This window comes from Blastopirellula marina (genome assembly GCF_002967765.1).
Lineage (GTDB): Bacteria > Planctomycetota > Planctomycetia > Pirellulales > Pirellulaceae > Bremerella > Bremerella marina_A.
In genome coordinates this window covers 57,672-173,014 of the sequence record NZ_PUHY01000016.1, presented here as the reverse complement: position 1 = coordinate 173,014, position 115,343 = coordinate 57,672, and the positions used below count along the sequence as shown (strand labels likewise).

Below are 115,343 nucleotides of genomic sequence, written 5' to 3'. Positions count from 1 at the left end.
CCCTTATCTGCGTTCATGGTGTTGGCGGGCATGCGGTTCATGGAGATTCCCATGCACCAGATGTCGATCACCGGGTTGATTATTGCCCTGGGATTGTTGATCGATAACGCGATCGTAATGGTCGACGAGGTTAAAACTCGCATGGAAGAAGGAGACGGCGCCGCTCACGCCGTGGCGGCAGCAACGAGGCACCTCGCGATTCCTCTGTTTGGCAGCACGTTGACGACTGGATTGGCATTCGCTCCGATTGCGCTCATGCCAGGCCCAGCTGGGGAGTTCGTTGGTACCATTGCCATTAGCGTGATGCTCGCGATCAGCAGTTCCTTTATCTTGGCCATGACAGTCACACCTGCCCTGGCCGCGATCTTCGAGAACACCGCGGATGCCGAAGGCAAACACTGGTGGATCAATGGACTGCATAGCCCCAAGATGACGCTCGCATGGCAGAATACGGTCGACTTTCTGTTGAGCCGCCCCCTGCTCAGCATCGGTCTTTCGATTGCGCTGCCGGTGATGGGGTTCGTTCAGGCTCGTCTCTTGCAGGAACAGTTTTTCCCGGCGGCAGATCGCAATCAATTTCAAATCGAATTAGAGCTTCCACCTCAGGCGTCGATTTACCATACCGAGGCCACGGCGAAACGGCTGAGTGAAATTGCGTTGGCACATCCAGAGGTAACGGGTATCGATTGGGTGTTAGGGCAAAGCGCACCTTCGTTTTACTACAACATTGTCAAACGTCGTGAGAATAACGCTCCGTACGGCCAGGCGATCGTTCATCTAAAGTCAGCCGAAGGGGCTGAGCATGTGATCAATCAGCTTCAAAAGGAGTTCGATCGCAACGTGCCCGAGGCCAGAGCGATCGCACGTCAGCTGGAACAAGGGCCACCGTTTGACGCTCCCGTTGAGCTACAAATCTTCGGGCCTGACTTACATGTACTACGTGATTTGGGCGAAGAAATTCGCGCCCAACTGGCCCTGATCCCGGAAGTAACGCACACACGAAGCGACTTGGGAGACGATTTGCCCAAGTTCGCCCTGGTCTTGGACGAAGAAAAGGCCCGGCTGGCTGGACTCGACCACGCGCAAGTCGCACGGCAATTGGCAGCCGCCACCGAAGGTGCGCTGGGCGGAACAGTTTTGGAAGAAACGGAGGAGTTGCCGGTCCGTGTTCGTTTGCCTGAATCGGAACGGGCGAAGCTGGCGGATATTTCATCGCTTGATTTGATATCGCCCGCGGTCGGTGATGATAGTCCGCTAAAGACTATCCCGTTCTCGGCAATCGGTTCATTGGAGCTGAAGCCTGAGATTTCGGCGGTGACGCGCTTGGATAAGCAGCGAATGAACGAAGTGAAAGCCTACCTTCAAGCAGGCGTGCTACCATCGGTCGTGCTCAACAAGTTGCAAGACCGAATGAAAGCCGCTGGCATCGAACTCCCCACGGGCTATCACTTGTCGCTTGGTGGAGAGGCGAAGGGACGCGATCAGGCAATTGGCAATTTGATGTCGAGCGTCGGCGTGCTGATGGTATTGATGGTCGCTACTTTGGTTCTGTCGTTCAGCTCGTTTCGGGCAGCCACCTTGATCGGCTGTGTCGGTTTCCTTTCGGTTGGTTTGGGTCTGGCATCGTTATGGCTGTTCGGTTTCCCGTTCGGCTTTATGGCTATTGTCGGAACGATGGGGCTGATCGGCGTTGCAATCAACGACTCGATCGTTGTCTTGGCAGCTTTACGTGAAGATGATAAAGCTCGTGAAGGGGACCCACTTGCTGTACGAGAAGTCGTAATGAAGGGGACGCGGCATGTCGTTGCTACGACTGCGACGACGGTGGTTGGCTTTTTGCCGCTAGTCTTGGCGGGTGGAGGGTTCTGGCCCCCGCTTGCGATTTCGATTGCTGGGGGTGTGGTTGGTGCGACGATGTTGGCACTTACCTTTGTGCCTACGGTTCACATGGTATTTGCGAATCCAGCCGTGCTGAACTTACCTTGTCGCAAGAAGCGTTCGCCCGCCAGATCGGCCGCTCCATCGCAGGCCGATCCGGTTGCCGAGGAAGGGGTTCCCCTCTATTCCTAGTCGTCGGCCGGCTTCTTCGAGATCACCATCTCATCGAATAAACGATTCTCGATATCGTAAGCCTGGAATTCCAGCCTCGTTCCGTTAATGCGAACCATCACATAGTGGTGGCCGCGTCGAACGGTGTTCATGAAGAAGGGACGAACGGGGCCCGGCGTTTCTAAATTGCCACCACCGCCGCCGGTGATCATGTAAACCGGCGCACCGTCGACAACCGCTTTGTTGTCTCGGATCGGCCAGGTGCGTTCGTAGGAATGGATATGGCCGTTCCAGACGATATCGACGTCGTACTTCTCGTAAAGAGGAACTAGCTGTCGGGCGTCCAAGTCGCCACGCGTCGACTTATTCGTCTTCCAGAGATTGCCGTAATCGTTCTCGTCGGAGGAGTAGGGAGGATGATGATGACAGACAAACTTCCAGGTCGCATCCGATTCGGATAACGCCTTCTCGAGCCATTTATACTGTTCCGATTCTGGATCGACGTTGCGATTGGTGTCGATCATGAAGAAGTCAGAGTTGCCAAAACGAAACTGGTAGTAGTATTCTGGCTCTGGCAGTGAGAAGTAGTCGTAATAGAATTTGGCGTCTTGTTCGTGATTGCCCAGCACTGGGAAGGTGGGCACATGACGCATTAACGGGTTCATACTGGGAAAGAAATGCTCGGTCCAGTGCGACTCGTTTTTGCCAGTGCTGACTAGGTCGCCGGCGTGCAGCAAAAAGCTGGGACGTTGAGCCCAGGCGAAATCGCCGACAGTCCCGCTCACCTTCGGATTACCTTGCGTATCGCTGATTACGGCGAACGCAAAGGGAGTGTCACGTTTTACCGCGGTTTGGAATGTAGCAACTTCGCTGGAGAGTGGCTCATCGCCAGGTTTCAGTTTCGTTTCGGTACGATAAAAGTACTGAGTTTCAGGTTCGAGACCTTCGATCTTGATTTCATGGATCTCTTTCGCATCGACGAGTTTGATCTTATGAGGGCACTCGTCTGTCTCGCCATAAAACAAGGTGCCCGCACCTGGCCGATTCGTTCGCCACATGACGGTCATCGTCGTCTGCGTACCGAACTGCAGATATGGCTTCATCACGAAACTGAGCGGCTCTTGAACCTCTTCTGCAGGCAGCGAGGTGAGGTTTGCATTGTGTTCAAAATCGTGCGCTACCCAATTTGGCTTGGCTGCGAGATCATAGAGGACGATTTCACGCATTCGCCCCTTGTGCCCGTTGAATTCGTTCGAGTCGACGTAACCGCCTAGAACAAACGGCGACTTGGTCGGGTAGAAGATCGGGCCGGCTTGCTCTTTGCTCTCGGCGTCAAGTTTGCCGTTGACGAAAAGCTGCATCAACTTTCCATCGTAGGTGGCAACCACGTGATAAAGCTTCCCCTGCTCGTACTTAGTTTTGCCAGCCAGGTAGGTCAAGCGGCCCGTTCCTTCGGTGCCTCGCAGAGCGAACGTGAACACTTCGTCGTTGTAGCCAACGATCCAGCCCGACTCATCCTCGCCGTCGTCTTGAACGACACCGACCAGTCCACCCCATTGCTGAGGTTGATCGATCGAGACAACCATGGATACCGTCATGTGCTCGGTCGGAAGATACTTCTTCAACTCGTTGTGATTCTTGGCCAAGACGACGGCATTTTGACCGCCTGGCAGGTAGAGGGTTTCGTCGTACTTTTTACCGCGGATTTGATGCTTGCCGATGACGGCTCCATCGGGGCCGCGACGTGCTCTTAAGCTGACGGACTCGTCGGAGTTAGCTACGAGTGATTCAGAATCAAATCGCCAGCGAGCAAGCGGGTCGGGGCCGTCGTGAGCCAGCGCCAATTTGGCGACGGTAAGCAACGCAAGTGAACAGACAACTAGCCTGATGAAAGGCATGAAACATCTCCAAGGGAGTGAATGTGGTTGATGGAGAGAGGATTACGAACGATCTTGAATCGGAGATCCGTTCAAGGCATCGAGATGGGCGGAATCTTTCCAGCGGTGAATGATCGATTCCGAGAATGCTAAGGCCAATGTCATACCGTTGCCGCCGAATCCATTGACGACGAGAACGTCAGGACAGACTTCGCGAACGAAGCACATTTGACTGGGGTGCTTAGCGTATAGCCCGCTCCAGCGACGAGCGATGTTCCAGTTGGGGACATCAAGGATCTTGCGCAGCTCTTGTAGCATCAACGTGTCGATCTCGGCCTTATCGGTTGGTTCGATGTCGTCGTTATATTCGTGCGAATCTCCCAGGATCAATCCGCCGCCGTCCGCTTGCGATGCCATGACGTGAATGCCGTACCGATCGAGTTCAGGGCAGGTCTGAGCGAAACGGTCCTTCACTATGGCCAACGTCGGGCAACTGCCAAACGAAGGATAGTGACGCAGTGTCAACCCACTCGCGATATGCGGCCCGAGTTGCCAGTTTGCAGGCTGCGCCTCGGTAAGCATCATCTGTAATTTGCAAAGCAATAGACGCTCGCTCTTATGGATTTCGGGAAAGAGATACTGAAAGTATGCTCCCGTCGCGATCACAATGCGTTTAGCTGTGAACGACTTGCCTTCTGCCGTGAATGCGACGCCTGATTCGACTTTCGTGATCGGGGTATCGAAATGAAATTGCACACCGAGCGAGGTTGCCAAGTAGGAGGTCGCGGAACTAATCGCGATGGGTGGCGTAACGCGAAGTTCGCTATGACTGTACATGCCTCCCTGGAGATTATTCTGGTTGGCTGCTGACGTCAGATTGCCAATCTGTTTGGGATCGACAAGTTCGATATCGAGCCCATCGGCCGCAGACGAAGCGGAGAATTCCTGGAGAACCTGCATCTCGTCTTCAAAATGGGCCAGATGCAGCGAACCGCAAGTTCGGACGGGAAAACCAGCCGCGGCACCAAGTTCTCGCCACAATGTACGGCTGCGGAGGGCAAGTGCCCGTTGCGGCCCAGCTGGCTGGCCGACCGGCCACACCATGCCAAAGTTTCGTATGCTGGCCCCTTCGGCTCGGGAATTATTGTCGAAGACGGCGACAGTTTGCCCTTGTTTGGCTGCTGCCCAGGCATGACCAAGACCAACAATACCGCCACCGATAACAATGAGATCAAAATCCATAAATGAGTGAGTCCTGCTGCTGAGGTCGTGCCCTGCATTGCTTAATCATTCCGCCGTGAGGCAATCGACCGAGTGCGCTGATGATAGAAGATTATGGCAGGCCCACGCGAACGCAACGATGACATTTTGCGTCGATTTGATTGACGATTTGCCCCATCGTCTTAACTGCATCTTGACGGAAAGGGCCGTGTCGATGGGACAGCGCATCGTGATCGTTAGATAGAATCACGTGGTTAGCTGTTCGCGATGTTATCGCCAGTTAATGATCCAGTCGAACGGATGACAAAGAATGGAAATGACTAGCTTGACTAGGCCAACGCCGCTTCGATTTGCTCGCAAATTTGTTCGACGTTCAGCCCGTCGCAAGAGATAGTGATATCAGCGTATTCGGTGTAAAGACGATTCCGCTCGTGGAACAAATCTTCTAACGTTTGTCCCGGTCTTAGTGCGATGCCACGCGTCGCCATGTTGGAAAGACGCTCTTCTAGCGTCTTCAGACCCGTCTTTAGGAAAACGACTTTACCAAGTTGTTTAAGGTGCTCCATTCCTTCCGGACCGTAGACCACACTGCCGCCAGTGGCGACCACATGATGCGCGACATCGACACTGAGTACGGCCTCTTCTTCAAGCTTACAGAATTCAGCAAACCCTTCCGCGTCCATGATCTCTTGCAATGTTCGCTGATGCGTCGTTTGGATAACGAGATCGGTATCTATGAACTGGCGATTGATGCGCTTGGCGAGGACCACCCCAATGGTGCTCTTGCCCGATCCTGGCATGCCGATCAAGGTGACGTTACTGGAAGCTTCGGCGGACATGGAGGTTTCCGAGATGGTATATTCTGCGTGAAATCGTATTTTTCTATCTCACGCGAAACGTGGCATTTTGCCAAGACCGAATCGGCCCGATTATTCCTTGAAAGAGGAACAAATTGCGGACTTCCTAAAATTGGCGACTGACAGGCAATTCGGGATAGAAGCGAAGGCCAGGGGAAGGTTAGAATTACGCGGTTCGGATTCGCGTGAATCCATTAAGTATGTCCCTGAGGCATCGTTCTATATGACCAAGAAGTCCGAGATCGAAAACAAGGTTGCAGTGAAGATGGCCCTGGCCGACAAATACCGTCGCATGGCCGTCCGAACCCACAGTGTTCCGGCTAAGGCCAAGTTCCTTCGCCGCAGCGAATGTTTCCAGCGTCAAGCTGGCGTGATCGGCAAAGCCCTCGCTGTCTAACTGACGGCGGGGCAAACCCCATCGGCCAACAAAACCGTTGGCCACCTACCGAACGCAAAACGCTCGGCACGTTTCTGGAACGTCCCGAGCGTTTCTATTCTTCTTAGACGAACTCTCCCGCACAAAGACTAAATTCCAGCGGGAATTAAGCTTTGCCTTACGACGCGGCAACTGTTTTGCTACCAGTTGGTTGCTTCAGCGTGAACTCTGGCAATTTGACGAGCTCGCCACCTTTCATCGTCGATTCGTGAGCGCAGATACCAACGCAGGTCCAGTTGGCGGATGTGACTGCGTTCGGACGTGGGTCGCGATCCTCTAGCAGCGAGTTGATCATCTCGTTAACCAGGTGAGGGTGTGATCCGCCGTGGCCACCACCTTGAATGAACGACAGGTGAGCGGCGTCTTCAATGGACTGGGTGAATTTCTGGATCGGTTCTGGCAACAGGTGAGCGAAGTCTGGAATTTCAACGTGCGAAGCGATTTCCGGCTCAGGCTTCTTGGCGGTATGCAGAACGTGTGGTTCTCCTTCGACCAGCGACCACTCGAAGCTTTGCTTGGTGCCGTAAACATCGAAGCTTTCACGATACTGGCGGGCCGTATCGAATAGGAATCGCCAGATGTGGGCGGCGACGTCGCTGTCCTTAATCTTGATATGGCACGATTCGACTGCGTACGGATTGCCTGACTTCTTAGCCAGTTCGTTGTTAATGCTGCCGGAGCCGAAGCAACTAACGTATTCCGCCAGACCGTCGACCAACCCTAGCACAGGGCTAACAACGTGCGTGGCGTAGTGCATTGGGATCATGCGTTCCCAGTACTCTGGCCAGCCTTCCATGTCTTGTGGATGGGAAGCTTGCATGTACTGGATCTTGCCCAGTTCGCCCGATTCGTAAAGCTGCTTGATGAACAGATACTCGCGGCTGTAGACGACCGTCTCGGCCATCATGTACTTCAGCCCAGTTTCGGCGACTTTCTCGACGATTTGACGGCATTCGTCAATCGTCGTGGCCATGGGCACGGTGCACATGACGTGCTTACCGGCGTCGAGCGCCTTAAGCGACATCCAAGCGTGATCGGGAATAGGCGAGTTGATGTGGACAAAGTCGACGTTCGGGTCGGCCAACACTTCGTCGTAGGAAGTGTATCGCTTTTCGATGCCGAACATGTCGCCAGCTTTTTGCAACGAGGCCTCGTCACGTCGGCAAATTGCGTAAACGTTGGCGTTGGGGTGCGCCTGGTAAATCGGAATAAACTCGGCTCCAAATCCGAGACCGATCATTGCCACGTTAAAAGTCTTGTCACTCATGTTCTGTACCTGGTGGGGTAAAAGACGAGGTGTAGGGCAGAGGGTTTACCCTTTTTAACCTACAAAATAAGCTGATAATAGCCATGAGAAAACCCGCAACTTATTGGAGGTATTTCACAGCGGAGGGAGATTCCCCGCCATAAATAGGCTATCATGCGATTCTCGTGAAACATACTCGTCAATTATTTCCATCCGCTTCCTGCGCCACGAGGACGACTTTATGATCCAGCCTCGCAAAGAGGTTGCCCTGCTCATCGAAACTTCCAATGAATATGCGCGCGGTCTACTCGACGGAGTGGTGCGCTACATGGAGGAATTTCAGCGCTGGTCAATCTTCCTGCCCGAACAAGGCCGTGGGGCGAAGCCCCCGAAGTGGCTTAAGCAGTGGAAAGGAGATGGCATCATAGCCCGGGTTGAAACACCAGAGATCGCCGCCGCGCTTAAGTCAATGGAGATGCCAATCGTTGATGTCAGCGCGGCACGTTTGCTTCCGGAATTGCCCTGGGTTGAAACTGACGATCGTGCAATATGTCAATTGGCGGTCGAGCACTTGCTTCAACGTGGCTTCGCAAATTTCGCGTTCTGCGGCGATTCGTCTTTTGCCTGGAGCAAATGGCGCGAGAAGTACTTCGTCGAAGCGCTCGCCGAACAAGGATACGGCTGCCATGTTCTTGATTTGCCAACCAGCGAAGATGGGAAGGAATCGAATCCTCGGAATTTACAGAAACTAGACCGATGGATCGAACGATTGCCGCAGCCGATAGGGATCATGGCCTGTTACGACATCCGCGGTCAGTTGCTGCTCGAAGCGTGTCGTGAATTAGAAATCGATGTTCCTCGTCAAGTTGCGGTCATTGGTGTCGATAACGATCGACTGTTGTGCGATCTATGTTCGCCGCCTCTTTCTAGTGTGATTCCCGATAGCCGTCGAACCGGTTTCGAGGCGGCGCGATTGCTGGATCACATGATGAAGGGAGAACCGGTTAATCATACGCCACAGCTGATTCCACCGTTGGGCGTGGCGACACGACGTTCGACCGATGTGCTGGCCACCGACGATCCCCTGGTTGGTATGGCGATGCAGTTCATCCGCGAACATGCGTGCGATGGCATCAATGTCGGTGATGTCTTAAAAGCGGTCGACAGCACTCGGCGTGTGCTTGAATACCGCTTCAAACAAATCACCGGTCAGACACCGCACGAAGCCATCGTTCATCAGCGAATCGACAAAGTGCGTCAATTACTGCACGATACCGATCTTAGTATTGGTGATATCGCCGATCGCGCGGGTTTCGAGCATGTCGAGTACATGAGCGCGACGTTCCGCAAAAAGACAGGCCTTTCTCCCACGGCCTATCGACGTAAGGTTCAGCCAAACTAGGTTTGCCGAGCTCACTGCATTGCTTTAAGGCGTGTTAATTCGGCACGTGCGAAATCGACTTCGAACGACGATATATCTCCGTTCTCCATCACCCAGAGAAAGTCCTTTCGTGCTTCTTCAGGTTTGTTGTCCATGAGGGCAAACAGCCCGCGAAAGCAGCGCGGGGCCAGGTACTCGTCATCGTCGTAAACTGGAGTTTGCGCCAGTTCCTCGCGCGAGATCTTTCCCTGCAAGTAATCAACATAAGGTAAAAGGAATTTGTCATCCGAGATCTTGCTGCGTACCGCCTCCAATAACTGAGTTGTTTCGGCTGGCTTTTTGAGAAGTTGAGCGTATAAGCCAACGAAGACAACCATCGTTGTCGTGCTACCTTCGCTGGTTTCTAGCACAGAGAGAAATGTTTGGCATGGCTCGACCGCACTTAGGTCACGCTCCAGCAAACGTACCTCCGCAAGTGTAAACAGAACTTCAAGATCTTGAGGAGCTATTTCCAAGCATGCCGCCAGGTCTTTTTTCGCGGCCGAATACTGTTCCAGGGAGGTGTACGTTTGCGCTCGGATAAGTAGCGTCGTCGCGTCAAACGGCGCCATTTCAACGGAGCGAGTTAAGTCGATAATGGAACCTTCGAGATCACTCAAAAAGAACTTCGCGAGACCACGTCCTTGGTATGCCAACGGGTTGGGTGGTCCGAGTTCGATTGCTTTATCGAAATCGGATATCGCGTCTTCATGGAATTCCCATTGATTCAGCACATTCCCCCGATTGATATAGGCCACCGAAAGTTCAGGGTTGAGAGCGATGGCCTTTTCCAAGTCATCGTACGCTTTTTCTAACTCACCCATTTGCATATAGGTTAGGCCGCGCAGATTGTGTCCAAATGGCGTGTCGGGTGCGAGATGAATGGCTTGGTCTAGGCAGACAATCGCTTTCGCGAATTCCCCCAACTCAAGATGGGCCCGGCCTAAAACAACGAGATTCGCCGAAAAATCGGCCTTGATTTGCTGTGAACGCAAGGCGTCGTGTTTTGCCTCCGCATAACGGCCAAGCTCAATATTGAGCGCGGCACGGCAAGTCCAGGGCTCGAAATAGTCAGGATCAATTCGAATCGCTTCATCAAGATCTCGCTGCGCTTTGTCAAAGTCCCCGAGCTCTCTCCAGGCACTACCTCGGTTACATAGTGCTCGAACTTGCTGCGGATCAGCTGCGAGAACCACATTCAGATCATCAATTGCCTTTTGAAACTGGCGCAAATGCACATATTCGTTTGCCCGGTTGTCGAGAATGACTGGCGAATTGGGTTGTAAGCGTAGTGCTTCATTGAAGCGGGATAACGCTTCCTCGTGTCGATCGAGTTCACTAAGTATCAGACCCAGCTTGTTCTGATAAACAGCATTGTTGGGCTCAAGCTTATCTGCACGTTGGATGTCCGCTAACGCTTTATCGAAGGTTTTCGTCTTGAAGTAAACATCACATCGCAGACGGAACTCTGAGGCACGATCGGGAGGTAACGCAATGGCGCGGTTGATATCACGCAGTGCTTCCGCGAATTTCTCTTGTTTCATTCGGGCGATAGCTCGCAATCGATAGCCGGTATCGTTCTTTGGAGCCAAGTAAGTCAACGTCGATCCGCAGGAAAACGCGGTGTCGTAGTCACCTTCATCGAGCGCTAGTTCACCCAATTCCCGATGTGCTGATGGATTGAGGGGCGAGAGTCGCAGTGTTGTGTTCAGGTCCTGCTTAGCCTCTGGGTACTTTTCCAGTTGACGCCACGAAAGGGCTCGATCAAGGGACGCCATAGCGATGAGCTCTTTATTGGCTGAGGGCGATTTGGTCACGATCTCCAGAAAGCGAGAAAAGTCATCCACCGCCCTTTGATGGTTACCCATGAACTGAGCGGCTGTGGCACGCCCGTATAACGGACCGATTTGATCAGGTTCCGCGGCCAAGACAAAATCGTAGTCATCAATCGCGAGTTGCCAATTCTCCAGATCCTTATAGAGCGAAGCTCTTAGGAATCGGGCTTCCAAGTCGTCGGGAGCTAGGCGAATGGCATGTCCCAGGTCTGCGACCGCGGCCGTGAGTTGCTCGGTAGGGACTTGTTCATTCGGGAATTGGCTGAGATCCACTGGTTGGCTCAATAGCGTCGCTCGCAAGAGATAAGACCTCGCGTTGTCGGGATGTTCCGCGATCTTGCTTGTTAAGAGGTCAATTCCTGGTTTGCCGGCGGGCAATACTTTCGAGCTCTGAACAAAGCCATCCTGATTCGAGCTAATGAAGAGAGTCTTTTCTTTGACAGATTCAACAACATAGCGATCGGCAATGAAAAGCTTTTCAAGCTCATTTCCATCGGCATCAAGCAATGATGTATCTTCGGCAATGATCACCCATTGTCCGGCCTCATATTCTGGCTCGGCGGCCAGCGTCGGAGCACAAAAGAGAAATACGAGTCCAACAATCTGCCGAATGTCGAAACGACACATCACGATGCCTTACTCTGCGGAGAACGAAACGACCGAAGCATGAAGCGACTCCATTCTAAGCGGTTGCCGCTTTGACTGCACATCTTTACACTGAAAAGCCACCGAAACCGCTCCAATATTTGGAAGCGAGTTGCCGATTCTGAGGCTTACGGAACATTCATCTAGGCGAGGCAATGGAATCTTCCTCTACCGTTACATCTGACCAATTGCTGGCGACCATGCATAAGTATTGGGGTTATGAAGGATTTCGCCCCTTACAGCAGGAAGCAATGCAATCGGTACTTAACGATCGGGATTCGGTTGTAGTGATGCCAACGGGTGGCGGTAAGTCGCTCTGTTATCAGGTACCTGCTCTCTGCAAGCCTGGCTTGGCAGTAGTCGCTTCGCCGCTGATCTCGCTGATGAAAGACCAGGTCGATGCTTTGGCAGCGTGTGGTATCCACGCGGCCTGTATCAACAGCACGATCAGCGTAGCGGAACGTCGCGAAATTGCGACCGATATCCGCAGTGGCGATACGAAGATTCTTTACCTAGCGCCAGAGCGGCTTTTGACCGATCGCACGCTAGACTTCCTGGCCGATGCCAACGTCTCTTTCTTTGCCATCGACGAGTCACATTGTATCAGCGAATGGGGACACGACTTTCGTCCTGAGTACCGCATGATGCGGATGTTGAAGGACAGATTCCCTGGCGTTGGCGTGCATGCTTATACTGCTACGGCAACGGAACGTGTGCGGCAAGACATCGCCCAGCAACTGGGGCTAGTGAATCCAGAACTGCTAGTCGGATCGTTCGATCGGCCGAACCTCATGTACCGCGTTGTTCGGCGGAAGGATCGTTTTGCCCAGATTCAGAAAGTGATCGCTCGGCACCCCAACGAATCGGGCATCGTTTACTGTATTCGCCGTGCGGACGTCGAATCGATCGCCGAACAGCTAAACAGTATCGGTGTCAAAGCGTTGCCGTATCACGCCGGTCTCAGCGATGAACAGCGACAAGATCACCAAGATGCGTTCATCAAAGAACGCGTGGACGTGGTGGTGGCCACGGTGGCGTTCGGCATGGGAATCGATAAGTCAAACGTTCGCTATGTGGTGCACGCTGGGATGCCCAAGTCGCTGGAAAGTTACCAGCAGGAAAGTGGCCGAGCCGGGCGTGATAGTTTGGAGGCGGAATGTGTGCTGCTCTATTCCAGCGGCGACATGGTAACCTGGAAGAAGATGCTGGGGGACCTACCCGATTCAGCTCAGAAATCGGCTTTCCACTCGTTAGAGGCGCTCGATCATTTCTGTATTGGAACGGAATGTCGCCACCGAATGCTCGTTAGCTACTTTGGCCAGGAGCTCGAGGACGAAGAGTGTGAGGCCTGCGATGTGTGTCTCGGGACGGTCGACCTGGTGGAGGACGCGATGGTCTTAGGACAGAAGATCTTATCGTGCGTGATCCGAACCGGCGAGCGTTTTGGCGCCGATCACAACGCAAAGGTTTTGTGTGGCTCACGTGATAAGCGGGTGCTGGAATTCGGGCACGACGAACTCAGTACGTACGGATTACTGCAAGATCAAAGCATTCGTGCGGTTCGTACTTGGATCGAGCAGTTGGTTGGACAGCGATTTCTCGCGAAGACCGGCGAGTATAATATCCTCAAGCTAACCGAGAGTGGACGAGAACTGCTGCGAGGGGAAGTAATTCCCAAGCTTACCAAAGCCGAGGCGGACAAATCAGACAGTCCGAAACGAAAAGGGAAAGCCGATGATTGGGAAGGTGTCGATCGCGGCTTGTTCGAGTCGTTGCGAACACTACGACGAGACAAAGCAGCCGAGGCTGGTATCCCAGCGTACATTGTCTTCGGCGATAGCTCGCTAAGGGAGATGGCACGTCATCGACCATCAACGCTCGACAGCTTTCGCCTTATGAAGGGGGTCGGCGACAAAAAATGCCAGGATTACGGTGAGACGTTTACCCAGCACATCGTGGCGTACTGCCGGCAGGAAGGTCTCGAAGTGGATGCGATGGAGACGGAAGTAGTCGCGACTCCCCGTCGAGAGCCTCCAAAGAATCAATCACCTGCTCTGAAAGACGCATTCTCCTTGTTTGCCAAAGGGAAAACCGTAGACGAAGTCGCAGCGATTATCGGCCGCGCGAATACGACCGTTCAGGGCTACCTCGAGCAATTCATCCGAGAACAAAAGTTAGAAGATCCGACGGCCTGGGTCACTGGTGAAACGGCCCGTCGGGTAGAATCAGCCTTGGAAGAGTGTGGGCAACGAGCGCTGAAGCCAATCTTTGAACACCTCGGTGAAGAGGTGAGTTACGAAGAAATCCGTATCGTCGTCGCTTGCCTGCAAAACCGAGAATCGGCTTAAGTAGTTAGTGAACGGTCCCTTGCCCGAAGAACAACCATCCCGACATCCGACGGACGATCGTTCACAAACCGAGCCGTGGTGGTGGGATGGATGCGCCCCGCAAACGTTGGAAGGATGCGGCGTGGGATGTTTGTTGATTCTTTTTTGCTATCCGTTTCTGAAACTGGTGACTTCGGATGAAGATGGTGAGTTTCGCATCCAATGGGCAGACGGGATCGGTTTGATCGTTCTAATTTGCGTGATGCTCGCGTACGAAATCCAGTGGGCCGGGCAACTGAATTTTGTTCAGCAGATTTGGATTTCGCCGCTCATTGGACTAACGTGCGGTGGCTTACTGGCAATCGTTCGTCAAAAGCCAGTCTGGTTTCTCGTGGGACTCAATTTTGTGCCCATCTGGTGGCTTGTCGCCGCGGTGGTGCGATTCTATACAGGACTATGAACTCGGTCAGTAATAGTATTTATTGGCCTGCGCAAGTACAAAGCGAAAACGTTTGATCCGAAAGCAATGCTTCCGAACAAAATATCGCAAGGCCAATCACCTTCTGGTCCGTGCGGCGCGCGGCAGACCTTGCCGTTCTAAAACTTTTCTCTCGAGGTGCCGGTCGAAAGAAAACCGTTCTCGTAAAACTTAAGTGCGAGGTCCACCCCGTTGGGCAGGCATTTTGGCACGCCGGCTTAACCACGCCGGAGGTGAATTGACCGGATTGAATCGTTGACCTCGTAAGTTCGAGACAGGCACAGTGACATGCATACGCTGTCCAGACCATGCCTCACGCATCGGCTGAGTGACTTGATTGAGAAGTTCACAGACACGATTCTTCCAGTCACACGGCATCGGAGACCTCCTGAGGTGATGAGCGTGAGAAACCTGGCCCGCGTGACGCGAGCGGTAAGAACGGAATGAATACATCAATTGCGCGCTGACAGGCACGCGCAGTCCATTTCCCGAAGTAGACCCCAAACCACCAAGATAGGTTCTCCCGCTTTCGACAAATTCATCCCATCTACCTATGCAAGGAGACTGAAGAGATTCGAAACAAGCGATCGAAAGCGGCAAGCTACGGGGCCTCGCTGATTGAAAGTGGAATATTAATCAAGGGAAACAGATCACGGGGAAAGATCGAAGGATGTTGCGATTGGCCAGCGGCCGCGGCATCTTGGGGCACGGTCGCTTCTACATACTGCGCGGCTTCGTTCAAAGTGATTTGGCCATCGCCGTTACCACCATATTCAATCAGATCGGCCTGGCCGGATAGTCCTTCAACTAATCGCGCGGTAAAACGACCAAGTTTGCGATCGCGTGACTCGAACGCTTCTTCATCTCCTTCCGAGGCGGTAATCGTAAGGATGACATCTTCTTCCATTGCCCGCAGCATGACTTTTAAATCATCCTGACGTAATGGCTGTATGGCACCACTGTGGCAGGTGTCGAGGATCGCAACCTTCCGGCAGGGGAGCCCAGCGAAATATTGTTGAAACGCGTCGGATGAAATGCAACGCTCGTACCTCCGACCAGCGACATCGGCGAAACGGCTATCGCTCGTCAGGAAGAAGTACCGCTTGGTTTCGACATCTCGAACACCGTGTCCTGAGAGGAAGAATAACACGACATCCTGCGGACGAGCCGTGTCACGCAGACGTTGCCACATACTATCGGCTGCCACATTCCAAAGAGGCTGCGTAACGCTGGAATCGGTTAGAACTATTGTTTCAACCTTCGCTTGTTTCGCGTACTTCTCCATGGTATCGACGAATGCCCGCGCATTTGCCGCTGCAAAATCCAGCTGGGGGATCTGCTGGTCGTCGTAATGGCTGATACCGGCGGCGATCACGAAGATGCGGGGCGGTGAAACTGGTTCTGGAACGCTCCGCGACGTCGTGAGCGACTGCGAAGCCAAGATCCCGTCGGTAGTCCCGGCGACCACGTCAAAGCGAATTCGTTCGTCAGGGGGTAGGGGCATTCGCCAACGAAACTTATGCTCGTCATTCGTGAGATAATCCGAGGGAGACGCTTCCAGGGAAATGAGCTCTAAAGCGGGAACCCCGTTGGCAAATGCCTTAGGGGGAACTAACTCTGCACCTGGCGGCACCGTAATGGTTGCTTCCAAAAAGGTCGCCGCATCGGTGAGTCGTTGGTCTGTGGTCGGCGTCTCAATGGTGACCTGGGGGCGTAGTGAGGCCAACGCTTCCAAGCGATGATGAAGATCGAACGGGACCGTCGCTTTGGCAACCTTCATCGCTTCCGACAAACTACCTGCCGGTAATAGGCGTTCCATGACGCGCGGTTTTTCAAGTTTCTGACGGAGTTCGGCAGCCAGGAAGAACTCGGGTACCTGGTCAATTCCCTTGTTGATCTGCCAACCGAAGATGCGATGCCCGTTAAACGAAGCATCGTAATAGCCATATGGCGTCCAAAAGGCCCATTCACGTTGTGCGGTCATTGCCAAAGAGGCCAACGGTTGCCACGCCGGGTGAAGGAAGAACGGTTTCTGGGCGGTACCATTGCGCGTAATTTGAAAGCGGAACATCGTCTCACCGGTTGCTTCCTGTAAGACGTTGACGATTTCATCTGCCTTTTCGATGGTTTTCTCACCGCTGGCTGCTTGGTCATCACTTGAGTCATTACGAACTCCGACCGAATGAATCACGTCTCCTTCACGTACGCCTCGGTAAAAAAGCGGTCCGTCGGCAATGATATTTCGAACGACTAATTGGTTCTCGACGATCTCAAACTCCGCTCCCCAGAGGTTCTGGATTTCGGAAGCTGCGTCTTTCTCGGTAAGTTTCCAGAGATTTACCAGCCCATCATCACTGGCCGTCGCTAAGTAACGTTGGTCGACCGAAACCCCCACACTTCGCACCGCCGAAGAGTGGCCGCGGAATTCACGGACGACGGTTACGTTCTTCGGATCCGAGATATCGAGGAGATACGCGTGATTTCGACCCACGGTTCCCACAACAATCCACGAAGGGACTTCTCGTCGCTCTCCGCGAGCTAACCAGCATGCCGACGTAATTCTTGATGTTCCGAGAATCGATTCGGGGATCTCACAGTAGACCTGATTGTTCTGCATGATCTGATAGACATACTTTGTCCCTCGGTCGACGGCTTGCTGTCGCAGTGACCATGTGCCTGACCATGGATTCGCAGGAACCACGGGAGGTGTCGGTTGGGGAACGGAATACTGCCGCTTCATGGTATCGAAACCGACCGTTTCACCGTTGTCGGATTGCGGTTGAATTACTAGGCGGTAATCGACATCAAGTGTGAACGCGACCTTGCCCGGGGTGATCAGAGACGTGGTCAGGCGAACGGCTTTGTCAAGCTGTGCAATTTCGTAGACATCGACAGCTTGTTCTTGGGTAACGGCGAGGTACTTTCCATCTGGGCGGAAAGCGCAGGAAGTCGCGACAGAATCGAGCGAAATCGTCGAAAGTAAAGAGGGTTGGGCATTGTTCGCCCAATTCCAAACTTTCAATTCAAATGGTCCTTGAGGCGATTTCGCTAGAATTGCAGCCACCTTCATACCATCCGCGGAAATCGAAACGTCGCGGACATTGGCATTCGTCACGGTTGACGAAGAGTACGCTCCGTTTTTCGTATCGGCTAACGCAAGCCGACTAGCGTCGCTGATGTCCGCGGCAACGATTCGTTGGCCCGACGCATCGCATGCCATCGCTCCGATGCCCCCAGGGAATTCTTGTACGATGGCTGTTACGAGCGTTGCCGTGCCCTTTTCCTTCCAGCGACCGATTCTCCAGTAGGGAATACCTTGATCAGTGCGAACGGCGACAGGGAAGTAGAGGATGCCATTATCACTTGAAGCAAGCTGGCTTCCTCGCAATCGCCAAGGCCGCAGCGATCCGTTGGGATCCTTTAGTGCGTCCTTCGGCTCTGGAACCAGTGAGAATTCCCACTTGCCGGTCTGCGGATTGGCGGTCCAGGCTTGTATGTTTCCCTCGGAATCCAAACTGAACAGATGCGATCGGGACGCGGTCAGGTCGAGAATCTGGGAACGGGCCCCTTTGTCGACGTCGAACAATGTTCGCTCGTAAGCCATGCGTCCTTCATCCGCCAAGACAATTTCGCCCGTCAAGGCTGAGGCTCCGATTCCAGCGAAGGCGAATTTGCCATGTAGCGGTGCAATCGTGTGGATGTCACCCCGTGTTGCTCGCTGTACTTGCCATCGAACGGGCGTTTCGTATATCCAACGTTGCGGTTGACCAGCTTGGCGAGGAGCAGCAATCCAGCTATGCACCATCTTGTCGTTTCCACCTGCCAAGAGATGCTTTCCGTCGCGTGTAAAGCACACGGTTTGGAGAGGGGCGGTGGGGCCGCTTAGGCTTAACCGTAGCCAAGGAGGATCTTCTGGTACGGCTACTTGTTGTACGACTTCAAACTGGGGAAGTTGTTCCTCGCCAGGTAGTTGAGCTGCATCGCTCGGAGATTCTGCAAGGTGGTCTTGATCGTTTTTCGCAGGCGTTGTGACCGGCAAGCCCGGCACTTCCGCTTCCAAGGGGAGGGAATCGTGCGAGAAAGTTGGCAACGATGCCTGTCCCGGCAGGATACTCTCAGAAGGCAAGTCGACTTGCGCGCAGAGTTGCGCTGGGACACTCAGAAGGAATAAGAAGATGAATTTGCGAACCAAATCGGGCATCACGCTCTTTCGGAATAGACGTTCCCCAGTCGCTGGGATGAAGTTTACAATGACCAACGAATTTTTGGCCAGTGAATTTTTGACTCTTTTCTGGCGGCGATTGAGCAAGGTGTTTGTCATGGCTTGGTTTCGATGCGTTCGTTTTTCCGCTGGTAAATTGGCTCTATTGGCCATTATCGGGGTTTTGTGCGGCGCGTCCCAAATTTTTGCCCAAACTGGAGCCGCGGCGGCGCTCGACTCGATATTCAATGTGCGAACCGCGCCTGATGCCAAGAGTATGGGGATTTTTCAAGGAAGCTTCTTAGACGCCATCCGACCAGAAAGCCCCGGAATGCAAATCGCATTCGTGGTCGATACCACGGAGAGCATGACCGGACAATTAGCTGGGATTAAAGAAAAGATCCCCCAAGTGGTTGCCGACTTGAAACGCGCAACCAACGGTAAGGTGGAAGTTGCCGTGATTGCCTATGCCGACAGCGGGCAAGGTCAAAAGCCATTGGTTGGGGTGAAGGATGGCTTTGTATCGGATGACGCGAAATTCAAAACACTAGTCGAGAATCTTCAGCCACAATCGGGTCGACCCTATTTCCCGGAAGCAGTCGACTTGGCGGTCTTTAAGACCATTCAAGAACTCCCTTGGTCGAAAGACGAGAAAATGACCCGTTGGCTGATGCTAATCACCGACGCCCCACCTTACGATTCTTCGTTTAACGAACCGACGACACAATCGAAGCGTTGGTACGAAACCGACGCGTTGGTCAATCTAGCGAATCAGCGAGGTATCTCAATTCACGGACTACTTTGTGAAAGCCGCGCTGACGAGAAGGAAGCGTTTGAAGCGTCCGTAGATAAACTACGTGACTTCATGGGGCAACTGACGTCTCGGACCGGCGGACTGATGCTCGATTTGTCGTTCTCCCAGATCAAGGAAAAAGTGGCCAGTGCGGCGAAACGCCCTCGAGCAGATTTCGCGTTTGTGGGGGAAATCACGGAGAAAGATATCGAGAATGTCCGAAAAAGTGCCCAAGATAAATTTGGCGATATGAAGTCGCTTCGAGTTGCCGTGATGCCCCATGTGCCATGGGATGCGATGACCTTCTATCATGAAGAGCCAGGCGTCCAGTTCGCGACACAGTTGCGATATTCACTCGGGCGTTTGCCGGGGATCAAAACAGTCTCAAGTCGGGATATCGAGTCCGAGTTTCTGCGTCTGAAATCGGGGCCGGTCGATCAATCGCAGTGGCCACAAGCACTGTGTCTACGGCTGCGGGCCGATGTGCTGATCATCGGCGATTTGCGCGTGATTCGCGATTCGTTCGACGTGCAGTCGAAGCTATATACTCCGAAGTCGGACACGCCCGTCGCTGCGGTCGCTGCGAGTGGAACCCAAGACGTGCTGATGGCTTCTTACATGAAAGCGATCAGCGAAACACGAGCGGCGGCTGGCCCGATGGGCTTGCTGGTTAAGGCGGTCAACAGCGAACAAGCAAGCGATCTTCGTCAGTTTTGGCCAGGTGCTTTAGGAAAGCTCGATGCTCAACAAAAGGCGAGTCTGATTTCTGCAATGGATATGATCGAAAAGTCGCTCGATATTTCAGTAGAACCATCGATTCGGGTAGACGATCTGCAGACCGCTTTTCAGCTGCTCAATCCTTTGGCGAAAGATCCCGAGGCAACGTCCTTTACGTATACATTGCTGGCCAGTGCCCATTACAACATGGCGAAGACGCAGGAAGAGATCGGTGAAACGAATTCCGCGAAGGAAAATATGCAGTATGCGATTGGCTATCTGACAAAAGCGTTTGATGGCCGTCGCGAGCTGAACGATCGATTGCTTCAGGCCGAGATCGAAGCGGATTACTCGTTACTGGTTCGTAAAGACTACGCCGCCGCGGTCCGTCGGTATCAATCGATCACTGAGTTCAGTGAAGCTTCGCTGCTAAAAATGGCGCTTCGGGCGCATTGGATGCTGGCAGGTATCGAGTGTGGTGATTGGGGCGCGGCGTCAAGCAAAGATTTCAAGCCGAGCCCTGCGGCAGCTCGAAAACAACTGATCGACATCCTAGCGTTTTGGCCCGAGTCAGAAGAGGCTCGAGTGATTCATAAATACATGCGTTGGAACGACGATAACGGCCAAACGGGGACGCCTTATTTCCCGAAAGAAGGCGAGCTACTGCTGACTGCCAACTAGTCGATCACCAGTGCGACAGTAATCTGCGCTATTGCCCAGCGGCTAGCACCAACTGGACGAAGTTCCACCAAGTAGTCGTTCCATCTTCCGATAAGGTCACAACATCGGCGTCGTTGATTGAGAGCCGCACAAATTTGATTCGCTCCCCTTGGGAAGGCAAGATCCCCTGGGGAACGAACGGCTGTTTCGTCAGGTCGATGACAAAGAGACCGCCATCCTCGTTGACATAAACTAGCCAACGGCTATCGGACGAGATATCAAAGTCTTCGACAACGCCCGTGATATCGGGCGGTTGAAGTGAAGAAAGCGTTCCTGTTTTGGGTTCAATGATCGAAAGTGGTCGGGCGGGATTTTCCGTCGTGTAAGCGAGAAACTTTCCATCATCCGATAAACGAGCGGTCAACAGAGGCGAGCTAAGTGACTCGACCTTGCTCGACTTGGCGATACCACCATCGGTTGGAATCTGCAGACGTATTACCTGGCTGTCGGTAAACACATACAAGACGCTTTCTGAGAGGGGAAGGATCGAAATGATCTCTTCGTCGAAATCCGCGATCTTAAAATCGGTTGCCGACGCCTCACTCACATCATTGGCTGGCCATCGTCCGCCGTCCCCTGATTGCCCCATTGCAAAGCAGTATTTGCTGCTCGGGTCAAAGGCCACGGCATCGACTCGCGTCGCGAAGGAAGACATCGACAACTTCGTCACCGGCTTGTCGCCTGTCGTAATCGTGAGCAGCGTAACCGATTGGTGGTCCTGACCAACCAAAATCGATTTACCGTCAGGTGAAAGAGTGGAGCAGGTAATCTGGCGATACGCGACGACTTTTGGCAGACCAAGATCGATCTCGTATGGCTTGCCCGATTTGTCCAGCGAAATCACCTCCGCTACGCTGTCTTGCATTAAAACGGCCCACGGAATCTGATCCGGAAGGTGGATCTGATTTGGTAACGTGGAAATGGTGACGTGCGTCGCCTCCGATTTGGGTTCGGCTAGTTCCAGTAGTCCAAGGACGCTCGTTGCATCGCCACTGAGGGCTGTGGCAATACGATTATCTCGTGGTGAGTGCGTGATGGCATCAGGATCACCCTGCAGTTCGATAGTCTCGGGAGTTGGCTTATCCTTCAGTTCAGGATAAATCGATGCTGCCGTGGAAAACAGCTTCTGGGCTTCTTCCCAATTCCCTCCGGTCGCCAGTTCGGTCACTTTCTCCAACATGGCTGCCGCATCGATCGGTTTCAACGCGACTTTCCAGTCATCTCTCACGAGTTGATCGTAGGTGAACTCTTGATCGAGCGGCTGATATAAGACATTGGTGGAAGTTGCTTTGATACGTACTTTGTCAGTCGGCAAGAGATTGATATCGGCAACCGATTGACCATCGGAGTCGAGATCATCTCGTGGTGATGTAGGGACGATCGAAAGGGTGTAGTTAGTCTGTTCTGGCTCAAAGACAATCGCGTGAGGCTGCGGTTGAGGATCGTTGTTCCCTGGCTCGCTGCCATTATTGCTGAAGATTCCCCACACGATTGCAGCGACCAGCAAGAGAACGACGACACTGCCACCCAACAGAGCAGGCCAGGGAAGGGGTCTACTTTTCGGCTGGACGGGCTCAGACGGAGCGGCGATTGCTTTGGCGAACTCGACGCAGGTCGCATAACGTTGTTTAGGATCGGTCGAAGTTGCTCGCGCGAGTACTTCTCTTTCGTGATCGGTGACGAGTGGGAAACGGAGTTTGCCGCGAACGTGGATATCGACTAACTCGGCGAATGATACGGTCGGCTCGAAGGGAAGCGTACCAGTTCTCAGTTGGTAATAGGTAATTGCCAGGGCATATTGATCGGAGCTATGCGATGGCATCCGTTTGATCGATTCCGGCGACATGTAACACAAGCTGCCCACGACACTGGTCGCTTCGGTATCGTATTCTCCGAAAGCGGCCGCGACGCCGAAGTCGCCGACCAGCACAGAATCGCCGGCGAACAGCAGATTAGCAGGCTTGATGTCGCGGTGCTGGATGCCGACCATTTCGCCACCGACATTGTGCACAGGCGAATTTAGATAGTCGATGCCCCGAGCAGCTTGCAACATGTAATCGATCAATTGCTCGCGCGGGATGCCACCTTCCCCTTGGCTTTTAAGCCGCTCTTCAAGGCTCCCTTCGGCGAGAGACATGCTGACCACAAGGTATTGTGGGTTCTGCATGACTTGCGTAGCCTCGATGGCGAGCGTCTGGGAGGGGGCTTCGCGAGATTGATTGCGAATCAAGAGGTCGATTTCGTGATCGTCGAGAACCCCTCCGTCTTGCCCCAGCAACCACATCGCGTTCACTGAGCACAAGTTTGCGTGTTTGATCCGTTTTACCGCTTGTATCGATTTTAGCTCGCGGATGCCGGTCTTCTGCTGCAGGGCGATGAATTTCAAAGCGACGAGAGTTCCGCCAGGTCCGTCGGCTGCCCAAACTTCACCGAATTGGCCGCGACCTAGGAATCTTTCCAGCCGATAACCGGGGATCGGTCGTTCTCCCTGACTAAACATTCCCAGCTTCCTGGATGGGGGTACATGAGTGGAACCACGTATCTTCTAGCATACGTTGAAGTTTCGACCCAATCCTTACTAGGAAGCAAGCGGAATTAAAGAGAAATTTGGAACCAAGTCCATCGCAGCGGGCAGAGATGCCCAAGAATGACAAAAGCACGTCGACGTCGCGCTAGGGAGAAAACGCAACGTCGACGTGCTCGGAGGCAGACCAGCTGATGCTTACAATTCCTGAGCTTGAATCATCCAGAGGTGCTTTTCTAGGGCGCTAGAAATGGCAATCAGCATGTCCTGACTCACGAGATCTAGGTCGTCCAGTTTCTCGATACCTCCACGAAGCTCGCCGATCGTCGTTTGCAGGGCGTCGGCAACCGCTTGAATGGTGCCGTCGACGCCGACGAAACCGGTGTCGTACGACTTAAGCGGTGTTTCCTTTGCGACCGTTGCTGAACGGCCATCCGGTGAAAATCCGATCATCACGATTCGTTCCGCGACTTCATCGGATGCATCGCGGGTAGTCAAGATAATCTCGTCGAGCTGTAAGTGGATCGAGCGAAAGTTCTTTCCAACGACGTTCCAGTGAGCTTGTTTGAGGGTTAGCGAAAGGTCGATTAAAGCGATCAGATTCTTCTGAAGTTCGTCGGAAGTTGGCTTCGCTTTATCTTCGGGCAAGACGTGTCGCTTAAATTTCATAGTCACGATAAATCTCCTGGTTGTTGACACGGGAACGGTGAGTCCATCGACGATGTTGGTATCGAAAGACATCGCCCAATAGTGAAAATCGTGTGCCAGGAAGACGCAAAACTGCGGCCGATACCGCGATATCTACGGCAGCCCGCGGCAATTCCCGAGAGAGTCGCTTCTGTATTTGTTCGGAGGCAGAGGCCAGGACGACAGTCGGCTGGTTTCGGTTCAACCAGCTTGGCGTTAACGAGGACGGTTAGGGGAAAACCACACCTTTAATAACACCGTAGTATGAGGTGAAGAAAACCAGTTTAGGAGTTTTACAGTGCGAGGGACGAATCGGCCATTTCCGATTCTCGCGAGATCATTTACAATTTAGCAAATCCCTGGCCAGGAGGCGTTTATGCCAAAATTGTTAGTCATCGATGACGATCGAACCGTTCACCGTTTGGTGGAAAAGACCTTCGAAGAGACTGGTGTCACAACCATATGTTGCGGCGTCGCAGAAGACGGTTTGAATCTCATCCGCACCGAATCTCCCGATGCCCTACTTCTGGACATTATGCTTCGCGAAGCGAACGGTCTGGAATTGGCCACTCAGATTCGCCATTTAGATCCAAAGTTGCCCATTATCTTCATCACCGCGATGAATGACAGTGATACGGCAATTCAGGCGATGTCGCGCGGTGCCTATGACTATTTGCTGAAACCCCTCAATAAGCAAGAAGTCCAAGACCTAGTTGAGCGAGCGTTTGACACGCGTCGCTTGATGCAGTCGCCCGTTCATATGCAGGAAGCCACTTCCTCGAACGAACAAGGCGATTTGCTGGTTGGCCGCAGCCAGGGGATGCTGGACGTCTACAAAAAGATTGGGCGGGTGGCTCCCCAGGACGTCGCCGTCCTGATCCTCGGAGAAAGTGGTACGGGTAAAGAGCTTATTGCTCGCGCAATCTACCACCACAGCAGTCGCCGCAATGAGTGCTTTATGGCGATTAACTGCGCTGCCTTATCCGACACCTTGCTCGAAAGCGAGCTGTTTGGACATGAAAAAGGGGCGTTCACCGGGGCCGATCGACGACACATCGGTAAATTCGAACAGTGCAATGGCGGCACAATCTTCCTCGATGAAATCGGGGATATGTCACCTTCGACTCAGAGTAAGGTTCTACGGCTTTTGCAGGAGCAAAAGTTTGAGCGGGTTGGCGGTACTGAAACCATCGAGACCGATGTCCGGATCATCTCGGCTACCAATCGCGACTTAGAGCAAATGATCGAGGATGGTGAATTCCGCTTAGACCTTTACCATCGATTGAATACGTTCCAAATTAACCTTCCGCCTCTGCGAGAACGTGGTGCGGATGTCCAATTGCTGCTAGAGCATTTCCTGGCGCGTTTCAATAAATCGTTGAAAAAGCATATCTCGGGCATCTCGGACGAAGCGGTACAGATGCTGTTGTCCTACCCTTGGCCAGGAAATATTCGCGAACTGCAGGCTATCCTCCGTAAAGCGATGCTGATGGCAGTTGGCCCTGTGCTTGTTCCAGAGTTCTTTCCCACAGAATTGCATGGCAACGGAGAAGCATCACCGATTCCGGTCGATAATCGGCCAGTTGGAACGCCAGGTGAAGACTTCCAGCAGTTTTTAGGTGAATTAGAAGCTGCCAGCTCGACCGAGATGTACGCAGAGGCATTGGAGTGGATGGAGCGGCAACTTATCACACGCGTGCTGACGGCCACTGAAGGCAATCAATCGAAAGCGGCCGAAAAGCTGGGGATCACGCGAGGAAGTTTGCGTAACAAGATTCGCTCGCTAAACATCTCAATTGATCATGTGATTAGTTCCGACGAATAGCATCGCCAGTTCTTGAAGTGCCGAACGTTTGAACTCGTCCTAACTTGAACGATTGAGTTTGGCGATTTCGAAGGCGGCCCATGCTTTCACGCACTTCTAACATGCGAAATAGGTACGTGGTAAGGCGTCGCCGCCAAGCAACATCTTCAACCTGATCGATCAATGCCCGAAAACGACGAATCATTCGTTCTTCTGTTTGAATGATTTCGCACATCACGTATCGGGAGTGAGCTGGATCGCCGAACTTTCGGAGCCGTTGTCCAAGGGCACGAATCTGATTGAGAAACGGTGTGGCCAGAGGAGTTTGTTCGCTAATATCTGATTTCGCGAGTTTGCGTAATTGAACTTCGAGTTCAGCGTGCTGATTGGCGACTTCATACAAGTTCATGGCAGTATCGCCGTCTGCTATTTTCCCGGCTGAATCGACCAAGATCTGTTGGTATTCGCGGAGCCCCTCAATGATCTCCGCCAAGATCATTTGGTGATTAGACCCAGGCGTTTGACATGCATCCATCTCAAAACCTTCGCCTTGCTATCGTTGGGGTAAAAGTAATAGATCAAATTCCGTGATTTGGTTGATCGGGTAATCGATCAAATCTCAATCCAAAAAAGAAGGAGGGCCTTAAATCAGCCCTCCTTACTTTATTGGTTCAAGCTTCATCCATTAAGCAACTTGCCATCATGTTGGCATAATCCTTAATGGCCAGAGGCTAGGCCGCTGGTCGGCGAATACCACCTGCGATCAGGCCGATCACAAATAGAACGATGAAGACGAAGAACAAGATCTTTGCAATACCCGTTGCCGCACCGGCGAGTCCACCAAAACCAAGAGCAGCAGCGATTAGTGCGATAACCAGAAATGTCAGTGCCCAGCTCAACATGATAAAGTTCCTTTATGGAAAGTCATTGAAAATGGTCGATTGTTCATTCTTTGACAGAGCTGTTCGTCGTCTCCGTCGTTCGACTGAATGAATAGAAAGCAGACGGCGTGCCAAAAGAGAATAGATTCTTGAAACGTTGGGCTTCACCGTGGAAAACGCCTAGTTTTAAGGGGTTCCGGAAGTTTCGATCGATGGAATGTGGTCAGACGTAGACCAAGATGGTTGGCAGCAAGCTAGAACTGGTCAAAAAGCACTGGGAACCGCGGTAGGGCGTGAAAGAGACGCAATGTGCGTATCGTTTTCCGTTGATGTAACCGAAAACATATCGCCTGATGAATGCGATTTGGCCTTTGCCTAGAGAAAGAGGTGAGAGATCAAACACATGAACCTCTACCAAGAGCGATTAAGCGCGGTAGTTACTGAGAGCCGTGTTCAGTTCCTGCATTTCGCGTCGAAGCTTCTCAAGTTCTTTGGCAGCATCACCGAGGCTGCCGTTCTTACCCAACAGTTCAAGATTGTACGACGTATTCACCACACGCTGTGCACCAAGATTCGCCGCAAGACCTTTTAAGCTATGAGCGGCGCGATGCAGGTCACCCGTACGACTGTTGGTAATAGCGTCTTCGATTTCTGCGAGTAGGACTTTCGAGTCTTCGTCGTAGTAGCTAATGAAATCACAGAAAAGTTCCGCATCGTTACCCAAACGCTGCATCGCCCCGGCGTAATCGATGATCGGTGTCGATTCTGGCCGGAAAAGTTGATCGTCGGCAGATGCTTCCGAACCGTTCGTGGTCGGAGCATGGTCTTCGGCAACGCTTTCTAACAAGCCAAGTAGCTGCTTCACGTCGAGCGGCTTCGCAACGTAAGCGTCCATCCCTGCTTCCAGGCATTTCTCACGATCACCTCGCATCGCGTGAGCGGTCATGGCAATAATGGGTGTCGTGTATTCCGAGTTTCGCTCCAAGGCCCGTATTACGGAAGTAGCTTGAAAGCCGTCGAGTATCGGCATTTGAACGTCCATTAGGACAACATCAAACTTCTGCTTCTTGAACAGCTCGACTGCTTCACGACCATTCTGAGCGACGGTAACCGAATGCCCGCGTTTCTTGAGCATCGTGGTGACCACTTTTTGATTGGCGGGCGTATCTTCCGCCACCAAAACCGAAAGCGATGCTAACGGCTGGTTGTTCGTAATGCTATCGACCGGGGCAGAGGCAGGTCCAGTGCTCAAACGCATCGCTCGCAGGATCGCACGGATCAATTCGGTTTGCGTGACAGGCTTCTGAATGTAAGCCGAGATTGGACTGGTTTCTTCGTTCTCTTGAAATTCTCTCCGATCTGCTGATGAAACCATCAATAGAACTGGCGATTCATTTTCTGGACTAAGTGAACGCACTTGGCGTGATAGCTCATACCCGTCCATACCTGGCATCAAGGCGTCAACGATCACCAAGGGGAACTTCATGCCCAGTTCCATATTCTGGCGTAAGATCCCAAGTGCCTGTTCCGCGTCGTTGGCGGTGATTGGCTTCATTCCCCAAGTGGTCAACGTTTCCGCGATGATCTTGCGATTGGTCGCGTTGTCGTCAACGATCAACACCGGTAGATCACGCAGTTTATCGAATGGGAGGGAGTCGAGCGTGTCCAGATTCTGCCGCGACGGCAAATCGAACGACAGACGAAAGGAAAACAGGCTGCCTTTGCCCACTGTGCTCTGCAGCGTCAGTCGACCACCCATAATTCGCAAGAGCTCCGAACTGATCGCCAGTCCTAGCCCAGTACCACCATGGATACGCGTAGACGAAGAATCGACCTGCGTGAATGGTTCTAGAATCCGTTGCTGCTCTTCGACAGGAATCCCGATCCCGGTATCTTTCACCGAAAAGCGAAAGCGAGCTTCATTCGGCCAGATACGAACCACCTCAACAGCAACCACAACTTCGCCTGTGTCGGTAAACTTAATGGCATTACCAACCAGGTTCGTGAGAATTTGACGGAGGCGGATGCCGTCACCAATCACTTCGCGTGGGAGGTCACGCGGGACTTTACAAACTAGTTCCAGGCCTTTGGCAAATGCCTGATTAGAAAGAGCCTTAATCGAATCCTCGACAACATCCGCCAAGTTGAAGGGCTCTTTGACGATCGAAAACTTACCAGATTCTAGCTTGGAGAAGTCGAGGATGTCGTTGAGCAAGGTGAGCAACGACAGTGCCGAATCTTTGGCGGTGGTCAAGTAATCTCGCAGTGTTGGCGAGATCTCTTCGTCCAATGCCATCGAGGTCATACCAATGATGGCATTCATAGGCGTTCGTAATTCGTGGCTGACGTTGGCCAAGAACTCGGCACGTGCGCGGCTGGCTCGAATCGCGGAGTCACGAGCTCTCTGCAATTCCTCGTCCGCCCGACGACGTTCCGTAATATCGCGTTCGATGCTGGACGATCCAACCAATTGACCGGATGAATCGATTACGGGGGAGAGGGTCACACTGACGTGAATTTGCTTGCCATCCTTTCGAGAGCGAACAGTCTCAAAAGAATCGACGCGGCGTCCCATAACGCGAGCCGTTTGAAGCTCGTCTTCTTCAACTTTCTGTTGTTCGGGCAAAATGAAGTTAATCGTTTCGCCGACAGCCTCTTCGGCGGAAAACCCGTAGACTAATTCCGCTCCGTAATTCCAGCTAGTGATCCGTCCGTCGAGAGACATACCGATGATGGCGTCGTACGACGAATCGACGATCGCTGCGAGTCGGGCTCGTTGTTGCTCAAATCGTCGCGACTGAGCGACTTTACCAATCTGCTCGCCGACGCGGCGCACGATATCAAGTAGTGCTTGGTCTTCCTGGACTTTTTCCGTGTGAAAGAACTCCAAAATCGTCACGACGTCGCCGTCTGCAATAACTGGAAATCCAAATGCAGATCGAATGGGTGAGCCGCTATACGACCGCATCCGGATCATCTGGTTGACTTCCGCTTCGCCAAACCAGACTGGCTCGCGCCGTTTCCAAATTGCACCTGGCATCCCTTCGCCAAATCGGAAATGCGTAAGCTGTGTCTTTTCGATAAAGTCGGTGACGTCGAGCCCCTCGTCCTGATGCCAAATGTGCGACGACGCGAGCATCAGACCGCTATCATACGGCATCCAAACGTGGCCAATCGGCCAATCAATTTGCGTGCAGATGATGTCGAGCAGTCGTTGAAGCGACTCGGCAAACGATCCTGCCGTGGCCGCCTGCGATGTTGCCTGGCTAAGAAGCTCAGCTTCAAGAAGCTTCTTGCTATGAATCTCCTCTTCCTGACGCCACTCGGTGATATCACGGACAAAGGCTGTAAAGTAGGTCTCGTCGGCAATGACGACCCGGCCGAATGACAACTCAACCGGAATCAAATTCCCGTCAGCGCGACGAGCGAGTAGTTCAATTCGCTCGTCGCTGGCGTCTTTATCGGTAAGACTCCGGATGCTGGCGACGATTTCCTGCAAGTCTTCCGTTTTGAAAAGGTCTGATAAGCGTAATCGGGTAACTTGCGTTGGCCAGAGAAAGGTGACGTTAGCCTTCTCATTCCAATCCACAATCTCACCATAATCGTTGATGGCGATAATCGCGTCCGGAGAGGCGTTCAGAATGACACGTAGACGGTCATCCCAAAGTTTTCCAGAGGAAGGCTTTGACGACATTAAGCTGCCTGTATTAATCGATTAAGTCGGGACGAATCCGGTCCGGACTGGCTAGTACATGCGAACGGTGGAATTGCTTTGTACTGTTACAATTTGAGATACGAACTTACCATCTTCGATAAATTTGGAAACCACGACAGCGGGACATCCTTAGTTCGATCGAAATCCTTCACTCGTGCTGATCAGGACAAACCTAAATTGTCGTCAGCATGGCTTGCACCACCTCGATATCAATGATGTCAACTTGGTGTAACTCAATGCACCTAAGGCATGCGGAAGTCGCAATCACATTTCCTGCGTTCGCTTTGTCGCGGATGAACGTTGGAAGTCCTTAAACCTTTGTTTTGCAATCTTGCGTCCGCCCCGCAGTTTTGTCGTTATTTCGTGGCAAATAACAGTTTGCTACTGGATTCTTCCTATTACAGCAACTTTTATGCCGGTGCCCTCAAATCCTCGCTCTGACTGCAAGATACCAGCATACGTGGTCGTCTCGTGATCAATCCACGGAAATGACCTCCAAATGCTGATCGATTTTCGGCCAAACTGATCTCCGATCGTGTCATCATCGCCGATTGATAGGCGTTAAGTCTATTGGGGAAAAGCTTTTCGCGTTTTCCCGCAAAGTTGGCACGCGACCTGCTTCCAAGGTGCAACGACCCAGTCAATGCAACTGACATCAATCGACTGGGACCTTCGCAGCAACACACTGATTGGGAGAAAACCAATGAAGACTACACGTACTGGTGGAACTTTAGCTGGACTGGTCGCGACCGTGGCACTTTTGTTCGTTGTCATGATCGGCGTCGGTTTTGGTATGGGGTGGGTGAGTGTTAGCGATAACCCGGACAAGAGCACAATCGAAATCGACAAGGTGCAGGTGAAGGAAGATACCGACAAGGCCGCCGATGCCACCAAAGAATTCATCAATAAGTCAGCGGAATCGCTAGAGCGAGCTACGGACGATTTGGAACAATCGGCCGACGAATTGGAACAATCCACTGACGATCAAACTTCGCCAGAGGTTGATCCAGACGCCAAATAACTAGGGAGGTTCGCTACGAGCAAATCAGAACCGATCTCCAGCGACGAATAACCCCCGTGCCACTATGCGGGGGTTGTTCATTTTCTTGCCATTTATGCACGACTAACAAACGTCCGAGATGATCGTTATGAGGCCAATTCTTTCGTGAATCAATGGTCTGATCGTGGATTTTCCCCAACTGGCATGCCGCTTGCAACTCTTTTAAGTCGACTCGGGTTTGAACTCGAGGCGCTTCGCACGATCGCGAAAGAACGTCGTCAACCTGGGAGGAGGAAAAGGTCATGTCTCTCGAAACAAAAATGAAGCTCTCGCCGGAGACTATCTCGAGTGTCCAAGAGCTAATCCATATCAACGTCGATAGTCGGAACACATTTCAAGAACTAGCGGATGGTACGGCCAATGCTTCGGTCGCGATTATGTTCCGTGAGCTTGCTTCTGAACGCAATCGGAACGTCGCCGAGTTGGAATCGTTGTTGAACTTCAACGAGACCAAAGCGGAAGAGACCGGTAGTTTTGCTGGTGCGGCACACCGCATCCTTATCAGTCTTCGCTCTACGCTCGGGGCGGGTACAACGACGATGCTGAACGAAGCAGAAGCGGCTGAAGAGAGCATTCAAAAGAAATATGAGGAAATACTGACGCGCGAGCCAGGCTCCGCTGTCAGCGATATTCTTCATCGCCAGTTTGGCGGTATACGTGCGGCTCATCAACGTGTTCGTGCGATTAGAGACGCCCATCGTCGGGCAAGCTAAGAACGCACCGTTCTAGCGAATAGGATTTTTGGACGATCAACTTAATGACTTCTTCCACGTAAGGATTTAATGCAATGACCACGGTTACGAAAAACGAAGGCACCGCTGATGTTATCCGTATCCTCCTGGCAATCATCTTGCCGCCAGTCGGAGTATTTTTTGAAGTAGGTTTGGGCCTCCATTTCTGGCTCAATATCCTGCTGACGCTATTTGGATACATCCCCGGTATTATCCATGCTGTCTGGGTGATCTTGCGTAAGTAAGATTGAGTACCAAGCTGCCCGATACGCTCACATCTGCGGATGATCCAACCTTCGCGATGTGGGCGTATTTTTTGCGCCCTCACTCATTTGAGGGCAATTCAGGCGTTACGGACTTACGAAATTGTGCTTGCTGTAAATCGGTAGATGCCGGTAATAAACTTCCAGCATGTAAGTGCATAAGCAGGTCATGAAAAGTCGGCCGGCCTTCACGCCATATTCATCGTACGCCGGATCCCAGCTTCCCTTCTCGCGACCAGATTGAACTTGATTCTCCGGAACGATCTGACGCAAATTCTTATTCCAGTTGCGCCAAGTATCGCCTTCCACATGGTGAGCGGCCTGTGTGGCGTAGTACCAGTAATAGACGTTCGGTTCCTTCCATTGGATCGGGTTTTTGAGCAAGTATTCCATTCCGTCGGTCAAACGCGGATCGTCCTGCTGCCAGCCGAGGTACTGACGACACAATAGAGCTTCAGCAGTCATCGTGGGCGTCGGACGCTCAGCCCGTTGATCACGGTATTGATAGCGGCTGCCTAACAGGAAAGTCGCCCCATCTTCCGGTGACGAGGAAACGGTTTCGAGAAACTTCTCCACGTTTTGAAGCGTTTGCGGCGGCACCTCCAAGTTCGCCATCCGGGCACTTTGCAGTGCCATTAAGAACCAACCCGTTACCGAGAGATCCGATTCAACGCCCGGAGTGTATCGCCACCCCCCCTCCGGTGCTTGCCAGGTAACAGCATAATCGATAGCCGCTTGCGCCTGATCTTTCAGTTCTGGATCGCCCGTCATTGCGTAGAGTTCGCATAGCGCGATCGTTGCTTGCGCTTGGGTGTAAGGACGATGTTGATTGGGCATGTCATCCCGTTCCAGGAAGCTGCCATCAGAACTTAGTCTCGCTAATAAGAATCGCCAGCCGCGTGCGACGACCTGGGCATGATCGCCAGATCGATCGGTGTGCCCAGCACCTTGAAATGCGAGCAACGCCATGGCGGTCGCGGAAACCTTATTCTCGATGCTGGAACCATCTGGGTATGGACCAATCAAGCTCCATGATCCATCGCGTGACTGATTCCGTTTCAGCCAAGCGAGCGCCTCGGCAACTGATTGTTCCGTGGTCGCGCTACCCCCATATGCCTTTAGTAAAGCGCGTTTGGTTGCACCCTCGCCGCGAGCTGCGAGCTCTGTGCCCCGGATCTCTTTCTCTTCCAGTCGAGCGGCCTCTGTGCCCATCAGGTCGATTTCGGTCAAAGCTTTCGGTAAGGGAACCTCCGCAGTTTCGGTCAAGGTTTCCAGCGAGCCAGAGTTTGCTTCGATCTCGAACTCTGCCGCATCGAGCACAAGCATGTTGTATTCAAGCTGCTCGCCCAAGTCCTCAGCATAGGTTGCTTCAATGACTTGTCGTTCTGGCTGGTAGGCAACCACGGTCAGCAAAAGGAACAAAATCAAAACGGCAAAGTGCACGATCAAGCTTACAAGCCAGGCCGGCATATCGTGGAGCGCGGCTAAGCGAAGTTTCTGATGCCACGGCACATCAATTTGATCCACTTCGACCATAGGCCCGGCGGCGTCGCTAGCTGTCGCAGGAGACTCTTCCCGTTTCGGTGCGTAATCGGGAAGCTTGCTTTTCTTAGCGGGAATTGGCAATCCATTTTTGGATTTCTGAGGCGATTGTGACTTGTCGCTGATCGACTCCGGTTTCGGTTTGGTATCGGCTTTCGGCTTCTGGTTTTTGGACGCCGTCGAAAGTGCGGAAGCCTTATCGTTCGAAGCAGGCGGAGTTGTCGTCGGGGGAGTTGGGCTTGCTTCCGGCTGTGTCGCTTCGAGTTTCTTCCGCACTTCTTTCTTAGGATTTGACGATGCTCTGGACGCCGGCCGTCGCGGTTTGGCTGTTTGTTTCGCCTTAGATTTCTCGACAGCTCTTGATGAATCCGTTTGAGACGTCTTCTCGCTTTCAGCCGAGGACTTGGTTGGCTGATGCGTTGCTGGTTGTTGGCTTGGTGGGGCAGGGGGTGTTGTGGCGGATAGGGGGGCCTTGCCTGCCTGGCTGGTGAGCGGAGCCTTAGAGTGCGGCGGTGGCGTAACGTCGGACGCGGCTGGTGTGGAAGAAACCACATTCCAGGCGTCTTGCGACGTGGATGTCCCGCCAAAAGAAATAGGAGCTTTCTTTTTCGAGTCCTCTTTCTGCTTGTCGCCTCCACCTCGTTTCGCATCGTCTTGCGAATCTTTCGGCGAAAGTTGATCGTCGTCTGCCACGAACTCGTGAGCTCCCTTAAAAAGTCGCAATCCCTTGCATTATTAGCGCTTAGGAGAATCTACGTGCCGAATACCCAATCGCCAACGAAATGATATCCCTTTCGCCAGCAGATGACACATCAATCGCGTCAGGTTCTAACGATTGTGCCGGAAATCACTGAGTGAAAGCGTGTGATAGCAAATTACTTACGCTGAGACGAAAAAAAATCGCTCGGGGCCCCCTTGGACAATGAATGCCCATTACCTACAATTCACCATCTCAGCAAACGAGTCGCAAACTTGTTTGTACTCATTGACGCGGGGTGGAGCAGCTAGGTAGCTCGCGAGGCTCATAACCTCGAGGTCGTCGGTTCAAATCCGGCCCCCGCCACTTAAACCCTGGTTTAGCAAATAACGCTCAACCAGGGTTTTTTCGTGGCCGTATCTCACGGGGAATAGAAGTGCTTCGTTTTATCCCATGAACACGCAACGAGTTGCGATGACGCGTTTTCTCTACTCGCTTCTCTCAATCTAAGAGAGACATAACCCGGCCAACAACAAAGCGAGACGTCGACGGCCCTTTTTGGCCTTTGTCTCACCGATTTAGCAGAGACACTAGCGCCGGGTTAATAGGCCGTTGGGTTCGGTAGAGCGGGGCAGACGCGAAGCTGGGCGCGACCTTTCACTCAAGCCATTTGATTCTATGGAACGAACGGCGAGGAGCTGTATTAACGACCTCAATTCTGGAGCTCAAATTAAGGCATTTGACTGTTGCGAGTTGATCGATCGGCATCTATCAACAAGTGACCCGCAGATCGACGGCCAAGCGAGCCACGTTAAAGCTTTGTCGATTGGTAGCTTTCGAGTTGCTACCTGAGGTCCACAGAGAATGAGGGGTTGCTGGCGACTGGTAAGAGTGCGGTTGACTGGCGGCGTTGCCACTTGAACGCGCCGCCGCCAGGGTAGAACGCAATGCCGAGATAGGCGTCAACGGTGCCGGTATCTGCAGGCGTAATGAAGTTGGCTTCGCCGTATAGGGCGAGGTAGTTGTTCAAAGGGGCCTGGAAGTCTGCACCGTAGGCGAAGACGGTACCAGTCTTTGGGCTATTGCCGAGGGCCGCGTTGTTTTGATGGTGTGATTCCGAAGCTCCCAGCCAGAATGTGGTTTGAACACCGGACTCCCACCAGTGTCGCCAGTAAAGACGACCTTGGCCTAGCGGACGCAAGTTGACCGACGTCATTCCCCAAGACGCATCAGAGCCCATGACAGGCAGCATTCCGATCACGCCCAGTTCGTCACTTGTGCCTAGTTCGTAACTGACAGCACTTCGGATCTGACCGAGCGTTACCATGTCGTAGTGATCTTGGTAGAGGTGATCGTAGACCACTCCCAAGTTCCAGCCAGACGGGCTTCGTTGATAAATCCCCGCCGTAATAAAGCTTTGTGTCCGACTAGAGGAACCTTCCAACGCTTCGGTAACGGACACTGCATAATCCGTCTGCGATACCGCAGTACCAATTTGGAATCCAATCCCGGAGTCTTCCCACAAAGGGATTCCCCAGTTGGCATGCAGACGCCCACCGAATTGTGCATTCACTCCAAAATCTTGCGGCTGCTTGGATCCGTCTAGCCCAGCAAAGAGTTCCAAGCCGTCATACCACGAACAACGATTCGTCGATTGGAAAGCGCCACAGCTTTCCGAGATGGGCGGATAGTCGCCAGGCCATCCTTCAGTGCATTCCTGCCCTGAACCAATCCGTGGAGCCAGAATAGCGAGCAAAGTAGCAGCAAACAGCGTTGTCAGAATGGATGGTTTCATTTGCAGCTGCTTCGATCGCTGATTCGATAGTTAAGTATGTTTTGCGCAAGCTGAGGTGAGCTCTACGTTACTTACCTCGCCTTCGGACGGACTTGCGAACACGTCCAGAAAAGCCATCGGATGTTCGAGCGATCAACTCTGAGAACCGTCCGATTTTCCGCTACAGAGTGTGTAAGTGCTTCAACTGATACGATCGATTCGATCTGGCCCCACTAACGACAGGGAGAGAGGGCCGATCCAGAGAAGCCTTTCCCCTTGGGTGGGGGGTTAGAAGTGGAAAATGCTGGTCAATTTATTATCGAACTGCGGCAAGATTTGCTTGCTAGCTAGGCCTGTGCGGGATGTGTTCGGGAACGAGGAGCGAATTGTGACAGGTGACCTATAGTTCATGCGACTAAGTACACCCTGAAACGTCTCTGTTCTTCGTATAAAACGGCCAATCTTAATTATGGCAGCCGATCCACTCGACAAAACGGGAGTCATCCCAGACAACGCAATCGTCCCCGATCCGTCCTGGTCGACTGGGCTGGAAAGACTTTGCGCCAGCCCAACGTCTGGTGTCGCTTCCCTCGATGAGTCACCTGAGGAATTGCTGCCTGACCTTGGGCCTCGCTATCGACTGATACGAAAACTGGGTCAGGGAGGGATGGGATCAGTTTATCTCGGGCTGAACGCAGATTCGAACGAACAGTTCGCGATCAAGACGCTGCCTGTCGATACAATCACAGACGAAGAGACGCTTCGGCGATTTCAAAAAGAGATTCGACTCCTTTCGGAAGTCCGTCATCCCAACATCGCTAATCTGGTCGACGTGGGCCAGCAAGGGCGAACCAGTTTTCTGGTGATGGAACTTGTCGAAGGTGCGGATTTAAAATTCGTTCTTGAGAAGAATGGTTGTTTGCCGGAAAGGCTTGCGCTACAAATTATTCGTGAAGTCTGCCTTGGTGTGGAAGCGGCGCATCAGAATGGAATTGTTCATCGCGATTTGAAGCCGGCTAACATTCTTCTCTCGGCTTTGAAGATGGGTGATGAGTCTTCTGCCCAAGCCGTCTTGTCTGCGATAAACGATGGGAACTTGCCATCGATCAAGGTAACTGATTTTGGGCTCGCTCGGCACATAGATCAGGGAGCCTCCCTTCAGTTAACGCAGACGGCGGCTATACTCGGTACGCCTTACTACATGGCACCGGAACAATGTACGGAGCAGGGGAGATTATCACCCAGTGCCGACGTCTATTCAATTGGGATCACCCTGTTCGAGTTACTGACGGGAAAACCACCGTTCATTGCCGACGATCAGATCAAGCTGATCTCGATGCATTGCTTTGACGAAGCACCGGAATTGTCCAAGATCAATCCTGAGATTAGTGATCGAACAAGTCAGATTGTTCTCAAGACGCTCCAGAAGACACCTGATCTCCGCTATGTCGACGCGACGCATCTCCGTGAAGAGATCGATCAAATTCTCAATGGAGGCGTGAGTCCGAACGCGATTCACCCAATTCTACCGCCAACCAAGGGATCGCTATTTGAAGCAAAATGGGACTGGGACCTCGACGGAAGTTCGGATGATTTATGGCCGTTGGTTTCCAATACCGAGCGCGTGAATGCGTCGGTCGGACTACCTCCTGTTGAATACGAGACACGTCGCGACGAGCAAGGTCAAAAGCATCGCTTCGGCTCGTTCAAACTTGGCTTTACCACGCTGACGTGGAAAGAACACCCATTTGAATGGGTCGAAGGCCGACGCCTCAACGTTCTCAGGGAATTCGAGAATGGTCCATTCCGCTGGTTCATTAGCCATGTCGAATTGAAAGCGAACCCGCAGGGCGGCAGTCGACTAACGCACCATGTTAAGATCGCGCCTCGCGGATGGCTGGGATGGCTATTGGCTTACGTCGAAGTCAATTTCAAAGGTCGAAAGCCACTCGACAAAGTTTATCGACGAATCAACGAAATGGTGATGGGGCGGTTGCAGGGCGGAAAAGCCAAGGACGCATACTTGCCACCGCATAGTATTTCGACGAACTCCCGCAAACGTCTCGATGCGGTGCGAACCAAGCTCATCGCCGAACAAGTGGATATAAACTGCCTGGAGACGCTTCTCGAATACATCATCGAGGCACCAGCACAGGAGTTAGCGAGAATTCGCCCGAGACGACTCGCTGAGCAGCTCGATATGGAAGTCAATGCCTTTGCCGCGACGTGCCTGGCTGCTTGCAGCGCCGGCTTGCTCGAATTGCATTGGGATATTCTGTGCCCGACCTGCCGAGTCGCCTCGGTCATAAAGGACACAATCAAGGAGATGGAACGCCACGCTCATTGCGATTCGTGCGAACACGATTTTGACGTCGATCTGGGCAAGACAGTCGAATTGGTGTTTAGCGTCCACCCGGAGATACGCGAAGCCGACCTCAAGACCTATTGCATTGGTGGCCCGGAACACGCTCCGCATGTGGTTGCCCAGGTTCGGATGGAAGCCGGAGAAACCTTGGAAGTTGACTGCCATCTGTCCCCGGGCTCGTACATCATTCGCAGTTCGCAGCTGCCGTACACGATCAACATTGTGGCAGACCCCTCAGCGGGTTCCAATCGAACGCTGGTCGACTTAGACCACGCTGATCGGCTTCGTCGCCCGATTCGAGTGTTCGCGGGCCGCCAGGTCTTTCAGTTGACCAATCATCACGCCGAGAGTCTCATTATTCGATTAGAGCGTTCCGCTTCACGCCGCGACGCCATTACCGCGGCGGAGGCACAGAAATTACCGCGATTCCGCGAGCTGTTCCCAGGCGAAAGCATCAGCCGTGATCGACTGTCGAACGTTTCCAACTGTGCCTTAATGGCCGTTCTGGTAACGAACATCGTCGACATGTTTGAAACACTGGGCGACTTGGTGACGTGCGAGCGAATCGAGCATGTGTTCGATGCGATTCGGTCGACCCTTTCAAGCTATGACGGGGAAGTGATTAAGGAAGCGGATGATCGAATCGTCGCACGTTTCAATACCGTGTCGGGCGCGATGCATGCAGCAAACGACCTTAATCGTGAATTCGGCGTAAATGCCTCCGATCAATACGCCAAGATTCAAATCGCGGTACACCGAGGCGTGGCCATGTCGACCAGCTTTAATGGTCGCGTGAGCTATGTCGGCAAATCGATTTCCTACTTAGGCCGCTTGTTGGATTCCGCCACCGGATCCGCATGGGTCGTCTCTGAAGATATTGCCCAGGACGAAAATTGCATGGAAACACTTGCAGAATCGCAGCTTCAATTGCGGAAGATACGCGGCGGCCAGGGCGAAGCCGTGTATGAAGTGTCAACCAAACAGAACATTGATTCAGCGACTTCCAACTGAGAAATCAAAAATGCATTCGCCTTCGGTCGATCACAATTTCGTCAATCGAGACCCAAGTTTCGACACGCAGCAGCTTGTTGTCAAAGGTGCTTTGGGCAACGTGGAAACGAACCATTCGCTGCAAGGATGGGCGTTAGAGGGATGTCTCCCTGGGCATAGCACGATCGCGAAGACGCCTCTTCGGAGCGGACTGGTCTCCATAGGCCGCGATCCACAAACGGATTTTCCTGTAGGCTCACCGAATGTCTCGAAACGTCATGCACAAATCGAACTTGTGAATGATCAGCTTCGGCTCACGGATCTCGGTAGTACCAACGGGACCTTCGTGAATGGTCATCGGATTCAGGACACCGTTGCGCTCAATGAACTAGATCTCGTCCAGGTTGCAGATGTTGAACTGCGACTGGTGAAGACGAGAACTGCTGTCGTTGACCGAACGGCCGTGGAGACCCGTCCTGAGCATCGGTGGGCACTGTCGAGCATGCATAAAGTCATCGCCGGCAACTGTATGGCCACCTGTTTTCAACCGATCGTGGATGCTGGTTCGCAGCATTCGATCGGTTTCGAAGCACTCGTGCGTGCCACAGTTGATGGTCTCGAATCGCCCATGGTGTTGTTCGATCAGGCCGAGAAGCTGGGTGTGGAGAAGAGGTTAAGTGAAGTGTGTCGTTTGAGGGCGTTGGAAACGATCGACAAAGCGAACGCCGATGGGATCCTGTTCTTGAACACACATCCCAACGAAACGCTGGATGCAGACCTGCTCAAGTCAATTCAAAGGCTGCGCGAAAATTCTCCCGATCGCCAAATCGTCATCGAGATCCACGAAAAGGCGATCACACATTTGAACTTGCTACGCGAATTTTCAGCGGCACTCCGCGATTTGGGGATTCAACTCGCGTTCGACGACTTTGGGGCAGGGCAGTCCCGGTTGGTGGAACTATGCCAGGTCTCGCCTGACGTTCTGAAATTCGACCGCTCCCTGATTCAGGGACTGGCGCAAGATGATCGCAATTTCAAATTGGTGGCAACGTTGCACGAGTCGGCAAAGCAGTTGAATATCCGCACGCTTGCCGAAGGAGTCGAAATGCCCGAGGAAGTTGCGGGCTGCATGGAAATTGGATTCGACCTGTTCCAGGGCTATGCGTTTGGAAAGCCGAAGCCGATCTCGGAGGTTGTGAATCAGGATGTTTGAGGAGTGAATCTCGGCTTCTGAATGAAATGTGAATGCCAAGCGAAACAATGTCATGACTGAATCAATGAACATCTTACTCCAGGTTATGGCACCTAGGTAGCAGAGCTAGGGCTCTTCAGAAGTACGCAATCCGTGACTCTTCTGCCATAATTCAAACTGCTTCCGAAAACAAACCTCAGCCGCAATCGGCCGAAGCAGCTTCTCATGAATCGGGTCCTTACCCTCTACCACCTTTGGCAATTGCAGAATCTCTTCCTGAATCTCCGGGGACAACATCAGTAGATTCATGATCTGCGTGATCCGCGGCTGCGTTACTTGCGACAGCCAGGCCAGGTCCGACTGATCCGCCACGACACGATCATCCAATAGCTGCTGGAAGTGAATCGCCAGCGCCAAAAGCTTGGAGACACGTGGAACACGACCTTGGGGAACGACTGGTTTCGGTTTGGGTTCCCGGTCGATTCGCTTTCGCCCGCGGCTATCGGTGTTAAAGTGGAGCTTTCGCTTGGCGGTCAGCATGTTGCAAGTTCCTTGCTTGTCGCTAGATCGTGGAAGTCGATCGAGATTGAATTGTCGGAGGCATCGAATTCAATCCGGCTGACGAGGAGGGCGAGGACGCGTTGTTGTTCGCGAGGTCGAAGCGTATCCCAAAGTTGGTCGAAGTCATTAAATGCCGCGATGACCTCGTTCATTTCAATTGACCGTTCCATTTGCTCTGATACTTTGCGTTTGAGCCGACTCAACTCCGTCTCGTTCTGTTGAATCCGCTCGTGCAATCCCGCGATGCACGTTGCTATCGAATTCGAAGGGTCTGGCGCTTCGGATAGTCGCTGCAATTCATTCTGGTCTTTGCTCAGCTGACGCGAGAGATTTGCAATTGACCGCGTGATGCCTTCTCGGTCTTCTTCCAGGAGCGACTTGGCTTGGTTGAACACTTCCTTCTGCAGATCCTGGTCCTGAGCAATTAATCGAATCTCATCGATGACGGCCCGTTCGATCTCGGTGGCGGGCAAAGACGGGGTAGGGCAAGAGGTTCGCCCCTGTTTGATCAGTTGGGCACAGCGATAGTACCGGTAGCGCCGATTCCGTTTGTTGGTGAACGTGTGGACCATTGCGCTGTTGCAGTGTTTGCAGAACAGAAGGCCTCGTATTAACGCATTGTGCTTGTTGCGGACCTGCCCCGTAGGTGTTCGTCCATTCGCTTTCAATTGGGTCTGCACATCGTCGAAAATATCCGCGTCAACGATCGGTTCATGCTCACCTTCGAACACGTCGTTCTTATGCTTTACTTTGCCAACGTAGATCGGGTTGGTCAGCAGGGCGTGAAGACTGCATTTGTCGAATGGCTTTCCACCCTTGGGCTTGCCGCGTCTCGTGTGCCAGGTCTTGTTGGGTAGGCCGAGAGCTTTCAATTCGTCGACGACCGGAAGCAGGGAGCCAAGTTCGAGATAGAGTTCGTAGATCTTTCTGACTTGGATGGCTTCCGATTGATTGACAATAAGTTTGGGACTACTGCCGGAACGGTCGACGTCGTATCCGAGTACCGGCGTGCCTCCAGCCCATTTCCCCTTACGGCGCTGTGCGGCGATCTTATCCCGAATGCGCTCGCCAATGATTTCTCGCTCGAACTGGGCGAAGCTGAGAAGTATGTTGAGCGTGAGTCGGCCCATTGAGTGCGTGGTATTGAACTGCTGTGTGACGGAAACAAAAGAGATGTCGTGTTGTTCAAACGTCTCCATCATCCGCGCGAAGTCCATGAGGGAGCGTGAAAGTCTATCAACTTTGTAGACGATCACGCAGTCGATTTTACCTGCCTCGATGTCAGCTAGGAGTTTCTTCAGGCCAGGGCGTTCAACGTTGCCGCCTGAGAACCCGCCATCGTTGTATTGTTCCGGCAGACAGACCCACCCGGCTGATATCTGACTGGCTATAAACGATTCAGCCGATTCGCGCTGTGCATCTAAGGAATTGAATTCGGAGTCGAGTCCTTCTTCAGACGACTTGCGCGTGTATATGGCGCATCTAATGGAATCAGTATTATTCTTCTTCGAGCTCATGCCTGGTCCTCCAAGCGAAAGAAGCGATAGCCGTTGCAGTGGCTTCCAGTGATTGCCTTGGCCACAGCGGAGAGGGATTTGTAAAGCGTCCCGTCGTATTCCAAACCATTGTCTAAGACGCGAACCTCGAGGGACTTGCCTTTGTAGGTACGGATGATTGAGGTGCCGGCTGGTGGTAAACGTGGATCGGTCGGTGACTTGATCGTTTTGGTCTTAGTGGTGGTCGCCGCAGGCCTTTTTAACTTTGAATCCTTGGGCGGTGTTACACGCACATCAGCGACGTTCACCAGTTCCGCCGCCCGATCCTTGGCACGCTGCGACAGCCCTCCGAATTCATTGGCTTGTAGGCGCCATGCAATCCTTCGAATGAGCCAGCGTTTATTTCGCCCATTGGTCGCTTCGCCTAATACTGCCGCAAACTTCGCGCGAAGTTCGTTGACGGTCATCCCTTCCATGACCGTGACCTCTTTGTCGATGTCTAACGACATTCATCTTCTCCTGGGTTGAGAGACGCGGATTTAACACGTGTGTCCAGAGAGCAAGGTTCTGGCGGGGAACTCAAGCGGTCGTCGGAAACTTTTTCTGGGGGCTTGACCAGACGTGTCCTGGGAGCTGAACACGATTGGCGTGCTTGCTGATAGCGTAGTACGCCGCGAGCCAAAATAGTCGCCACTTCGTCGAGCGGATCAGCCTCATCCCATCCGCGATGCGAGCGGTACGTCATTCCTTATTACCTCATCCATCAAGGTGCGGACTGTTAACCGGTTCGCATTTCCAATACGTCGTTTCGAGTCCGTGCGCTCGGAATCTGTGCGAATCATAGAATTTTCTTTCCGGAGAGTAGACGTGAATGAAGACGAACTCGATGATCTTTTGAAACAAGGAGAAGTGAAAGAAACCGAGGGACTACTTGCCAGAGTCGAAAGAGAGAAAGAATGGGAACGCGAACTCCGTTTGAAATATGCGTTCGATGAGCTCAATGTGCAGCCGCGAGACTTCCATTTCGAGACGGGCAAATTTGAGAAGTGGGATGCACATCCGCACTGCCCGCCACCAGAGATGTATTGGGAATGGTACGCCCAACGTGTCATCCGAGTTGCCAATTTGATTGTTGAAGATGGATGGAAGGGCGACCTGGATAAACTCGAGGTCAATGCGATGAATGGAAAGATTGCCAAAGGACTTCTTTCTCACGCGTTGGAGGGAAATGAGAAGTCGCTGGCTAAGAAGATTAAGAAGGCGGTAATGCGTGTTGAAGATGAGGACGGACAGGACACAAAGGCATGGCTTGTTGTAAGGATCGTCCAGTTGCTTCGGGATCCGCCCTCAACGAAAGTGGAGGATGAAGGTGAATGCCAAGTGAATGAGAGTCACGTAGTCGACACAACCGACGATTCTTCGCGTAAGAAGAGGTGGGTATGGCAGGAGGTTGCCAAGGTTCTCAGTCATATGGTTGATATTGGAGATGAGTACACCGGTCCGGATAAGCTGGCAATTAGAATTGGGTGCTCGTCCAATACCGTTCGCAAAGCAATACGAAAAGTACCTCGACTGAAGGCATGGACGCATGAGGCAAAAAAAGCAAAGTCACATGGCTTCAATGATATTGACCAAAAGACTCATGCGCAGACCCGGGAGGTGGGACCCGCCGTGGCTGTTGAGGAGATGGAAGAGGCAGAAATGGACTTCTTTAAATTGGTTAAGGAGGCAGAAAAGGATCAGCGCGAAGAGCTGCTCCGTCTAAAGGCACTGATGCTTGACAATCCAGAAGGCTTCTGTTTCTGGGTTCAGCAACTAAAGGATGACCGGAGCGACCACGCATGACTCTGCCGCTTTGCTGAGCATATTCATGAAGGTTCATGCACCTTCAAAGTCAATTTGACCCTGTATTTTTAGGGTGTCCACGCGAAGACGTGAATATTTCGACCACTTTCGGAAGGGTTTTGTTTCCTCCTGAAAGAAAGCGAGATGTTCCATGTCTACCTCACCTCCCCGGCTCCAGACGACTGGAGTTATTGCTGAAAAGCTGGACGTGCCTCTGCACCGTGTCTTGCACGTCCTAGCCACCCGCGGCCACATCCGGCCAGCCGCTCGGGCAGGCATTCTTCGCCTGTACGATAATTCCGCGGTTGAGCAGATTCGTCAAGAGCTCGAATCGATCGAGGCGATCCGCCAACTCTCCGGTAAAGGAGGGTCGGTATGATTGCGAATCCAAATTCACATCCCGATGTCGATACGGCTCTACGGCAAACCGAATTCATCCTGAGTTCAGTGGCCCGTCGCCTGTCTGAAAAACTCCATGATCCCTCTGGGGTCGACGATTACCGCCAGGAACTCGCTCTGCATGTTCTTCAGCGGTGGGATAACTTCGACCCGTCGCGCGGCACCGTCCATGGCTTCGTCCATCACCTGGTCGAAAACCGTGAACATGATCTGATTCGGAAGTTCTACCGAAAACGACATGGCTGCGGCCAAACCATCCAGTGGCCCGTGTCTCCTCACGACGGTGAGCTCTTCGACGTGATCGACCACCGAAGTGTGCCTGGCGAAGACTGGCGAGAGGTCGATGCAGCGATCGATGGTCTCATCGCGCCTGAGAAGACCATCTGTCAGTTGTACCGCACTGGTCACACGATTTCTGAAATCGCGAACCGACTGAATCTCTCACGCAGCGCCATCTATCGGTCGCTCCAGTTTGTCGGTGAGTACTTCGAGAACCGAGGACTTCGAGAATATATCGATTTTCCGAGCGCACAGGAGGCAAACAGCGTAACTGATGTTTAGTCGCCACTTTCACCTAGCTCGGAGACCGGTCATGACAGCACCAAGAGTTGTCTATCGCTTCACATTCGCAAAACACGTTGAACGGGAGGATGTCCAGGCGGCAATCGTCCTGGCTCTGTTCGGCGTGGAGTCCCTTCATGGTCGCGCCCGCATTCGCCTCGACGCGGCTCATCTATTTGATGCTTCTCAAATGACCTGTGTGGTCGACGCCAGCAATCAGGTTGGCGTCGATCTCAGCCGCTTGTTCGCCGGTTTCCTGCTTCGGGAAATCGGTGACGACAGCTTCCGGGTCGAACGGATCGAGAAGGATGGTAAATCGAAGTTCAATGGCCATGGAATGCCAGGAGGTGCTGCGTGATTGTTCAAACCGGGGCAGACGCTGCCCTTGAATACATCCAGCGTGGGTGGTCGGTCGTCCCGATACCGTACCGCTCGAAGAACCCTGGCTTTACGGGCTGGCAGAAGGTTCGGATCACGCAAGAAGAACTTGGCAAGTATTTCGATCGTAGTCGGCAGAACGTGGGGGTGTTGATGGGCGAGCCGTCTGGTTGGCTCATCGACATCGACTTAGATAACCCGCGGGCTGTTGAACTCGCTAAAGAATACTTACCGCGAACAGATGCCAAGTTTGGACGTGATTCCAAGCCTCGGTCGCATTGGATCTACCGAGTGTCGTCACCCATGGAGACGCAGAAGTTCCGCAGCAAGTCAGCTGGCATGCTCGTGGAGATTCGATCGACGGGCGCACAGACCGTGTTTCCGCCGAGTGTTCATGAGTCTGGCGAGCAGATCGACTGGGACCGAGATAATGCGGAACCAGCGGTTGTGGATCCTGAAGAACTTCGACAATGCGTTGAACGACTGGCGAATGCGGTGTTCGAGGAGCTTGGCGAGACACCTCCACCGCCGGAAGAGGATCTGCCGCCTAACACCGAGCAGTCGACGCCTAAGGCGACATTGGACATCGATATGGCCAAGCGTGCTTCCCTATGCCTGGCCGCGATGCTACGGATCGGTGTGACCGATAAGGGTGACGGTTCCCATCGGCTTTTCGCCGCGGCCTGCCGGACCGTCGAGTTTGACCTGGATGACACCACTGCCTTGGCAACCATCCAGAATTACGCTCGTGAGAAGCCATTTCCCAAGGACTGGACCGATGAAGAAATTCTACAGCGGATTCGGGACGCGGAGCGTAAATGTCATCGCGGGCAGGCCTTAGAAGTCGACCAAGAGGGTTACGTGCCGCTTGGCAATCGTGATCCGGTGACTGGTCGCGTGGTGCTTTCGCCGAAGAGGACGATTCCGACGGCGGAAGCCTATGTCCAAGAGTTTCACTCGCATCCGGATGGTCGCACGATTCACTTTTATGCCAGTCAATTAGTGGTCTGGCGGGACAACCGATACGTCCAGGTCGAGGACTATGAAGTCAAAAAGCGTCTGCAGAACTGGCTCCATGGCGCCCTTCGTTATGTTCGCAGCCGTGGTAAGGAGCAGCTAGAACTTATCGACTTCGAGTCGAACCCGAATACCGTCAATGCGGCACTTGAGTCGCTTCGAGGTCATGTCCACCTTCCAGATACTGTCGCGTCGCCTTCGTGGCTTGGTAGGCCACCGAACGATGTTGATGTCGAGGATGTCCTGCCGTGTCGGACTACGTTGCTTCATCTTCCCACGATGGAACGCCTCCCACCGACCCCACGCTTTTTCACGCTTAACGCGCTGGATGTTGACCCAGATCCTTTGGCGCCGGAGCCAAAAAACTGGTACCAGTTCCTCCATCAATTGTTCGATGGGGACTGTGAATCACATGACCTACTGCAGGAATGGTTCGGCTACTGCCTGACCGCGGATACGTCCTTGCAGAAGATCCTGCTTATGGTGGGGCCAAAACGGAGCGGGAAAGGAACGATTGCACGCGTGCTGAGACGACTCGTCGGGGAATGCAATGTAAGCGGTCCGACTACTTCCAGCCTGGCAGGTAACTTCGGTCTCCAGCCGCTAATAGGTAAATCTCTAGCAATCGTCAGTGATGCCCGATTCCACGGTGAGAATGTTTCCACGGTGGTGGAGCGTCTTCTCTGTATCTCCGGAGAAGATGCTCTCACGATCGATCGGAAGCATATGCCTAGTCTCACGACGAAGCTGAACACACGCTTCATGTTCCTCTCGAACGAATTTCCACGGCTCAATGACTCAAGCGGTGCTTTAGCCGGGCGGTTCATGATCTTGCGATTCCACCATAGCTTCTTTGGCAAAGAGGACCCTAGGCTTACCGAGCGACTGCTTGCCGAATTGCCTGGCATTCTGAATTGGGCCATTGAAGGCTGGCAGCGTCTCCATGAGCGTGGTCACTTCGTCATGCCCAGTGCCGTCGAGGATGTCGTTCAGGAAATTGAGGACCTGTCCTCCCCAGTTGCTGCGTTCGTGCGTAACCGGTGCATTGTGGGGCCAGGATATCGCATCAGTACGAACTCCCTCTATGACGCGTGGAAACAATGGTGTGATGACGAAGGCAGGCAACTCGTCTCGACCAAGCAAACCTTCGGTCGCGATCTGGCCGCCGCCGCTCCTGGCGTCACTCGCCGTCGGGGGACCACCGAGAATTTCTACGAGGGCATTTCTCGAATGGGAGGTATCTAATGTTAAACGAGGTAGGCATGGAGTTTGTGGTAAGGGGTTTGGGGATTTACCGTCGCGCTCCGTCGCGACGTTTCCCACTGTTATCGCGGGTGCGCAGGCGCGCACACACGCACGTGATTATCTCCAACTGCAATGGGAACCTACGCGACGGTGCGCGACGGTAGCCTCACCTTAGACTTTTTAGATTTCGATGATCCGATTGACGATTTGGTCCACCGATGAATGGCAGAAATGGGGGATGAGGACGCCGATGGCTGGTGGGCATCTCGACACGTTGGTCATCTTGATTACGCCTGCCGCTCCTCAGCGCGAGGATTCAACACCTCTTCGGGGGTAGTGAAGGGTGACCGGGTTCAGCAACCACCAATCGAAAATACACAGCACGTCGAGGCATGCCACTGCGACGTGTGTACTTCCACGATTGTCGAGTAAGGATCAAACAATGAATAGGAAGGAATCGAAGGTCAAACGCTGCCAATTGGTCGATTGGTATTCTCAAGGTGAATCGCAAACGGTCGAGGTGGACGGCGTGTGCATCGTTATCCGGCTGGTCGGTCGAAAGGGGCGTCGGGCTCGGATTGCGATCACGGCGCCGTTGGGGGCGAAGTTCTCCACGCCACCAAGCGAACTAGAGCAACAGTTGCGAGGTGAGCTTAGCGATACCTAGGGAGGCATAGAACTGCAATTAACAAGATCGCCGTACACAGAGCGTGACTAGCTTTTGATCACACGCTTCGAGTTCTTGACTCACATGACTTTAACTGGCTGCCCTGGATTCACGACGCTTGTCGACCTTTTCGCGATAGAAGACGATCCTAATGTGCTTCATGATTGGTGCATCCGGCAACCATCGCTCATAGACCAATAATGGTACGCCGTCGTGCGTTCTTCCGTAGGCAAGGGACTGTGACTTGGGCCCTGACGCGCGGAAAAACAGAATATCGAACGTCGTATATCCTTGGTCAGGAATTCCTGTGCTCCTTAACCCGTGATGAGAATCGTACGACCAACTGGCGCAGTAGAAATCACCGTTACTAAAGATTGCTTTTAGATCGTCTTCCAGTTGTTCTCCCTTTCGGAAAGCTTCCTCGTCGGAATATGCGTCTTCGGGCCAAACGTGAGTCGTGTTTACTAGTTGATTGATTTCGGCATCGTATTGGCTGTGAATGAACGTCTGATAGGAACGGATGCGAAGGTAACACCACGTTGGGTACGCGACCACTAGGACGACGACTGTGATCAAGATTGCGTATAGTCGACGACGAGACTTCATCAAAGGTAAGCTCCGACCTGAATACTCTGCGTAGTACTACGGCAAGCGGCTTTTGTTGGCCGACTGACAGAGCGTGTTCTGAATTCTATCTGCCAACATGTTCGGCGTCACGTACTTTTCGATCGGATGAACCTGCGCTGACCAACACTTATCTTCGTGTTTCGTATCAAATACATCGCCACTAACATAGCAATGCCCACCCCGCATCGAGTAAAATACGTGCAACACCAGTGACAAGAGATTTCTGGTTCTCTTGTCCGCCGCCCTGGATCGCCAGGGCCGCACTCCGCATCTCGGAGCTACCAGCACGAACACTTGTGCGTAGGCAGCTCTATCTGATGAAGATCGAACAGTGGAACGTTTCTGACGTCACCCCCTATCCCAGCAACCCTCGCGTGAACGATGGCGCAGTCGATGCCGTGGCCAAGTCGCTCGCGGAGTTTGGATTTCGCCAGCCAATCGTAGTGGATGAAGCAGGTGTGGTTATCGTCGGCCACACGAGACTCAAGGCGGCTCAGAAGCTGGGCATGACCCAGGTACCGGTTCATGTAGCTGAAGGGATGAGCGATGAACAGATTCGAGCCTACCGAATCGCGGACAATCAAACGGCGACCATTGCCGAATGGGACTTGGATCTACTGCCGATCGAACTGAACGCCCTTAAGGACGCCGACTACGATCTGGGGCTACTTGGCTTCAAGGATGACGAACTGGCCAAGATGCTCAGCGGTGATGTGAAGGACGGGCTGAACGATCCCGATGATGTGCCTGAGCCACCAGATGATCCGGTCACACAGCCAGGCGACTTGTGGATACTTGGCGACCATCGATTGTTGTGTGGTGATAGTTCCAAGGTCGACGACGTTGATCGATTACTTGATGGTGCGGTGATTCATCTGGTGAATACCGATCCTCCGTACAACGTGAAGGTGGAACCGAGGTCGAAGAACGCCATCGCCGCGGGCAATAGCAGCTTTGCGGACTCGAGCAAACGTAAATCAAATGGTGCTCCGAAGAAGATGCGGTCCAAGGATCGACCGTTGGCGAATGACTTTGTGTCGGATGAAGAATTCGATCGACTGCTCGATGCCTGGTTTGGCAATATGACTCGCGTGCTGGCACCGGGGCGTGGATTCTACATCTGGGGCGGCTACGCTAACCTCGGCAATTATCCACCCGTTCTAAAGAAGCATGGTTTGTATTTCAGCCAAGCCATCGTGTGGGACAAGCTTCACCCAGTGCTGACGCGAAAGGATTTTCTAGGGTGTTTTGAAATTGCGTTCTACGGTTGGAAAGAGGGTTCCGCCCACAAGTTCTACGGGCCGCACAATGTGCCTGATCTATGGCACGTCAAGAAGATACCGCCCCAGCAAATGGAACATTTAACGGCCAAGCCTGCCGAACTGGCTGTGCGAGCCATGCAATACTCCACGGTCGCCGGTGAGAACGTCTTGGACCTATTCGGTGGCAGCGGGTCAACGCTTATTGGCGCCGAACAGACGGGACGTAAGGCCTACCTGATGGAGCTCGATACCTACTACTGCGACACGATTGTCGACCGCTTCCAAAGATTCACTGGCAAGCCAGCGGTACTAGAAAGAACGGGAGACTCGCCTATCCCGATGAAGGCCAGAGAGGAGGCGATGCGGTGAACGCTCTAAAGAATCTTACCCAGCAAGCTTTGGTTCATCACGTGGATCGCCTCGACCGCAGTCAGGTGCTCCTCAATCAGCACGTGGTCGTTCGTCTCTCCAACCCCGATGTCGGCGAACTCGAGCGATTGGGCCAGGCTCTGCAGGCCTTCAACCGCTTTGTAGTACGCGTCGCGAATCTCTTGGTATTGGTGTGGGTCCATCTTCTGGAAGGCGTCGCGAAGCTTGGTTTCGTGGTCGTTAGCTGGCATAGTTCGGTCTCCGGTTTGGGTGTCGTTTCTTATATGGCATATGAGCCATACGTGCTGGAAAACATCAAGCATGGTTCGGCACAATTCAGCAGCTTTCTCGTTGGCCGCGACATTTGGCCGTGTGACGTCGAAACAGACAACTGCCCTCACTATGCCCAGAACAAAAAAACGCCCAAACGTGGCGAACGTCGGGCGTTGTGGGCGAAGTGTTTGGTTGTCCTAGCCGTTGGTCGCGAACTTACCTCGTTCGGTCTTCTTGAACCGGGCGTCTTTGCCTTTGGTGTTAATCTCCCGCATGATCGCGCTGTGGAGCGTGGCGTGCGGCGTCTTGCCGCCTGGACTGGACCAATAGCCTTTCTCTGCCATCGCTTCGACCATTTGTTTGGTGTTGAGTGGTTCGGTCGATTCGCTCAGGACCTTGGCTGCTGCGCTGAGAGCCGACAAGCGTTTGGCAACGGGTTCTTTTTCAGGCTTTGCTTGCAACGGCTTCGACGCCTTGGTGGTACGGCGATTAGCTGTGCCCTTCTTGGTGGCGGAAGGCTTACGAGTCGTTTTCTTTGTGGTCATGAGTCTTCTCCGATAGGTAATTCGTTACTCGCGAACTGTTTCGCGTGGACACAAATGAGCCATGCATTCGGAAACACATCAAGCGTTGTAGCGAGAGAAGCAAATGATTTCGTATCAACTCTCAGACTAATGAAAGGAACGTGATGCCAAGACGAATCAAAAGACGAAGCGAAACGATTAAACCGGTCGGGCGAACGATCGCCTCAATCCGCCACGGCTCCGCCCAAGACCGTGGTTACGATGCCGACTGGGAACGCATTGCTAAGTGGCGAAGGCAACTCGATCATCACCTTTGCCAAGAGTGTTTAAAGCGTGGTCTCCATACCTCGGCCAAGGACGTCGACCACATCATTCCGATTCACGTGCGACTCGATTGGCGACTGGAGATAGGCAACACCCAAGTGCTCTGCCGAACACATCATCGAGCGAAAACGGAGTGTGACAAAGGGCTATTTGGCTCAAGTACCGATACGAATCCAAGTGCCATTCAGCAAACCCGCAGAGATGCCGTTAGAAGGCTCCAGGAGCCACCGAGAGGCCCCCGGGGCGGGTCACATCCTCCGGGGATCGTGCACTGTACCGCCGCGTACCCAACACAGGCGCGCCCGCGAAATTGGGCGCCAGGGGGTGTTAACCAATGAGAGGACGCAAACCCAAACCGACGGTGCTTAAGATTCGCGAAGGTAATCCCGGGAAACGGGCTATCAATCACGATGAACCGAATGCACCCAGCAGTATTCCATCGTGCCCAGACTTCCTGGATGAAGTTGCTCAAGACGAATGGTTCCGCATTTCCGAGATTCTCAATGAGATGGGATTACTCAGTTCGGCGGATCGCGCGGCATTAGCCGCCTACTGCACAGTCTACAGCCGTTGGGTTCACGCGGAGGAACAGGTCAAGAAATTCGGCACCATCGTGAAGTCCCCCGAGAAAGGCTTTCCGATGAAGTCGCCTTATCTGACCGTGGCGGACCAGGCGATGGAGACGATGCGAAAGTTCCTTGTCGAGTTCGGTCTCACGCCGTCGAGTCGCAGTCGTCTCCGCGTCGAAGCGAAAAAGAGTGCCGAAGATGAATTTGATACGTTCGTGGGAGCAGGGTAGTGGACGTAACGCAGCAGTGGGTGAGAAGCTCAAATGACGAGCGTGCCGTCGAGAATGGTTGCTGGTTCGATGAGAATGCCGCTCAGCGCGTGCGTGAGTTTTTCCTGCGGTTTCTCAAACACTCTAAGGGCCAATGGGCCAATCAACCGTTCGAACTGTTGGATTGGCAATGGAAGGACGTCGTGGCGCCCCTGTTCGGTTGGAAGCGGGCAGATGGGACACGTCGTTTTCGCCGCGGTTATATCGAGGTGCCGAAGAAGAATGGCAAGAGCACCCTTTTCGCAGGATTGAGTCTTTACCTACTAACGTGTGATGGGGAACCAGGGGCCGAGATCTACAGCGCGGCCTCGGACCGTGACCAAGCGTCCATCGTCTTCAATGAAGCGGCCAACATGGTGGACTACTCGCCACATCTGGCGTCGAGGCTGAAGGTGGTCCGCTCCACAAAACGGATCGTGGACCATCGTAGTCGTTCGATCTATCGGGCTTTGTCCGCCGAAGTGCCCACCAAAGAAGGCCTCAACGCCCACGCGGTTTTGATGGACGAGCTGCACGCTCAGAAGTCACGCGAACTGTGGGACACGCTACGATACGCCGGTGCCTCGCGCCGACAACCGCTCATGCTGGCCATCACGACCGCTGGCTACGACCGACTCAGTATCTGTTGGGAACAGCACGAATACGCTCGCCAGGTCTTGGATGGAACCGTTGAGGACACGGCGTTCTTCCCGTACATCTCCGCTGCAGATGTCGAGGATGACTGGACAACACCTGGGGTATGGCAGAAAGCCAATCCCAGCTTCGGCATCACGATCGACGCGGAGCAGTTCGCCGAGGACTGCCGTGAAGCCCAGGAATCGCCCGCCAAAGAAAACTCGTTTCGCAGGTATCGCCTCAATCAATGGACCCAGCAGGAATCGCGCTGGTTGAATATGGAGAAGTGGGATGCGTGCGACGAAGAATTTGATGAGTTAGATGGTCGCACTTGTTTCGCCGGGTTGGACCTCTCTGCGACTACCGATATCTCGGCACTGGTTCTCGTGTTCCCTGGCGATGACCATTATGACGTGCTGCCGCTGTTCTGGGTGCCGGAGGAAGGTGCCAGGCGGCGTGAGAAACGCGACCATGCACCATACGTGCCCTGGATTCAGCAGCGACTTATCGAAGCGTCTCCTGGCGAGGTGATTGATTACGAACGCATTCGGTCCAAGATCAACCAACTGGATAAGCGTTTCAAGATCGAGCAGATCGCCATCGACCGGTGGAACGCGACCCAACTCGCCACGCAGTTAGATGACGACGGCTTCAAGATTGTGTCGTTCGGCCAAGGCTATGCGAGCATGTCGGCACCGACAAAGAAGTTGGAAGAGTTGGTGCTATCCCAGAAGCTACGCCACGCCGGGAATCCTGTTTTGCGTTGGATGGCGGGTAACGTGGCGATCGAACAAGACGCGGCCGACAACTGGAAGCCGTCGAAGAAGAAAAGTCAGGAGCGGATTGACGGGATTGTGGCGCTCGTGATGGCCGTGGATTTAGCGACTCGGCATGTGGAGTACGAGAGTATTTATCGAGAGCCGGGTGGGTTGTTTTTGTAGTGTCGGAACATTTCGCGATCGTAGTGAATGCGGTTATCGTTCTTGATAAGATGGTGTCTCCCAAAATGGTCGTCTCTCATCACTCGAGCCAGCTCTCATGCCCGAACGCCCCAAGCGTATTCTTGTTGCCCTTTATCACTCCTACATCGACACCTCGAGTGGGGCGGCGATTTCTTTGCGGGATTTGATGGAAGGGTTGGCTCGGCATGGGTGGGAAGTGCGGGTGTTTTCGGGGCCTCGCTTGGATTTTGAAGAGCCGAAGACGAACGAGGAGCTGTTAATCGAACAGGGCATTCACTTCAAGACCTATAAGGCATCGGATCAAGGTGTCGATATTCGCCTGAGCTTATTTCGGTCGAATGGGGTGGATTGTGGGGTGTGGGTGCCGAGTGACCCTCAGGCCAGTCCCAGCAAGGCGGTTGGAACGGCTTGGCTCAATGCTTATCGCGAGGTACTAGAGTCGTGGCGGCCTGACTTGGTGATTACCTATGGTGGGTTTTGGATGACCGGTCCTTTAACGCAACTGGCGCGGAACGCCAGGGCCCGAACGGTCTTCTACCTATGCAACTATGCCTACAAAGATGCGAAGTTTTTCCAGGACTTTGACGTAACCATAACGCTCTCCAACTTTCATGCTCAGTGGTACCGGGAAAACGTCGGGATTGAGAGTGTCCCGATTTATCCGTTGATGCCGCGTGAAAGGTATGTGTGCGCGCCTGACCCGGAGCGGCGATTCGTCACGTTCGTCAACCCGCAGCCGCATAAAGGTGTGTTCGTGTTTGCCAAGATTGCCGAAGTGCTTGGTAAGCGTCGGCCTGATATTCCGCTGCTCGTCGTCGAAGGTCGGGCCTCGGTGGACTGGCTGGCTCGGACTGGGGCGGATCTTTCTCAAGCGAATCTCCATCGGATGCAAAATACGCCAGATCCGCGAGAGTACCTGCGTGTCACGCATTCCATGCTGATGCCGTCGGTCTGGCAGGAGTCTTTTGGACGCGTGGCTGCTGAGGCGATGATGAATGGGATTCCGGTGATTGGTAGTGATCGAGGCTCGCTGCCGGAAGTGATTGGCGATGGGGGTGTGCTGCTGGAGATTCCGGAACGGATTCGGCCGGAGACGCAACTGCTACCGACGGAGGAGGAAGTTGAAGATTGGGTGAGGGCGGTTGCGATATTATGGGATGAGAATGACCATCCTCTATTTTTCGCCGAAGCGATAGAACGAGCAAATAACTGGTCAGAGTATTCGATTGTGGACAACTTCGCGAGAATCTAAGTTGAGAAAATCGATCGTGTCTGGCGAGAATTCACTTCTGCAAACGCCGTTGTCCCGGTTTTCTCCGGGGAATGTCATTCTCGCCGATCGCTAGTACGCCTGGTCCTGGCTCCTGGCCCAGGGCGAGATGCGTAACTTTGATCTGGTGCCTCGAGTTCATCATCTGCGTCGAGCTGATTACCGCAAGAAAGTTTACTGTCACGTGATCGGCGATTGCGTCATCCGCGCGGCCATGATCGCGTCGGCCTTAAAGTTCCGATGTTGTCCGAACAGGCTGAGCTTTACCGGAGCCCTGCAAGCGATCGAGGAGTTCGCAGCTTACCTTCGCCGACACTCTGGCCGTTATCCTGAACAGTGGGAATGCGTGCTGCAAACGATCGCCAAGTTGACGTAGGCGATTGCCGAAACCGCAAAAAATCCCGCAAGACCAAATACTGCCCAAAGTCTTGTAAACTTCTGCAAACCCCGCGCAACCCCAACCGAATTTCCTAAATTACAGCAACTTAGGACTATGCTTGTGCGATTCAATCCCAGGGCAATTCCACGTTCAATTGCCGTTAAAACCCGCATAAACCGAGTCCATCACCGTCTCGTCCCAGCCGCCGCGGAGGCGTTTTCCGCAGATGTTATCTTAGACGGGGTGTCCTGATTCAAAATATTGAGGGACAGGCGGCGGAACGCGGCGGTGATTTCAGGGGCCTGGTCGCGGCGGATGCGACTCGCGTCTTCGGCAAAAGTTACATCAAGCACCCAGTGCTGGCTGTTCTAGATTCGCCGGTGATCTCGAATCAGCCCAGCCAGGTGCTTGACTCGGGACGGATGACTGCCTGATAAAGAAAGACGTTTCGCACTGCTGCTTGTCGCCTGACTGACACTCGCAATAAACCATCCCCAACGACCCCAGGTTTGGCCACCGCGCGAAGGAGTTGTCTTTGAGCGGCTTGATCGTGTAGTAAATACGAAGCTCCTTGCGGCCGTGCGAACATTCGCGGGACGTGTGCTTGCGAAGTCCCGGGACTTGATAGTTTCGCTCGCCGAAGTCGGCAAACATCTCGAGCAACTTGAGATGCAGCGTCTCTTGGTTCCCCTTGGCGGTCAGCAGGCAATCGCCGCCGCCAGCGACAATCGCCTAAGCCGTTTCGATCTGGCAATACATCGCGCCGAGTGTGACCGTGGCCCCGGCAAGTTCCAGCAGTTGCAAGAGCTGAGGCACTGCCAGTTTCTCGTTGCATTTCCTTTCGACTGACATCCGCCGCAGGCACAATCGTGACGAGGTCGCAAAGGCAGTGATGGTGTGCAAGGGTGAATGCCCGGCCGCCCGAACGAACGAGCCTCGTAGCGTCTTGCAGTCGATGGCGATCTCCTGACCACGCAATGTTCCCGCGACCTGATCGCCCCAGCCGTGCATGGCGGGCGAGAAACTGGCCCGTGTCGAGCCGGGTGAACACGTGGCCAAACGTGTCATGGCTGGAAACGCCATACTCTAACTTGACGTATCGCCGGAACCAATCCCGCTTCGCATTGGCGAATTGTTTGATATTGGCTCGACTGTTGGCTTCGCCAATCGTGGCCTTGAGAGCCAGAACAATCATTTCGAGCAGGTCATGGTTCTTACCCCGAACAACTCGAGGATTGATAACCTTTACAAACTATTTGTAAATCAGAGCAGCAGGCCCAGACATCGTTCCCCTCCATGCCAGCAAAAACAGCCGTCACTCATCGACGGCTCGACGAATACTGCAATGCTTAAACCAATACCCCGGCGATGTGCGATTGAACTGCGTTCAATCCTGCTAAATTTTGTTCACTTCATGATGGAAACCTATCATACTGCCGACAGCTCGAAGGATCCGAGCAATACGAAAGGTGAAGTAAGTTGTTATTGTCAGCCAGATGACTCCTCTACCCTTCGGATGAACTCCTGAATGGAGTCACATGAATCACTGGTTTGAAATTGATGCCACCGAGTGTGTTCCTTTAGCCTCTCGTCAATTGTATCAATCTCTGTGTTAACACTACCGTTTTCATTATAGAACACAGCCTTGTCAATCAACGGAGTCCTCATCCTGTATTCACCTATCCACCACACGTTACCATTTGGGTAGAAGCCACGGCAGTCACCATCCATAGCGTAATCTGCCATATGGCCAATGAATTTCACACTGCCATTCGCATAGAAACGTTTTGTTGGACCGTCCAGTGTGCCGTTTTCGCAATCAACCAAGTGTCCAAAGCCGGCGTTTGAACGGCGCAATGTCTTTAGCAGTGTTCTTTCGTCCGAATGACGATCGTCACAACGATACTTACGAATACTCCATTTGCTCATGGAATTGACTCCTCCCACAGACAGCGTAAGTGATTCATTGCTGTACGTACTACTCTCGTATGTACAAGTCATTCCATCCGATAGGGTGTTTGGCGTAACGTGGGAGAAAGTCCATTCATCACCGTCAAACGAAATAATGGAGGGAACTTGGCGGGTGCTTCCCTTGTGTTCGATTGAAATCATCCCTGTGTGAGCCGCTTGATGCTCACAGGAGATCGCGGCCAATGCAAGCACGGCTACGGCCGCCATGAGTGACCTTGCTGGGTTACGCACAACTGCCTCCGCTGTTACGTGACATATGCATGTGTCTCCTGCGTGATATATAACACGCTTGTGTTGCCTATGTAAAACGCAAATCATCACGATATACCATACCGTCCTGGGCACATTTCGAAAGTCGTCGCCTACGCATTACGCAGCATATGACAAAAGGACGTATCGTGGTTTATCAGTGGCACCTCACGCCACTTTCCAAAGGGATTGCTAAGGTAGTACTTGTTGAGCACCTTGTCAAACTGCCATTCGTCCGCGCTTTCAAATTGCTTTGTAAGCCCGCCTTCAACAAGTGTATATGCTTCCGAGGCAGTCATTTTTAACATTGATGTTTGAATGTCGCCTTTCTGATCGTTGAGTTCGTCTTCAAAAGAAGCCAGTGTCACCGCTTCATCGGCTAGACCTTTCTTCATGAAATTTGTGGTTAGTGTGACCAAGAATGCAGCTCGCGGCTCAAGTGAACTTGCAGCATCACCGACTTCGTCAAGAACCAAGTTAACAGAATTAATAGCGTAACCATATTTAGTGACAGCCTCTCGCACCAGTTTTAATGCGGCATTTATTGCTACGACTTTCTTATATTCCTCGATGTATTTATCCGAAAACCTCCATGATTCGTATAGACCGTGCACTACATTACGCTTTTCTTGGTATCGAAACTTGTATTCACCATAACGCGGGGTGCATCTTGACAAGAAGTCTGATGTGACATATGAGGAAGTGTATCGGTTTCGATACTCCACGCTCTCTTTTTCGCCTACTTTCTTAGACCATGGTTGTTTCGTGGGCGTTTTGAGGCTCTTCGTGTCGACCTCTAATTGCTTGTGTTGCTCCTTTATATAGTCAATCATGCGTCGCACTTCGAGATTGATCGGCACATTGACACCAGCCGCGCCCACATTGGGGGCAGCTGCGCCCGCTTTGGTGGCAGCTGCGCCCGCTTTGGAAGTCATCAGTAGAGTATATTCCGGAGAGATCTCAACTGGTGAATCCCAAAGTGGTCCTGTTGGCACACCGATGGGAAAGCTGGACGGCCATCGTCCGCTTGGATCAATCGAATTGACGCTAAAATTTACGTTGTACCGAAGTAAATTCTCATCTCCCGCAACAAATCCAATTGGGTCCTCAGCAATCCACCGGCCTACGGTCGAATCGTAATATCTCGCCCTATTATATTGAAGGTCGCTCTCGTCATCTCGCTCCCGTCCAGTAAACGCGAACAGGAAGTCCACCGCCGCGTTGGTCTCGGCGGTGATATTACCGAAGGCATCGTACGTCAGGTGATTCTGGACCGCTGTCGTATTGGTGCCTACGTCGTAGTCGGCCACATCTCGCACCGTGCCCAGGTGATCGGTTAACGCCCAAAGAACATCCCCCGCCGATGCCGTACTGACGACTTCTTCGCTGGCCAAGATTTGATCAACATTGGGGCCATAGAGGAATCGGTCGGTTAGGTCGTCCGATTCGTCGAAGACTAGGGCCATGTGGTCTCCGGCGGCTCCCCGTTCTTGGCGGAAACCATCATAGATGTAGATTTCCTCGGTAGCGGTGCCTGCTCCAGCTCCGTCTGCATCGATCGTTTTTCCGATGCGGCGGTTGAAGATGTCGTAGGCGTAGTCGACTTCATGGGTTACGGTGCCGCCGCTGGTCTTGGTGGTGATGTTCACCAGGCGGTTGCGGTAGTCCCACGTGTATTCGATGACCTCGCCTGTCGAGATATTCGTCTTAGAAAGTCGATTGCCTTCGTCGTCGTAGGTGTAGTTGGACGTGCCATCGGAGAGGATCTGGTTGTTGTCGCCGGTCGAGTAGCTGCCGCCAGTGCGGTTGCCGTTCTCGTCGTAGGTGTACGACTCGTCGGAACTGGTGCCGCTGCGATCGACTCCGGTGAGCTGGTCGGTGTCGTCGTAGGTGTAAGTGGCGTCTTCGGCCGAGTAACCGGCAACCGTGAATTCGGTCAGGCGGTTCCCTTCGTCGTAACCCCAGGTGTAACCTGCGAGCGTGCTGCTGCCGGAGTCGGCGTGGGTCAGGCTAGTAATCCGATCGGCCGCGTCGTAGCCGTAGGTGCTAGTGGCGACCAGTTCACTCCCCGCAAGATCGGCGTAGCGCGTCACCGAGGTGAACTGCGCCTTGTCTTCGGCATCGTAGCTGAAATCGGCCCGCTTCTCGGCGACGGTATTTCCGCCGGATTGTGAACCTTGCGTGACCTGGGTCATTCGATTGAGATAGTCGTAAGTGTAGCTGTTGACAAGATCATCCGTGCCGTCGATCTCCGCCGCTAGGCTGGTACGGCGGCCTAATGCATCATACGCCTCGTCAACCACCACATCAAATCCGAGTGCCGCCAAGTCGTGCTCGGTGCTCGTGTTGCGGCCCAGGTTGTCGTAGGTGAAGGTATAGGTCGCCGCGGGGTCGCTCGCTTCCGTCAGCCGTGAGTTAGCATCGTACTTGTAAGTTAGCAAACGGACGATGGTGCTCCCATCTTTCCAGTACTCGGCCTGGAGCCTTTGCAGGTCATCGTAATGGTACGATGTAACCCGACCATTTCGATCGGTGTATTGCGTGACATTCCCGGCGGCGTCGTACTTGTAGTACCGTGTATCGCTTAGCTCGTTCGTATTGGTAAGCATCCGATTCAGGGCATCGAATGTCCAAGTAGTCGTATTGTCCTCAGGGTCTGTCAGTGTCAACCGATTGCCATTCGCATCGTAGGTATAGGTCGTCTCACCACCTTCTGCGTCGGTCTTTGTGGTCATTCGGCCAAGACCATCGTACGCATAACTCGTGCTGTTACCGAGGGCATCGGTCTCGCTCGTTCGGCGTCCGACGGCATCGTAGGTGTAGGTCATCGAAGCGGCCAGTTCACTGCCGTTGGTGCTCGCTTGGCCAGTACCGGTCAACTGAATCTCGAACGTCGATTCGTCGATGTCATCATTGTTAATGGTCAGAGTAACCGAATAGGAAGCTACCGATGTGGGCGTGAACTCGATCGTAATGGTGGTCGACTCACCTGCCGCGACTTCCGCATCCGAATAGGAGATAATCCGGAAATCACTCGGCAGCGTGAGCGAACTAATCGTGAGCAGGCTGTCACCAATGTTCGTGATCTCGAAGGTTCGGAGTGCCGAGTGTCCGACATCGACCGTACCGAAGCTGACCGTCGAGGAACCGTCGGTCAGAACCTGGCCCAAAAGAACGCCATCAGTGACGACGATCTCCGGACCGCCTGATGCGGACCCCGTGGCCCCCGTCCCTGAGCCGATGCCCGAACCCACTCCTTGGCCAATGTCATCTGGATCGGCCTGCGTCACCGAGAAAAGTCGCCCCAAGTTGTCGTAGGTGTAGCTAGTCTTGCCGTCACGAGTAATCACGGCTTCCAGTTCGCCCTGATTGTTGTATCGATTCAGGGTTATCGGAGCTAATTGTGAGCCCACACCATCTGGATCGGGTTCATACATGGCGATTTGCCGACCGATGGCATCGTAGGCATAGACGGTCGTCCCACGCGGATCGGCCATGGTCTGAATGAGCCCGGCCGAGTTGTAGGTGTAGCTGACCGTTTGCGACTCCGCATCCGTCACACTCTCAAGTTGACCTTTGGAGTTGTATGTGTACGTAGTCACTGGCTCCGTGAGGGAACCGCCCCCGTCCGGATCGGGCAAGGTCTCGGTCAGCTTGCGTCCCATGTCGTCGTAAGTGTAGCTGGTGGTATTGCCGAGCGGATCGGTCATGCTGAGAAGCTGACTGGCTGCGTCATAGCTGTAGGCTGTGACGGGCGCCGTCAGGGTACCGCCACCATCTGGATCGGGAAGCGTGACGGAGATCTGGCGACCTAGATTGTCATAAACGTAAGTCGTCGAATAACCGAGTTCATCGATCATCTCGGTCATCTGTCCCGCAGCGTCGTACACGTAACTGACCTCTGGCGAGGTCAAACCACCGCCGCCGTCCGGATCGGCATAAATCGTTTTTGTTTTGCGACCCAGATCGTCGTATTCAAACGTCGTTTCCCCGTGGTTCGGATCGGTTTGAGTTACGAGCTGACCGAATTCGTTGTACTCATACGTAACGCTGTTTTCTTCGTAGATTTTGATATTTGAGAAAATACTCTGAGCGTCTTGCGGGGAACCATCGTGGTCATTCACGAAAACGAGATAATTGAACGATCCCGTGTAATGATCGCCAACGCGAATTCTGTAGTGCTTGACAGTAGATTCGCTCGGATCGTAGTCGTCATACGTGGCGTTTCCGTACGATTGTGTCCCATAGAGCTTGAACATGCGAGCAGCGCTCAGAGATAGATCGTCGTCAAAGCCGATTCCGTGAACTTCACCTTCAGTTCCACTTTCGAAGTCAAATTCGAGAATCGTATCTGGAGTTACGTCGTAGGGGAAATCAATGTGTCGCCAAATATTTCCGTTGAGTTCAAGCGTGGCGCCATCATCGTTTACGCTATAGGTTGCCCCCGAGGTCGTCTGAGCTGGATCGTAGCTCCCAATTGTGTAATCATCGAGGTCGATCGCGGGAGGAATTCCTCGCGTCGTCTTGGTCACGCGATTCAACGCATCATATTCGTACTCAGTCGTGTAGCCTAACGCATCCGTTTCTGTAAGAACGTTTCCTGCATCATCGTAGGTAGTGTGGGTAACTGGAGCCAATTGATCTCCTGCTCCGTCGGGATCAGGAAGTGTCGTGCTAGTTCGGCGGCGTCGATCGTCATAGGTGTAGGTTGTCGTTCCCTTGGGCGTAGTTACCGATTCCAACTGGCCACCAACCGTGTAGACGTAAGTCGTCACTAACGCTGTCAACGTGCCTGCGCCATCCGGGTCCGCGGTGGTGATTGTTTCCACGCGATTCAATTCGTCGTAGGTGTACGTGGTGGTGCCGAGGGCTGTGGTCTCGGTTAGTTTGTTTCCTTCGGAATCGTAGGTAAAAGAAGTGGTCGTTCCGTCGAAATCGGTCAGGCTGATGATACGATCGAACGCATCGTAAACGGTGGTGCTAACGAGTGATGTTAGCGAACCAGCTCCATCCGGATCGGGCATGGTCACCGACGTTTGACGGCCGAGATTGTCGTACGCGTAGGTAGTGACATTGCCGAGCGGATCGGTCATTGTCAGTGTCCGGCCCATGGCATCATAGGTGTAGGATGTAACCGGAGCCGATTGTCCGCCTGCTCCGTCCGGGTCAGGCTCGGTGACGCTGGTGAGAAGTCCGCCGGTGTAAGTGTAGGTAGTAACATTACCGAGTGGGTCGGTGATCGTCGCCACATTCCCATCCGTGTGATAGGTATAGGTAGTTTCCGGGGCCGAGAGAGGCCCGGCACCATCGGGGTCTTCTTCGGTAACCTTGGTTAGTTGTCCATCGGCGTTATAAGTGTAGCTTGTCGTACGACCATTGACGTCTTCTGAGGCAAGCAAGCCTTGGGCATTGTAGGTGTGCGTTGTAACGGTGGCCGAGAGAGGCCCAGCACCATCGGGATCGGGCTGAGTGACGGTTGTCACTCGGCTCAAATCGTCACGAGTGTATGTCGTGGTGTTACCGAGTTCGTCGGTATCTGAGAGCAAACCACCGCAGGCACAATAGGTCGATGACGTACTCGCTTCATCGGCAGTTCCGACCGCATAGGTTGTCGTCAACAACCGACCAATACTGTTGTATTCAAACTCAGTGATAACTCCATCCGGAGCCGTCATCGAGTCAACAAGGCCAATCGGCGGATCGGTACTCGAGGTGGGAGACGGCGTATAAGAATACGTGGTCGTGAGATCGTCCGTCTCCATATTAACGAGGTCGTCGATCTCTCCTAACACCTTCGTTTCCGTCAGTAACCATTCGTACGTGCTGTCGTACGTATAAAGTGTGATGTGACCGTTGGCATCGGTGTATTTTGTCGGCTGATTCCATGTTGCATGGTAGACCCAGGTGCGTACGGAGTCGTCAGGCAGCGTCTCGGTGAGCATGTTCCCGCGGCTATCATAGGTATACTCGAATACTGGTGATTCGAGTGGACCTGCTCCATCTGGATCGGGGAGAGTCAGTTTAAGGAGGAGGCCATTGGCATCTCTTTCGTAGATAGTAACGTTCCCAAGCTCGTCTTCTTCTTCGGTCACGTTGCCTAGTGTGTCCAGCAAGTAAGTTGTCGTGACACCTTGATTGTCAGTAAACGATTCGCCCAGCTCGCCAGAGGCAATCACGGACGCCTGAGAAGAGACCACTCCTGTCTCTGATCCATCAGGATTTTCCACCGACGAAAAGTGGCCGGTTGCGTCGTATGTGTACGTCGTGACGCGACCTGACTCTGTTACGGTAGATACTCGATCGTCGCCGTTGTAGGCATAGGTCGTAACAGGCGCGGCAAGTGGCCCAGTGTCATCGGGATCGTCTTCTGTAGCGGTAACTAGCTTTCCTCCAGAATAAGCCAAGTCAACCGAGTGTCCTAAGCTGGAGGACACATTGGTCATGAGTGTTCCTGTGTACGTGTAGTCTGTTGTTTCAAATGGCGATTCAATCGAGGAAATATACTTATCGCCTCCAATCGTTGTATAGGTGTAGGTGGTTACCCGTCCCTTCGCGTCTGTTGAAGTGGTTGCATATCCACCGCTGTCGAACTCGAAGAGTTCATTCTCCCTAGTTAAGACTTGGTATCCTCCTGAAACAGAATCCAGCGTCGCAAAACTTCCAGGGGCGGAATCGTAGGCCCCCCCTGCTAACTTCGGAAAGAAGTAGGTCTTGTTCCCAAGCGTGAATCGACCGCCATTATCTGAGTCTGATAGCGTCGGCACCTTTGTTGAACTGACTCCCTCTATGCCCAGGAATACGTTGCCATAGCCGGATTTTGGCGTGTCCTCCCGTTGGTAAACACCAGTTTTGGGAGATGAGGTATCAGAAGATACAATCGTCCATGTGTAGTCGGCGGAACTCGCCGCCGAAACGGCACTACGGTCGAAGGTAAATGAAAACGTAAGTTCATAGTCTTCAGGCTGGCCATTTGCTGGAAAGCTAAGAGTCTTAGGAGTTGCTATCACGTTTCCAAATATAACGGACATTGTCAAAGAATCACTGATATAGCTGCTAGCGCTTACATTCACTTTGAAGGAAAGCACAACCTGTGATGCCATACCATTGGTCAAGTCGCAATCGCACCCATTCCGAATTGGAATATATGGACTTGGCTGCCAATCTTCAGTCTGATCAACAACGGCTGCTGTGTAACTTCCTTCGTAAATATCAGCGTCCGGGGGCTCGGAGTACGGCCCCTCCGTGTAGTTTGAACTTGAAACGAGTGAAATCTCCAGATGTTCCGGATTTGGCGTTTCAACTAATGCATCAGCTTTAGGAACTATGGTCAGAAAGTCTGAGCCTGGCTCCGTAGAAATGACAGTGAACTGAGTACCGGAAAAACTGGTTACCTCGACACCGTTCCATTCGATCCGAACGTCATCTGAAGTGGCATCTCCACTCATGTTCATTGTAAGTGTAAGGCTACCATTATTTCCGCCCGAGACGGAGCTTCGGACTACTTCCCATACACCTGTTCCGCTGTTCGACAGTGGCTCACCCAGAGTACTAGTGCCGCCAGAGAAGTAAATCTCAGGCACACCTCCGCTACCACTCCCACTTCCTCCTCCGCTGCCGCTGCTACCACCACTTCCGCTCCCACTCGAAAGCAATGAGTACGTCGGCCCGACAAAGCTGCTGCTGGAAGTGGATGATGACTTCGACGCCTCTTGTTTTGACTTAATGATCAGCTTTTCAATGTCTCGGCGAATCTGTTCTGGCTTCCTCGTCGAATCTTCCTCATCGGTCATGTAGAGTTCGTCATACAAATCCGAAATGGCTTGGGTGCGTTGGTGTACCTCATCCGACTGAGAGACCAACTGATCCGAAACGGTGAATTCAAGATCAACCGCAAGCATCTCCCGGCGTTCCAGCATCTCGACACGAGTATTCTTTTTCGCTCGCGATTTTGATTTATTTCGACTTTTGCTGGGTGTCGACGTTCCAAGAATGCGATCCAGATAGCTGGGCTGACGGGGCATATCGAATTTCCATTTCGGGGGGATTTCGAGATAAGTTGGCGAAAATCAATCCGGGGGAAGTGAGATCCCCTGATAGGATTCATGCCAGTTGTGCGGGTGGTTATACCCTCTCCAGAAATGAAAGACAATCAATTTTATTTAAAATTAATTTCTTTGAAGCTACGCCCTTGTAGTGCTGTAAACTCATTATTTACAATATGTTACAGCTAATCCTGGATTGCGGCCAAAGTTAAAGTCGCAATAAAAAAATAGATATGAGTTGGGAGTTTGATTTGTAATCCTGTTCCCTGAGCTCAATGTGTTCATGGTTTAAAGAGCCCCACCTGAATAGTTCCACGCATCAACGAAGCAGCATGGTCTTCAACGAATTGGGGAATTTTTGTCAGCTGAGCTCCACTCTCCCGCTTTTAGATCTTTTACGACACGTAGATTCCCCTATCTTGGCGGGATCTATGTCCGAAAAGGTGTGTAAAACAAAGTCATCAAACATCGATCTCCAACCGTCTTGAAATCCATGTGTGTTAAGAAGAAGCGGGCACTGATTACCCACTATCACTGCCATGTCGATCCGCAGAGCGGCGATGCTATACGTCTCCGTGACTTATCGGAAACCTTGGCGGAACATGGCTGGGAGGTGCGCGTGTTTTGTGGTCCGTCAAGTGGGCGAGAGATGTCGTCCGACGAATTATTGGACGAGCAGGGAATTCAGTTCAAGAAGTACTCTGCGACAAATTCAGACGTCCCCTTCGAACTCTTGATGTTTCGAGCATTCGGAGTGAATTGCGGATTGTGGGCACCCCAAATGCCGCATTCTGCTTCAGAAAGTGATGTAAGAGAGGCATGGCTTTATTCTTGCCGTGAACTGATCGAGACCTGGAAACCTAACCATGTCATCATGCATGGGTTATTCGCGATGTCCGAGCCTGTAATGACAATGGCAACACAAGTCGGTGCAACGAGGATCGCGTGCTACGATACCAGTCTGTCGACGAGTGAAGATCTGTATGCGGATGCCGATATCACGCTCGCCACTTCATCCCATCAACGCCGAAGGCTTCACCACGGATTGCGCCAGGATTCACTCCTTCTAGATCCGTTGCTTCCGGTGCGTCGTTACAGTTGTGACGTGAATGAACGTCGGGAGAGTTTCTTGACGTTCGTTGAACCGCAAACAAAGGGGATTTGGATTTACGCGAAGATCGCCGAAGTACTCCAATATCGACGCCCAGATATCCCTTTACTAATTGTGGGCGATCAGAATGTCCCTGCGTATCTTGAGAGCACTGGGGCAAGAATATCAACGCAGCGACTAACCTTCTTACGACAACACACAATTACGAAAGAGTATTTGAATGAGACACGTCTATTACTTGCGCCTTCCGTAGCGGGCGATACGTGTAATCCCATCGTGTCTGCGGCGATTGCCAACGGTATCCCTGTAATCGGCAGCAACCGCGGCACGCTTTCAGAAGTTATCGGCGACGCTGGTTTATCGCTCAATCTACCTAACCAATTCACGCTCGAATCTTGTGAATTGCCTTCGCTAGCCGATATCTCATCTTGGCTTGAAGCCATCGTGCTTCTTTGGGATGATCGCGAGGCAAGGAAGCAGCTAGGGCAATCCGGTCAAGGACGTTCACGTCAGTGGTCAGTGAAGCCTCTGCTGGAGCGTTTAGAAAGTCTCTAACTCAATGACAATACCGCCGAAAGATCGTGGCAGCTACGATAGGCGGTTCCAGTCTTCTCGGGAAGTTGCCTTTCAATCAATGTAAGGACCGACTATGGATGTCGTCTACTTCTTGAAACATAGCCCGTTCGATGATTTTGAGATTCGATACTCGTTACGAAGCGTCGCCAAGCATCTTCCCAGCGTTCGTAAAGTTTGGGTGTTTGGAGATCGACCTGCGTTCCTGTCACTTGATACTTGGATCGTAGAACATATTCCCCATGAAACGATCGCGCCCGTCCTTGGCTTTCCCGCGCCGATGACGAATTTCTTTCAAATGCTTTTTGCCTCTTCCTTAATTCCCGAACTACACGATGAGTACCTTTGGTTTTGTGACGACTTCTTTCTCCTGAAAGAACTACCTTTAGAGTCCGCACGCACGCTGAGATACCTTGATAATCTGGACAACACCAAAAACCGAGGCAGTGGCTTATGGGTTGATTCCCTTTGGCGCACATACGAATTATTGAAACGCTTCAATTATCCACGGTTAAACTTTGAAACGCACGTCCCAACGTACTATCGCCGAAAGTGGCCGTTTGAGGCGTATCGTGAATTCAAAGATTATGTGACCGATGATCGCTGGTTCGGTATGCTCGGCCCAACAGCTATCTTGAACCACGCAACGGCGAGAAACGAACTCCAACCTGTAAGCATCAACGATGAATGTTCCCGCGCAGGCTTTTGGGGAAGTTGCCCAAATTACGACGCGATTGTTGAAGCATGTGACGGGAAGGCGTTTTTTAACTTCGATGATGGAGCGTTTGGAGAGGATGTTCAGCGTTTTCTCGAAGAACGATTTCCTGATCCTTGTCGATACGAGCAATCAACGATGGAAAGCCTTAGGAAGTTGAAATGACTCGAGACATTTAGGTGCAAGAGCGTGCCTGGATCGCCTGACTAATAACCGAATCAAAGTACAATTTCTTACCGACGGTCGTCGCAAAGGTTTACAGGTTCACTGAATTCTTGAACTCTCATTTTAAGGGGTTCTACACGGGGATCTTTCGGACGGCTGTGCGAACACCCACGAGGGTTACAAACTTCTTCAGAGGTAAGATCGTTCGAATCCTCTCGTGAAATGACGGTAGTATCCGCTAAGCTGCTTCGGTCGACGCAACCTCGGGCATCTACATAGACTCGTAATTTGCGTCGGTGTGTAATTCTTGCCAAGAACTCGAAGCAGTTCTTCGAATCAGCTTAAACCGCGCCCAGCTAACCACAGTGTCTGGGTAAGTTCAACTCACTGCCGAGAGAGTGCGGTTATAATCAATAACCCTGTGTCGTGGTAATTCGGAGTTCGCCTCGAGGCCGACTCCCGTCACATGCTTTCGTGGGCGGATCTGGCAGATGCTCCCAAACTTTTGATATACTAAGCCACGCCAGTTTGATTCAACTTAAAAGGGCAGGACGTGACGTGGCTTCGACGAGATTTTTTAAGAGTTGTCTGGGTGTGTTCCAGGGCGGCGGTTGTCGTGGTGCCGCACTCGCAGGCGCATATGCCGCCGCAATCGAATCAGGTGTGCACTTCGCCGAAGTGGCGGGTACGTCTGCGGGCTCAATCATCGCCGTTCTGGTTGGAGCCGGGGCCTCACCTGAATTCGTTTGGAAGAAACTAAGCGAACTCGAGTTCGAACGCTTTCTTCAAAAACCTGATCCAGTCGAGCCAAGCGTTGGGTGGTTATCGAGGTATGCGATCTCTTGGAAGAGCAAAGAATTGGCTGAAGTCCTTCGACGGGGTGGGCTGTATTCCTCTTCGTACATAGAAACCTGGGTGGATGACGCACTGGCTGAACTTCTGCCAGACGCGCCGCGACCAATTCAGTTTGGGAGCTTAGTCAAACCGACGTATGTCGTTGCATCAAACGTGGATGGAGCCAAAGTTCACGTGTGGAGCAAGCCTGGTACCAATGAAGAGCCTGTCGGCACCGCGGTAAGGGCCTCCTGTTCGATCCCGTTTTTCTTCCAAGCCGTTCGACACGGTAAGAACAAGTTTGTCGATGGCGGCATGCTCTCGAACCTACCCCTTTTCGTATTCAGCCCGACAACAGGGGCACGTCGCCCTTCCTCATCAAAGATCTTGGCTTTCCGCCTTGAGAGCGATTTTCGTCGAGCTGACACGGACGATCTCTTTGATTTCACGAAGGCCCTAACAAACGTAATTGTGGATGGTGCGACCGAGCTACAGTGTCGATTACACCGGGAACTACATGAGATTAGAATTCCAACTGGCAACGTGACGGCAACAGATTTTGAGAGGTTGGCGAACGACGAGAATGGAGAATTGATTCGAGACCTCTACTGCAAAGGAAAAGTGGCGACAGAATCGTTCATTGCGAATGAACTTATGAACGTTCGGTCCAAATCGGGCGGAGCAATTGAATGCGACGACGAGGACGCCACCTACTTTGAGATTATCGAACTTGGAGACCAGAATCCCACTGAGATATTCATCGTGTCTCGGAGAGCTCGATGGGCGTGGGATCTGTTTCCGACATTGATCAACTGGATCAGAAAAGGAATTGAAATTCGCGTATTGCTTGAGACCGCCAGTAACGATCCGGCAGAGAAGCAACGCAGAGACCTCGTACGCAAAATGATTCCCAACGTTCACGTAACGGACGAAGTTCCCTTCGAGGGGTTTCTATTTCGCAATTCGGAAGTGGGCGATTTTTCGGCCGTTGTGTTTCATGCGGAATCCGAACGAGACTGCCCGGCCGCGGCGAAGTACTCAGGAGACCTGCATACGGCTGCGGTTTCCGCATTGTTTAGTATGGTTGAACAGAAATTCACGTCGCAGCGCAATAATCAATCACCGAAGTTGGTTGCAGTTCAGTCAAATCGGTACTTCGAGTTGCTGAAGAAGGGAGTCGCCCAATACAACGACGCGCGTTTTTCAATCAAGCGCTTACCGGTTAGCGAGTTGTTTCTGACTGCGGGGGATATTCGCGAGTACAAATATCGGCAGATTGTTTCCCTCGCGAACCTCTACGATACCTACAGCTTGGACCTGTTTGGACCGGTACAGGTGGAGATCGGTGAGTTCGCCTCGCTTGTAACGCCGCCAGTTGTCGAAGCCTCTTCTGAGAAAAGTATCGTGATCCAGGGAAATACGCGAGCTGCGTATTGTCACCTAAATAGCATTCGTGAGCTCAACTGCATCGTCGTTGACGGGGTCAGCGCACCTCTTCCCGTGACACCTGTCGAAATTCGTCGCATGCGAGTCGTTACACAAAGACAACGCCCTGAGCTCAACTACGGACTATTTCGCAAGGTCGAGCGAGCAGTACGTCCTTACAAATAAAATGACAAGTACAGCGAACGATCAGCTTCTGAATCTCGATGCCATCGAATTGGTTGAGTGCATGGTTGATGAAATGCAAGAGATCCGAAAATGGTCATTCGTCAGCTACAGTCACCCACCACCGCTTCAATCCAGGTACAATCCAAACGCAGCAGAAACGCTCGCAATCGCACGTGCTCTGGATCTGCGTGGAGAACTAGGACTACCGTTTTGGGACTCCGTTCTGTTGTCGCTTTTTGGGGAAGATGGGGTAGACGCTCGAGGCCTCTTGGTAGAGGCGCAGCGACACCAAGAACTTCGAGGCAAGGAGTTCTGGCTAACGGCTGAAGAGCTTCGGTCTGGGGCGCTCCGAAGCGTTGTGGCGGGAGCTGGCGAACATGTTGGAATCTGTTCGGAGGTCTTACTATCGAGCGGACACGTGCGGCACGTTCCGCTGCTGGACTTTCACTGCCCGTCACCTTCCAACCTCGGGCTTGTACGTCAGGTATGTGAGAGGATTCTTACGAAACGCGTCGCGATCTTGCAATCAGGGGAATCATTTCACGCGTACGGATTGTGCCTGTTGACAGCAGAGGATCTGACTGAACTCTTGCACCGCGCGCTGCTGTTTTCTCCGATAGTTGACAGAGCATACGTGGCGCATCAGCTGATTGAAAAGAGGTGCGTGCTCCGAGTCACGAATTCCAGCGAAAAACCCCTGGTTCCACGCGTCGTACAGGTTACTTGTTAGAGCCGCGGTAACCGGTATGCCATGTTGTTCAGTGAACAACCCTTAGCATTCTTTCGAAACGGCTCACCCCACTCCGTTCGCGTTCGGAAAGTACCCTAAGAGATTGAGGTGATCAAGGTAAGGGTACAGAGTTCATGCAACGCAGCGCCCGATGTTATAAGGGGAAAGCTAAAATAGTGGTACCTCTGCAAAGTTAGGTTGCCGTATTTCACAGCGGTTGGACAAACCGAAATCAATCTATATTGCATGTCTGCAGTCGTCGCAGCACTTGGGTCAACCAAGCTAGACTCACACCGAGAAACCGACCAAGTTTGGCCCTTGTTGTGAACTCGCCTGAGTCAAGAAGCGACCGATAGTAGCGGGCGGTTTCGAGTCCATCGAATCGCGACCTTTGCCTCTTAAGTTTCGGCTTCAGAATGGCCGAAATAGGGTTCCTCTGGCTTTGTAGAAAACTCAAGGATTTCTATGACCCGCTAGCGGGATTTCCAACGTAGCAGTTCTTAATGAGCGTTACGAGTAAATCTCCGTTGGATGTTTTGGTCACTGCTTGGGCTGTCGCTAAGCAGGCGTTGCCTGCCTGGTGCCGAAGAACTTTCAGCGGCTTGATTATCGTAGGATCACCGAGCAGCTTCTCGACTGTTCGTCGCTCGCCGAAGCGATCGAACTCGACTACATTCCGCACTATACAACGCTGCAAAAAGCGGCCCAGCGATTACTCGCTTCTGAGTCGTTTCAGTCACTTTTGGATGAGACCGTGGCGAAGCAGATCGGGCGTCGGAAGCGGGTACCAGATGCGGCAATCGATTCGACAGGGCTCGAAGCGACTTGTGCCAGTGCCTACTTCGTACGGCGACGGAAAACGAAGGATAGACCGTGGAAAACCGATGTTTAGCAGCAATTTACTAAGCTAAGCCTCGTGAGCGACGTCGGCAAGCACTTCATTCTTGCGGTTCGTGTCGGCAACGGACCGCGACCGGATGTGGACGAATTTCAAGAGCTGTTCGGTCAGGCAGCGAAACGTGTTCGGTTGCATCGCATCTTGGCCGACGCTGGCTACGACAGCGGAGCCGCGTTGGTCAGATTGTTTTGTTGAGTGCTCATTACTGGGAATCGAAAACGGAAGATTGGTTTTCAATAAGGCAAATGTTCTTCAAAAATGGAATGCCAAAGGTATGTAAATGCCCAGTTGTCGGTAGCGAAATGTAATGCTGGTAAATGCGCATGTTATGGAGTGTCCTCACTATAAGTACCGCGGTTCTGAACGTTGTTATGAAGATAATCGAAGGCGTGAAAGACAGCATAACAATTGGTGCAGAGTGAATTGTAGAAGAATATTGTAAAGCACGACCGCTACTGAGTAATATCAATGGGAGTAGCAGTGTCAGAGAATATCAGAAATCTATTTGACTAGACATGTGTAACTACTTAGTCTGTCATTCTCATCAATAAGTTATCAAAGTCTGTTGTTTCGCCATGGGTGGAATGTGTGAAAACGCCCTCGCCTCATTGCAGCCGAGCACCATTGTCTCTCACTTACTGAGGTTAAGCCGTGTTTCGATTTCTAGCAGTTTGTTGTTCATTGTTCGTTTTTCTTACAGCGTCCAGTGCTTTCTCCACGGATCTTCCTTTGGAAAGTCTAGACTATGCGAGCGCATTGAAGATTGCGGAAATTTCGCAGGAATTGAGCGACTCTATCGATGACGTTCGGGAGACCAGCTCGCTGCTGAAATCGAAAACGCCAACCGAGATCTTTGATACCGTCGTGGCAGAAGAAGAGATTCGCAAAGACCTGGAACAACTATTGCAAGAAGCCATCAAGCCGCTACTCGTCGAAGCAGCTGACTCGGAGGTCATTGCCGAATTCTTGCTTCTTGAGGCCGAGGTAAATGAGCTGAAGGAAAAGGCTGAATTAGCAATGGGGCGGCTACAGGCCGGACGAGATCGTCTGGAAGCCACTCGCGACGAGTTCCTGGCCGAAATCGAGGAGCTTCAATCTATTGCAGAGCAGATCGACGTTTTCCTCTCAGGCGAAATCTCTGAGCCTCTGCTCTACCTGAGGGCAACCATCGCGCCCGCATTGAAGGAAAAACGTGTCATTGCCATAGGGGCAGGTCAAGTACTCGAAATCCAGATCGTCGATGGTGTCGACCAAATCTTTGCCAAAGAAACAGAACTTACTGTCCTAGCGAATTACAACGGAATCACTGCCAAGTTTAGGAAGGTCAAATTCATTCTCGAGCCACCGAGCTTGGATTTTTCCGAAGCCGAAGTGATCTTAGACGAGAGTACTATTGAGAACGCGGCTAGCAAGTTACTGGGAGAGGCGCTAAATGAGATCAACATCCCACTTCCTATCGAAATCAAAGACATTAAACCTTATGTCGACAATGGTAGTCCCCGGGTGAAAGCCACGGTTGAGTTCCAAGTTCCTGGCCTTGAGTTTCTCAATGAAGTACCCAATGTTGTTTTTGGAGGTGCTATCGACATCGGGCCCGGAGCTACAGCCGGGGATTTCGAGGTTGAAATAGCCGAGGATCTTTCGCTTGAAGTTCCGGTGGCAGTTCAACTTGGTTCGGGAGTTGAACTCTCAGAAATTAAAGTTCAAGTCGATAAGGCTGCGAAAGTACGATTCACGGGGTTTATAGACAACTCCGGCGAAGGGAACGCCGTTCGACTACAAATCAACACTGAGTTCGTTCTTCAAGGCTCCCCTTCGGTGGAAGTCACCGGATACGTCCTCGTTCCTGACAATGCCGTCGGAACCTTTAGAGTACGATTTGCAAAAGATGGGGTAACGGGAAGTGCACAATTTCCTTATAGCCGTAAAGATAGTTTGCCCGGCGATCCCGACGCGCCTGCCGAACGTATTCCATACGAGACCGCGGTCCAACTCTTTCAAGGGGACTTTCAATTTCGGCTCGATTCACAGGGCTTTTCGGCGGAAGGGGCATCCAAGCTGCTTCAAGTCATCAGTATGCAATTCGAAATGTATATCAGCTTTGATGGAAGCCAGCCTAGCACTTTCAAGGGTCGGGAGTCGATCGCGCTTGACGGAATTCGCGGCGAGGCAGCGCTTTCCGCGGCGATCTCTCCAAACTGGAAGGACTTTCATCTTGAGGTAACGATTTGGGTCGAGGTTGACTTAAAGATTTATAAGCCGACGGCTCGGGTCGCGATTTCTGTCGATGGAAGTATTGAAGGTGGCGTCTATCCCAAGGGCTTCAATCATAGAATTTCGGCAAGTGCCCTGGGAATAAACATAAACTTTGAAATAACTGATTCGGCGATCTCTGAACTTTCACTATCCGATATCGAGCAGCGATTGCGGAAACAACTGGGCGATATGACCAATCGACTGTCCGTCGCTGCAGCGGAATGGGAGAATGACAAGCGAAAGCTACTTGCGCGATGGGAGCGCCATTGGGCGGAAACACTTTCTAAAGAGGCCAAAAAGTACGGAGTCGACAAGATCAGTACCGGCGACCCTCGAATCGATAATACGCTAGGTAAGGTCTCCGATGGGTTCAAGAACGCAGGCGGATTTCTTTCTCAAGCGAGTCAATCCGCAGGTGGAGCCGTAGCCGGGTTACGGGACAAGGTAGGCGGCTTTATATCCCAAACTTTTCGTGGTGGTTTCGGTTCAAATACACGAGTGAGGGACATCCAGTTTGTAATGCTCCAGGATGATGACAACTCGGAAGAGTTTCGTCCCGCATGGATTTACAATCAACTGAGAGAACTTGAAAGCCAACAGGAGCTTAACAATCTGGACAAGGTCGCCGAAATCTTCAAGGCAGGTCTTCCAGGGGAATTGGCAAAGAAAGCCGAGGCCACCGAGAATTTATTGGGTGGTGAATATGGAACTTCAGTCAGCTTAGTTATGCAGGGCATGGAAGCGGAAGAAGTCGATCCCGATGAAGTTGATCGCGCCTTTCAGGTTCTTGATGAATTTCCACTATTTCTGCCGGATATTTCAGATCCATTCGAGCCTTCAACCCCTGAAGAGACGTTCCAACGCTTTGAACAGTTGGTCAATCGTTTCGCAATATTCCGAAGCCGAGAGGAAGGCGACGTACTTCGCCAAATACATATATCGTTCGGCGATTGCTACGTGGACATATTGGAAGACAAGCAGGTCGACGTCGTCTTCCTGGTCCGAATTGCTGGTATTGAAATTGTACGAAATTCCGATGGAGAGCCAACAAAAAATTACGCTTCCAACATCGTCCCGGTGCAATTGCGATTTCGTCCCGCCTTGCAACACGGCGATCTATACTCGGTGGGGATTGAACTTCAAGACGTAACGAAGCTCAACGATAAGCAGAAAGATTGGATCAAAGCGAACGCAAAGCTACCTGAAGGAGATCGCGACGATGACTCTCCAGGAACGCACTCAGTTGTCGAAATTGATTTCAGTCTCCCGCCAGAAGAACTGAGTGAAGATGATGGCCCAGAGAAAGCAGAACGGCTTCTTAAGCAGGTTTTCGGCGAAAAACCGGATGCCCCTGCTGGGCTGGACATGAATGTGATTGTTTCGCATGCCGTGCAATTGGCCATAGTGCGGAGCTTTCCGCAAAGCCAGATCGAAGGGAATCAGGCGTTCTATGCCAAGCAAATTGTTTTCGACAACACTACCGATTCGGATGTCATCGTAGAGCTAAAAACACATCAGCGCCAAATACGCGATCAGGACTTTGTATGGCAGTGGCAACCCTCGCCACCTGGGGCAAGCTCGTTCTTGACGATCCATGTGGCTGCCAATTCACAGAAACGAGTTGTGGTCGACCAAGGCATTTCAGTCGATGACTATGGGACTGGCCTTCAGCCACTAAAAGCAAGTCGTATTCGAGTACGTATCCAGAGCCAATCGGGGGAGACCTGGGATTTTGTTGATCGAGACATCTTCCTCTTAGAGGCCAACCCTCGACTCGGAGGTGAACGGGTTTATGATGCCCCTTCGGTAGAAACTTTTGTTTACACCATTCAAACTCGGCTTGCTCCGCCCGTTGTCAAAGCTCAACTCTACCAAGAAGACCTAGCGCTGATCGAACACGATGGACAAGCAACTTCCGAATTCTACCTGCCCGTTGGTACTGGTGATATCAACCAAATCCTCAAAACGCTGACCGTTGAGCCCCATGCGATTAATGAACTTCCGGAACACGATGCCGACTGGCGTTTCGAGGCAACGATCGATAGCAGCGTCCTGCACTCGAAAGGGAATCTGGCCGGCACCGCCGTTCCACCTCAGAAGCGAGCGATACGAATCTTGGTGCGCGACCAGCCGGATGATACGAAATCGTCACCAGGACAAGCGGTCGCAACCACGCCTGTTCGCATCCGCTATGCTCAGTCGGCCCGTCACTGGCAAGCCGGGTATCAGCTTCATCTATTTCCCGATCGTGCCTCGCAAGGACGCCGATTTGATACTGCATTGAGGGGCTTCTACCTCTTCGAAAATACGTCTGGTACGGATTGGAAGGATGTCGAAGTTGAACTTTCAAGCGGAACTCGCGGCCAACGATCTGGCTTTCAACTTGGCACGGAGATTGAAATCGGAAAGGTCGATCTTGCACGTCAGAAAGCAAGACTCGTGCTTCAATCTCGCAAGCCCTTGAAAGTGGAGATTACCCCACAACTGCTATACGACGTGGCAAAAGATGACACCCACCCTTACCGTCAAATAAAACTTGTGAGTGAAAACTACCTTCCTGGCGGTTCGATCGCCGTGGTGGAAGACGGCCAGCCCGTTTCCGAGATTTCGATGAAGGACTCCGGTCCTGGCGAACCTCAAATTCTAAATTACCCAGGCATCAAGGAGGAAAGAGTGTGTTTGCGGCGTATTGGGGTGAATGAGGTCACCGTTAGCGAAATAAGATGTTTGGTCAAAGAAAAGCTGTACTTTCTTCCTCGAAATCGAACCGTCGAATTTGAAGCGAATTTTGCTGAAGAATACTCGCGGGCAGCGACACGAATTAACGTACGCATACCAAAGGAATCCGGTTGGCAAGCAGTTGATTTTACCACAACATTGGGGCCAGGTGACCCGAAACAGACGTTGCTTATTCCTCAATATCGTGCAGCAGGTTGGAAGTCGTCTTGTGTTGACCTATGCCGAGCCCCCCTCTCGCAACTTCAAGGGATTACGCTGCCTTCGAATGATCCGTTTAGGAAACTTCTCAACACGGTCATTGAATTGAGAAAGGCTCACAAGGATCGAGAATTGAACCATCTACTGTGCTTGCCTGATCTCAAGGTGAGCGATGTTCAAACGCATTGTCACATAGTGAGTGAAGGAATGAAGCTAGATCTCACCGTGACGATCAAGAACTATGGTGGCGGTAGTGCGATGCTCAAGAAGGGTACCAAGATATTGACCGCCAAGGGATTTCCTGATGTCGTGGTCGAAACGTCTCAATCCGTGGCCCCTTGCTGCCAAGTCGACTATCACATCGAATCGCTCGTGAAAGTGAAACCAGACCAGTTTTCGGCTGACTTGATTCTTGATCCAGATAATAAGATCGAAGAATGGGAGGAAGCAAATAATGTATACCCGTTTGAGATTCCTGTTTCTCGTTAAAGTGTCCCGAGATGTGCCACGCGAGAAGTCCTCATCTTGGTCGCCTCGTATCGCTTCCTTTAATCAAGTACTCATGATTGGATCTTAAAATGTTCCGTTGTTTTGCGGTCAGTACATTAATTTTTACGTTCTACGCTATTCCACTAGAAGCTGCGGACGAAAATGTGGATACATCCGAAAGTCCAGAGAACCGTGTTGCCGCCATGTGGAAAATCATCGACAAGGTGGTATCGGATCTAGATAGTGGAAACACGAGTTCTGTTTCGCTGAATAAGAAGAAGTTCCTGCTCCATGTTGCTTGGCACGAGGGGGCATTCTTAAAGCATCGAAAACAAATTGGTGGCGGGCCAGGACGCAGTTTCTTTCAGTTCGAAGCACCGCTCGCCAAAGATGCGGTTCTATATGCCAAGCAAAAGAATTGGCTGGGTCGCCTTGCAAGCGCGTCCGGCAAGACGGAAAACGAGTTGGAGACCGCAGCAAATGCCATCACGGGAGGCTCTTGGCCAGATGACAATGCGATCGAAGAATCGCTCCTTGAATCTGACCTTTTCGGTACCTATCTGGCTCGTATTGCGCTAAAAAGGATTCCTCAAGCGATTCCCACCGGCAACGCAGCCCACGCGGAGTATTGGGCTGATCATTGGAAACGCGTCTTTTCTAGTCCTGAGCAGAGAGCGGAGTTGATAGAACGATTTGAGAATGAAGCTGACGACGTGGATCAGCATATTCCGTAAAGCTATTTTCAAATACTCATTCCGGCTCCGATTACTTTTTTAGCCGCTGATGCTTTCTCTGGATAAGTCGATTGCCCAGGCCAGCAAGACGACCAGTGTGACTGAGCAGACCTAGTTACGCTAGGGGAAGGAGTACGATGGCATTCTTACCGACTTGGACAGGCGACTAATGTTTCTGAAGAGGAGAGAAGGCTCGGCTCAAGGACGTTCTGGCTGACACCGAACTGAACAAGACGCTACCGAAGGAAGCAACTTCGGAAAGTCTATCACTTAAGACTGGTTTCATTCGGAGAGTACTTCGAGTGCCAAATCGAGGATCACTTGCTGCTCATGTATCCTTCTGATTCACTTTTTATTCACTGTTGCATGGTTCAATGGTTTCCAATTATGAACCCGTGAAGGCAAAGTGTTTCTCTTTAATTCCGAAGACCGTGAGTCTCGCTCCACTTAAACCCTGGTTTAGCAAATAACGCTCAACCAGGGTTTTTTCGTGCGCGGTTGGAAACGGCCTGCGAAATGCGTCGTTCTATCCCACTTCTTGGCAACGGGTTACGAGGGCGTGTCTCTCAGACGCTGTTGTCTCTCTCTTACCGAGACATAACCCAGACGTTTGTGGGCAGAGCCTCCAAATTCTCTTTTGGGCGTTTGTCTCACCATTTTGGGAGAGACATTGGGCCCGGGTTAATACCCCGTTGGGCTCGGAGTAGCGGGGCATACGCAAACTGGGCGCTGACTGTGATCGCTAAAGGTTTCCAACGGATCAGAAACCGATTTACAACTTGCGTCTGATGGCGGGCCGTAGAAATGCTTGGGTAGGGTGGCGTCTAGTGTTGGAATCGGTACCCCACTTCTCGCGTAATCGATTTCGCGCACATGACGGTTCGACCTTGTGCGTGCAAGAACTCGTGGTCGAAGAGAATAGGATCTGCATCATTGCGCGAGTCTAACGCTCATCGGGAAAGCCTGAAACGGATTGACGTGCCGGCCCGATGATCGCTCGACAGGGGCCTCCTTTCAAGCACGAAAGAGTGTGACAACTCGTCAACCTACAGCTAAAATCGCATCTTGCGAAAATCAACTGCTTGTGTACTAGGTCGCACATTTGCCGCCTACAAGAGGTAGGCAAAAACTTACTATAAATAGTTATGTGCCCATGAACTGTACTGAGATCGAATCGAGGACTGATTGCGAGATTGTCTATATCCACGGTGCAGTCGTGAGCGATCTCGCCAAGTTTTTGGTTCCATCAGTTCCGTGGGTCTGGATTCTTGGGCATCGTCCGAATCGTTACATGCAATGGTGGGACGCCACCGTCCCTCTAAACGCTAAGGGCACTGATTTCGTCGGATCTGTACGTGGCTTGTGTCTTGATCTGCAGCTGCCAACAGCTGACTTTCTTTCCCTTGCCGCGGACTTCGACGATCATGGTTTGGTGTTGATCCAAAGCAACTGCCGAATGCCCGATACGCTTTCGTTGGATTTAGTTCCCGAATCGCAACAAAATGGCGTCTTGATTCAAAACGGGGCCACACTGAAAATGTATTTGCCGCATGCGATCGAAACTGCGCAGGTGCAGAGTTTTACTAAGGGCCACCTCGCAACGATCATCGGCACATAGCAAAAAAATGCACCCGAGTCGCGAAGTCGGGCGTTTTTGCAATGGAGAAACTCTCGTCGCGACTGTGTGATTTTATACGTTGTCTTGCAAAGTACTTGGCTGATCGTTGCTAGGCCCGCCTTTCAAAATGCGTAAGGAGGGCGTTTCATTCGTCGTTCCAACGGCGGAACAGGATGGTTCGTCCTGGGGCGTGCATGAAACTCGAGGGCTCAGTTCATTGCAAGGATTGGTTCTGCGGTATTATTGACCCACGCAGTCGTACTAAGCGGCGTCATCAATTGGACGAATCTACCCAAACGAAGGCAATCTCCGCAGTGGTTCTTCGTTCGCAACCCATCTGATCGAGGCGGGCTAAGGCATCCGCACGGTACAGTAACTCCTTGGTCACAGTGGCGTTAGGACGACGATAATTTATATTCATGTTTTGAAACAGGAAGGCCGTGGTGCCCGCAGCCCGGCTGATTTCGACAGCGTGGATTCGGAATAACATGCGCACGTTATTCGGAAAGGTTCTGAATAAACACTATTTAAATGGCTTGTTACCACACGGACCTATGGGCGGAACATCAATTCAAATTCGCGGTTCATATTCTGGTCCCGATTCTGGATCCGACGTAAAGAAGTACCAGCAGTTCCACCTTCAAACGATTGATGTCGAACCCCCGGAATTGTTGCAACGTTTCCAAGAATCGTTTGGCAGCTTTGTCGGTTCTTTCGGCGCACCATGGAACGCGACACAACACATTCTGGACTATATGTCATACGCCGCCAGCATTTTGATCCGTGGAGAAAGAAGCGGTGATGCACCAACAGTGTGGGAAAGCTTCGTGAACCTCTCTGGCTGTGCAGGAATGGCGCAAACGTCTAGCGAAGTTGCGGCACATTGGATACGAATGTGGGCGAATCAGCGTCCTACTGAGTTAAGTACCCTTCTTTCTGATCACGGATTCAGCGTCTCAAACATCGAGAAGGACGACGAGATTTTGAAGTACTTCCCTACCGCCGAGTATGGATACACATCGTATTGGTCGGATGCTGCCGATGCAGGCACCGAGGACGAGCCGTGGGCCGGAAAATTTGATATAGATGTTGCTGCATACGATCATTTAGCTGATGGTGGTTTAGCTTTGGCACGGAAACTGGAATCAGTGGCTGGTGAACTAATGTCGGACGGAATATGTCGATGCCAGCTCTGCAATCCGATATTTGACGCCGAACGATACGCCATCTAACAAGGCGCTGGACCAGAGTCGCCGATCTGGTTGAAATCAAATGGAAAGCTGATTGCAGCGACCTGGTCAGCTTTGACGTTAGGTGTCATGATCGATGAGATCGACGAGCCGCTGACACCGCACCAGGTTCGATGCCTGCCCGACGAGTTTTGCATCGACTTGGGGTTTTGCTTGCCGCCTCCCGACATCGTACGGTTCATGCTCGATCATCCACACGACGCTAGGGCATTCGCGGACGAGTTGTACCGAGCCGAAGGTATCGACCTCGAAACCGCGGACATCCGCACGGTACAGGAACTCCTTGGTCACAGTGGCGTTAGGACGAGGATGATTTATACTCACGTTTTGAAAAAGGAAGGCCATGGCGTCCGTAGCCCGGCGGATTTCGACAGCCTGGATTCCGATTAACGTGCGCACGTTATTCGGAAAGGCTCTGAATAAACACTAGTTATCCGACCGACTGATGTACGACGAACTTGAATCCGTCATCGCTAGCTTTCGCCACCTTCAAGAACTGGATCTCGACTATACCCACAGTCGCTTGCAACTGCCCGTACCGTTTTCGCGTCGTCAATGGATGGCGTACGGCTACACCGTTCCGAGCGAAGCCGCTGCTATCGCGAAGAAAGACGGAGTGCGCGTTGACATACACGGTGCCGGTATCGAAATTGTGCATCCCGAATTCACAATCGACTATGACTACGGTCCCAGTGGCGAAAGTGATTGCTTTGATGCGTGGCGACTTGCACTCCATCGTCACCGATGTCGCGGACTTCCGATGCCAGTAGAGGGTCAATTGGAAATACGGGGCTGGCTCGACGCTGCTGCAGAAGACGGGATTGTCATCGCACTCCCTGACTCACCATGCTTTGTGCATCCCGGCTATCGCTCGACCTGGAAATAAACCGCAGAAATCGGATAACCATTGCATGCAACGGAGGACGGGTGGAGAGCGTTTTGGTACGCTTGCGAGTCGTTCGCCCGTCCCCGCTGATGCGTGTCGTTGTGCAGAAAGAAAATGAAACCGACCGAATTCAAAAAACGATTTCAAAGCGCCTTTGGAGAGCTTCCCGACGGAGTGGATCTTGATCTCGGGAAGTTCAGGGAATTCCCAAGAGAGCAGGTTGAAAGCCTTCAAATTTCCGAGAAGGACAAGAGCATACTGAGAGAGGTGGGATTCCCAGAAGATGCCGCTCCATTTCTTTCCTTCACATACAACTTGGAACGAATGAATGAATTGCAGTCGAGCCTAGGCGAAGAATTCGCAAGCTTCCGGGTTTTCGGGCACAACGGATCGGGAGATTTCATCTCGATTGATGAGGCAGATGGCAGCATCTGTTACCACAATCACGACAACAGAATGCAAAGAATATTTATCAATTCGTCGCTCAGTCAGTTTGCGGAGGCCCTATGTCTAATGGCGGAAGCCATCGAAGCAGATTATTCCATCGACTTCATAGGTGCACTTTCTGACATTGATTCAGCAGCTTGGAAGGATAGGACGTTCTGGCCTTCGGAATACGAAATGATGAAAGAATAAGCATAACCAGTCGCTGGTGGTGACAATATTCGCTGACGCTCAAACTGCACCATAGCTTTAACGTTATGCCCTTTCTACGAACAACAATCGTCCTACTCATCGGCACTTCGTTTTGCGGTTGTGATGCGACAACCCCCGCAACAAGTCCTGCGGCGGCACCGACAGCAACGGTACCGAAGATGCAATTCACCGTCGAAGAAGTTTTCTATATCCAGCCGCCTGTCGATCGCGTAGTCTTGGTGGGGACGATAACCAATGGTACTGTGCGCGTAGGAGATAAGCTCGTGGTACATACATCTGCAGGGCCAGTCGATGTCGACGTTGACAATATCGAGTCGATCCAACAAGGTGATCTAAAACAAGCCTCAAAAGGCCAGCAGGTTGGATTGACGCTGACTGGGATTCGAAGTGATCAGCCGTCAAAAGGTGATCGCGTCACTCCACGGGGCGGGGCATGACTTAATCGTTATCCGAGCTGACATGACCGATAAGCGGTTTCCTTCGATGAACTCGGTATTAAACGCCGCAACTCTTGGCTATCTCGACGGGCTATGCGTTGCATTAGGGCTCGTTTGGACGGAGGCCGGAATGGGGTATTCAATTTCGACGCGATCCGGTGAACATCACCTAGTGCTGGCCCAATTTTCGCCATCCATGTTTTCGGGTTCCGCCGACGACGATGAATTTGAGCGGTGTCTTGAAATCGTTTGCCTTCTAAAGGATCTCTCCAAGAGAAAGGGCACCCCCTAGCGCGTGTATTTGTGCACATCGTAATTCTTGGACAGCAACCACTTGCCGAGTTGGTGAGTCCAAGACTCGTCCCCTTCTCGTGACGGAATCGGCTTCTCGCTTGCGAGTACGATACGCATCCGGTTATTACTCGACGTATTAGGGGTGGACTTTTGAGGAAGTATTCCACATTTACCGATCGACTTGTCCTCTCGTAGTCTGTATTGCTCGAAATAGCCGAATGGGGTAGATACACGGAACGAAATTTTTTCGCTAGTGGAGTTTGTAGTGAAAAAGCAAGTTTCCGATGGTCCGGGGGAATCGGCCGAAGGCTGCCGAACGCGTTGCTGGTTTGATTCCACAATCCTTTTTCGGTTGCGGGGGTTCCGCCCGGTCGGGCTGACGAGAGTCGAAGCGAATGTCTTGATCGGCGCCATCCGGCAACAGACGGAATCGACTCAATTTTGCATGCACGACCGCTACAAGGGCGGAGGGTGCCGAGTTGATCAGCAGCACATTCGCTCATTGTCAGAAGGCTACGGCATCGGTGGAGATGCGAAACCGCGTCAGATTTTTAAGGCCAAGGAAATCGACAATGGCTGAACACTCGATTAGCACATTTGGACCCTTTCTGGAGGTTGGAACGTGCGTCTTGATTTCGCGGGTACTTCCGCAACAAACGACCTACTACTGGACGGGGCGGCAAAATCCCGACAGGGTCGCTGATCGCCAGTACCGCATGGACCCCAAGGGACTTGCTCACCTTCGCGGCGAATTGAACGCTCGAAACGCCCGCTGTGTGTTTGTCCATGTGCCGATGAGGACAAACTATCTATGGGCCCGCAATGCCCTTCGACGGTTGCATGGCGATTGTGCCGGTCGGGCGTATCACGAGTTGATCCATGCTAACGATCTTCCGATCGTGGGAATGGATTTCAACGACTACGCGCGGTTGAGTTCCACCGCGCTGGAAATTCTCGACCGAAGCGTCTGCTACTTCAAACGAGAATTGCCGGTCGATCGAAACCGTCTCCTGCCACCCAATCCGACGGCGAGACAACGGTCACTGCTAGCAGCGAATAAACATAAGCTCCGTCCGATATCGCTGGGGTTATGCCGTGGTCGGCAAGCGGCGATGCCTGATTCAGGAATCGCCAAACAATACGACCTGTTTTTCTCCGGCGCATTGAATTGCGAAGTTCGAAGAGCTGGTTTCCCGTTGCTGGAAGAGTTGCAGCGGCAAGGCATCAAGGTTCATATACCGCCGTCTCGGGTCGACCGTCCGGAATTTCTCCGCATGTGTGCCCTAAGCCGTCTCGTTTGGTCGCCCGAAGGATGTGGTTGGGATTGTTTCCGGCACTATGAATCTGCGGGGGCGGGCTCAGTCCCGGTAATGAATGCCCCCTGGATCGTGCCGTACCGCCCATTGAATCACGGCACCGAGGCGCTCTACTATCAATTTTCGGAAACGCCCAGTTGGTTTCAGCCGCCGCAACCCTTCGTAGAAACGGTCCTGCAAGCCTTAAACGACCGCGACCGGCTGGACGAGATGGCCTGCAACGCCCGACGGCACGTCAATCAATTTCATACCCACGAAGCGATCGTCGATCATATTGTGAAGACCGTCGTCACCGAACAGTTAAGCTCAGCCCCAAATTTGCTTGGTGTCGCGTAGGCTAGAATTTTCGCCCCAGTTTGCTTCAAGACCAAACTTGCCTAAGCAAGCATATCGTCTAGACGTTACCCAAGAAGAAAATCTTTTTGCGAGAGGAAGAACGTGAACGACTTCTGAAGCTAGGTCGAGTCTTGGGACTTGCGATTCGCCAATTGATCACCATCGTCAAGAGCCTGAGCAAAAAGCCTAAGCCGCCGCCGTCAGGGGTATCAGTGTTCGAGGCGTGGAAGCCCGCTCAACCGGCCAAGCTGCAACCCTTCAAACCGGTGCAGATCGTGATGCAGAAGCCGAAGTCCGTCAGGTTTCAAGACGGATTAGTTTTGAGCCTTTGCAAATCCGCTGGGCGTATTTGCCACAACATTCAATCGCCAAGCAACGTTACCGGTAGCAATGCTAACGATGTTCCCGATCTTCACCATTTTCAATTGCTCAACGAATGATTCCAGTCGAGCAAGGCAAGCTTCCACGTCAGGGACTTTCTGGCCTGTATCCACCAAGTTTGCAAAAAGATCATTCTTATTGACTGCTCGACTCGTCAGCACGACTAGACCATATTTCCATAACTTCTCTGACCTGCTGCCAAGCAGTGCCATTTCGTTGTCCTCAAGCTGAACTGGAACAAGGAAATCGCTGGATTGCTTATCGGGGTTGTCAGGGTCAAATGCAACCAAGACCTTCTTCGACTCCGCCATCAAATTGTCACTCCCATGGTCGATAACACTTGTGGTGAAGTTTATGCAGTTCCCTCGATTGGAGTCGCATAACGGATGAAGCATCAGCACCGCCAATTGATAACGGCTTTATGTGATCCACGTCGTAACCAGGCGGAACCTTACCCTTTTCCAGCCAAGGCCTCATCCAAGAAGGCGCGTTCGGATCATCAAGTAGACCCTTAAGGAAGTTCCGCTTCGCCGCCGATCTGCAAACGGTTCCGGTAGCGATACCGTTTGCGTGCATGTTTGTGTCCCACGCCTTTGCTGCTTCCGCTCGACTAGCAAACTGCCCCTTGGTCCCTGCTTGAAACTCATTCCACGTTTTGAATGAAGGACCACTTGTTGGGGCATTAGACTTCTCGTCGTCATCGTCATCATAACAACTCCCGATTGTCGTGGAAGGAACAGGACCTCGCCCCATTCCGCCACCACTCTCCGTGGAGGGCGGTGCCGGCTTATCTTTTGGGGATGTGGATGCCCCTTCGCCTTGATCTGCCTCCTCCCCGCGCCGAACCCATTTAATGAGTGTTCTCTGTTAGGGAATTTATATCTGATGCCGCGAAAATGATGGGACGGATGCCGAAGTTACCACGTTCAGCGTGGCCGAAATCCGGTGCCAAGAACGCTTGGGTGGGATTCTAAAGTCTTATTCTCGGGCTGCTTGATTCGGGTTCGAGAAATCGAGTTGCATCCTCCACCACGACGATGGTGCGTCCCGATCGTGGATTTAACGTGATTCTTTTAGTTCGTTGCCCCGATCTTTTCGGCTGAAATCTTAATTTTCAGTTGTCATTCCAAATCGAGATCAGGCGTAGTTTTGCTTGAAAAATGCCACTGCATTCTGTTGCCATCTTTTTTCGTACAGGGCGACCCGTTGACACGGAGTTCAGCGGTCAACACGTGCCTGAGCAAAATGCCTCAGCCGCCGCCATCAGGGATGCCGGTGTTCAAGCCGTGGAAGCCTGCTCAACCGGCCAAGATGCAACTATTCAAACCAGTACGGCCTGCGAAGATCGTGATGCAGAAGCCGACGGTGTGAGTAAGTTTTGTTTAGGTCTCATCGTTTTCGCTACTTGCCAATTCTTCATCAAACCAGACATCTTCACAGGACGGCGCAAGGAGAAAACGCCAACCTGTTGGTAGTTGCAAGTAGGGAATTACTCGTGGACACCACGAAGCCAAATTCTCCGCATGCAGCGGCACAAAAAAATCAGGGTCGTCGGACCACTCGCCGGCCCAAATATACCATCCCGTAGTATCGCCAACGGGTTTGACTCGCAGTCCATTGATTGGCTCGACTCCCTCTCGCACATTTCGTGCAATCCCTACTTTGAGGTGCAGAGAGTATGGCATTGGTGTTGCTCCAAACCGTTCGCAAACCGACTGTTGCCTTTCAATGTCCGTCTGAGTCATTATCACAATCCTAGTAGAGCTTTCATGCGTTTGGAGAATGCAGACAAGAGACCACCATGCTTCGCTGAGCATTCCGGGCAGTGTGGCTGAACGGCATGCACCTGCGACTGTCGGCCCGGCTCCACTTGGGCGTGAATACGGTTTCGATACGCTTGGGTTCGGCACGAAATCGTTGCTGGGAACATTTGAAATTCCCCTTGGGGCATTAGACTTCTCGTCGTCATCGTCATCATAACAACTCCCGATTGCCGCGGGAGGAAAAGGCCCTCGCCCCATTCCGGCACCACTCTCCGCGGAGGGCGGTTCCGGTTTATCTTTTAGGGATGTGGCTGTCAGGCAGTGGATTCAAGCACGCGGTAGTAAATGGCCAAGGCCGCCGTCTACTCCAATGACTTGTCCGGTCGTCCAGTTATTTTCGGGTTGAATGAGCCACTCAGCCAGCGACGCGACCTGTTCCGGCTCACCGAATCTTCCGAGGGCATGCATCTTGAGGGAAGCAGTCGCCGCCGTGGAGTTATCCCAGATTCGTCGTGTCAGCTCGGTACGAATCAAACCTGGACTGATGACGTTCACACGCACATTCTGTGGTGCGTACGTTGCAGCTGCGGACCGTGCCAGACTTATTACGCCACCCTTCGCCGCCGCAATCGCTTCGTGATTCGGGATGCCAATTTCAGCGGCGGCAGATGCAAACAGCACGATCGAACCGCCACGCTGCCGAAGTAATCGAGTACCGGCCCGAACCGTGGCGAATGCGGTGAATAGATTGGTGGCGATTACATCCTGAAATTCTTCATCGCTCGTTAAGTGTGCCGCCTTGAGAAGAATTGAACCCACGCAGCACACCAGGGCATCGAGCGGGCCATGTTCCTCGCAAGCCTGCTTTAAATCCGTCTGCAAGGAATCGGAGTTTTGTAAGTCCGTGACTAACCACGGTTGCTGGAGACTGGTGGCAAGATCTTGAAGCTTAGCGACGTCGCGCCCTACAAGCAGAACTTGGTTACCTTGCGATACCAGTCTCTGGGCAAGGCAACTACCGATCGTCCCTGTGGCACCCAAAATAGCGGTATGTGGCATAATTACCCTGAATTCTCACACTTGGAGTACCCACGCTTCTCGGCGTTGCGGCGAAGAAAGCGGGAGTATCGGTGGATAATACTCGTCCTGGTAGGTACCGCCATGAAATCTGAGGCTTAACCGACAAGTTGAGAAACCCTCAAGAAACCCAGGAATAGAATGAATTCGTCCGATTTTTGACGTGACCACAAGAAATCAATCCTTCGCCTAGTCTCGAACCGAATCGGGCAATTTGCTTCGGTTCAGGATTTCTCAAACGCTAAGTCAAACATGAGACCGCAAGCGAATGACGGGTGAGATCAAGCGGAGTCATGTGATTGCATGTTGGACTCAAATTAAAGCCCCGTGAACGAACAACTTCTTTCGCTTACGGGGTGTCCATCCGAGTAAAGATTCCTATGCCCGGCATCCTATTTGAGGACACGGCGGTCTGGTTTTTGGAACAAATCCGAATCTCGAATGTCACGTTGAGAAAGACACGAGGAATCGGTTCCTGTCGGGAAAGCAGTTCGCTTACGAATTGCCTACCTCGTTCTTGCTAAGAAGTTCGAGAAGATCACTAATCATCTTGTGCGATTCTATCGGGTGTCGAAGAGGCTGATCCGCGTTGATCAGATAGTGGTTTTGACGTCCGACCTTTTCCTTGCGAATTACGCCTGCTTCCTCTAGATCGCCGATTATTCGCTGGACCGCTCGCTCCGTTATCCCAACTTCGATCGCGACCTCCCGAAGTACTATGCTCGGATTTCGCGACAAGAGGATCAGCACATGGGAGTGGTTCGTCAGGAACGTCCATCGTGCGGTGTTTGTCTTCTCTTGAGGAAGAGATTTCGATGCGACATTTCGGGAACGAGACGCTCTTGTCTTAGTTTCCGTGCTCGAAGCATTTTTTTTTCTGGGGGGTGCCGCCATAGTTTCGCCCTCGCGAAGGATGTATCCGACTTGGGGTCTGTGATCCCTAAAGTCTCACGGATAAACGACTTATCTTAATCAATGATTCGTGATTTGGCAATCCGGAAAAACATGTCGCATGTGATCTGCTTCATTCTAGGCTCAAGTCAGCTCCATATTTCGACCGAAAACTGGCGACATGGAATTGACGACAAAAAAGTCGTGCTTTAAACTTCGCGTGTTGTTTTGACGATATCACTTGAATTTGGAAGAGGATTCCCAATGTCGATACCGCCTATGCTTATTTATGCCGCTCCGATTGTTCTGGTTCTGGCAACGTTGATTCCAAGTTCATGGGCAAATCGCCAGTCGGCTTTTATGCGTCGGGTGTCTTACGCCCTCATTTCTGCCAGCGGTGCCGCATTTTTCCTGTTTTCGCTGATCCTCTTCTTTCAGGACGAGGTCACCAATAGCTGGTCTTGGGGAGAGACGGATGGCCATTTGAAAATCAGCGTCTACTTCGATCGAGTATCAGCATTAATGGCCGTTTTGATCTCCTACGTCGGATGGATCATCACCCGCTACTCCTACAGTTATATGAATGGAGATGCGAAATCGGGGTATTTTCATAAGTGGCTGATGGTTTGTCTGGGGGCGATTCTCGGTCTGGTCATCAGCGGTAACTTGATTCAGCTGTTCGCTTTCTGGGTGCTGACAAGCGTCGCACTACATAAATTACTGACACACTATTCCAATCGTCCTTGGGCCGTGTGGACTGCTCGCAAGAAGTTTTTGATCAGTCGACTGGGAGACCTATTTCTGGCGCTCGCTATCTATCTCATTTATCAACTCTGGGGTACAGGCGAACTCAGCCTGCTCTTTGCCAAATTCCAGTCCGGTGGATCGGGCTCTTTTGACGATCCTCTTGTTGCCCCGATCTGCATTCTCTTGGTACTCAGCGCCCTAACTAAGTCTGCTCAGTTCCCTTTCCATAGTTGGCTGCCGGATACCTTGGAGACACCAACGCCTGTTTCAGCACTGATGCACGCAGGCATTATTAACGGAGGGGGATTTCTCTTGATTCGATTGAGTCCCCTCGTTTCCCAATCGAGCAGTGCTCTCGCCCTTTGCACGCTTGTTGGAGGCGGAACCTGCTTACTAGGCGGTGTCATTTTGATGACGCAGTCGAGCATCAAGAAAAAGCTGGCCTACAGCACAATGTCGCAAATGGGATTCATGATGATGCAGTGTGGACTAGGCGCATTCGCAGTTGCTTTGATTCACATCATTTTTCATTCGCTCTATAAATCGCATGCATTTCTAAGATCGGGCAGTGCCGTTACGGCAACGCCAGTCATCCAACCCGATGTGACAGGACTACAGAGGTTCTACGCGATCACTGTTGGCATGGTTGCCTCTGTAGGGATTATTGGTGGAGTTCTATGGCTGACAGAAACTGCATCGATTCAATCCGCCGCTGGTCTGTTACTCGGGCTTGTCCTTGTTCTCGCACTTACGCATTTAATTGCGGACAGTATTGCGACTGGATCGCCACGGATTGCCGTTCTAGGAGTCACCGCGGCTCTCTTTATCAGCGGAATCTACTTTCTCAGCCATACGGTTCTGAAGGAGTTAACATCTGAAATACTTCCTCATGAAATTACGCAGGCGAGTCTTGCCTATTACATCGCGCCGGTGGCGATCGGCATTGGTTTCCTAACGCTTGGACTACTTCAACTCGCAATCACAACTTTTCCGAACGTTCGTGTCGTTCAAGTCTTGTATGTTCACGCAGTAAATGGCTTCTACTTTGACATTGCTGCGAGACGAGTAACCGCAGCAATCTGGCGGAAATCTGCGCCCACTCCCTAGGCTTAAAACTCACCACGATACTCGGCATTTTCTGGAGAACATAGACGATGGTAATCGCCCTCAAATCCATAATCGAAAGAAGTAAGAAGTTGTCGACAACTTACCCGCAGGTATCGCACGATAGTCTCCATGAACTTGACTGCATAATGCAGCGGCTCAGCGAAATTGTGCCACCCTCCTGGCCGCTGAAGGACTTCGTAGCGGTAAATCCATTCCTTGGCTTTACTGGGCAATCTCTACTGGAAACGAACGCTCTCTTAAAGGCGGTCTGTGATGTTGATTTGCTGCCGCCATTGAGCTATTTCCGACAACGCCTGCGAAACGGACATCTTTCACTCGACGATGTGGTGTTTGCCTACTCCAAGCTCGAACGCGATCCGTCAAACTATGTTGACGACTTATCGATCGATGAAGTCAACGATTGGCTACGTAGTGATGTCGAACCACACAATCCCACTCAAAGGAAAGTGTGGACCATGGCAGAGATGCTAGACCGATCCGACGGAGGCGAGAGAAGCAACCAGGTAATTAATGATATCACGCGCTGTTTATCGGGCTACCACGATGATTCCGAATCGATTTGGCGGATGCCTTGGCGAAATAGATCAGTCTTCGCCGCTTGGAAGCAATTGAGTTCCATCAGCTACCGCATGGACCTTCTCGGCATGCGCGGTTTTCGTCTATTCGTAGAAAATCTTCCGGACGATGCAGAACAGGCAATTACACAGATGCTCTCCAGAATTTCCCTGCCAAGGCATCTGTGGTTCGGTTACTGCCTTACACAACTTAGCTCAATTCTAGGCTGGGCGTCCCATGCGAAGAATCGATCTACGGCTGAATTACAGGAACTCTTGGCAATACGATTGGCCTATGACGTATTCTTAGGGCGAACATCTGATCGCAGTGTCGCAACCTGTTTTCACGAAGATATCTGGAATGGTGAGGCGTCGCTGGAAGAAATTGCTGTGTCGGGCAAGATGGATGTCATTCGCCATATCCTTCAGGTGGCATGCGAGACGAAATTCCATGGTGGTCTTGTATCCGACATCTTGCGACAGAACGAGCCCAATGACGGCGCGGAAGAATCTCTCGGCCAGTTTGTCTTTTGTATTGATGTCCGTTCCGAACCACTTCGTCGCCAATTGGAATGTTCATCGAATCACATTCAAACATTCGGGTTCGCAGGTTTCTTTGGAATGCCCCTTCGGAACGTGTCGCCAAACGACACGATAGGAAGTTCGCATTGCCCGGTGCTCATCAAACCAACTTTTCAGGTCGAGTGGGAGAAGTCAGATGCCTCCAACCCGCACGGCAGCGATTGCAATCGGCAAGCAAGAGAGAAGGAGAAATGGAGCAATGTCTTCACACTGTTTCGGTCTAGTCCAATATCAAGCTTGACGTTTGTAGAAACTCTCGGTTGGTTATCGGCCGGAAAGTTACTGTCCGATTCGCTCGGGTGGGTAAAATCTCGTTTTGGCGAAGTCTTGTTGGATGCAAAACCTAGGCTTCTCTCGCAGCAGGACACCTGTGGGATTCATCGAAACGAACTCACCATTGAGCAGCAGGTTGAGTACTGTCAAGGGTTTCTGACAAACCTAGGACTGCGTGAGCACTTCGCACGATTTGTGGTCGTGTGTGGTCATGCTTCGGATGTCCAGAACAATCTCTTTCAGGCCGGACTTGATTGCGGCGCATGCGGTGGGCATTCTGGTGAGCCCAACGCACGAGTTGCATCCTCGATGCTAAATGACCCTGACGTACGATCGGGGCTGGTGAAGCGGGGCATATCTATTCCCAAAACTACTCGGTTTGTTCCTGCGGTACACAATACGACAACTGAAGAAATCGTCCTACCTGAACTCGACACAATTCCATCCGAGTTCCGAGAGGACTTCCGAGAGCTTGAATCGGGATGCAAGATCGCAAGTGAGCGTTGCGCCGCACAACGAGTTTCACGATTTCCCGCAGAGGGACACCAGAATCTTGCAGCAAAGAGTCGGAACTGGGGAGATGTCCGGCCCGACTGGGGCTTGGTTGGTAATGCAGCATTCGTCGTCGCCCCGCGAGCCAGGACTCAGTCTCTGAATTTGACAGGCCGCGTATTTCTTCACAGCTATGAGCCAGGAAAGGATCCTTCTGGCAAGATTCTCGAACTAATCATGACGGCACCTATGATCGTCACCAGTTGGATCAACTTGCAATATTTTGCTTCGACAGTCGACAACCGAAAATACGGAAGCGGTGACAAGCTAATTCATAACGCCGTCGGTAAGTTTGGAGTGCTTGAGGGGAACGGTGGGGATCTGAGAACTGGGTTACCGATCCAATCCATTCATAACGGGACTTCATGGCAACACGAACCGCTTAGACTCATCGTGATTGTCGAAGCACCCCGAGATCGGATCGAGGCAATTATCGAGAAACATTCGGTGGTACGAGATCTGGTAGTTAACGGATGGATCACACTAGTGGCATTGGAGGAGGATAAAGCGTTCTGCAGAGAACCGGAGAATTGGCAGCCTTACGAATTCAATCGATCATCCGAGACAACTCGGCAAATTTAATAAAGAGGACGAATCTGATGCTTAGACAAGAAATAGACCCTGCAGACGAGCGGTATCTCGAATGCAAACATCTGCGAATGTTGGAAGAAGAGAGCATCTACATTCTGCGAGAAGTTGCCGAGTGCTTCGAGAATCCTGTACTCCTTTATTCCATTGGAAAAGACTCGAGCGTTCTACTGCATCTCGCTCGCAAGGCATTTTATCCTGAGAAGCCACCGTTCCCGCTGCTCCATATCGACTCGACGTGGGAATTCCGGGAGATGATCGAATTTCGAGATACCTATGTTCGGGAAGAACTTGGGATGGAAGTTCTCGTGGAGATCAATCAGGACGGAGTCGATCGAGGTGTGAATCCGTTCGAGTTTCCCAGTAATGTCTACACGGATGTGATGCGAACGCAGCCGTTGAAATCAGCTCTTTCACGTTATCGGTTTGACGCAGCAATCGGCGGAGGACGGAGGGAAGAAGAACGCTCACGGGCAAAGGAACGCATTTTTTCCTTTCGCGACAAACATCATCGATGGGATCCACGGAACCAGCGTCCAGAACTTTGGCGTCTTTATAACACCTGGGTCCATCGCGGTGACAGTATGCGAGTATTTCCTCTTTCGGATTGGACCGAGGAGGAAATATGGCAATACATACTTCTCGAAAATATTCCTCTTGTACCTCTTTACTTTTCCAAGGATCGACCAGTCGTTAATCGCGATGGCAACTTGATCATGGTAGACGACGATCGAATGCCGCTAAACGGAGCAGAGAAACCAGAATTAATGAAGGTTCGATTTCGGACACTCGGATGTTACCCAGTGACAGGCGCCATTGAATCGAACGCATGCACCGTATCGGAAATTGTTCAGGAACTGCGATCGACACGTTTGTCAGAACGTGCTGGCCGCGCGATTGACAAAGACGAAGAAGCCGCAATGGAACGTAAAAAGCGACAAGGATATTTCTAATGATCACGCACAAAACGAGAGCTGCTGATATCGATCTTCGGCATGACAATCCGCCTTCGGGGATTCTTCGGCTACTAACTTGCGGAAGCGTTGATGATGGAAAGAGCACGCTGATCGGGCGGCTATTGCTCGAGACAGGCGCGGTTTACGAAGATCAACTGCAGTCGTTGCAGCTTGAAACTAAACGTCACGGGACGACCGAGCTGCTCATTGATCCTGCGCTACTTGTCGATGGCCTTGAGGACGAAAGAGCTCAAGGGATTACCATCGACGTTGCTTATCGATATGTTCGGTCACCGCGACGGAAAGTCATTATCGCCGATAGTCCAGGACACGAGCAGTATACTAGAAACATGGTCACAGCTGCCTCGCGATCCGATGTTGCCTTGATCTTAGTCGATGCCAGGAACGGGATCGTTCAGCAAACAAAGCGTCATGCTATTATTGCTTCGTTGCTTGGAATCAAACGATTTATCCTGGCCATCAACAAGATGGATTTGATAGACGAGAAGCAGCGAGTCTATGAGGCCATTGCTCATTCCTTCGAAGAATTTTCGAGGACGCTGGATGAGGTAGAAACAATCGCGATCCCCTTATCCGGCCTACGTGGCGACAATGTCTGTCATCGAAGTTCGGAAATGTCTTGGTATGAGGGTCCTACTTTGCTAGAGGCATTGGAGTCTGCTCCCGATTCTCAATGCGACCAAGGAGACCATTTTAGATTCCCAATACAGCGTGTCGTTCGCCCTAATTCTGATTTTCGTGGAGTTAGCGGAACCATTGTATCTGGCTCTATTTGCGTTAACGATCCAATCATGGTTCTGCCGCAGGGGACACGATCTGCGATTCGTTCAATCGTCACCATGGAGGGAGAAAAACTGTCAGGATGCACTGGACAGGCGGTGACAATCACGCTGGAAGATGAGATTGATCTTGCGAGAGGTGATTGGATTGTATCGCCAGACAATGAATCTCACGTAAGTCAGAACGTCGTCGCCATGCTTGTTTGGATGTCAAGAGACGAACTCGATGTGGGAAGAACATATATTCTGAGGTGCGTCACCAAAAAGACGATGGCGGAGGTCGAATCGGTTGAATCTGTGATTGATATCGAAACGGGCAGCGACGAACAGGCGACTTCGCTCCGTCTCAACGAAATCGGGCGATGCCGCATCATGCTTCACGAACCAATCGTGCACGATCATTACAGCGTCACACGCGACACCGGAGCATTTATTCTCGTGGATAAGGTCTCGTATGAGACCGTCGCAGCGGGAATTATTTTACCTCCAGAAGAAGCCAAACAGAAAATTGGCAGTGGTAATGAAAGTAGTGTTCACTCTGGAAGTTCTTCGAGGAACATCCCGTTGGGTTCTCAAGGTGCTCGTCTGGAGCACGATTCAGTTACGGTACTTGTCTCAGGAGATGACGGCCAGGCACACGTGGATATCGCCCAAAAGCTTGCGACTGACTTAGCCAATGTTGGGTTTCATGTGGTGGTGGTGGATGAATCTTTGATTGGTGAGGGGATCGCCGAAGCATTCGGGTTTTCGAGCTTAGAAGGAAGGAAGCGACTCGTACGCAACCTTCAGGTTGCACACGTTCTCAATCAGTTCGGAATTATCAGTCTCGTTCCCGTCGAAATGGCAGACCTACGAAGGAACGAGAACGCTCTACAAATGCTTGATGGTGAAAAATACATGATCATTGAAACAGATTTGTCGAAAACTGATTCGAAAGTGATTCCGATCACGGAGAGACTGTCTGCTGGAGAGGTGCCCCAGCCGTCAAACCATGAGAAAGATAAATGTCCTTTAAGAGGATTCACGGCTGTTTCGTGTGGAGCGGAATCGCTTCACCATGTAATTGACGAGATCGCTAACAGAGTGTGGAAATAGAGTGCTATTGGCCTTCGTGTGATTAGTCTTTCGAGTCGATTAGGGAACTTTAAGTCATGGTGTCGTCAAACGGATATTTCGATTGGATGGACGATCATCCTTCGAATGAGTCGTCACAAGATTGTGTCGCACCAAGCCATTCCACATTGTGGATAAGCGACCAAGATCAGTGCGTTGATTCTTTGCTAAATAGGGCAGCATCACAGTTTGGCGATCCAGTAGCGAGATTCCCGGCGGATAGCTTTGGATCGTCACAGAACATGGTTCTAGAGATCCGTGCTTCCGTAAAGGAATGTCATCAATTGGATATCATCGTCGTAGGGCATTCATGCTTTTTGCCTCTGGGCGAGTTGATGCGTGTTAGACATGAATTCAGTCAACACGAAAGCTTGAGCTCTGACTCGCTAATTATGCGAGTTGCACGAAAACAACGTCTAACTGAGCTTGCAAAACAAAGACTATTGGCAGTCTCCGCGGAGTTAGCCCACGCATTTTCCAACCTTGATCACTCGGCAAGTCAAAAAGTGCTGGTAACTCCATTATTTTTCCGCCCTGAAAGCGGTGCTATATGCTTCTACAACGAACACATATCGGATTTTCAAGCGATCGGCAATGAATTGATATCGGAACGTTAGAGATGGTGTTCGATAAGATCGTGGGCCTTAGTCAACGATCGACAGCAGCGTGGTCAAGAAATAGATAATAGCGTTGCCAAGCGAGTGCTGCCACCGTATCGCTACGCGAACAGTCCGAAGAAGTTCACGCAGCATTAGCTATTTGCCCGACTAATAACGACGAACGCTCAGCACGGGGAGCCTTTGATTGAAGTGGGTTCTCCTCCTACAAACAAGTTAACGCAAAAGTCCGAGAGTGCCCGCTCTGGGCGTCCTGCTGTTAACGTTTAACTGGCGAGATCTCCTGTTCGCTACTTTTAATTCGAGTTAATTTACCGCGACTACGCCTTTCTGCAGGATATGATCAACAGGTGGCGAAAAAAACTGTTGCTTCATTGTCCTGCCGTGTTAGTTGCCTATGTCCTTGATCTTAGTCGTTGAAGACGAGCCACGCCTTTTGACTAGCATCGTGCGCACGCTGCAGGAATCAGGCTACGCCACTCTCCAGGCGGAAACGCTTTCAGAAGCAACAAGGAACCTTTCAGAAGAGGTTGACCTGGTTCTATTAGACTTGATGTTGCCGGACGGAAGCGGAATCGATTGGATGACGCGACTTCGTGACAAGGACGATGCCACCCCCGTATTGGTTCTGACGGCACGAGATGCTGTGGAAGATCGTGTCGTGGGCCTCGATGCTGGGGCAGACGACTACCTAGTGAAGCCATTCGCTTGGGATGAACTGCTGGCACGTATTCGTGTGATCCTGCGACGGGGAACACGCCTAGATTCAACCCAACTGGCCTTCGGTCCAATCACGGTCGACTTGATCAATCGTCGGGCCCAGCGTAGTGGTGTCCCTCTAAATCTGCAAAATCGGCAACTCGAAATCCTGATCTACCTGATGAAGCACGGGGATCAGGTCGTCACTCGGGAAATGCTAGCCCGCGACGTCTGGAACGAGCCGACCACGACTTGGACCAACGTCATTCAGGTGCATATCAATCACCTTCGCAAGGAACTCGAGGCGAATGGCCAGTCGCCGATTCTTCATACGGTTCGTGGCCAAGGCTATGTGCTGGGAGACGTGCCATGCTGAGGCTATCGATTCGCTGGCGACTAACGTTCTGGTACGCCGCTGCATTGGCTATCATTCTGATTGTCTTCTGCGGGCTGCTTGTTCCCTTGAGCTACCAGCAACTCCTTTCACGCATGGATGGCGAGTTAGAGGAAGAGCTACAGGAACTTCTGCTGGAGGTTCAGATCGCTCAAAACCGAACAGAACTCGATTCCAGCTTACAGGCACGCTTCGGTGCTCATCAGACATTTGACTTCATCGTTTTCGATCAGCAGCACCCCGTCTTATTTGCCAGTTCCGATGTAACTCCAGAGATATCCGATGCGTTGATGCAGACAACACAGAAGAAATACTCCGCGTCGTTCGAGACCATTTACGTGGAAGCCGATCGTTACTACCGCGTTGCCAGTCGCTCCTCGAATGGGCCTAGCGGCGAGTTGGAGGTGCGGGCACTCACGCCACTCGACCCACTTTTAGCCGATGCTTGGACCTTGCTGAAGTTGATCGTTATCTTGTTGCCATTAAGCTTGCTGCTCGCCTTGATGGGTGGTTACTTCCTGGCGGCACGGGTTCTTGCACCGGTCGAACACATTGTTGGCGTCGCGAACTCGATCACGATCTCGCAGCTCGATCGGCGAATTGAAGTATCGAACCCTCACGACGAACTGGGGCACTTGGCCGAAACACTCAATCGACTGATTGAACGCCTGGAAGATGCCGTCACCGAGATCCGGCGATTCACGGCGGATGCTTCGCACGAGCTACGAACGCCGCTGGCAATTCTGCGTTCGGAAGCAGAGTCCGCCCTTCGCAAATCGAGAAGCGAAGAAGAATACCAGGCAACGCTACGGGTTGTTGTCGACGAAGCCACACGCCTGGGAACGTTGGCCGATCAACTACTGCTGCTCAGTCGACAGGATGCCGGATTGGATGCGGTTCTTATCGATATGGTCGAGATAGATCCAGTTCTTCTCGATGTTGCTGAATCGCTCAGCCTACTCGCAGATTCGCGTCAAGTGATTCTGCAGGCCCAATGCAATTGTAATGCGGCGGTCGCTGGAAATGATATTCGGTTGAGTCAGGTATTCTTCAATATCATCGAGAATGCGATCAAGTATTCTCCGCTTGGGTCAACGGTCGAAATCGAATCGGAAATCAATGAGGAACATGTTCGAGTCATGGTAAGAGATCATGGTGCCGGGATTGCTCCGCAGCATCTGACTCGTGTCTTTGAGCGATTCTATCGGGTGGATCCATCCCGAAACCGGGCAATTGGCGGCTCTGGCCTGGGCCTTTCGATCGCCAAGTCGATTGTGACTTCACACGGCGGAACGATCGAGATCGAAAGTGAAGAAGGAAATGGTACCCAGGTAGTTGTCACACTGCCTAAACGTGACACGTCTATTCGACCTGAAGTACCCCTCAAGAACGCCATTGACACAAACAACACGCACACCTCGAATTCTCATGTCCATGCGAGTGGCTCGTAAGGCAAATTGAAATGTCTCAAGAATCTCACACGCTCCCGCTGCTTACCTACACAATGATCTTGATTGGGTGCCTGCTATCGGTCTCGGCTTGCAACCGTGCGGCTCCGAAAAGCGATGGTCACGGAGGGGCCCCTTCTAAGACGACCCATAAAGTATCTGAGTCAGACCTGAACATTGTTGAGCTAACAGAAGATGCCGTTCGTCGGCTAGGACTGGATAGCGAAGCAGTAGAAGAACGCGAGATGTTCCGCACCCGACCATATGGAGCGGACTTGATGCTTCCGACGGACGCATCGATCATCGTTTCGTCTCCTCTCGCCGGTACGCTGAAGAGTTCCAGCGACCAAGCCAGACTAGAAGTCGGAAAGAAGGTCGACCGCGATCAGGCAGTGCTTTCGATTTTTCCCTTACTCTCGCCGGAGCGAGCCGTCCTGACGCCTGCCGAGCGTATTCGCTTTGCCGAAGCAAAGAACGCACTCGCGCAATCCAAGATCGATGCCGAAGGTGTCGTACAGCAGGCTGCCGTTCAGGTTGATGCGGCGAAGATCGCGCTTCAGAGAGCGCAGCGACTGCTGGACGACATGGTTGGAACGGTGCGAGCAGTCGACGAAGCAAAAGCTCAGCTCGAGATCGCAGAGAAAGGCCTGATAGCCGCTCAGGAGAGACAGAAGCAAGTCGAGGGAGTTGTCCTCGATGAGGAAGCTGGGACGCTGTCGTCGATTCCGATTCCGACACCGATCAACGGCATTCTGCGGACGGTCCAGGCACAGCCAGGTGAAATGGTTGCCGCAGGAGCTCCTTTGTTCGAGGTGATGAACGACGAGGTTCTGTGGGTGAAGGTACCGGTATATGTGGGCGACCTCGCAGAGATTGATTCGCAGAGGGAAGCACGCGTTTCGATGATCAGCGGTCGCCCTTCCAACGAAGATGTTTTCGTCAAGCCGATCGTTTCTCCACCCACGGCAACCCCTATGGCTGCCGCCGTCGATCTTTACTACCTCTTGCCTAATCCTGACGGACGTTTTCAGCCAGGACAAAAGATGGCTTTGCACGTTCCTTTGAAGGGCGAGCAGAAACAAACTGCGGTCCCTTGGGCAGCTGTCATCCATGACATCTATGGTGGGCAATGGGTTTACGAACAGATTGAACCTCAGAAGTTTGTTCGTCGACGAATTGATGTTGCCTGGGTAGATGGAGATTGGGCCGCCGTTCGCAAAGGGCCTGCGGTTGGTGCTAAGGTCGTCACGGCCGGGGCAGCGGAACTCGCTGGAACCGAGTTCGGCTTCACCAAGTAGTTGGGTTACTAGCACGTCGAACCTCCTTTGATTGCCCTATGTCTTTCACGCAAATCTGAGATCATTCCATGAGTTGGCTAGTCGAATCTGCTCTGAAGCTGCGTGTCGCCGTGGTGGCACTTTCGATTCTGTTGATCGTGGTTGGCATTCGACTCGTTCCAGAATTGCCGCTAGACGTCTTCCCTGAGTTTTCGCCCCCATATGTTGAGATTCAAACCGAAGCCCCCGGTCTATCGGCAGAAGAGGTTGAGAACCTCGTTACTTTCCCACTTGAAAACGCCCTGGTTGGCACACCGGGACTGGATACAATTCGATCGAAGTCGGTTCTTGGTTTGTCTTCGATTCGCTTGCTTTTAAGTTATGACGCGGATGTTTATCGAACACGGCAACTGGTTCAAGAACGTCTAGCTTCTGAAACGCCGCGGCTTCCAGTCGTTGCTCGGGCACCAGTCATCCTGCAGCCACTCTCCTCGCTAAGCCGTATGATGAAGATCGGCATGTGGTCCGATGAGTTGGACCAGCGTGAATTGACGGAACTGGCCGTTTGGAGCATTCGCCCCCGCCTCATGGCAATTCCCGGCGTGGCCAACGTAGCGATCTGGGGTCAGCGGAATAAGGAATTCCAGGTCTTGGTCGATCCGCAAAAACTGCGTGATCATCAGGTCACGCTCGATACGGTCATTAAATCCGCTGGCGACGCTGTTGTGCTGGACGCAGGTGGTTTCGTTGATACACCCAATCAACGCCTCGCTGTCCGACAACTCTCTCCGGTTCGCACCCCGGGTGATCTAGCACAGACGGTGGTTGCATATCAGAACGGAGCCGTGCTGCATCTGGGGGATGTCGCCGAAATCAAAGTTGGCTCACCGCCGGCGATTGGCGACGCCATTATCAACGATGTGCCTGGTCTGTTGCTGATCGTCGAAAAGCAACCTGCCGCGAACATGCTAGAAGTCACCCGCAAGGTCGAAGAGGCCTTGGATTTGATGAAGCCTGGTCTGCAAGGTGTCGAGATCGATTCTACCATCTTTCGTCCAGCAACGTTTATTGAACGTTCTATCGATAACCTAACGCATGCGCTACTGACTGGATGCGTTCTGGTCGTCATCGTCCTCGTGTTATTCTTATTCGACTGGCGAACGGCCGTCATCAGTTTGACGGCGATCCCGCTTTCCCTGGTTGCGACAGTTGTCGTACTTTACTGGTGGGGCCTGACGATCAATACGATGATTATCGCCGGGCTGGTTATTGCCCTGGGGGAGGTCGTCGACGACGCGATCATCGACGTTGAAAATATCGTGCGGCGTCTCAGGATCAATCATGCAGAAGGACATCCGAAGTCATCGTTTCGGGTCGTACTCGAAGCATCACTCGAGGTACGTAGTGCCGTCGTCTATGCAACGGCGATAATTATTCTAGTCTTTCTGCCAATCTTCTTCCTGGAAGGTTTGCCGGGGGCATTCTTTCGGCCGCTGGCGCTGGGCTATGTCCTAGCAATTACCGCCTCGCTGCTCGTGGCATTGTTGGTCACTCCGGCATTGTCGCTGTTGATTCTTCCTTGGGGAAAGAAGGAAGCACACGAGCCCCCGATGAGCCGTTGGCTGAGGCGTCCTTATCATGCCATCTTGCCGTGGTTCGTCCGTCGACCGGTCGCGGCAATTGTCGTTCTGATCGCATCCTTCGCTGGAACGTTTTGGTTGACCAATCAATTAGGCCAAGAGTTCCTGCCGAACTTCCAAGAGACCGACTTCCTGATGCACTTTGTCGAGCGGCCTGGAACCTCGATCGAAGCGATGGATCGTGTCACGATCGAAGCGAGTAAAGAACTTCGGGCAATTCCCGGCGTGCGAAACTTCGGCAGCCATATCGGCCGAGCAGAAGCCGCCGACGAAGTCGTTGGTCCGAACTTCACTGAACTTTGGATCAGCATCGACGAGTCAGCCGATTACGATAGGACGCACCAGGAAATTGTGGAAACCGTGGAAGGCTATCCTGGCCTCTACCGCGACGTCCTCACATACTTGCGAGAACGCGTGAAAGAAGTGCTTACTGGCTCTAGTTCAAGCATTGTCGTTCGCATTTATGGTCCTGATTTGGATGGCCTGCGTGAGAAGGCGCAGGAAGTGGCCGCGGCGATGGAGAAGGTCGAAGGCGTCGGACATCTGAAGGTCGAGCCCCAGGTACTAGTACCGCAGGTCGAAGTTCGCCTGCGTCCTGATGCGGCGGAAAGATTCGGCCTTACACCGGGTCAGGTCCGCCGCGCCGTGACGACGATCTTGCGTGGTGCCAAGGTAGGCGAAGTCTATGAAAATCAAAAGAAGTACAACGTCGTCGTCTGGGGTAATGAACAGGCCCGTAGTGATCTGACGGCATTACATGACTTGCGGATCGACACGCCGACCGGAGGCCAGGTTCCGTTGCGTGACCTCGCAGACGTTTCAATCGTGCCGGCCCCCAACGAGGTGAAGCGGGAAGGTGGCTCACGGCGAATCGACGTGAGCTGCGACGCCGAGGGACGCGACTTGGGTTCGGTCGCCCGAGACATTGAAGTCGCCGTACAAAACGTACCGTTCGACCACGGCTACCACCCCGAGTTTCTGGGCGAATACACTGCCCGGCAAGAGTCGCAGAATCAGCTCTTTGCTTTGTCGGCTATCTCGCTGATTGGCATGGTCCTCATTCTTTACGTCGACTTTCAGTCACTGCGTTTGACCATGATCGTAGCCCTGACCATTCCTTTCGCCCTCATCGGAGGCGTCGTCGCTTCGTGGATCGCTGGCGGCGTGCTTTCCCTCGGGTCTCTCATCGGTTTCGTCACCGTCCTGGGGATCGCGGCTCGCAATGGCATTATGCTCGTCAGCCATTACCGGCATCTACAAGTGGAAGAAGGGGAAGAATTTGGTTTGAAACTGGTAGTTCGTGGTGCGGAAGAACGCCTATTGCCCATTCTGATGACGGTCCTGACTACATCGCTGGCTCTGTTGCCCCTAGCGATCTCCGGTAACAAGCCTGGCCACGAAATCGAATACCCGCTAGCAGTGGTGATTATCGGAGGATTGGTGACGTCGACGATTCTCAATCTGTTTATCTTGCCCCCGCTTTATCTTCTGTTTGCGAAGCCTCACCAAGCATCCAACGACACGCTGTAATCTAGGTCACCACTACAATCGCTACATCTTCACGCCAAGAAGATTAACTCCGGTTATCCAGCACATTCCTTACTGCTGTTATTACTGAACCTCCGCCGAACTTAGCGGTAGCAGGCCACCTTTGGCCTTGCTATCAGGCCTTTCGGCAATGGCAGACCCAGCCGTTGCCGCGACGATGGATCGTAGAAAAGCGGTAAGCAATCATGCGTAAGTTTGGCACGTTTGTTGGCGTTTCTCTCCTGGCACTTACCGGGTGTCGAATGGGCCAGACTACGGGCACATTCGTCGCCAGCCACTCGCCAGTTTCAAGCGTTTCCTCAGACATCCCATCCAACGTGAGCCTTGCAACCGCGAACGCTACTCAACTGCCTGAATTCTCGCTGGAAGATGATGCCTCGGTCGTGACTCTGGCCGCCGCTCATCTCGACCCTTCGCCTTCAGACCTGGTAGATGTGCCAGCCGTTCCCAACGCGGCCGTCATTCAGTTCGACTTAATGAGCGCCGTCTCGCAAGGGCTTGCCGAAAACCCCGATCTGATCGCGCTTCGTCAGAATGAAAACGTTGGGCGAGGCGTGCTTGGTGTGGCTCAGACTTATCCCTTCAACCCGTTCGTTCAGGTTCGTGCGACACCTTACCAGGATGCCCCCAATGCCGGCGTCGGCACCACGTATCATTATGTACTGTTGATGCAGCGTATCGAACTGGCACATCAGCAGCGTTACCGAGAGCAGAACGCCGCTTCAAGCTTGAATCAGATTCGATGGTCGATCCATGCGGCCGAACTTCAGAATGTGGGCCAGTCGGCTCGTCTTTACCTCACGGCACTTTATCAGCATGATCTACTCGAATTGGCTCGAACGGCACACGAGTACAACCTGCTGATCAAGAACACGCTGGAAAAGCAACTCGATGCTGGCCAGGCTTCGGGTGCGGATGTCGAGATCGCCCGGATCGATGCCCAAGCAACCGCTCAGCAGGTTCGCCTGGCCGATGCCAACTTCAAGACGGCAGTTCGTGACTTGAAACGGCAACTGGGCCTTTCGCCAGAAACAGACTTTGCCCTGACCGATAGCCTCTCGAAGTTGAAATGGCAAATGCCTCACCTGATTTCCGACGGAGGAGTTCAGCCATGCCAGATGGAGGATCCCGAATTGATTTCACATTGGGCTGCTTCCCGTCCTGATGTTCTGGCGGCACTGGCCGATGTCGATGCGGCTCGGGCGAATCTCAATCTCGCTTCGGCCGCCAAGATCCCCGATATGCAGGTTGGCCCCTACTATCAGCGAAGTCGCGATCAAACGACGTATGTGGGCCTGCAAGCTCAAATGGACATTCCGGTTTTCAATACGGGTGCTCCGCTGGAACGGCAACGTGTCGCAGAACTTCATCAACGCACGACTGCCTGGCAACAACTCTTCCGCCGCGCGAATCTCGAAGCGGAAGCGGCGTGGCAACGATATCGGCTGGCCTACGATAGCCTGCACGCTTCAGGACTCGACGATCCCGGCCAGACGCCAGCGGCACTGCAAGGGCTAGAACGACAGTTCCAAGCCGGAGAAGTCGACATCACCCGCGTCGTTCAGGCCCGAAACAGTATTTTGCAGAATCAACGAATCCGACTCGATCTCTACAACGAGCTAGCTCAGGCGACTGCGGACGTCATCATTTCGATCGGTTTGCCCATTGAGAACGTTGTTCGCTGATTTTAATCGTTTACTAGACTCTCTTTTATTCCGTAGGCATAAAGCTCGAAAGCTCAGCTTATCTGATCGAGGCGGGCTATGACATCCGCACGGTACAGGAACTCCTTGTTCACAGTGACGTTAGGACGACGATGATTTATACTCATGTTTTGCCGTGGTGTCCGCATCCCGGCTGATTTCGACAGCCAGGATTCCGAATAAGGTGCGCACGTTATTCGGAAAGGTTCTGAATAAACACTAGTTAGGCCAACAAGCAACGAGACCTCGATATGACGCTGGCACCATTCGTACAGGCCAGAAACGGCGTTCATCCAGTAATTGACCTTGAGAAATTACGAGCTCACTACCCAGATCTGTCTGACGACGTTTGGAATATTGGCAGCGCCAGTGACTTGCTGGGGTGGGAGAACATGCGTAGGAAATTCGGCATCGCGGCTCCCGATGCTGTACCGTGTGACGTCTTTGTTTGGGGGATTGGTGAACCTCCCGACCGTCGCTTGACCCGCGTCGGAGGCGTGCCCTGGTTGCCCAAGAGCACTGCTTGGCCAACCTTCGGTGACATTGCGGCCACATTCTTGTGTCAGTTCGATTTTCGCGATAGCAAAGACTTGCGCGGACAACTTGCAGGCGAACCGTTGCCAGGCGACTTGCTGCTTGTGTTCGTGGCCAACGAATACTCTGCGTTGTCAGGCGACGAAGAAGAACTGCGATTTGTTTGGGTTTCCGCCGACGAGAACGAGATCTACACACAAGATAACGTGCCTGAGCGAGCGCGGTCCTTTGAATTTGTAACCGCGTGGGGCGCGCGTTTTCGTAGCACAGACGTACCTTCGCAATGGGAGAAAGCACACGAAATACCAGACAATGCTGGTTCTGGGAGGCTTTGGTGTCTTCCAGTGCTGTGGGCTACAAAGATTGGAGGCGTCCCTTACGATTCACAAGAAAACCACCACAAAGCGCCGCCTAATTACCTCTGCCAGTTGGTTTCGATACAAGCCAGCTGTACCAGTTGGCCATGGGTGGATCACGAGCAATCTCTAGCGTCTGGATTCGGAGACGATGGAATCCACGGTGACAAGCACCATCTTATGATCGGCGACATGGGAGAGCTTACACTGTTCATGAATGGTGACGGAACGGTCAGCGCAGGTAGTGCGTGTGGCTAATCAGTCGGCCTAACCATCGCATGCAACGGAGCCGGCGGTCGTGTCGGTTTTGACGTCAACTCTTAACGCGCCAGCCCGCTGATACGTGTCGTTCCCCCACACAGGTGTAGATTGGCCGATCTCGCTATCGACATTGACGTCTTCATCGCGATTCTTGACGCTAGTGCCGACACTGCCGCCGTACATCACAAGACTGCTTGCGTGGATGACCTCTTCCATGTTCGTCAGACCGACCTGCCCGCCACACCCGTTGATTCATGGAATACATACTTTCGTCCACCGCTGGAAAAGGATGGTTTGGTATCGGAGGCGGACTTTGAGTCACGATTCGTCCTCGAAACAAGCACGCTGGACTCATTTATTCAATCCAACATGACATCTGTTCGGATCGACTGTCCGTGGCTCCACGTCGTTAACATCGAATCGTTCGAATCGAAACAAGTTGCTTGTTCAACAATCGAGCACTGTTCTGGCTGGTGGCGGTTTTCTCGTATCGGATACAATGAAAATCGATCGCAAGCTCTCGTTCACACTGACTACGACCACCCCAAATGGGGACTCATGGGCATGGGGCACTTCGTCCTACTGTCACATGATCAGAGTCGTTGGCGGGTTCTTGCGAAATCCATGACTTGGATTTCGTAGCTCCAAAAATGGGGTAACAATCCAATGCACCCGAACGGCGAAGTCGGGCGTATTGATAATTGAGAATCTCTCGTCGGGACCGGGTGATTTTGGACGTTATCCGATTGAGCGCTTTACCATGTGTCAACAGTGTGACGACTTCGGTCAGCACATTCAGATCAAACTGCCCGCCGATCTAAAGGTTAACATGAATCGCGTCAACACAGCCGTCGCGAAGAAGCTCCTCAGGATCACCACCGGAGAATTGCAGTGGTCGGACTACATCAATTGCGACTTGACATGCACCAAGTGCGATGCCGACTATCATCTGTCGTGTGAAACGTATCACGGATCTGGCGGATCATGGGGGCCCAAATGACCAGGAGGCTCGTAAGAGATGTGAACCGCATGTATGAACTGTCTCGCGATGACGATGGCGACTACCATCTGTGCGTCCTCGCTGGCGGGATCGGAATGTACGAAGTCAAGATGAAACTAAATACTCAAGAACTCGACCGTTACGATTCAGAGGGTAAATCTTACCTGGACGATTTGGCGTACAGCTTAGCAAAGTATCACAACACAACTTACAAGGATCGGACTGGCCCGGCTTGACGGACAATCGCCGTTGCTTGAAAGAATCGAATTACCATTCGGTGAACGGGAGGGCTCGGCGCTGTCCGGCATGAATGCCATGTCTTCTCCTCACTCCCGTTACCTCAGTCGTTATCTGGCTTAACCAAACATGCGTGATCCGAAACGAATAGAACGCATGATTGAACAGTTGGAGTCCGCCTGACACGCGCTTCCCGATATGCGACTTGGCCAGCGTGTACTCAACGTAACACGCGCAGCAAATACGTCCGACCTTTGGAATCTTGAAGACGATCAAATTGAACAACTGCTCGATTCATTCACAAAACTAAAAGTCGCCCCACATGGATTGCGATACGTTAAACGTAGATGGGACGAAAATCGCGGCGACCGACACGACGACTTCAGGCTCTCGTGGTGGTATTTCGAGATCGATCCTGCCTGCAACGTCATATGGCAGATCGAACATTACAACAATGGAATGATCTTGGGGTACAATTCTGGGATGTCACATGATGAATTTGGCGGCCTGTCAACCGAACGTTTGGATGCGTTGCTCGACGGTTTTGATTTCACAAATGACGCCGAGTTCAACCAGCTTTGGAAACAACGTACTAACTCGTAGAATCGCCAGATAACAATGGGTTGCACACGGAGCCGCGGGCCGCGCGAGTATTGAAATCAATGTAGTTCGCCGCGGCCTGGTGAACGGTGACGTTCTTGCCAGCTACTTGGCTTAACGTAGTGAGGCCCGCCTTTCAAAATGAGTAATGAGGGCGTGTCATAGGTTAGTTCTTGAAAAAGCGATAGGTCTGTCAGATTATCATGGCTTATCCCATTCCCATTACTGGTTCCTCATCCAAAACTCGTAGCAAGTAGCCAAACCAACTGCTGCCAAACAAGCCATCCGGGTCGCGGCGGTTCTTTTCTTCCACGAATTGGTGAATGTTGGGATAAGCAAGCAGCAAATCGGCACGGTGGGCGAAGCGGCGATAGGGTAGGTAGAACGTTCCGCCGTGCCGGCCGCAGAATCGCGCGATGGCGGTGCAAAAGGTGTCGAGGCGGGCTAGTTGTTTTTGGCAATGATCGACGTGCAAGGCCATGACCATGCACACGTAGTCGCAGCGAGCCCAACGCAGGTAGCTGACTTGGCACTGGCGGACGCTTCGTAAGGTGGTCAGGATCGGGTCGACGCCGAGAGAACGGATCTGGTTGCCAGTGAAGTCCAGCAACAACTCTAACGCTTCGATCGGTACGAAGAATTCAGTCAACACGTCGCCGCCGCAGGGGAGTTTCAGGTGCTGTTCCAACTGAGCGTGATAGCCCGTCTCGTAGGTGTCCCAGTGGAAGTCCCGCCCCGCGGATACGCTTCCGTTGACCGCCTCGGCATATCGAGCATATTCGCGAAAGCACTGGGCCTTGTCGACGTGGGCCAGAGCGGTGAGCCGTGACCAATCCGCCTTGATTTTCGGACTGGCATCGCCGTGTACTACATGGTCGTCGCAGGGCGACCACAGATTCAAGATGCCGCGCTTCATGAAATGGGCTGAATCGGGATCCACGTCGAGCTGCATGTCACCATACGAATAGTCGGCATGCACTTCGTCCCAATTGCCGACAAGGCTTTCGATGTGAGTGACTTCGCTACGACGCAAAAACCGCTGCGCTGGAGCGAGGCGCAAACCGATTTCGGTCACCACGCCGAACAAGCCCATCCCACCCACGACCATGCCGAACAGGTCCGCGTTAGATTCTCGGCTGCACAGAAGTTCCTCGCCGCTGGCAGTAAGTATTTTTAACCACTCAATGTCGGACGAGATCGGTCCGCTGCAAAGTGGATTACCATGAGCGTTGACCGCAATCGCGCCTGCCACCGACATCTCGTCGGCCCCCGTCTGTTTCTGATGCACTTCCACCTTCGCCGCCGAGGATCGACTGCTAAGAAACTTTCGAATGTCCGTCCACAGGACGCCCCCTTGGATGTGGACAATTCCGGTCATTTCATCGAGCGAGACAATGCGATTGAGACCGCGCATGTTGAGAATCAGGCCATCGGTGGCAAACTGCTGTCCGCCCAGGCAGTGCCGACCCCCAAACATGCTTAGGGGCCAGCCTTCTCGCCGGCAGATCTCAATTGCCGCCTGGATGTCTTCCACGTTTTGAACATCGATCACTGAACGGACTCGGGTTCGGTTGAACTGGCAGTGGGAATCGTTGACGTAATCCAAGGATTCTCTCCCGATTGGTAAAGTGCAGGGGGCAAGATATAGGGCAGGTGTCAACCCAATTGAAGGCGATTCGTGCCATCGAATATGGGCTGACCGGCCCCGAAATACTTACGCACGATTTGAGAGTTTCGCTGCACGTTGTGTATTCCAAAGTCGGGGTAGGTCGGCAACAGCACCATCGAATTCGCTACCTCGGCTGCAACGGGGCAATCGCGTCGGAACTTGCTGAAGCAATCGAGTTCTGCGCAGTTGGCGAAATGCTGAATAACGACGTCCTGTCCATAAAAATTGAGCCAACGCAACAGATTGGGGGGATCGGCAACTTGAACGGGAAAGTGGGCGAATGTAGCACGGCAGTTCTCAGGCAACTTTGGCAGAACCAAGCCGGGCACATCTGAGAGCAGTTCTAGGTAGGCTTGTCCGTGTCGGATCCGCTGCTGATCATGTTTTTCCAGGTCGGGTAACTGCCGAAGTAGCATCCTGGCTTGGCTGGCTGAAAGCTGGTGCTGGTACCAATCATCGATCTCATGCTTCAGTCGCAGGTCGGTCTCGACGGTCACTAATCGGTTGATCCAGCCGACACCGTGCAGGGCGCCGTGCCGCAGCAACGGGAATGTTCCCAGCGTAAAGATGGGATTGGAAGTCAGGACGTGGTTGCGGCCGAGGTAGGCCAGCTTGTACGCCAAGGTTCCGACCGGCACCGGTGCGAATTTCGCCAGCTCTTCGCGTAGGAAAGCGGTCAGGGCAGCGTCGTTGGTTAGAACCATTCCTCCGTAAATCGAATTGAGCTGCTTCAAGATTCCGAAGCTGAAGACGCCGGCGTTGCCGAGCGTTCCCACGTAGCGGCCATCGACCATGGCGCCGGCCGATTGGGCGGCGTCTTCAATGACCGGAATGCCACGCGACTTGGCGAATTCCAGAATTGGCCGGATGTTCGCCGGAATACCATGTAGGTGCGTCACCAGGATGGCGCCGAGGTTGTCGTCGGTGCACTGGGAGAGCTTTTCCGGGTCGAGATCGGCATTGTTGCGATCGATGTCGACGAAACGCGGTGTGCCTCCGGCGCAAACGATCATGTTGATCACTTCGGCCAGGGTATAGGGCGAGCTAGCAACGAGTTGCCCGGCTTGAAGGTAATAGCGGAGGCATAAATAGATTCCGACCCGGGCCATCGGTACAGCGACCGCATGGTCTGAACCGAAATGTTCCGCCGCGGCGGCCTCAAACTTGGTCAGATCGTCACCCCGATGGATCGACCGCGCGAGCAGGTCACGCAAGAATTGCCAGTAGACAATGCCACAGGAGTAGAACTTGGTACGAGGCTTCGATAACTTCATGAATCTGGAACCAACATCGCCTAAAAGAAAAGTTTCTATTCTGTTAAGCGGATTCCAGTCGAGATTTGGTCAACGTTATCGGAAATTACGCCCACGAAACGCGTTACGCAATAAGGTGAAGTGACGATCTGTTGATGAATGGAAGTCAATGAGTGGACGTGTCCTGGAGAACTGCTGGTCATATCAGCTCTGGAAATGTTTCCATACGCACTGCTGTTTGGGCCAATCCCTCAAAACAACAATCGGTCTTAACTTCTGCTCCGTCACCGGTAGAAACAAAACCTTCTCCTGAATATCCGGCGCCAACTGCAACGAGTTCATGATCTGAGGCAACCTTAATGGGAAGCCATAATTGCCGTAGAGGCAGCCCTCCAATTCGAGTCTTGATCGAAGGCGAACGGTTAGGCCGAATCCGAAACTTGTGCAACAACTCGCGCTGGCTATACTTGACTGGGCCAAAGCAGGAGAACGGACGGGGCCCTGTTATGACTCGACCAAGAAAAGTAACGTGAAAAGAAGATAGGGATTGCAAATGACAAGTACGGCAGGGCAAGTCGGATGAAACTTGTGATTCGACTCGTCGCGATCGCTTTCTTGCTGATTGGAGGTATCGCGCTGATCAAGCTTTTGATCGACAACCAGGAATTGGGAGAGGAAATCGCTCAACTGGAATCAGAACTGGGGCGAATGTCGATCGCAGATTCCGACCGAGTTTATCTTGTCGAGATCGAAACGCCCGACGTGGCCCCCGAAGTGGCGCAGCACCTAGATCGGGTTTGGCAATTTCGCTGTTACATGCCTCCTGGTTATGATGTCATGCGATTCTGTGGGGGAGGCCGAGTCGAGAGCGATGGAGTCTACTTCAATGGAGGGTACAGTTCCGGTTGGGGTACGCCTAGCACCGAAGCTGTTCACGAATTACTGACGATAAGCTTTCAAGAAAGGGAGGACCGTCTGGATGTGTTCTACGCGTTCGGCGGTTCCTCGGGGACAACCACTTGGGGGCGACTTACGCCCGATCAAATCAACGATTCGCTGGTTGTTCAGAAAATCGTGAACAGCGCACAAGGGCCACGGTCGTTCGATCAAGACACAATCTTGCCATTGTTGAAAATATACGATCCCAACTCTGCCCAAGATGAGAATGTAGCTGGAAAGATCGTAACAACTTACTCTGGTGGTATGTTTGTCGTGTGCCCGAAATCACGCGAGTCGGAGTTTGACCAGCTAAAACGGGGTGAAATGCTGAATGAATCGGAGTCGCCCCGCGTTGCGAAGGCGGTAACGAATGACTGATGACCGGTCGCGAAAGTCACGTATGCCCCAGTTTTCAATGGGGAATCTACTAGCGTTTACCGCGCTGATTGCCATGGGGATGGCCTTGGGATTGGCATACTATAAGAACCGAGACATGACGCAGCAGCGTGTCGATCTTCTTGCTCTCTCCAGTCGTCTAACGGTCGAAAATACGGACGAACTGGCGTCGTCCGAGCTGCCCAATGTCGCCAGCGATTTTCAATCTTGGAACGTTCATGTTCCCGGTGGAAAAGGATACGAATTACGACTGGGCATCGGAGATCTCTCTGAAAACGGCATACCGCCGATTGCAAGCGCCGTGAAGATTACAGCCGGAAAACATCGAGTTACGCTTTACACAGGCGATTCTCCTCGTAAAGAGTTCCACTACGTTGTGTACGTGGATGGCAAGATGGTGATTGATGAGACATTGGGAAGCGACTGGATGCCCGAAGGCTGGTCTTCGGCTAGCAGCAGGAATTGGCCTCAAGATCTAGCGATCTCCCCAGGTCCACTGCAGCTTTCCTCAGAGAGCTACCAACCAAGACGTGAATTTGGTGGGGGACCGGGAAGCTATTTTAACGGACAGGGCGATGGCTTCGTGACGCGGAAGGGCT

Annotated in this window: 81 protein-coding genes, 1 tRNA gene and 4 pseudogenes (2 of these 86 cut by a window edge); 56 read left to right on the top strand and 30 right to left on the bottom strand. The window is 52.4% G+C overall.

Annotated features, from left to right (window positions below):
- Positions 1 to 2,070 carry the 3' portion of an efflux RND transporter permease subunit gene (locus C5Y83_RS28450; RefSeq protein WP_105333212.1) on the top strand. Its footprint begins 1,098 nt before the window's first position, so only the last 2,070 of its 3,168 coding nucleotides appear in the window; its start codon lies beyond the left edge, outside the window; the stop codon is at positions 2,068 to 2,070.
- Here the strand turns inward: C5Y83_RS28450 and C5Y83_RS28445 are convergent.
- From C5Y83_RS28445 to C5Y83_RS28435, 3 genes are all read right to left on the bottom strand, one after another.
- Positions 2,067 to 3,947, bottom strand: coding sequence for a metallophosphoesterase (locus C5Y83_RS28445; protein ID WP_105333211.1), 1,881 nt, complete (start codon positions 3,945 to 3,947; stop codon positions 2,067 to 2,069). The two genes, C5Y83_RS28450 and C5Y83_RS28445, sit on opposite strands and share 4 nt — an antisense overlap.
- 42 nt (positions 3,948 to 3,989) lie before the next feature.
- The gene (locus C5Y83_RS28440; RefSeq protein ID WP_105333210.1) at positions 3,990 to 5,168 is read right to left on the bottom strand and encodes a TIGR03364 family FAD-dependent oxidoreductase; all 1,179 of its coding nucleotides are present in this window, start codon (positions 5,166 to 5,168) and stop codon (positions 3,990 to 3,992) included.
- 308 nt (positions 5,169 to 5,476) lie between these two features.
- Positions 5,477 to 5,986: a shikimate kinase gene (locus C5Y83_RS28435; RefSeq protein WP_105333209.1), complete on the bottom strand. Its 510-nt coding sequence runs from the start codon at positions 5,984 to 5,986 to the stop codon at positions 5,477 to 5,479.
- A 241-nt stretch (positions 5,987 to 6,227) separates the two neighbouring features.
- Between C5Y83_RS28435 and C5Y83_RS29530 the strand changes: the two genes are divergently transcribed.
- Complete coding sequence (locus C5Y83_RS29530) at positions 6,228 to 6,401, top strand: hypothetical protein (protein ID WP_158262577.1); 174 nt, start codon at positions 6,228 to 6,230, stop codon at positions 6,399 to 6,401.
- A 157-nt stretch (positions 6,402 to 6,558) separates the two neighbouring features.
- On the opposite strand, the gene C5Y83_RS28430 is transcribed toward C5Y83_RS29530, so the two are convergent.
- Positions 6,559 to 7,707 (bottom strand): Gfo/Idh/MocA family protein, encoded by a 1,149-nt coding sequence (locus C5Y83_RS28430; RefSeq protein WP_105333208.1) that lies wholly within the window; start codon positions 7,705 to 7,707, stop codon positions 6,559 to 6,561.
- A gap of 220 nt (positions 7,708 to 7,927) precedes the next feature.
- On the opposite strand from C5Y83_RS28430, the gene C5Y83_RS28425 reads away from it, so the two are divergent.
- Positions 7,928 to 9,088 carry a xylose operon transcription regulator XylR gene (locus C5Y83_RS28425; protein WP_105333207.1) on the top strand — a complete coding sequence of 387 codons (1,161 nt, stop codon included), beginning with the start codon at positions 7,928 to 7,930 and terminating at the stop codon, positions 9,086 to 9,088.
- An 11-nt stretch (positions 9,089 to 9,099) separates the two neighbouring features.
- On the opposite strand, the gene C5Y83_RS28420 is transcribed toward C5Y83_RS28425, so the two are convergent.
- On the bottom strand, positions 9,100 to 11,568 hold the full coding sequence (locus C5Y83_RS28420; protein ID WP_105333206.1) for a tetratricopeptide repeat protein: 2,469 nt from the start codon (positions 11,566 to 11,568) through the stop codon (positions 9,100 to 9,102).
- A gap of 173 nt (positions 11,569 to 11,741) precedes the next feature.
- Between C5Y83_RS28420 and recQ the strand changes: the two genes are divergently transcribed.
- The gene (gene recQ, locus C5Y83_RS28415) at positions 11,742 to 13,934 is read left to right on the top strand and encodes a DNA helicase RecQ (protein WP_105333205.1); all 2,193 of its coding nucleotides are present in this window, start codon (positions 11,742 to 11,744) and stop codon (positions 13,932 to 13,934) included.
- Positions 13,935 to 13,953: 19 nt separating this feature from the next.
- Complete coding sequence (locus C5Y83_RS28410) at positions 13,954 to 14,373, top strand: hypothetical protein (RefSeq protein ID WP_146117963.1); 420 nt, start codon at positions 13,954 to 13,956, stop codon at positions 14,371 to 14,373.
- 619 nt (positions 14,374 to 14,992) lie between these two features.
- Here C5Y83_RS28410 and C5Y83_RS28405 read toward each other — a convergent pair.
- Positions 14,993 to 18,592, bottom strand: a complete 3,600-nt coding sequence (locus C5Y83_RS28405) for a caspase family protein (protein ID WP_158262576.1) — start codon at positions 18,590 to 18,592, stop codon at positions 14,993 to 14,995.
- A gap of 118 nt (positions 18,593 to 18,710) precedes the next feature.
- Between C5Y83_RS28405 and C5Y83_RS28400 the strand changes: the two genes are divergently transcribed.
- Positions 18,711 to 20,783 (top strand): vWA domain-containing protein, encoded by a 2,073-nt coding sequence (locus C5Y83_RS28400; protein ID WP_158262575.1) that lies wholly within the window; start codon positions 18,711 to 18,713, stop codon positions 20,781 to 20,783.
- A gap of 28 nt (positions 20,784 to 20,811) precedes the next feature.
- Here C5Y83_RS28400 and C5Y83_RS28395 read toward each other — a convergent pair whose 3' ends face one another.
- Together C5Y83_RS28395 and C5Y83_RS28390 are read right to left on the bottom strand one after the other, a co-directional pair.
- Positions 20,812 to 23,322, bottom strand: coding sequence for a WD40 repeat domain-containing serine/threonine protein kinase (locus tag C5Y83_RS28395; protein WP_105333202.1), 2,511 nt, complete (start codon positions 23,320 to 23,322; stop codon positions 20,812 to 20,814).
- Between the two features lie 222 nt (positions 23,323 to 23,544).
- Positions 23,545 to 24,015, bottom strand: a complete 471-nt coding sequence (locus tag C5Y83_RS28390; protein WP_105333201.1) for a Dps family protein — start codon at positions 24,013 to 24,015, stop codon at positions 23,545 to 23,547.
- 394 nt (positions 24,016 to 24,409) lie between these two features.
- On the opposite strand from C5Y83_RS28390, the gene C5Y83_RS28385 reads away from it, so the two are divergent.
- On the top strand, positions 24,410 to 25,858 hold the full coding sequence (locus C5Y83_RS28385; RefSeq protein ID WP_105333200.1) for a sigma-54-dependent transcriptional regulator: 1,449 nt from the start codon (positions 24,410 to 24,412) through the stop codon (positions 25,856 to 25,858).
- On the opposite strand, the gene C5Y83_RS28380 is transcribed toward C5Y83_RS28385, so the two are convergent.
- The 3 genes from C5Y83_RS28380 to C5Y83_RS28370 form a co-directional block, all read right to left on the bottom strand.
- Positions 25,842 to 26,372, bottom strand: coding sequence for a hypothetical protein (locus C5Y83_RS28380; RefSeq protein WP_105333199.1), 531 nt, complete (start codon positions 26,370 to 26,372; stop codon positions 25,842 to 25,844). The genes C5Y83_RS28385 and C5Y83_RS28380 overlap by 17 nt on opposite strands.
- Positions 26,373 to 26,568: 196 nt before the next feature.
- Entirely contained in the window at positions 26,569 to 26,739 is a 171-nt protein-coding gene (locus tag C5Y83_RS28375; protein ID WP_105333198.1) for a DUF1328 domain-containing protein, read from the bottom strand.
- Between the two features lie 403 nt (positions 26,740 to 27,142).
- Positions 27,143 to 30,412: a response regulator gene (locus C5Y83_RS28370; RefSeq protein WP_105333197.1), complete on the bottom strand. Its 3,270-nt coding sequence runs from the start codon at positions 30,410 to 30,412 to the stop codon at positions 27,143 to 27,145.
- A 724-nt stretch (positions 30,413 to 31,136) separates the two neighbouring features.
- Between C5Y83_RS28370 and C5Y83_RS28365 the strand changes: the two genes are divergently transcribed.
- The 3 genes from C5Y83_RS28365 (at position 31,137) to C5Y83_RS28350 (ending at position 32,469) form a co-directional block, all read left to right on the top strand.
- Entirely contained in the window at positions 31,137 to 31,454 is a 318-nt protein-coding gene (locus C5Y83_RS28365) for a hypothetical protein (protein ID WP_105333196.1), read from the top strand.
- 281 nt (positions 31,455 to 31,735) lie between these two features.
- Entirely contained in the window at positions 31,736 to 32,206 is a 471-nt protein-coding gene (locus C5Y83_RS28355) for a PA2169 family four-helix-bundle protein (RefSeq protein ID WP_105333194.1), read from the top strand.
- A 74-nt stretch (positions 32,207 to 32,280) separates the two neighbouring features.
- Positions 32,281 to 32,469, top strand: a complete 189-nt coding sequence (locus C5Y83_RS28350; RefSeq protein WP_105333193.1) for a YqaE/Pmp3 family membrane protein — start codon at positions 32,281 to 32,283, stop codon at positions 32,467 to 32,469.
- Positions 32,470 to 32,574: 105 nt separating this feature from the next.
- Here the strand turns inward: C5Y83_RS28350 and C5Y83_RS28345 are convergent, their stop codons facing one another.
- Positions 32,575 to 34,722, bottom strand: a complete 2,148-nt coding sequence (locus C5Y83_RS28345; protein ID WP_105333192.1) for a prenyltransferase/squalene oxidase repeat-containing protein — start codon at positions 34,720 to 34,722, stop codon at positions 32,575 to 32,577.
- Between the two features lie 296 nt (positions 34,723 to 35,018).
- Between C5Y83_RS28345 and C5Y83_RS28340 the strand changes: the two genes are divergently transcribed.
- Positions 35,019 to 35,092 (top strand) — tRNA-Met (locus C5Y83_RS28340).
- Between the two features lie 478 nt (positions 35,093 to 35,570).
- Here C5Y83_RS28340 and C5Y83_RS28335 read toward each other — a convergent pair.
- A complete protein-coding gene (locus tag C5Y83_RS28335) occupies positions 35,571 to 36,521 on the bottom strand; it encodes a DUF6666 family protein (RefSeq protein WP_105333191.1) in 951 nt (316 codons plus the stop codon).
- Between the two features lie 448 nt (positions 36,522 to 36,969).
- Here C5Y83_RS28335 and C5Y83_RS28330 point away from each other — a divergent pair, with 448 nt between their 5' ends.
- Positions 36,970 to 39,876, top strand: a complete 2,907-nt coding sequence (locus tag C5Y83_RS28330) for a protein kinase domain-containing protein (RefSeq protein WP_105333190.1) — start codon at positions 36,970 to 36,972, stop codon at positions 39,874 to 39,876.
- A 10-nt stretch (positions 39,877 to 39,886) separates the two neighbouring features.
- On the top strand, positions 39,887 to 41,068 hold the full coding sequence (locus C5Y83_RS28325) for an EAL domain-containing protein (protein WP_158262574.1): 1,182 nt from the start codon (positions 39,887 to 39,889) through the stop codon (positions 41,066 to 41,068).
- A gap of 105 nt (positions 41,069 to 41,173) precedes the next feature.
- On the opposite strand, the gene C5Y83_RS28320 is transcribed toward C5Y83_RS28325, so the two are convergent.
- Genes C5Y83_RS28320 through C5Y83_RS28310 form a run of 3 tightly spaced genes read right to left on the bottom strand, consistent with a single transcriptional unit; the run spans position 41,174 to position 43,613 of the window.
- Positions 41,174 to 41,587, bottom strand: a complete 414-nt coding sequence (locus C5Y83_RS28320) for a hypothetical protein (protein WP_105333188.1) — start codon at positions 41,585 to 41,587, stop codon at positions 41,174 to 41,176.
- Complete coding sequence (locus C5Y83_RS28315) at positions 41,581 to 43,125, bottom strand: recombinase family protein (protein WP_105333187.1); 1,545 nt, start codon at positions 43,123 to 43,125, stop codon at positions 41,581 to 41,583. The genes C5Y83_RS28320 and C5Y83_RS28315 overlap by 7 nt, the downstream gene beginning before the upstream one ends.
- On the bottom strand, positions 43,122 to 43,613 hold the full coding sequence (locus C5Y83_RS28310; protein WP_105333186.1) for a DUF2924 domain-containing protein: 492 nt from the start codon (positions 43,611 to 43,613) through the stop codon (positions 43,122 to 43,124). Before C5Y83_RS28310 ends, C5Y83_RS28315 begins: the two co-directional genes overlap by 4 nt.
- A 358-nt stretch (positions 43,614 to 43,971) precedes the next feature.
- Between C5Y83_RS28310 and C5Y83_RS28305 the strand changes: the two genes are divergently transcribed.
- From C5Y83_RS28305 to C5Y83_RS28280, 6 genes are all read left to right on the top strand, one after another.
- Positions 43,972 to 44,949 (top strand): hypothetical protein, encoded by a 978-nt coding sequence (locus C5Y83_RS28305; protein ID WP_105333185.1) that lies wholly within the window; start codon positions 43,972 to 43,974, stop codon positions 44,947 to 44,949.
- 151 nt (positions 44,950 to 45,100) lie between these two features.
- Positions 45,101 to 45,328 (top strand): hypothetical protein, encoded by a 228-nt coding sequence (locus C5Y83_RS28300; RefSeq protein WP_105333184.1) that lies wholly within the window; start codon positions 45,101 to 45,103, stop codon positions 45,326 to 45,328.
- Complete coding sequence (locus C5Y83_RS28295; RefSeq protein ID WP_105333183.1) at positions 45,325 to 45,909, top strand: sigma-70 family RNA polymerase sigma factor; 585 nt, start codon at positions 45,325 to 45,327, stop codon at positions 45,907 to 45,909. The genes C5Y83_RS28300 and C5Y83_RS28295 overlap by 4 nt, the downstream gene beginning before the upstream one ends.
- 31 nt (positions 45,910 to 45,940) lie before the next feature.
- Positions 45,941 to 46,267 (top strand): hypothetical protein, encoded by a 327-nt coding sequence (locus tag C5Y83_RS28290; RefSeq protein WP_105333182.1) that lies wholly within the window; start codon positions 45,941 to 45,943, stop codon positions 46,265 to 46,267.
- Positions 46,264 to 48,549 carry a phage/plasmid primase, P4 family gene (locus C5Y83_RS28285; RefSeq protein ID WP_105333181.1) on the top strand — a complete coding sequence of 762 codons (2,286 nt, stop codon included), beginning with the start codon at positions 46,264 to 46,266 and terminating at the stop codon, positions 48,547 to 48,549. Before C5Y83_RS28290 ends, C5Y83_RS28285 begins: the two co-directional genes overlap by 4 nt.
- Before the next feature lie 442 nt (positions 48,550 to 48,991).
- Positions 48,992 to 49,216 carry a hypothetical protein gene (locus C5Y83_RS28280; RefSeq protein ID WP_105333180.1) on the top strand — a complete coding sequence of 75 codons (225 nt, stop codon included), beginning with the start codon at positions 48,992 to 48,994 and terminating at the stop codon, positions 49,214 to 49,216.
- A 90-nt stretch (positions 49,217 to 49,306) separates the two neighbouring features.
- On the opposite strand, the gene C5Y83_RS28275 is transcribed toward C5Y83_RS28280, so the two are convergent.
- Positions 49,307 to 49,822 carry a hypothetical protein gene (locus C5Y83_RS28275; RefSeq protein WP_105333179.1) on the bottom strand — a complete coding sequence of 172 codons (516 nt, stop codon included), beginning with the start codon at positions 49,820 to 49,822 and terminating at the stop codon, positions 49,307 to 49,309.
- Between the two features lie 338 nt (positions 49,823 to 50,160).
- Here C5Y83_RS28275 and C5Y83_RS28270 point away from each other — a divergent pair, with 338 nt between their 5' ends.
- The gene (locus tag C5Y83_RS28270; RefSeq protein ID WP_105333178.1) at positions 50,161 to 51,474 is read left to right on the top strand and encodes a DNA modification methylase; all 1,314 of its coding nucleotides are present in this window, start codon (positions 50,161 to 50,163) and stop codon (positions 51,472 to 51,474) included.
- Between the two features lie 5 nt (positions 51,475 to 51,479).
- Here C5Y83_RS28270 and C5Y83_RS28265 read toward each other — a convergent pair whose 3' ends face one another.
- Both C5Y83_RS28265 and C5Y83_RS28260 read right to left on the bottom strand, forming a co-directional pair.
- Complete coding sequence (locus C5Y83_RS28265) at positions 51,480 to 51,725, bottom strand: hypothetical protein (RefSeq protein ID WP_105333177.1); 246 nt, start codon at positions 51,723 to 51,725, stop codon at positions 51,480 to 51,482.
- Between the two features lie 219 nt (positions 51,726 to 51,944).
- On the bottom strand, positions 51,945 to 52,292 hold the full coding sequence (locus C5Y83_RS28260) for an HTH domain-containing protein (RefSeq protein ID WP_105333176.1): 348 nt from the start codon (positions 52,290 to 52,292) through the stop codon (positions 51,945 to 51,947).
- 143 nt (positions 52,293 to 52,435) lie between these two features.
- On the opposite strand from C5Y83_RS28260, the gene C5Y83_RS30260 reads away from it, so the two are divergent.
- From C5Y83_RS30260 to C5Y83_RS28235, 5 genes are all read left to right on the top strand, one after another.
- Positions 52,436 to 52,933, top strand: coding sequence for an HNH endonuclease (locus tag C5Y83_RS30260; protein WP_105333175.1), 498 nt, complete (start codon positions 52,436 to 52,438; stop codon positions 52,931 to 52,933).
- Positions 52,930 to 53,394, top strand: a complete 465-nt coding sequence (locus C5Y83_RS28250) for a phage terminase small subunit P27 family (protein ID WP_105333174.1) — start codon at positions 52,930 to 52,932, stop codon at positions 53,392 to 53,394. Before C5Y83_RS30260 ends, C5Y83_RS28250 begins: the two co-directional genes overlap by 4 nt.
- Positions 53,394 to 54,989, top strand: a complete 1,596-nt coding sequence (locus tag C5Y83_RS28245; protein ID WP_199195170.1) for a terminase large subunit — start codon at positions 53,394 to 53,396, stop codon at positions 54,987 to 54,989. Before C5Y83_RS28250 ends, C5Y83_RS28245 begins: the two co-directional genes overlap by 1 nt.
- A 97-nt stretch (positions 54,990 to 55,086) precedes the next feature.
- Complete coding sequence (locus tag C5Y83_RS28240) at positions 55,087 to 56,262, top strand: glycosyltransferase (protein ID WP_105333173.1); 1,176 nt, start codon at positions 55,087 to 55,089, stop codon at positions 56,260 to 56,262.
- 127 nt (positions 56,263 to 56,389) lie between these two features.
- Complete coding sequence (locus tag C5Y83_RS28235) at positions 56,390 to 56,656, top strand: hypothetical protein (protein WP_105333172.1); 267 nt, start codon at positions 56,390 to 56,392, stop codon at positions 56,654 to 56,656.
- A gap of 735 nt (positions 56,657 to 57,391) precedes the next feature.
- Here C5Y83_RS28235 and C5Y83_RS30255 read toward each other — a convergent pair.
- The 4 genes and pseudogenes from C5Y83_RS30255 to C5Y83_RS28220 all read right to left on the bottom strand — a co-directional run bounded on the left by C5Y83_RS30255 (position 57,392) and on the right by C5Y83_RS28220 (position 66,900).
- Positions 57,392 to 57,670, bottom strand: a complete 279-nt coding sequence (locus C5Y83_RS30255; protein ID WP_409994604.1) for an ISAs1 family transposase — start codon at positions 57,668 to 57,670, stop codon at positions 57,392 to 57,394.
- A 19-nt stretch (positions 57,671 to 57,689) separates the two neighbouring features.
- Positions 57,690 to 57,899, bottom strand: a pseudogene (locus tag C5Y83_RS30250) (transposase family protein); the annotation flags it as partial.
- A 248-nt stretch (positions 57,900 to 58,147) separates the two neighbouring features.
- The gene (locus C5Y83_RS28225; protein ID WP_105333170.1) at positions 58,148 to 58,837 is read right to left on the bottom strand and encodes a toxin-antitoxin system YwqK family antitoxin; all 690 of its coding nucleotides are present in this window, start codon (positions 58,835 to 58,837) and stop codon (positions 58,148 to 58,150) included.
- 155 nt (positions 58,838 to 58,992) lie between these two features.
- Positions 58,993 to 66,900, bottom strand: coding sequence for an RHS repeat-associated core domain-containing protein (locus C5Y83_RS28220; protein WP_105333169.1), 7,908 nt, complete (start codon positions 66,898 to 66,900; stop codon positions 58,993 to 58,995).
- 670 nt (positions 66,901 to 67,570) lie between these two features.
- Here C5Y83_RS28220 and C5Y83_RS28215 point away from each other — a divergent pair.
- The 13 genes and pseudogenes from C5Y83_RS28215 to C5Y83_RS28145 all read left to right on the top strand — a co-directional run bounded on the left by C5Y83_RS28215 (position 67,571) and on the right by C5Y83_RS28145 (position 84,822).
- The gene (locus C5Y83_RS28215; protein ID WP_158262573.1) at positions 67,571 to 68,587 is read left to right on the top strand and encodes a glycosyltransferase; all 1,017 of its coding nucleotides are present in this window, start codon (positions 67,571 to 67,573) and stop codon (positions 68,585 to 68,587) included.
- A 94-nt stretch (positions 68,588 to 68,681) separates the two neighbouring features.
- Positions 68,682 to 69,485 (top strand): hypothetical protein, encoded by an 804-nt coding sequence (locus C5Y83_RS28210; protein WP_105333167.1) that lies wholly within the window; start codon positions 68,682 to 68,684, stop codon positions 69,483 to 69,485.
- Between the two features lie 558 nt (positions 69,486 to 70,043).
- Entirely contained in the window at positions 70,044 to 71,930 is a 1,887-nt protein-coding gene (locus tag C5Y83_RS28205) for a patatin-like phospholipase family protein (RefSeq protein ID WP_158262572.1), read from the top strand.
- A gap of 1,310 nt (positions 71,931 to 73,240) precedes the next feature.
- Entirely contained in the window at positions 73,241 to 73,552 is a 312-nt protein-coding gene (locus C5Y83_RS28195) for a hypothetical protein (protein ID WP_105333164.1), read from the top strand.
- 21 nt (positions 73,553 to 73,573) lie between these two features.
- Positions 73,574 to 73,753 (top strand): annotated as a pseudogene (locus C5Y83_RS29250) (hypothetical protein); the annotation flags it as partial.
- 588 nt (positions 73,754 to 74,341) lie between these two features.
- Positions 74,342 to 79,240, top strand: a complete 4,899-nt coding sequence (locus tag C5Y83_RS28190; RefSeq protein WP_146117962.1) for a hypothetical protein — start codon at positions 74,342 to 74,344, stop codon at positions 79,238 to 79,240.
- A gap of 89 nt (positions 79,241 to 79,329) precedes the next feature.
- Positions 79,330 to 79,974, top strand: coding sequence for a hypothetical protein (locus C5Y83_RS28185; protein WP_105333162.1), 645 nt, complete (start codon positions 79,330 to 79,332; stop codon positions 79,972 to 79,974).
- 1,216 nt (positions 79,975 to 81,190) lie between these two features.
- Positions 81,191 to 81,592 carry a hypothetical protein gene (locus C5Y83_RS28180; protein WP_146117961.1) on the top strand — a complete coding sequence of 134 codons (402 nt, stop codon included), beginning with the start codon at positions 81,191 to 81,193 and terminating at the stop codon, positions 81,590 to 81,592.
- Positions 81,593 to 82,080: 488 nt separating this feature from the next.
- Positions 82,081 to 82,824: a hypothetical protein gene (locus tag C5Y83_RS28170; RefSeq protein ID WP_105333159.1), complete on the top strand. Its 744-nt coding sequence runs from the start codon at positions 82,081 to 82,083 to the stop codon at positions 82,822 to 82,824.
- Positions 82,825 to 83,034: 210 nt separating this feature from the next.
- Positions 83,035 to 83,232 (top strand): annotated as a pseudogene (locus C5Y83_RS28160) (tyrosine-type recombinase/integrase); the annotation flags it as partial.
- A 55-nt stretch (positions 83,233 to 83,287) separates the two neighbouring features.
- A complete protein-coding gene (locus C5Y83_RS28155; RefSeq protein ID WP_105333156.1) occupies positions 83,288 to 83,728 on the top strand; it encodes a DUF6896 domain-containing protein in 441 nt (146 codons plus the stop codon).
- Between the two features lie 114 nt (positions 83,729 to 83,842).
- Positions 83,843 to 84,364, top strand: a complete 522-nt coding sequence (locus C5Y83_RS28150; RefSeq protein ID WP_105333155.1) for an SUKH-4 family immunity protein — start codon at positions 83,843 to 83,845, stop codon at positions 84,362 to 84,364.
- 179 nt (positions 84,365 to 84,543) lie between these two features.
- Positions 84,544 to 84,822 (top strand): EF-Tu/IF-2/RF-3 family GTPase, encoded by a 279-nt coding sequence (locus C5Y83_RS28145; protein WP_105333154.1) that lies wholly within the window; start codon positions 84,544 to 84,546, stop codon positions 84,820 to 84,822.
- Positions 84,823 to 85,110: 288 nt separating this feature from the next.
- On the opposite strand, the gene C5Y83_RS30040 is transcribed toward C5Y83_RS28145, so the two are convergent.
- The gene (locus C5Y83_RS30040; RefSeq protein WP_261341484.1) at positions 85,111 to 85,233 is read right to left on the bottom strand and encodes a hypothetical protein; all 123 of its coding nucleotides are present in this window, start codon (positions 85,231 to 85,233) and stop codon (positions 85,111 to 85,113) included.
- Between the two features lie 455 nt (positions 85,234 to 85,688).
- Between C5Y83_RS30040 and C5Y83_RS28130 the strand changes: the two genes are divergently transcribed.
- The gene (locus tag C5Y83_RS28130) at positions 85,689 to 86,768 is read left to right on the top strand and encodes a glycosyltransferase (RefSeq protein WP_105333151.1); all 1,080 of its coding nucleotides are present in this window, start codon (positions 85,689 to 85,691) and stop codon (positions 86,766 to 86,768) included.
- A gap of 314 nt (positions 86,769 to 87,082) precedes the next feature.
- On the opposite strand, the gene C5Y83_RS28125 is transcribed toward C5Y83_RS28130, so the two are convergent.
- From C5Y83_RS28125 to C5Y83_RS28100, 3 genes are all read right to left on the bottom strand, one after another.
- On the bottom strand, positions 87,083 to 87,460 hold the full coding sequence (locus tag C5Y83_RS28125; RefSeq protein WP_105333150.1) for a hypothetical protein: 378 nt from the start codon (positions 87,458 to 87,460) through the stop codon (positions 87,083 to 87,085).
- A 1,779-nt stretch (positions 87,461 to 89,239) separates the two neighbouring features.
- A complete protein-coding gene (locus tag C5Y83_RS28105; RefSeq protein WP_105333146.1) occupies positions 89,240 to 89,971 on the bottom strand; it encodes an SDR family NAD(P)-dependent oxidoreductase in 732 nt (243 codons plus the stop codon).
- Between the two features lie 513 nt (positions 89,972 to 90,484).
- Positions 90,485 to 90,883: a helix-turn-helix transcriptional regulator gene (locus tag C5Y83_RS28100; RefSeq protein ID WP_105333145.1), complete on the bottom strand. Its 399-nt coding sequence runs from the start codon at positions 90,881 to 90,883 to the stop codon at positions 90,485 to 90,487.
- Between the two features lie 276 nt (positions 90,884 to 91,159).
- On the opposite strand from C5Y83_RS28100, the gene C5Y83_RS28095 reads away from it, so the two are divergent.
- The 12 genes and pseudogenes from C5Y83_RS28095 (at position 91,160) to C5Y83_RS28040 (ending at position 108,647) form a co-directional block, all read left to right on the top strand.
- Positions 91,160 to 92,734 (top strand): proton-conducting transporter membrane subunit, encoded by a 1,575-nt coding sequence (locus C5Y83_RS28095; RefSeq protein WP_158262571.1) that lies wholly within the window; start codon positions 91,160 to 91,162, stop codon positions 92,732 to 92,734.
- An 89-nt stretch (positions 92,735 to 92,823) separates the two neighbouring features.
- Positions 92,824 to 95,298: a DUF2309 domain-containing protein gene (locus C5Y83_RS28090; RefSeq protein WP_158262570.1), complete on the top strand. Its 2,475-nt coding sequence runs from the start codon at positions 92,824 to 92,826 to the stop codon at positions 95,296 to 95,298.
- A gap of 17 nt (positions 95,299 to 95,315) precedes the next feature.
- A complete protein-coding gene (gene cysD / locus C5Y83_RS28085; RefSeq protein ID WP_105333142.1) occupies positions 95,316 to 96,257 on the top strand; it encodes a sulfate adenylyltransferase subunit CysD in 942 nt (313 codons plus the stop codon).
- Positions 96,257 to 98,155, top strand: coding sequence for a sulfate adenylyltransferase subunit 1 (locus C5Y83_RS28080; RefSeq protein WP_105333141.1), 1,899 nt, complete (start codon positions 96,257 to 96,259; stop codon positions 98,153 to 98,155). The genes cysD and C5Y83_RS28080 overlap by 1 nt, the downstream gene beginning before the upstream one ends.
- Before the next feature lie 56 nt (positions 98,156 to 98,211).
- On the top strand, positions 98,212 to 98,790 hold the full coding sequence (locus tag C5Y83_RS29245; protein WP_146117959.1) for a hypothetical protein: 579 nt from the start codon (positions 98,212 to 98,214) through the stop codon (positions 98,788 to 98,790).
- A 397-nt stretch (positions 98,791 to 99,187) separates the two neighbouring features.
- Positions 99,188 to 99,865, top strand: a complete 678-nt coding sequence (locus tag C5Y83_RS28070; protein WP_105333139.1) for a response regulator transcription factor — start codon at positions 99,188 to 99,190, stop codon at positions 99,863 to 99,865.
- Positions 99,859 to 101,334, top strand: coding sequence for a sensor histidine kinase (locus C5Y83_RS28065; RefSeq protein WP_105333138.1), 1,476 nt, complete (start codon positions 99,859 to 99,861; stop codon positions 101,332 to 101,334). The genes C5Y83_RS28070 and C5Y83_RS28065 overlap by 7 nt, the downstream gene beginning before the upstream one ends.
- Before the next feature lie 11 nt (positions 101,335 to 101,345).
- A complete protein-coding gene (locus tag C5Y83_RS28060; protein ID WP_105333137.1) occupies positions 101,346 to 102,629 on the top strand; it encodes an efflux RND transporter periplasmic adaptor subunit in 1,284 nt (427 codons plus the stop codon).
- Between the two features lie 68 nt (positions 102,630 to 102,697).
- Complete coding sequence (locus C5Y83_RS28055) at positions 102,698 to 105,778, top strand: efflux RND transporter permease subunit (RefSeq protein ID WP_105333136.1); 3,081 nt, start codon at positions 102,698 to 102,700, stop codon at positions 105,776 to 105,778.
- Positions 105,779 to 105,981: 203 nt separating this feature from the next.
- The gene (locus C5Y83_RS28050) at positions 105,982 to 107,481 is read left to right on the top strand and encodes a TolC family protein (protein WP_233207391.1); all 1,500 of its coding nucleotides are present in this window, start codon (positions 105,982 to 105,984) and stop codon (positions 107,479 to 107,481) included.
- A 62-nt stretch (positions 107,482 to 107,543) separates the two neighbouring features.
- Positions 107,544 to 107,657: pseudogene (locus C5Y83_RS28045) on the top strand (tyrosine-type recombinase/integrase); the annotation flags it as partial.
- Between the two features lie 93 nt (positions 107,658 to 107,750).
- Positions 107,751 to 108,647: a DUF1963 domain-containing protein gene (locus C5Y83_RS28040; RefSeq protein ID WP_105333135.1), complete on the top strand. Its 897-nt coding sequence runs from the start codon at positions 107,751 to 107,753 to the stop codon at positions 108,645 to 108,647.
- 9 nt (positions 108,648 to 108,656) lie between these two features.
- Here the strand turns inward: C5Y83_RS28040 and C5Y83_RS29240 are convergent, their stop codons facing one another.
- Positions 108,657 to 108,866 (bottom strand): hypothetical protein, encoded by a 210-nt coding sequence (locus C5Y83_RS29240; RefSeq protein WP_146117958.1) that lies wholly within the window; start codon positions 108,864 to 108,866, stop codon positions 108,657 to 108,659.
- Between the two features lie 544 nt (positions 108,867 to 109,410).
- Between C5Y83_RS29240 and C5Y83_RS28030 the strand changes: the two genes are divergently transcribed.
- The 3 genes from C5Y83_RS28030 (at position 109,411) to C5Y83_RS28020 (ending at position 110,490) form a co-directional block, all read left to right on the top strand.
- A complete protein-coding gene (locus C5Y83_RS28030) occupies positions 109,411 to 109,650 on the top strand; it encodes a hypothetical protein (protein WP_146117957.1) in 240 nt (79 codons plus the stop codon).
- A 29-nt stretch (positions 109,651 to 109,679) separates the two neighbouring features.
- Positions 109,680 to 109,886, top strand: coding sequence for a hypothetical protein (locus C5Y83_RS28025; protein WP_105333132.1), 207 nt, complete (start codon positions 109,680 to 109,682; stop codon positions 109,884 to 109,886).
- A 199-nt stretch (positions 109,887 to 110,085) separates the two neighbouring features.
- Positions 110,086 to 110,490, top strand: coding sequence for a hypothetical protein (locus C5Y83_RS28020; RefSeq protein ID WP_105333131.1), 405 nt, complete (start codon positions 110,086 to 110,088; stop codon positions 110,488 to 110,490).
- Between the two features lie 205 nt (positions 110,491 to 110,695).
- Here the strand turns inward: C5Y83_RS28020 and C5Y83_RS28015 are convergent, their stop codons facing one another.
- Both C5Y83_RS28015 and C5Y83_RS28010 read right to left on the bottom strand, forming a co-directional pair.
- Entirely contained in the window at positions 110,696 to 112,093 is a 1,398-nt protein-coding gene (locus C5Y83_RS28015) for an FAD-binding oxidoreductase (RefSeq protein ID WP_158262569.1), read from the bottom strand.
- Positions 112,094 to 112,143: 50 nt separating this feature from the next.
- Positions 112,144 to 113,430, bottom strand: coding sequence for a DegT/DnrJ/EryC1/StrS family aminotransferase (locus C5Y83_RS28010; protein ID WP_105333129.1), 1,287 nt, complete (start codon positions 113,428 to 113,430; stop codon positions 112,144 to 112,146).
- A gap of 558 nt (positions 113,431 to 113,988) precedes the next feature.
- On the opposite strand from C5Y83_RS28010, the gene C5Y83_RS28005 reads away from it, so the two are divergent.
- Together C5Y83_RS28005 and C5Y83_RS28000 are read left to right on the top strand one after the other, a co-directional pair.
- Positions 113,989 to 114,726, top strand: a complete 738-nt coding sequence (locus tag C5Y83_RS28005; protein ID WP_105333128.1) for a hypothetical protein — start codon at positions 113,989 to 113,991, stop codon at positions 114,724 to 114,726.
- Between the two features lie 22 nt (positions 114,727 to 114,748).
- Positions 114,749 to 115,343, top strand: partial view of a hypothetical protein gene (locus tag C5Y83_RS28000; protein WP_105333127.1) — the 5' end (the start) only. Its footprint extends 899 nt past the window's final position; only the first 595 of its 1,494 coding nucleotides appear in the window; it begins with the start codon at positions 114,749 to 114,751; the stop codon falls past the right edge of the window.

What these genes read in the sequence shown, in the direction of transcription:
- C5Y83_RS28445 (WP_105333211.1), bottom strand. Translation starts at nt 3,947, where the DNA reads ATGCCTTTCATCAGGCTAGTTGTCTGTTCACTTGCGTTGCTTACCGTC.
- C5Y83_RS28440 (WP_105333210.1), bottom strand. Translation starts at nt 5,168, where the DNA reads ATGGATTTTGATCTCATTGTTATCGGTGGCGGTATTGTTGGTCTTGGT.
- C5Y83_RS28435 (WP_105333209.1), bottom strand. Translation starts at nt 5,986, where the DNA reads ATGTCCGCCGAAGCTTCCAGTAACGTCACCTTGATCGGCATGCCAGGA.
- C5Y83_RS29530 (WP_158262577.1), top strand. Translation starts at nt 6,228, where the DNA reads ATGACCAAGAAGTCCGAGATCGAAAACAAGGTTGCAGTGAAGATGGCC.
- C5Y83_RS28430 (WP_105333208.1), bottom strand. Translation starts at nt 7,707, where the DNA reads ATGAGTGACAAGACTTTTAACGTGGCAATGATCGGTCTCGGATTTGGA.
- C5Y83_RS28425 (WP_105333207.1), top strand. Translation starts at nt 7,928, where the DNA reads ATGATCCAGCCTCGCAAAGAGGTTGCCCTGCTCATCGAAACTTCCAAT.
- C5Y83_RS28420 (WP_105333206.1), bottom strand. Translation starts at nt 11,568, where the DNA reads ATGTGTCGTTTCGACATTCGGCAGATTGTTGGACTCGTATTTCTCTTT.
- recQ (WP_105333205.1), top strand. Translation starts at nt 11,742, where the DNA reads ATGGAATCTTCCTCTACCGTTACATCTGACCAATTGCTGGCGACCATG.
- C5Y83_RS28405 (WP_158262576.1), bottom strand. Translation starts at nt 18,592, where the DNA reads ATGCCCGATTTGGTTCGCAAATTCATCTTCTTATTCCTTCTGAGTGTC.
- C5Y83_RS28400 (WP_158262575.1), top strand. Translation starts at nt 18,711, where the DNA reads ATGGCTTGGTTTCGATGCGTTCGTTTTTCCGCTGGTAAATTGGCTCTA.
- C5Y83_RS28395 (WP_105333202.1), bottom strand. Translation starts at nt 23,322, where the DNA reads ATGTTTAGTCAGGGAGAACGACCGATCCCCGGTTATCGGCTGGAAAGA.
- C5Y83_RS28390 (WP_105333201.1), bottom strand. Translation starts at nt 24,015, where the DNA reads ATGAAATTTAAGCGACACGTCTTGCCCGAAGATAAAGCGAAGCCAACT.
- C5Y83_RS28385 (WP_105333200.1), top strand. Translation starts at nt 24,410, where the DNA reads ATGCCAAAATTGTTAGTCATCGATGACGATCGAACCGTTCACCGTTTG.
- C5Y83_RS28380 (WP_105333199.1), bottom strand. Translation starts at nt 26,372, where the DNA reads ATGGATGCATGTCAAACGCCTGGGTCTAATCACCAAATGATCTTGGCG.
- C5Y83_RS28375 (WP_105333198.1), bottom strand. Translation starts at nt 26,739, where the DNA reads ATGTTGAGCTGGGCACTGACATTTCTGGTTATCGCACTAATCGCTGCT.
- C5Y83_RS28370 (WP_105333197.1), bottom strand. Translation starts at nt 30,412, where the DNA reads ATGTCGTCAAAGCCTTCCTCTGGAAAACTTTGGGATGACCGTCTACGT.
- C5Y83_RS28365 (WP_105333196.1), top strand. Translation starts at nt 31,137, where the DNA reads ATGAAGACTACACGTACTGGTGGAACTTTAGCTGGACTGGTCGCGACC.
- C5Y83_RS28355 (WP_105333194.1), top strand. Translation starts at nt 31,736, where the DNA reads ATGTCTCTCGAAACAAAAATGAAGCTCTCGCCGGAGACTATCTCGAGT.
- C5Y83_RS28350 (WP_105333193.1), top strand. Translation starts at nt 32,281, where the DNA reads ATGACCACGGTTACGAAAAACGAAGGCACCGCTGATGTTATCCGTATC.
- C5Y83_RS28335 (WP_105333191.1), bottom strand. Translation starts at nt 36,521, where the DNA reads ATGAAACCATCCATTCTGACAACGCTGTTTGCTGCTACTTTGCTCGCT.
- C5Y83_RS28330 (WP_105333190.1), top strand. Translation starts at nt 36,970, where the DNA reads ATGGCAGCCGATCCACTCGACAAAACGGGAGTCATCCCAGACAACGCA.
- C5Y83_RS28325 (WP_158262574.1), top strand. Translation starts at nt 39,887, where the DNA reads ATGCATTCGCCTTCGGTCGATCACAATTTCGTCAATCGAGACCCAAGT.
- C5Y83_RS28320 (WP_105333188.1), bottom strand. Translation starts at nt 41,587, where the DNA reads ATGCTGACCGCCAAGCGAAAGCTCCACTTTAACACCGATAGCCGCGGG.
- C5Y83_RS28315 (WP_105333187.1), bottom strand. Translation starts at nt 43,125, where the DNA reads ATGAGCTCGAAGAAGAATAATACTGATTCCATTAGATGCGCCATATAC.
- C5Y83_RS28310 (WP_105333186.1), bottom strand. Translation starts at nt 43,613, where the DNA reads ATGTCGTTAGACATCGACAAAGAGGTCACGGTCATGGAAGGGATGACC.
- C5Y83_RS28300 (WP_105333184.1), top strand. Translation starts at nt 45,101, where the DNA reads ATGTCTACCTCACCTCCCCGGCTCCAGACGACTGGAGTTATTGCTGAA.
- C5Y83_RS28295 (WP_105333183.1), top strand. Translation starts at nt 45,325, where the DNA reads ATGATTGCGAATCCAAATTCACATCCCGATGTCGATACGGCTCTACGG.
- C5Y83_RS28290 (WP_105333182.1), top strand. Translation starts at nt 45,941, where the DNA reads ATGACAGCACCAAGAGTTGTCTATCGCTTCACATTCGCAAAACACGTT.
- C5Y83_RS28280 (WP_105333180.1), top strand. Translation starts at nt 48,992, where the DNA reads ATGAATAGGAAGGAATCGAAGGTCAAACGCTGCCAATTGGTCGATTGG.
- C5Y83_RS28275 (WP_105333179.1), bottom strand. Translation starts at nt 49,822, where the DNA reads ATGAAGTCTCGTCGTCGACTATACGCAATCTTGATCACAGTCGTCGTC.
- C5Y83_RS28270 (WP_105333178.1), top strand. Translation starts at nt 50,161, where the DNA reads ATGAAGATCGAACAGTGGAACGTTTCTGACGTCACCCCCTATCCCAGC.
- C5Y83_RS28265 (WP_105333177.1), bottom strand. Translation starts at nt 51,725, where the DNA reads ATGCCAGCTAACGACCACGAAACCAAGCTTCGCGACGCCTTCCAGAAG.
- C5Y83_RS28260 (WP_105333176.1), bottom strand. Translation starts at nt 52,292, where the DNA reads ATGACCACAAAGAAAACGACTCGTAAGCCTTCCGCCACCAAGAAGGGC.
- C5Y83_RS30260 (WP_105333175.1), top strand. Translation starts at nt 52,436, where the DNA reads ATGCCAAGACGAATCAAAAGACGAAGCGAAACGATTAAACCGGTCGGG.
- C5Y83_RS28250 (WP_105333174.1), top strand. Translation starts at nt 52,930, where the DNA reads ATGAGAGGACGCAAACCCAAACCGACGGTGCTTAAGATTCGCGAAGGT.
- C5Y83_RS28240 (WP_105333173.1), top strand. Translation starts at nt 55,087, where the DNA reads ATGCCCGAACGCCCCAAGCGTATTCTTGTTGCCCTTTATCACTCCTAC.
- C5Y83_RS28235 (WP_105333172.1), top strand. Translation starts at nt 56,390, where the DNA reads ATGCGTAACTTTGATCTGGTGCCTCGAGTTCATCATCTGCGTCGAGCT.
- C5Y83_RS30255 (WP_409994604.1), bottom strand. Translation starts at nt 57,670, where the DNA reads ATGCACGGCTGGGGCGATCAGGTCGCGGGAACATTGCGTGGTCAGGAG.
- C5Y83_RS28225 (WP_105333170.1), bottom strand. Translation starts at nt 58,837, where the DNA reads ATGGCGGCCGTAGCCGTGCTTGCATTGGCCGCGATCTCCTGTGAGCAT.
- C5Y83_RS28220 (WP_105333169.1), bottom strand. Translation starts at nt 66,900, where the DNA reads ATGCCCCGTCAGCCCAGCTATCTGGATCGCATTCTTGGAACGTCGACA.
- C5Y83_RS28215 (WP_158262573.1), top strand. Translation starts at nt 67,571, where the DNA reads ATGTCGTCCGACGAATTATTGGACGAGCAGGGAATTCAGTTCAAGAAG.
- C5Y83_RS28210 (WP_105333167.1), top strand. Translation starts at nt 68,682, where the DNA reads ATGGATGTCGTCTACTTCTTGAAACATAGCCCGTTCGATGATTTTGAG.
- C5Y83_RS28185 (WP_105333162.1), top strand. Translation starts at nt 79,330, where the DNA reads ATGTTCCGTTGTTTTGCGGTCAGTACATTAATTTTTACGTTCTACGCT.
- C5Y83_RS28170 (WP_105333159.1), top strand. Translation starts at nt 82,081, where the DNA reads ATGCGCACGTTATTCGGAAAGGTTCTGAATAAACACTATTTAAATGGC.
- C5Y83_RS28155 (WP_105333156.1), top strand. Translation starts at nt 83,288, where the DNA reads ATGTACGACGAACTTGAATCCGTCATCGCTAGCTTTCGCCACCTTCAA.
- C5Y83_RS28150 (WP_105333155.1), top strand. Translation starts at nt 83,843, where the DNA reads ATGAAACCGACCGAATTCAAAAAACGATTTCAAAGCGCCTTTGGAGAG.
- C5Y83_RS28145 (WP_105333154.1), top strand. Translation starts at nt 84,544, where the DNA reads ATGCAATTCACCGTCGAAGAAGTTTTCTATATCCAGCCGCCTGTCGAT.
- C5Y83_RS30040 (WP_261341484.1), bottom strand. Translation starts at nt 85,233, where the DNA reads ATGCGTATCGTACTCGCAAGCGAGAAGCCGATTCCGTCACGAGAAGGG.
- C5Y83_RS28130 (WP_105333151.1), top strand. Translation starts at nt 85,689, where the DNA reads ATGGCTGAACACTCGATTAGCACATTTGGACCCTTTCTGGAGGTTGGA.
- C5Y83_RS28125 (WP_105333150.1), bottom strand. Translation starts at nt 87,460, where the DNA reads ATGGCGGAGTCGAAGAAGGTCTTGGTTGCATTTGACCCTGACAACCCC.
- C5Y83_RS28105 (WP_105333146.1), bottom strand. Translation starts at nt 89,971, where the DNA reads ATGCCACATACCGCTATTTTGGGTGCCACAGGGACGATCGGTAGTTGC.
- C5Y83_RS28100 (WP_105333145.1), bottom strand. Translation starts at nt 90,883, where the DNA reads ATGGCGGCACCCCCCAGAAAAAAAAATGCTTCGAGCACGGAAACTAAG.
- C5Y83_RS28095 (WP_158262571.1), top strand. Translation starts at nt 91,160, where the DNA reads ATGCTTATTTATGCCGCTCCGATTGTTCTGGTTCTGGCAACGTTGATT.
- cysD (WP_105333142.1), top strand. Translation starts at nt 95,316, where the DNA reads ATGCTTAGACAAGAAATAGACCCTGCAGACGAGCGGTATCTCGAATGC.
- C5Y83_RS28080 (WP_105333141.1), top strand. Translation starts at nt 96,257, where the DNA reads ATGATCACGCACAAAACGAGAGCTGCTGATATCGATCTTCGGCATGAC.
- C5Y83_RS29245 (WP_146117959.1), top strand. Translation starts at nt 98,212, where the DNA reads ATGGTGTCGTCAAACGGATATTTCGATTGGATGGACGATCATCCTTCG.
- C5Y83_RS28070 (WP_105333139.1), top strand. Translation starts at nt 99,188, where the DNA reads ATGTCCTTGATCTTAGTCGTTGAAGACGAGCCACGCCTTTTGACTAGC.
- C5Y83_RS28065 (WP_105333138.1), top strand. Translation starts at nt 99,859, where the DNA reads ATGCTGAGGCTATCGATTCGCTGGCGACTAACGTTCTGGTACGCCGCT.
- C5Y83_RS28060 (WP_105333137.1), top strand. Translation starts at nt 101,346, where the DNA reads ATGTCTCAAGAATCTCACACGCTCCCGCTGCTTACCTACACAATGATC.
- C5Y83_RS28055 (WP_105333136.1), top strand. Translation starts at nt 102,698, where the DNA reads ATGAGTTGGCTAGTCGAATCTGCTCTGAAGCTGCGTGTCGCCGTGGTG.
- C5Y83_RS28050 (WP_233207391.1), top strand. Translation starts at nt 105,982, where the DNA reads ATGCGTAAGTTTGGCACGTTTGTTGGCGTTTCTCTCCTGGCACTTACC.
- C5Y83_RS28040 (WP_105333135.1), top strand. Translation starts at nt 107,751, where the DNA reads ATGACGCTGGCACCATTCGTACAGGCCAGAAACGGCGTTCATCCAGTA.
- C5Y83_RS29240 (WP_146117958.1), bottom strand. Translation starts at nt 108,866, where the DNA reads ATGGAAGAGGTCATCCACGCAAGCAGTCTTGTGATGTACGGCGGCAGT.
- C5Y83_RS28030 (WP_146117957.1), top strand. Translation starts at nt 109,411, where the DNA reads ATGTGTCAACAGTGTGACGACTTCGGTCAGCACATTCAGATCAAACTG.
- C5Y83_RS28025 (WP_105333132.1), top strand. Translation starts at nt 109,680, where the DNA reads ATGTATGAACTGTCTCGCGATGACGATGGCGACTACCATCTGTGCGTC.
- C5Y83_RS28020 (WP_105333131.1), top strand. Translation starts at nt 110,086, where the DNA reads ATGCGACTTGGCCAGCGTGTACTCAACGTAACACGCGCAGCAAATACG.
- C5Y83_RS28010 (WP_105333129.1), bottom strand. Translation starts at nt 113,430, where the DNA reads ATGAAGTTATCGAAGCCTCGTACCAAGTTCTACTCCTGTGGCATTGTC.
- C5Y83_RS28005 (WP_105333128.1), top strand. Translation starts at nt 113,989, where the DNA reads ATGAAACTTGTGATTCGACTCGTCGCGATCGCTTTCTTGCTGATTGGA.